This is a genomic window from Pseudomonas sp. BS3767, from assembly GCF_900099665.1.
GTDB lineage: Bacteria > Pseudomonadota > Gammaproteobacteria > Pseudomonadales > Pseudomonadaceae > Aquipseudomonas > Aquipseudomonas cerasi.
Genome location: NZ_FNCX01000001.1, coordinates 970,669 through 1,085,763, shown reverse-complemented (window position 1 = coordinate 1,085,763; position 115,095 = coordinate 970,669). Strand labels below are relative to the sequence as shown.

99 protein-coding genes, 2 tRNA genes, 4 pseudogenes and 1 riboswitch (2 of these 106 cut by a window edge) are annotated in these 115,095 nt (G+C 59.9%); of the genes and pseudogenes, 56 read left to right on the top strand and 49 right to left on the bottom strand.

Annotated features, from left to right (window positions below):
• Together serS and cysG are read left to right on the top strand one after the other, a co-directional pair.
• On the top strand, positions 1–654 hold the 3' portion of the coding sequence (serS, locus tag BLR16_RS04210) for a serine--tRNA ligase (RefSeq protein WP_003436002.1). The gene continues 627 nt to the left of window position 1, outside the view; the window shows 654 of its 1,281 coding nt (coding positions 628–1,281); its start codon lies off the left edge, out of view; it ends in the stop codon at positions 652–654.
• Positions 655–2,049: a siroheme synthase CysG gene (gene cysG / locus BLR16_RS04205; RefSeq protein ID WP_092194112.1), complete on the top strand. Its 1,395-nt coding sequence runs from the start codon at positions 655–657 to the stop codon at positions 2,047–2,049. It begins immediately after the preceding gene.
• Between the two features lie 48 nt (positions 2,050–2,097).
• Here cysG and BLR16_RS04200 read toward each other — a convergent pair whose 3' ends face one another.
• The 6 genes from BLR16_RS04200 to tusD all read right to left on the bottom strand — a co-directional run bounded on the left by BLR16_RS04200 (position 2,098) and on the right by tusD (position 5,578).
• On the bottom strand, positions 2,098–3,096 hold the full coding sequence (locus BLR16_RS04200; protein ID WP_074805970.1) for a glutathione S-transferase family protein: 999 nt from the start codon (positions 3,094–3,096) through the stop codon (positions 2,098–2,100).
• A gap of 96 nt (positions 3,097–3,192) precedes the next feature.
• Positions 3,193–4,194: a glycosyl transferase family protein gene (locus BLR16_RS04195; protein WP_074805973.1), complete on the bottom strand. Its 1,002-nt coding sequence runs from the start codon at positions 4,192–4,194 to the stop codon at positions 3,193–3,195.
• The gene (locus BLR16_RS04190; RefSeq protein ID WP_003317943.1) at positions 4,191–4,526 is read right to left on the bottom strand and encodes a TusE/DsrC/DsvC family sulfur relay protein; all 336 of its coding nucleotides are present in this window, start codon (positions 4,524–4,526) and stop codon (positions 4,191–4,193) included. Before BLR16_RS04190 ends, BLR16_RS04195 begins: the two co-directional genes overlap by 4 nt.
• The gene (gene tusB, locus BLR16_RS04185; RefSeq protein WP_074805977.1) at positions 4,523–4,822 is read right to left on the bottom strand and encodes a sulfurtransferase complex subunit TusB; all 300 of its coding nucleotides are present in this window, start codon (positions 4,820–4,822) and stop codon (positions 4,523–4,525) included. Before tusB ends, BLR16_RS04190 begins: the two co-directional genes overlap by 4 nt.
• Complete coding sequence (gene tusC, locus BLR16_RS04180; protein ID WP_058417283.1) at positions 4,822–5,184, bottom strand: sulfurtransferase complex subunit TusC; 363 nt, start codon at positions 5,182–5,184, stop codon at positions 4,822–4,824. Before tusC ends, tusB begins: the two co-directional genes overlap by 1 nt.
• A gap of 1 nt (position 5,185) precedes the next feature.
• Positions 5,186–5,578, bottom strand: coding sequence for a sulfurtransferase complex subunit TusD (tusD, locus tag BLR16_RS04175; RefSeq protein WP_003371788.1), 393 nt, complete (start codon positions 5,576–5,578; stop codon positions 5,186–5,188).
• Between the two features lie 234 nt (positions 5,579–5,812).
• Between tusD and BLR16_RS04170 the strand changes: the two genes are divergently transcribed.
• Both BLR16_RS04170 and BLR16_RS04165 read left to right on the top strand, forming a co-directional pair.
• Positions 5,813–7,114 carry an MFS transporter gene (locus BLR16_RS04170; protein ID WP_003371790.1) on the top strand — a complete coding sequence of 434 codons (1,302 nt, stop codon included), beginning with the start codon at positions 5,813–5,815 and terminating at the stop codon, positions 7,112–7,114.
• Between the two features lie 15 nt (positions 7,115–7,129).
• Complete coding sequence (locus BLR16_RS04165; protein ID WP_003371792.1) at positions 7,130–7,909, top strand: substrate-binding domain-containing protein; 780 nt, start codon at positions 7,130–7,132, stop codon at positions 7,907–7,909.
• Here the strand turns inward: BLR16_RS04165 and BLR16_RS04160 are convergent.
• Together BLR16_RS04160 and BLR16_RS04155 are read right to left on the bottom strand one after the other, a co-directional pair.
• A complete protein-coding gene (locus BLR16_RS04160; protein ID WP_044308814.1) occupies positions 7,895–8,803 on the bottom strand; it encodes a LysR family transcriptional regulator in 909 nt (302 codons plus the stop codon). The genes BLR16_RS04165 and BLR16_RS04160 overlap by 15 nt on opposite strands.
• Positions 8,804–8,946: 143 nt before the next feature.
• A tRNA-Ser gene (locus BLR16_RS04155) sits at positions 8,947–9,034 on the bottom strand.
• Between the two features lie 121 nt (positions 9,035–9,155).
• On the opposite strand from BLR16_RS04155, the gene BLR16_RS04150 reads away from it, so the two are divergent.
• The 6 genes from BLR16_RS04150 to BLR16_RS04125 all read left to right on the top strand — a co-directional run bounded on the left by BLR16_RS04150 (position 9,156) and on the right by BLR16_RS04125 (position 16,740).
• A complete protein-coding gene (locus BLR16_RS04150; RefSeq protein WP_003317937.1) occupies positions 9,156–9,827 on the top strand; it encodes a Bax inhibitor-1/YccA family protein in 672 nt (223 codons plus the stop codon).
• Between the two features lie 479 nt (positions 9,828–10,306).
• Entirely contained in the window at positions 10,307–11,737 is a 1,431-nt protein-coding gene (locus tag BLR16_RS04145; RefSeq protein WP_003435995.1) for a serralysin family metalloprotease, read from the top strand.
• Between the two features lie 56 nt (positions 11,738–11,793).
• Positions 11,794–12,177 (top strand): protease inhibitor Inh/omp19 family protein, encoded by a 384-nt coding sequence (locus BLR16_RS04140; RefSeq protein ID WP_003435993.1) that lies wholly within the window; start codon positions 11,794–11,796, stop codon positions 12,175–12,177.
• An 81-nt stretch (positions 12,178–12,258) separates the two neighbouring features.
• Complete coding sequence (locus BLR16_RS04135; protein WP_054081081.1) at positions 12,259–14,055, top strand: type I secretion system permease/ATPase; 1,797 nt, start codon at positions 12,259–12,261, stop codon at positions 14,053–14,055.
• Positions 14,052–15,389 (top strand): HlyD family type I secretion periplasmic adaptor subunit, encoded by a 1,338-nt coding sequence (locus BLR16_RS04130; protein ID WP_003435991.1) that lies wholly within the window; start codon positions 14,052–14,054, stop codon positions 15,387–15,389. The genes BLR16_RS04135 and BLR16_RS04130 overlap by 4 nt, the downstream gene beginning before the upstream one ends.
• A gap of 1 nt (position 15,390) precedes the next feature.
• Positions 15,391–16,740 (top strand): TolC family outer membrane protein, encoded by a 1,350-nt coding sequence (locus BLR16_RS04125; RefSeq protein WP_058396336.1) that lies wholly within the window; start codon positions 15,391–15,393, stop codon positions 16,738–16,740.
• Here BLR16_RS04125 and solA read toward each other — a convergent pair whose 3' ends face one another.
• From solA to BLR16_RS04110, 3 genes are all read right to left on the bottom strand, one after another.
• Complete coding sequence (solA, locus tag BLR16_RS04120; RefSeq protein WP_058396335.1) at positions 16,741–17,916, bottom strand: N-methyl-L-tryptophan oxidase; 1,176 nt, start codon at positions 17,914–17,916, stop codon at positions 16,741–16,743. It abuts the gene before it with no gap.
• Between the two features lie 428 nt (positions 17,917–18,344).
• A complete protein-coding gene (locus tag BLR16_RS04115) occupies positions 18,345–19,928 on the bottom strand; it encodes an aldehyde dehydrogenase (NADP(+)) (RefSeq protein WP_003371818.1) in 1,584 nt (527 codons plus the stop codon).
• A gap of 262 nt (positions 19,929–20,190) precedes the next feature.
• Positions 20,191–21,081: a LysR family transcriptional regulator gene (locus tag BLR16_RS04110; RefSeq protein WP_046719246.1), complete on the bottom strand. Its 891-nt coding sequence runs from the start codon at positions 21,079–21,081 to the stop codon at positions 20,191–20,193.
• A gap of 103 nt (positions 21,082–21,184) precedes the next feature.
• Here BLR16_RS04110 and BLR16_RS04105 point away from each other — a divergent pair, with 103 nt between their 5' ends.
• Together BLR16_RS04105 and BLR16_RS04100 are read left to right on the top strand one after the other, a co-directional pair.
• Positions 21,185–21,724: a GNAT family N-acetyltransferase gene (locus BLR16_RS04105; RefSeq protein ID WP_003371825.1), complete on the top strand. Its 540-nt coding sequence runs from the start codon at positions 21,185–21,187 to the stop codon at positions 21,722–21,724.
• A gap of 113 nt (positions 21,725–21,837) precedes the next feature.
• On the top strand, positions 21,838–22,482 hold the full coding sequence (locus BLR16_RS04100; protein WP_003371827.1) for a TetR/AcrR family transcriptional regulator: 645 nt from the start codon (positions 21,838–21,840) through the stop codon (positions 22,480–22,482).
• 38 nt (positions 22,483–22,520) lie between these two features.
• On the opposite strand, the gene BLR16_RS04095 is transcribed toward BLR16_RS04100, so the two are convergent.
• Positions 22,521–25,262 (bottom strand): beta-glucosidase, encoded by a 2,742-nt coding sequence (locus BLR16_RS04095; RefSeq protein ID WP_032609888.1) that lies wholly within the window; start codon positions 25,260–25,262, stop codon positions 22,521–22,523.
• A gap of 496 nt (positions 25,263–25,758) precedes the next feature.
• Here BLR16_RS04095 and BLR16_RS04090 point away from each other — a divergent pair, with 496 nt between their 5' ends.
• The 13 genes from BLR16_RS04090 (at position 25,759) to BLR16_RS04030 (ending at position 36,945) form a co-directional block, all read left to right on the top strand.
• The gene (locus tag BLR16_RS04090; RefSeq protein ID WP_003435985.1) at positions 25,759–25,986 is read left to right on the top strand and encodes a hypothetical protein; all 228 of its coding nucleotides are present in this window, start codon (positions 25,759–25,761) and stop codon (positions 25,984–25,986) included.
• 83 nt (positions 25,987–26,069) lie between these two features.
• The gene (gene gspE, locus BLR16_RS04085) at positions 26,070–27,794 is read left to right on the top strand and encodes a type II secretion system ATPase GspE (RefSeq protein WP_046719248.1); all 1,725 of its coding nucleotides are present in this window, start codon (positions 26,070–26,072) and stop codon (positions 27,792–27,794) included.
• Positions 27,791–28,993, top strand: a complete 1,203-nt coding sequence (gspF, locus tag BLR16_RS04080; protein ID WP_092194110.1) for a type II secretion system inner membrane protein GspF — start codon at positions 27,791–27,793, stop codon at positions 28,991–28,993. The genes gspE and gspF overlap by 4 nt, the downstream gene beginning before the upstream one ends.
• A gap of 25 nt (positions 28,994–29,018) precedes the next feature.
• On the top strand, positions 29,019–29,450 hold the full coding sequence (gene gspG, locus BLR16_RS04075) for a type II secretion system major pseudopilin GspG (protein WP_003317918.1): 432 nt from the start codon (positions 29,019–29,021) through the stop codon (positions 29,448–29,450).
• Positions 29,451–29,458: 8 nt separating this feature from the next.
• Positions 29,459–29,893 carry a prepilin-type N-terminal cleavage/methylation domain-containing protein gene (locus BLR16_RS04070; protein WP_072366198.1) on the top strand — a complete coding sequence of 145 codons (435 nt, stop codon included), beginning with the start codon at positions 29,459–29,461 and terminating at the stop codon, positions 29,891–29,893.
• Positions 29,893–30,264, top strand: a complete 372-nt coding sequence (locus BLR16_RS04065) for a type II secretion system protein (RefSeq protein ID WP_003343408.1) — start codon at positions 29,893–29,895, stop codon at positions 30,262–30,264. Before BLR16_RS04070 ends, BLR16_RS04065 begins: the two co-directional genes overlap by 1 nt.
• Positions 30,261–30,893, top strand: coding sequence for a prepilin-type N-terminal cleavage/methylation domain-containing protein (locus BLR16_RS04060; RefSeq protein ID WP_003371841.1), 633 nt, complete (start codon positions 30,261–30,263; stop codon positions 30,891–30,893). The genes BLR16_RS04065 and BLR16_RS04060 overlap by 4 nt, the downstream gene beginning before the upstream one ends.
• A complete protein-coding gene (locus BLR16_RS04055; RefSeq protein ID WP_003435982.1) occupies positions 30,890–31,624 on the top strand; it encodes a general secretion pathway protein GspK in 735 nt (244 codons plus the stop codon). The genes BLR16_RS04060 and BLR16_RS04055 overlap by 4 nt, the downstream gene beginning before the upstream one ends.
• The gene (locus BLR16_RS04050) at positions 31,621–32,715 is read left to right on the top strand and encodes a type II secretion system protein GspL (RefSeq protein ID WP_017278748.1); all 1,095 of its coding nucleotides are present in this window, start codon (positions 31,621–31,623) and stop codon (positions 32,713–32,715) included. The genes BLR16_RS04055 and BLR16_RS04050 overlap by 4 nt, the downstream gene beginning before the upstream one ends.
• Positions 32,690–33,298, top strand: coding sequence for a type II secretion system protein GspM (gene gspM / locus BLR16_RS04045; RefSeq protein WP_003371852.1), 609 nt, complete (start codon positions 32,690–32,692; stop codon positions 33,296–33,298). The genes BLR16_RS04050 and gspM overlap by 26 nt, the downstream gene beginning before the upstream one ends.
• Positions 33,295–33,825, top strand: coding sequence for a general secretion pathway protein GspN (locus tag BLR16_RS04040; RefSeq protein ID WP_003371856.1), 531 nt, complete (start codon positions 33,295–33,297; stop codon positions 33,823–33,825). The genes gspM and BLR16_RS04040 overlap by 4 nt, the downstream gene beginning before the upstream one ends.
• Entirely contained in the window at positions 33,825–36,152 is a 2,328-nt protein-coding gene (gene gspD, locus BLR16_RS04035; protein WP_060707947.1) for a type II secretion system secretin GspD, read from the top strand. The genes BLR16_RS04040 and gspD overlap by 1 nt, the downstream gene beginning before the upstream one ends.
• Positions 36,153–36,225: 73 nt before the next feature.
• Positions 36,226–36,945 (top strand): alpha/beta hydrolase, encoded by a 720-nt coding sequence (locus tag BLR16_RS04030; RefSeq protein WP_074806503.1) that lies wholly within the window; start codon positions 36,226–36,228, stop codon positions 36,943–36,945.
• A gap of 6 nt (positions 36,946–36,951) precedes the next feature.
• Here BLR16_RS04030 and BLR16_RS04025 read toward each other — a convergent pair whose 3' ends face one another.
• A complete protein-coding gene (locus tag BLR16_RS04025) occupies positions 36,952–38,151 on the bottom strand; it encodes an MFS transporter (RefSeq protein ID WP_074805983.1) in 1,200 nt (399 codons plus the stop codon).
• Between the two features lie 262 nt (positions 38,152–38,413).
• Here BLR16_RS04025 and BLR16_RS04020 point away from each other — a divergent pair, with 262 nt between their 5' ends.
• The 3 genes from BLR16_RS04020 to BLR16_RS04010 are packed head-to-tail and all read left to right on the top strand — an operon-like array spanning position 38,414 to position 41,382.
• The gene (locus tag BLR16_RS04020; RefSeq protein WP_003435951.1) at positions 38,414–39,145 is read left to right on the top strand and encodes a GntR family transcriptional regulator; all 732 of its coding nucleotides are present in this window, start codon (positions 38,414–38,416) and stop codon (positions 39,143–39,145) included.
• Positions 39,146–39,194: 49 nt separating this feature from the next.
• Positions 39,195–40,481 carry an MFS transporter gene (locus BLR16_RS04015; RefSeq protein WP_074805986.1) on the top strand — a complete coding sequence of 429 codons (1,287 nt, stop codon included), beginning with the start codon at positions 39,195–39,197 and terminating at the stop codon, positions 40,479–40,481.
• A 55-nt stretch (positions 40,482–40,536) separates the two neighbouring features.
• Positions 40,537–41,382, top strand: coding sequence for an amidohydrolase family protein (locus BLR16_RS04010; RefSeq protein WP_003371878.1), 846 nt, complete (start codon positions 40,537–40,539; stop codon positions 41,380–41,382).
• A 4-nt stretch (positions 41,383–41,386) separates the two neighbouring features.
• Here BLR16_RS04010 and BLR16_RS04005 read toward each other — a convergent pair whose 3' ends face one another.
• The 8 genes from BLR16_RS04005 to pncA all read right to left on the bottom strand — a co-directional run bounded on the left by BLR16_RS04005 (position 41,387) and on the right by pncA (position 52,027).
• Complete coding sequence (locus BLR16_RS04005) at positions 41,387–44,425, bottom strand: efflux RND transporter permease subunit (protein ID WP_074805989.1); 3,039 nt, start codon at positions 44,423–44,425, stop codon at positions 41,387–41,389.
• On the bottom strand, positions 44,422–45,513 hold the full coding sequence (locus BLR16_RS04000) for an efflux RND transporter periplasmic adaptor subunit (protein WP_003371884.1): 1,092 nt from the start codon (positions 45,511–45,513) through the stop codon (positions 44,422–44,424). Before BLR16_RS04000 ends, BLR16_RS04005 begins: the two co-directional genes overlap by 4 nt.
• Positions 45,510–46,733, bottom strand: a complete 1,224-nt coding sequence (locus tag BLR16_RS03995; protein ID WP_161437860.1) for an efflux RND transporter periplasmic adaptor subunit — start codon at positions 46,731–46,733, stop codon at positions 45,510–45,512. Before BLR16_RS03995 ends, BLR16_RS04000 begins: the two co-directional genes overlap by 4 nt.
• Before the next feature lie 65 nt (positions 46,734–46,798).
• Complete coding sequence (locus tag BLR16_RS03990) at positions 46,799–47,725, bottom strand: alpha/beta fold hydrolase (protein WP_161437855.1); 927 nt, start codon at positions 47,723–47,725, stop codon at positions 46,799–46,801.
• Between the two features lie 435 nt (positions 47,726–48,160).
• A complete protein-coding gene (locus BLR16_RS03985) occupies positions 48,161–49,558 on the bottom strand; it encodes a sensor histidine kinase (RefSeq protein ID WP_042931051.1) in 1,398 nt (465 codons plus the stop codon).
• Positions 49,536–50,219, bottom strand: coding sequence for a response regulator transcription factor (locus BLR16_RS03980; protein ID WP_003371891.1), 684 nt, complete (start codon positions 50,217–50,219; stop codon positions 49,536–49,538). Before BLR16_RS03980 ends, BLR16_RS03985 begins: the two co-directional genes overlap by 23 nt.
• A gap of 86 nt (positions 50,220–50,305) precedes the next feature.
• The gene (locus BLR16_RS03975) at positions 50,306–51,241 is read right to left on the bottom strand and encodes a formate/nitrite transporter family protein (RefSeq protein ID WP_092194106.1); all 936 of its coding nucleotides are present in this window, start codon (positions 51,239–51,241) and stop codon (positions 50,306–50,308) included.
• 141 nt (positions 51,242–51,382) lie between these two features.
• A complete protein-coding gene (gene pncA, locus BLR16_RS03970; protein ID WP_054081070.1) occupies positions 51,383–52,027 on the bottom strand; it encodes a bifunctional nicotinamidase/pyrazinamidase in 645 nt (214 codons plus the stop codon).
• Between the two features lie 191 nt (positions 52,028–52,218).
• Between pncA and BLR16_RS03965 the strand changes: the two genes are divergently transcribed.
• Positions 52,219–54,345, top strand: a complete 2,127-nt coding sequence (locus BLR16_RS03965; RefSeq protein ID WP_003435933.1) for a TonB-dependent siderophore receptor — start codon at positions 52,219–52,221, stop codon at positions 54,343–54,345.
• A gap of 110 nt (positions 54,346–54,455) precedes the next feature.
• On the opposite strand, the gene BLR16_RS03960 is transcribed toward BLR16_RS03965, so the two are convergent.
• From BLR16_RS03960 to BLR16_RS03940, 5 genes are all read right to left on the bottom strand, one after another.
• Positions 54,456–55,703 carry a cellulase family glycosylhydrolase gene (locus tag BLR16_RS03960; protein ID WP_032609867.1) on the bottom strand — a complete coding sequence of 416 codons (1,248 nt, stop codon included), beginning with the start codon at positions 55,701–55,703 and terminating at the stop codon, positions 54,456–54,458.
• Positions 55,704–56,121: 418 nt separating this feature from the next.
• Positions 56,122–57,078: a D-2-hydroxyacid dehydrogenase family protein gene (locus BLR16_RS03955; protein ID WP_003371904.1), complete on the bottom strand. Its 957-nt coding sequence runs from the start codon at positions 57,076–57,078 to the stop codon at positions 56,122–56,124.
• A gap of 42 nt (positions 57,079–57,120) precedes the next feature.
• On the bottom strand, positions 57,121–57,774 hold the full coding sequence (locus BLR16_RS03950; RefSeq protein ID WP_003396441.1) for a DUF1345 domain-containing protein: 654 nt from the start codon (positions 57,772–57,774) through the stop codon (positions 57,121–57,123).
• A gap of 151 nt (positions 57,775–57,925) precedes the next feature.
• Positions 57,926–59,278: a glucarate dehydratase gene (gene gudD / locus BLR16_RS03945; protein ID WP_074805991.1), complete on the bottom strand. Its 1,353-nt coding sequence runs from the start codon at positions 59,276–59,278 to the stop codon at positions 57,926–57,928.
• Positions 59,279–59,342: 64 nt separating this feature from the next.
• Entirely contained in the window at positions 59,343–60,668 is a 1,326-nt protein-coding gene (locus BLR16_RS03940) for an MFS transporter (protein WP_044308790.1), read from the bottom strand.
• Between the two features lie 461 nt (positions 60,669–61,129).
• On the opposite strand from BLR16_RS03940, the gene BLR16_RS03935 reads away from it, so the two are divergent.
• Positions 61,130–61,843, top strand: a complete 714-nt coding sequence (locus tag BLR16_RS03935) for a FadR/GntR family transcriptional regulator (protein WP_003350184.1) — start codon at positions 61,130–61,132, stop codon at positions 61,841–61,843.
• A gap of 210 nt (positions 61,844–62,053) precedes the next feature.
• On the opposite strand, the gene BLR16_RS03930 is transcribed toward BLR16_RS03935, so the two are convergent.
• Complete coding sequence (locus BLR16_RS03930; RefSeq protein ID WP_161437859.1) at positions 62,054–63,145, bottom strand: alpha/beta hydrolase; 1,092 nt, start codon at positions 63,143–63,145, stop codon at positions 62,054–62,056.
• A gap of 230 nt (positions 63,146–63,375) precedes the next feature.
• Here BLR16_RS03930 and BLR16_RS03925 point away from each other — a divergent pair, with 230 nt between their 5' ends.
• The 5 genes and pseudogenes from BLR16_RS03925 to BLR16_RS03910 all read left to right on the top strand — a co-directional run bounded on the left by BLR16_RS03925 (position 63,376) and on the right by BLR16_RS03910 (position 68,888).
• The gene (locus BLR16_RS03925) at positions 63,376–64,467 is read left to right on the top strand and encodes a sugar diacid recognition domain-containing protein (protein ID WP_074806001.1); all 1,092 of its coding nucleotides are present in this window, start codon (positions 63,376–63,378) and stop codon (positions 64,465–64,467) included.
• A 112-nt stretch (positions 64,468–64,579) separates the two neighbouring features.
• Entirely contained in the window at positions 64,580–65,719 is a 1,140-nt protein-coding gene (locus BLR16_RS03920) for a glycerate kinase (RefSeq protein ID WP_074806005.1), read from the top strand.
• A gap of 173 nt (positions 65,720–65,892) precedes the next feature.
• Positions 65,893–66,663: pseudogene (locus tag BLR16_RS29210) on the top strand (HAMP domain-containing protein); the annotation flags it as partial.
• On the top strand, positions 66,655–67,518 hold the full coding sequence (locus BLR16_RS29205; RefSeq protein WP_371123451.1) for a methyl-accepting chemotaxis protein: 864 nt from the start codon (positions 66,655–66,657) through the stop codon (positions 67,516–67,518). The pseudogene BLR16_RS29210 and the gene BLR16_RS29205, both read left to right, overlap by 9 nt.
• A gap of 125 nt (positions 67,519–67,643) precedes the next feature.
• A complete protein-coding gene (locus BLR16_RS03910) occupies positions 67,644–68,888 on the top strand; it encodes a D-mannose isomerase (protein WP_060707936.1) in 1,245 nt (414 codons plus the stop codon).
• Between the two features lie 33 nt (positions 68,889–68,921).
• Here BLR16_RS03910 and BLR16_RS03905 read toward each other — a convergent pair whose 3' ends face one another.
• Complete coding sequence (locus tag BLR16_RS03905; protein ID WP_074806011.1) at positions 68,922–70,010, bottom strand: AbrB family transcriptional regulator; 1,089 nt, start codon at positions 70,008–70,010, stop codon at positions 68,922–68,924.
• A gap of 106 nt (positions 70,011–70,116) precedes the next feature.
• Between BLR16_RS03905 and BLR16_RS03900 the strand changes: the two genes are divergently transcribed.
• Positions 70,117–71,019 (top strand): LysR family transcriptional regulator, encoded by a 903-nt coding sequence (locus BLR16_RS03900; protein WP_092194104.1) that lies wholly within the window; start codon positions 70,117–70,119, stop codon positions 71,017–71,019.
• A 9-nt stretch (positions 71,020–71,028) separates the two neighbouring features.
• On the opposite strand, the gene BLR16_RS03895 is transcribed toward BLR16_RS03900, so the two are convergent.
• Positions 71,029–71,547: a nucleoside 2-deoxyribosyltransferase gene (locus tag BLR16_RS03895; RefSeq protein WP_003371929.1), complete on the bottom strand. Its 519-nt coding sequence runs from the start codon at positions 71,545–71,547 to the stop codon at positions 71,029–71,031.
• Between the two features lie 168 nt (positions 71,548–71,715).
• On the opposite strand from BLR16_RS03895, the gene BLR16_RS03890 reads away from it, so the two are divergent.
• Positions 71,716–73,419, top strand: a complete 1,704-nt coding sequence (locus BLR16_RS03890) for a VRR-NUC domain-containing protein (RefSeq protein WP_074806015.1) — start codon at positions 71,716–71,718, stop codon at positions 73,417–73,419.
• On the opposite strand, the gene BLR16_RS03885 is transcribed toward BLR16_RS03890, so the two are convergent.
• Positions 73,395–73,697 (bottom strand): hypothetical protein, encoded by a 303-nt coding sequence (locus BLR16_RS03885; RefSeq protein ID WP_074806017.1) that lies wholly within the window; start codon positions 73,695–73,697, stop codon positions 73,395–73,397. The two genes, BLR16_RS03890 and BLR16_RS03885, sit on opposite strands and share 25 nt — an antisense overlap.
• 110 nt (positions 73,698–73,807) lie before the next feature.
• Positions 73,808–74,095 carry a hypothetical protein gene (locus BLR16_RS03880; protein WP_003371935.1) on the bottom strand — a complete coding sequence of 96 codons (288 nt, stop codon included), beginning with the start codon at positions 74,093–74,095 and terminating at the stop codon, positions 73,808–73,810.
• 519 nt (positions 74,096–74,614) lie between these two features.
• On the opposite strand from BLR16_RS03880, the gene pstS reads away from it, so the two are divergent.
• The 4 genes from pstS (at position 74,615) to pstB (ending at position 78,371) form a co-directional block, all read left to right on the top strand.
• On the top strand, positions 74,615–75,634 hold the full coding sequence (pstS, locus tag BLR16_RS03875) for a phosphate ABC transporter substrate-binding protein PstS (RefSeq protein WP_003371938.1): 1,020 nt from the start codon (positions 74,615–74,617) through the stop codon (positions 75,632–75,634).
• An 81-nt stretch (positions 75,635–75,715) separates the two neighbouring features.
• Complete coding sequence (gene pstC, locus BLR16_RS03870; RefSeq protein ID WP_003371940.1) at positions 75,716–76,711, top strand: phosphate ABC transporter permease subunit PstC; 996 nt, start codon at positions 75,716–75,718, stop codon at positions 76,709–76,711.
• Positions 76,708–77,592, top strand: a complete 885-nt coding sequence (pstA, locus tag BLR16_RS03865) for a phosphate ABC transporter permease PstA (RefSeq protein WP_003435912.1) — start codon at positions 76,708–76,710, stop codon at positions 77,590–77,592. Before pstC ends, pstA begins: the two co-directional genes overlap by 4 nt.
• Entirely contained in the window at positions 77,592–78,371 is a 780-nt protein-coding gene (pstB, locus tag BLR16_RS03860; protein WP_002553918.1) for a phosphate ABC transporter ATP-binding protein PstB, read from the top strand. Before pstA ends, pstB begins: the two co-directional genes overlap by 1 nt.
• On the opposite strand, the gene BLR16_RS03855 is transcribed toward pstB, so the two are convergent.
• Entirely contained in the window at positions 78,372–79,301 is a 930-nt protein-coding gene (locus BLR16_RS03855) for a LysR family transcriptional regulator (RefSeq protein WP_003371946.1), read from the bottom strand.
• A gap of 216 nt (positions 79,302–79,517) precedes the next feature.
• On the opposite strand from BLR16_RS03855, the gene BLR16_RS03850 reads away from it, so the two are divergent.
• The gene (locus tag BLR16_RS03850) at positions 79,518–80,516 is read left to right on the top strand and encodes an alpha/beta fold hydrolase (RefSeq protein ID WP_003371948.1); all 999 of its coding nucleotides are present in this window, start codon (positions 79,518–79,520) and stop codon (positions 80,514–80,516) included.
• 68 nt (positions 80,517–80,584) lie between these two features.
• Here the strand turns inward: BLR16_RS03850 and nirD are convergent, their stop codons facing one another.
• Positions 80,585–80,971 carry a nitrite reductase small subunit NirD gene (nirD, locus tag BLR16_RS03845; protein ID WP_003435908.1) on the bottom strand — a complete coding sequence of 129 codons (387 nt, stop codon included), beginning with the start codon at positions 80,969–80,971 and terminating at the stop codon, positions 80,585–80,587.
• Positions 80,971–83,532 carry a nitrite reductase large subunit NirB gene (nirB, locus tag BLR16_RS03840; RefSeq protein WP_074806021.1) on the bottom strand — a complete coding sequence of 854 codons (2,562 nt, stop codon included), beginning with the start codon at positions 83,530–83,532 and terminating at the stop codon, positions 80,971–80,973. The genes nirD and nirB overlap by 1 nt, the downstream gene beginning before the upstream one ends.
• A gap of 738 nt (positions 83,533–84,270) precedes the next feature.
• Here nirB and BLR16_RS03835 point away from each other — a divergent pair.
• A complete protein-coding gene (locus BLR16_RS03835; protein WP_074806027.1) occupies positions 84,271–84,750 on the top strand; it encodes a GNAT family N-acetyltransferase in 480 nt (159 codons plus the stop codon).
• Positions 84,751–84,806: 56 nt separating this feature from the next.
• Here BLR16_RS03835 and BLR16_RS03830 read toward each other — a convergent pair whose 3' ends face one another.
• From BLR16_RS03830 to BLR16_RS03815, 4 genes are all read right to left on the bottom strand, one after another.
• Positions 84,807–86,813, bottom strand: a complete 2,007-nt coding sequence (locus tag BLR16_RS03830; protein WP_074806030.1) for a peptidase U32 family protein — start codon at positions 86,811–86,813, stop codon at positions 84,807–84,809.
• Positions 86,814–86,919: 106 nt separating this feature from the next.
• The gene (locus BLR16_RS03825) at positions 86,920–87,711 is read right to left on the bottom strand and encodes an ABC transporter ATP-binding protein (protein ID WP_003435901.1); all 792 of its coding nucleotides are present in this window, start codon (positions 87,709–87,711) and stop codon (positions 86,920–86,922) included.
• Entirely contained in the window at positions 87,708–88,730 is a 1,023-nt protein-coding gene (locus BLR16_RS03820) for a FecCD family ABC transporter permease (protein ID WP_032609862.1), read from the bottom strand. The genes BLR16_RS03825 and BLR16_RS03820 overlap by 4 nt, the downstream gene beginning before the upstream one ends.
• Positions 88,727–89,740: an ABC transporter substrate-binding protein gene (locus tag BLR16_RS03815; RefSeq protein WP_003371964.1), complete on the bottom strand. Its 1,014-nt coding sequence runs from the start codon at positions 89,738–89,740 to the stop codon at positions 88,727–88,729. Before BLR16_RS03815 ends, BLR16_RS03820 begins: the two co-directional genes overlap by 4 nt.
• A 129-nt stretch (positions 89,741–89,869) precedes the next feature.
• Positions 89,870–90,069: riboswitch (cobalamin riboswitch) on the bottom strand.
• Between the two features lie 316 nt (positions 90,070–90,385).
• Here BLR16_RS03815 and BLR16_RS03810 point away from each other — a divergent pair.
• The 3 genes from BLR16_RS03810 to BLR16_RS03800 are packed head-to-tail and all read left to right on the top strand — an operon-like array spanning position 90,386 to position 92,645.
• Positions 90,386–91,081, top strand: a complete 696-nt coding sequence (locus BLR16_RS03810) for a lipopolysaccharide core heptose(II)-phosphate phosphatase PmrG (protein WP_003435897.1) — start codon at positions 90,386–90,388, stop codon at positions 91,079–91,081.
• Positions 91,048–91,950, top strand: coding sequence for a phosphatase PAP2 family protein (locus BLR16_RS03805; protein WP_044308774.1), 903 nt, complete (start codon positions 91,048–91,050; stop codon positions 91,948–91,950). Before BLR16_RS03810 ends, BLR16_RS03805 begins: the two co-directional genes overlap by 34 nt.
• Before the next feature lie 20 nt (positions 91,951–91,970).
• The gene (locus BLR16_RS03800; protein ID WP_003435895.1) at positions 91,971–92,645 is read left to right on the top strand and encodes a response regulator transcription factor; all 675 of its coding nucleotides are present in this window, start codon (positions 91,971–91,973) and stop codon (positions 92,643–92,645) included.
• 7 nt (positions 92,646–92,652) lie between these two features.
• Here the strand turns inward: BLR16_RS03800 and BLR16_RS03795 are convergent, their stop codons facing one another.
• The gene (locus BLR16_RS03795) at positions 92,653–93,690 is read right to left on the bottom strand and encodes an AraC family transcriptional regulator (RefSeq protein WP_003435894.1); all 1,038 of its coding nucleotides are present in this window, start codon (positions 93,688–93,690) and stop codon (positions 92,653–92,655) included.
• A 9-nt stretch (positions 93,691–93,699) separates the two neighbouring features.
• The gene (locus BLR16_RS03790; protein WP_003411459.1) at positions 93,700–94,614 is read right to left on the bottom strand and encodes a GGDEF domain-containing protein; all 915 of its coding nucleotides are present in this window, start codon (positions 94,612–94,614) and stop codon (positions 93,700–93,702) included.
• Between the two features lie 565 nt (positions 94,615–95,179).
• Between BLR16_RS03790 and BLR16_RS03785 the strand changes: the two genes are divergently transcribed.
• Genes BLR16_RS03785 through BLR16_RS03765 form a run of 5 tightly spaced genes read left to right on the top strand, consistent with a single transcriptional unit; the run spans position 95,180 to position 101,738 of the window.
• The gene (locus BLR16_RS03785) at positions 95,180–97,696 is read left to right on the top strand and encodes a TonB-dependent receptor (protein WP_003435893.1); all 2,517 of its coding nucleotides are present in this window, start codon (positions 95,180–95,182) and stop codon (positions 97,694–97,696) included.
• Positions 97,697–97,733: 37 nt separating this feature from the next.
• Complete coding sequence (locus tag BLR16_RS03780; protein WP_074806034.1) at positions 97,734–99,668, top strand: phytase; 1,935 nt, start codon at positions 97,734–97,736, stop codon at positions 99,666–99,668.
• Positions 99,669–99,723: 55 nt separating this feature from the next.
• Entirely contained in the window at positions 99,724–100,434 is a 711-nt protein-coding gene (gene tolQ, locus BLR16_RS03775) for a protein TolQ (RefSeq protein ID WP_092194102.1), read from the top strand.
• A gap of 9 nt (positions 100,435–100,443) precedes the next feature.
• A complete protein-coding gene (gene tolR, locus BLR16_RS03770; RefSeq protein WP_074806037.1) occupies positions 100,444–100,890 on the top strand; it encodes a protein TolR in 447 nt (148 codons plus the stop codon).
• Complete coding sequence (locus BLR16_RS03765; protein ID WP_003435888.1) at positions 100,887–101,738, top strand: energy transducer TonB; 852 nt, start codon at positions 100,887–100,889, stop codon at positions 101,736–101,738. The genes tolR and BLR16_RS03765 overlap by 4 nt, the downstream gene beginning before the upstream one ends.
• Positions 101,739–101,779: 41 nt before the next feature.
• On the opposite strand, the pseudogene BLR16_RS29200 reads toward BLR16_RS03765, so the two are convergent.
• A pseudogene (locus tag BLR16_RS29200) lies at positions 101,780–102,310 on the bottom strand (methyl-accepting chemotaxis protein); the annotation flags it as partial.
• A gap of 330 nt (positions 102,311–102,640) precedes the next feature.
• A pseudogene (locus tag BLR16_RS29195) lies at positions 102,641–103,510 on the bottom strand (cache and HAMP domain-containing protein); the annotation flags it as partial.
• A 512-nt stretch (positions 103,511–104,022) separates the two neighbouring features.
• Here BLR16_RS29195 and BLR16_RS03755 point away from each other — a divergent pair.
• A tRNA-Asn gene (locus BLR16_RS03755) sits at positions 104,023–104,098 on the top strand.
• 167 nt (positions 104,099–104,265) lie between these two features.
• Here BLR16_RS03755 and BLR16_RS03750 read toward each other — a convergent pair.
• A complete protein-coding gene (locus tag BLR16_RS03750) occupies positions 104,266–105,306 on the bottom strand; it encodes a GlxA family transcriptional regulator (protein WP_003435886.1) in 1,041 nt (346 codons plus the stop codon).
• A 122-nt stretch (positions 105,307–105,428) separates the two neighbouring features.
• Here BLR16_RS03750 and BLR16_RS03745 point away from each other — a divergent pair, with 122 nt between their 5' ends.
• From BLR16_RS03745 to BLR16_RS03735, 3 genes are read left to right on the top strand one after another with little or no spacing between them, the layout of a single operon-like run.
• Positions 105,429–106,256, top strand: a complete 828-nt coding sequence (locus BLR16_RS03745) for an alpha/beta hydrolase (RefSeq protein WP_003371992.1) — start codon at positions 105,429–105,431, stop codon at positions 106,254–106,256.
• A 55-nt stretch (positions 106,257–106,311) separates the two neighbouring features.
• A complete protein-coding gene (locus BLR16_RS03740; protein WP_003371994.1) occupies positions 106,312–106,944 on the top strand; it encodes an FMN-dependent NADH-azoreductase in 633 nt (210 codons plus the stop codon).
• A gap of 26 nt (positions 106,945–106,970) precedes the next feature.
• On the top strand, positions 106,971–107,288 hold the full coding sequence (locus tag BLR16_RS03735; RefSeq protein WP_003435885.1) for a YciI family protein: 318 nt from the start codon (positions 106,971–106,973) through the stop codon (positions 107,286–107,288).
• A gap of 137 nt (positions 107,289–107,425) precedes the next feature.
• Here the strand turns inward: BLR16_RS03735 and BLR16_RS03730 are convergent.
• The 5 genes and pseudogenes from BLR16_RS03730 to mapR form a co-directional block, all read right to left on the bottom strand.
• Positions 107,426–108,112: pseudogene (locus BLR16_RS03730) on the bottom strand (alpha/beta fold hydrolase); the annotation flags it as partial.
• Positions 108,113–108,114: 2 nt separating this feature from the next.
• Complete coding sequence (locus tag BLR16_RS03725; protein WP_003372000.1) at positions 108,115–108,777, bottom strand: carboxymuconolactone decarboxylase family protein; 663 nt, start codon at positions 108,775–108,777, stop codon at positions 108,115–108,117.
• 125 nt (positions 108,778–108,902) lie between these two features.
• Positions 108,903–109,382 carry a (R)-mandelonitrile lyase gene (locus BLR16_RS03720; RefSeq protein WP_080484279.1) on the bottom strand — a complete coding sequence of 160 codons (480 nt, stop codon included), beginning with the start codon at positions 109,380–109,382 and terminating at the stop codon, positions 108,903–108,905.
• A 65-nt stretch (positions 109,383–109,447) separates the two neighbouring features.
• Complete coding sequence (locus BLR16_RS03715; protein ID WP_003372005.1) at positions 109,448–110,443, bottom strand: aldo/keto reductase; 996 nt, start codon at positions 110,441–110,443, stop codon at positions 109,448–109,450.
• A 543-nt stretch (positions 110,444–110,986) separates the two neighbouring features.
• Entirely contained in the window at positions 110,987–112,396 is a 1,410-nt protein-coding gene (gene mapR / locus BLR16_RS03705) for a GntR family transcriptional regulator MpaR (protein ID WP_058417309.1), read from the bottom strand.
• Between the two features lie 428 nt (positions 112,397–112,824).
• On the opposite strand from mapR, the gene BLR16_RS03700 reads away from it, so the two are divergent.
• A complete protein-coding gene (locus tag BLR16_RS03700) occupies positions 112,825–114,312 on the top strand; it encodes a SulP family inorganic anion transporter (protein WP_003411446.1) in 1,488 nt (495 codons plus the stop codon).
• A gap of 23 nt (positions 114,313–114,335) precedes the next feature.
• Here the strand turns inward: BLR16_RS03700 and BLR16_RS03695 are convergent, their stop codons facing one another.
• Positions 114,336–115,095: the 3' portion of a sensor histidine kinase gene (locus tag BLR16_RS03695; protein WP_003435881.1), read on the bottom strand. Its footprint extends 416 nt past the window's final position; 760 of the gene's 1,176 nt are visible here — the last part of the coding sequence; its start codon lies off the right edge, out of view; the stop codon is at positions 114,336–114,338.

Genomic DNA, 115,095 nt, shown 5'->3' with positions numbered 1-115,095 from the left:
TTGCCCAAGTTCGAGGAAGACCTGTTCAAGATCTCCCGCGAAGGCGAAGCCGATCTGTACCTGATCCCGACTGCCGAAGTATCGCTGACCAATATCGTGTCGGGTGAAATTCTCGATGCCAAACAGCTGCCTCTCAAGTTTGTTGCCCACACCCCTTGCTTCCGTAGTGAAGCGGGCGCGTCCGGGCGTGATACCCGCGGCATGATTCGCCAGCACCAGTTCGACAAGGTCGAGATGGTCCAGATCGTTGCGCCTGACGACTCCATGGCCGCGCTCGAGTCGCTGACCGGCAACGCCGAACGCGTGCTGCAACTGCTTGAACTGCCTTATCGCACGCTGGCGCTGTGCACCGGCGATATGGGTTTCAGTGCGGTGAAGACCTACGATTTGGAAGTCTGGATTCCGAGCCAGGACAAATATCGCGAAATCTCTTCCTGCTCCAACTGCGGTGATTTCCAGGCGCGGCGCATGCAGGCTCGCTGGCGCAACCCGGAAACCGGCAAGCCGGAGCTGGTCCACACCCTCAACGGGTCGGGCCTGGCGGTAGGTCGCACACTGGTGGCAGTGCTGGAGAACTATCAGCAGGCGGACGGTTCGATTCGTGTGCCTGAGGTGCTCAAGCCGTACATGGGCGGCCTTGAGGTCATCGGTTAAATGGAATTTCTGCCGCTGTTCCATAACCTGCGTGGCAGCCGGGTGCTGGTGGTTGGCGGCGGTGAAATTGCCCTGCGCAAATCACGCCTGATTGCCGACGCCGGTGCAGTGCTGCGCGTGGTTGCGCCGGAAGTCGAGGCACAACTGAGCGAACTGGTTGTCCAGAGCGGCGGTGAGATGATCCTGCGCGGATACAGCGAATGCGACCTCGAAGGTTGCGTGCTGATCATTGCGGCGACGGACGATGAGCCGCTCAATGCTCAGGTGTCCCGCGATGCCCGCTTGCGTTGCGTTCCGGTCAACGTAGTCGACGCCCCGGCGTTGTGTACGGTGATCTTCCCGGCCATCGTCGACCGCTCGCCGCTGGTGATCGCCGTGTCCAGTGGCGGCGATGCGCCGGTGCTGGCCCGTTTGATTCGCGCCAAGCTGGAAACCTTGATTCCCTCCAGCTACGGGCAGCTCGCCGGACTGGCTGCGCGCTTTCGCAATCAGGTCAAAGGCCTGTTTCCGAATGTGCAGCAGCGCCGAGCGTTCTGGGAGGATGTTTTTCAGGGCGCCATTGCCGACCGCCAGCTGGCCGGGCAGGGTGCTGAAGCCGAACGTATGCTGATCGCCAAGATTGCCGGCGAGCCGCCTTCTGAGACCGGTGAGGTCTATCTGGTGGGTGCGGGTCCCGGTGATCCGGATTTGCTGACTTTTCGCGCCTTGCGCCTGATGCAGCAGGCGGATGTGGTGCTGTATGACCGCCTGGTCGCGCCAACGATTCTTGACCTGTGCCGTCGTGATGCCGAGCGTGTTTACGTTGGCAAACGCCGTGCGGAGCATGCCGTTCCGCAGGAGCAGATCAACCAGCAACTCGTGGCACTGGCAAAACAGGGCAAGCGAGTGGTGCGTCTGAAGGGCGGGGATCCGTTTATCTTCGGCCGTGGCGGCGAGGAAATCGAAGAGCTGGCGGCGCATGGCATTCCGTTTCAGGTGGTGCCTGGCATCACCGCTGCCAGCGGTTGCGCGGCGTATGCGGGTATACCGTTGACGCACCGTGATCATGCGCAATCGGTGCGCTTCATCACCGGGCACTTGAAAAACGGTACGACAGATCTGCCCTGGTCAGACCTGGTAGCGCCTGCGCAAACACTGGTGTTTTACATGGGGCTGATCGGTTTGCCGGTTATCTGTGAGCAATTGATCCGGCACGGTCGCTCTGCCGACACGCCTGCTGCGCTGGTTGAGCAGGGCACCACCGTCAATCAGCGTGTGTTCACGGGTACCTTGGCAAACTTGCCGCAACTGGTCGCCGAGCATGATGTTCATGCGCCGACGCTGGTGATCATTGGTGAGGTGGTCAAATTGCGTGAAAAGCTGGCGTGGTTCGAGGGCGCTCAGGCGACTCTCTGATGCCATTGGTGGGTAGCCCGTCCGGGCTATCCACCACTTCCGGCTACTTCAGTTGCTCCATACACCTTCACCGGAAAGTCGCTCACGATCGTGATCTGCCTGCAGATCGAGTGCTGGCCCCTTCGGTATGATGCCGGTCGGGTTGATGGTGCGATGGCTCCCGTAGTAATGCCCTTTGATGTGCTCGAAACTCACTGTTTCTGCGATTCCCGGCCACTGATACAGCTCGCGTAGCCAGTTGCTGAGATTGGGGTAGTCCGCGATGCGCCGCAGGTTGCATTTGAAGTGGCTGTAATACACCGAATCGAAGCGCACGATGGTGGTGAACAGGCGTATGTCGGCTTCAGTGAGGTGTTTGCCTGTCAGGTAGCGCTTTTCGCCGAGGAGGTTTTCCAGCACGTCCAGTTCAGCGAACACGTCGTCGAACGCCTCCTCATATGCTCCCTGCGAGGTGGCGAAACCAGCCCGGTACACGCCGTTGTTGACCTTCGGGTAGATCTGCTCGTTGAGTTCGTCAATGCTCGCGCGTAACGCTTGCGGGTAGAAATCCAGCGTATTGCCGGTCAGCTCGTCGAACGCGGAGTTGAGCATGCGGATGATTTCCGCAGATTCGTTGCTGACGATGCATTGCTGCTGCTTGTCCCACAGCACCGGAACGGTGACGCGGCCGGTGTATCGAGGGTCGTCGGCGGTGTAGCGCTGGTGAAGGAACCGCAGGTCATCCAGTGCATCGCCGCTGGAGCCTTTCTGCTGATCGAAGGTCCAGCCGTTTTCCAGCATCAGCCAACTGACCACCGAAACATCGATCAGGCTTTCCAGGCCCTTGAGCTTGCGCAAAATAAGCGTGCGGTGTGCCCACGGGCAAGCCAGAGACACGTACAGGTGATAGCGGCCCGCCTGCGCAGCAAACCCGCCTGCACCCGACGGTCCCGGCTGTCCATCGGGGGTGACCCAACTGCGTCGCTGAGCATTTTCGCGCTGAAATGCGCCATCTTTGCTGCTTTCGTACCACTGGTCTTGCCAGTGTCCTTCGACCAGAAGGCCCATGTCTGACTCCCATTTCCAGGTTATAGAGCTTGGAGGTCAGCGCAGGTGCATCGGTTCGACTGGATTATGGCCTTTCATTGTCGAAAGGCCGACGGGTCATAGATTCGTGTCGCGGCGATCCCAGAATACCTGCGCTTTGGCGAAGGCTTCGTCACGATCAGCGCCCAGGCCGCGCAAGGCGAGCGCCATGGTCGATATCAATGCCAATTGCGGGTAACTGTCTTCGATCTCTCCTCGCCACAAGGCCAGCAGTTGCTGCGGGTCGAGCGTCGCCGGTTTTACGTGGCGGCGCGGTGAGAGCGCTGGCCATTCTTCATCCCACGGCTGACCGCCGGTGGTGCCGTACAGGTGGCTGATGGTGTCAGGGTTGATCTCGATTTCGCCGCCATCACCTTTGACCACGATGGCGTTGTCACCGAGCAGGCTGCTGGCATCGCGATGCACGCTTTGATAGCCCGGGTGAAAAATGCTTTGCAGGCCGCAGCGCGCCTGCAGCGGATTAAGAATGCGTGCCAGCGAATGAATGGGCGAGCGTAGCCCCAGCGTGTTGCGCAGATCGATCATGCGTTGCAACTGCGGTGCCCAGTCGGCGAGCGGAATGAACGCCAGATGTTCTTGCTCAAGCGAGGTCTTGACCACTGACCAGTTGCGGCACAGCGGGATCTTCAGCTGGTCCAGCAACTGCTCGGTGTACAGACGCCCTGCGGTATGCGCGCCGCCGCCGTGCAGGAGAATCCTGACGCCGTTTTGCGCCAGGCATTTGGCTGCCAGCAGATACCAGGGCAGATGACGCTTTTTCCCGGCGTAGGTCGGCCAGTCGATGTCGACCTGCATGGCGGGAGCGTTGAGACGTTCACGCACCGCTTCGGTAAACCCCGCCAGCTCCTCGGGGCTTTCTTCCTTATGGCGCAGCAGCATCAGAAAAGCCCCGAGCTGGGTGTCCTCGACTTTTTCATCGAGCAGCATGCCCATGGCTTCCCGTGCTTCCTCGCGAGTCAGGTTGCGCGCGCCACGTTTGCCTTTGCCCAAAATGCGAACGAAGGTCGCAAAAGGATGTTCTTCAGGTGTTTCAGTGACAAGCGCAGCGTAATCATTCATATGCAATTGGTCGGTTTTGGCAGGCCCGCCAGCTTGGCGGCGAGTTTGGCGGGAGTGCCGTTGAACAGGCGGTTGAGGTGCATGCTGTTGCCTTTTTCCGCACCCAGCTTCAGCGCGGTGTATTTGATCAGCGGCCGCGTCGCGGGCGAAAGCTGGAACTCGGCGTAAAAGCCGCGCAGCAGTTCGAGGATTTCAAGGTGCTCTGCACTTAGCTCGATACCTTCCTCGGCGGACAGGGCGTGGGCGACGTCCAGCGACCAGTCGCTGAGGTCTTGCAGAAAACCATCCTTGTCCAGTTCGATGCTGCGCCCGTCAATGTTCAACTGTTTCATAACCAGGTATTGACCTTGTCGAAGCGCAACGACAGTTCCACGAACGCCGGGTAATCGATGCTGTTGACTCCGGCGGGGAGGGGTAGATTGCGTGCGCTAATGTCTTCGTCGAGGGCGAACAGTTGCGATGAGTCGACCAACGACTGAAGGGCTTTGAGCTGCGCACTGGATGGCATCAGCGCATAGGTGGCATCGCCACAGAGCAGTACGCCATCATCCTTGCCCAGCAAGCGCAGGCAACTGTCCAGCCGGGTGTCGGCAAACGGCGAGTGAGAGAGAACGTGCAAAGTAGCCATCAGATTGTGATCACCTCGTCGTACCGGTCAAAAAGCGCTGACAATTCCGCGCGCGTAGTCAATTGGCTCATCTCTTCGCTCAATACGCCAGGAGAGATGCCGCGCTCGGCCAGGCTCTGTCCGCAGACGTAAAGGTCTTCGACACCGAACATCGGCAGGGCTTTCAGGTTTGCGGTCAGGTCTTTCTGTTGCAGGGCGTCGGGCGACTGCTGTGGCGACAACTGAAAAACCCCGTCGTCCAGAAACAGCAGGCCTACCGACAGATCGAATGCCCCGCCCGCCAGTACGATATCCAGTGCTTCGCGGGCACCTGGACCGGACCACGGCGACTGACGGCTGACAACCAATAGTGATCTGGGCATCTCATGGCCCTCCGAAGCAGATCAGGCGATCAGCCGATTGCACGGCATCGTGCAACTGGCCCAGCCCGGACAATTCCCATGGCTCGCGCAGGTTTGCCGCCGGCCGCTGATAACGCTCGGCCTCTTGCGTGTCGAGCACACCGCGACGCAACGCGGCGGCAATGCACACCACGCCGTCCAGCTTGTGCTCGACGATGAAGTCACGCCACTGCAGTGCCATATCCTGCTCGTCCTGCGGCGTTACGACGTTGGCCGACGCGCTGTGTACGCCGTCTTGGTAAAAGAACAACCGGACAATTTCATGCCCGCCTGCCAGCACCGCCCTGGCGAACTGCAAGGCTCGCCGAGAGGAGGGCGCGTGGGCGGCGGAAAAAAGGGAGATGGCGAATTTCATGATCGGCTCTGCCAACAAAACATGCGCAATGATAAAGAATTCAAGGGCTGGCGTGTGAGTTTGGCGCGGGTTGACCTGCAAGTGCTAGGTCGGGGTACAACTGTTTGAGTTTCGATTGATGTTTGTCGGGCATCAATCGATGAAAACATAGCACTTATCGTTTCAAAGTGTGTCCGGCAGACTCCTTCCTCACAAGCGCTTACAACACTCTAATAAGATCGCTGGAGAACATTGATGCACGGCTCATCCTCATTACGAAAAGAATCCTCCCGGTCGAAGGCAGGCGCGGTATTTCGGGTTACCTCCGGTAATTTCCTCGAGCAATTCGACTTCTTCCTGTTCGGCTTCTACGCCACCCAGATCGCCTCCGCCTTTTTCCCGGCCAGCAGTGAGTTTGCTTCGCTGATGATGACCTTCGCGGTCTTTGGTGCGGGCTTCCTGATGCGTCCGTTGGGTGCCGTGATTCTGGGCGCTTACATCGATGACGTCGGCCGGCGCAAAGGCTTGATTGTGACGCTGTCGATCATGGCCAGCGGCACGCTGCTGATCGTTCTGGTGCCCGGTTACGCGAGCATCGGCCTGTGGGCGCCTGCCCTGGTATTGGTCGGCCGCTTGCTGCAGGGCTTCTCTGCCGGTGCCGAGTTGGGTGGCGTGTCAGTGTATCTGGCGGAGATGGCGACACCCGGCCGCAAGGGCTTCTATACCAGCTGGCAGTCAGGTAGCCAGCAGGTGGCAATCGTTGTTGCCGCTGCACTGGGTTACGGCTTGAACCAATGGATGGCACCTGCTGCTGTCGCTGACTGGGGCTGGAGAATTCCGTTCGCCATCGGCTGCCTGATCATCCCGTTCATTTTCCTGCTGCGCCGCAGCCTGCAGGAAACCGAAGAGTTCGCCACACGTGCTCACCGGCCGACCATGCGACAGGTGTTCGCGACGCTGCTGCAAAACTGGCGCGTGGTGATTGCCGGAATGCTGATGGTGGCGATGACCACTACCACGTTTTACCTGATCACCATCTATGCACCGACATTCGGCAAAACCGTACTCAATCTGAGTACCTCCGATGCGCTGCTGGTGACATTGCTGGTCGGTGTCTCCAATTTTATCTGGCTGCCGGTCGGCGGCATGTTGAGCGACCGTTTCGGGCGCAAGCCACTGTTGGTCGCGATGACGCTGCTGACCATCATCAGTGCCTACCCGGCGCTGTCTTTCCTGGCCCTGGCACCGAGCTTCGGTCATATGCTGGAAGTGCTGTTGTGGTTCTCGTTCCTCTACGGGTTGTATAACGGCGCGATGATTCCAGCGTTGACGGAAATCATGCCGGTAGAGGTGCGTGTTGCCGGTTTTTCTCTGGCCTACAGCCTGGCGACGGCGGTTTTCGGTGGTTTCACTCCGGCGATCTCGACCTGGTTGATCCACCTCACCGGCGACAAGGCTGCACCTGCTTACTGGATGACGTTCGCTGCAGCCTGTGCGCTGGGTGCCACACTGGTGCTCTACCGGCACATCTCGACCCGCCCGCAACTGGCTGTTTAATCAAGGAAAATCACTATGAAATCGTTATACAAAACTCAATTGGCCGCGCTGTTTCTCGGCTGTATCGCGGTCAGTGCGGCGGCGCAGGCTGAACAGCTCAAGGTTATGACCTCCGGGGGCTTTACGGCTGCTTACAAACTGTTGGGACCGCAATACGCGGCGTCTTCCGGGGACTCGCTGGACACCATTCTCGGCCCATCGATGGGCAAGGCGCCCGAGGCCATTCCGAATCGTCTGGCCCGTGGCGAACACGCCGATGTGGTGATCATGGTCGGCTATGCGCTGGATGATCTGATCAAGCAAGGCAAGGTAGACCCGGCATCGCGGGTCGAGCTGGCTGACTCGCGTATCGGAATGGTGGTGAAGGAGGGTGCGGCCAAGCCTGCGATTGGCACCGACAGTGAGCTCAAGGCGACCTTGCTCAAGGCCAAGTCGGTGGCTTACTCCGACAGCGCCAGTGGCGTATACATCGAAAAAGAGCTTTTCAAAAAGCTCGGTATCGAGAAGGAACTCGCGCCGAAGGGCAAGATGATCGAGCGCATCCCGGTTGCTTCGGTGGTTGCCAAGGGCGACTACGAAGTGGGCTTTCAACAGGTTGCCGAGCTGCTGCCGATTCCCGGCGTGACGTTCGTGGCGAAGATCCCGGAAGACGTTCAGTCGGTCACCCGTTATGCCGCGGGCATCCCGGTCAATGCCGAGCACCCGAAAGAGGCGAAGGCCTTGCTGGATTACCTGGCCTCCCCGAAAGTCCAGGCCACGGTGCAGTCTACCGGGCTGGATTCAGTTCCCCGCTGAGCGTGACGGCATTTTCCTGACCAGCTGTTCCAGCTCGAGGGCTGCCGGTGTCAAGGTCCTGCCACGACGCTTGAGCAGCCCCACATTGCGCATCACCTCGGGCGCAACCAATGGCACGCTCACCAGAAACGGGTGAGCGGTCATCGGCATGGCAATCGACGGCACCGCAGCCACGCCAAGCCCGGCCTCCACCAGGCCGATCATGGTCGTGACATGGCGGGTTTCGCAGATGCTTTCCTTATGCGGGCGCGACGGTGCCAGCGCCTGATCCAGCACCAGACGATTACCTGAAGTGATGTCCAGGGCGATGTAATCGTGGCGGTACATCTCCTCCCAACTGACGCTTTCGCACATTGCCAGCGGGTGATCCCGTCTGCAGGCCATCACGTAGCGTTCCTGCAGCAGCAGTTCGAAATCCACTTCCGGCGCCAGATTGCCGCTGAAACTCACCCCGAAATCGGCTTCGCCCAAGGCAACCGCACTGTTGACCTCATTGGCGCTGGCGTCCATGACCCGAATTCTGATTTTCGGAAACAGCTGGTGGAAGGCGCTGATCACCTGAGGCATGAAGTAATAGGCGGCTGAAGGCACGCAGGCAATCGTCACGCTGCCCATTCGCGTGGAGCCGACGCCGTCGATGGTCATCAATGCGCTGTCCAGATCGTCCAGAATGCGCTCGACCTGAGGCAGAAATGCGCGGCCAACCGTGGTCAGGCTGACCCTGCGGGTGGTCCGCTCGAACAGCTTCACATTCAGCGCAGATTCGAGCTTTTCTATCCGCCGACTGAGCGCAGGCTGGGTGATCTGTACGGTTTCAGCGGCCTTGCGGAAGCTGCCATTCTCGACCACGGCACGAAATGCCTGGAGGTCGTTGAGGTCGAAATTGATGGGCATTGCGTAACCAGGATGATTGATTCGGTCTGGACATCAATATATCAGGTTGCGCACGTCAGCTCGCAAGGCGGGGAGGCGGGAGGGTTTCGTTGGCACCAGAAACGACAAAGCCCTGAATAATCAGGGCTTTGCGCTGCCAAATATGGCGGAGGCATAGAGATTCGAACTCTAGGACCTGTTACAGTCGGCAGTTTTCAAGACTGCTGCCTTAAACCACTCGGCCATACCTCCACTTCGTTGCGGGCGCCATAATACCGGAATGAAACAAGCTGTCAAACTCTGTGACTAGCCAGTTGCAGCGCCTCTGTTATGATCTTTGCAACTCAACATTTCAACAGCAAGGAGTTTCGCCATGCGCGAACAGGATTACAGCCTTAAAACCGGCATGCAGGCCGACCAGCTCGAGGTTAGTCGTGTCCTGCGCAATACTTACGGTCTTCTCGCCCTGACACTGGCTTTCAGTGGTGTCATGGCATTCGTCGCTCAGCAGATGCGCGTCGGCTACCCGAACATTTTTGTGGTGCTGATCGGCTTCTACGGTCTGTTCTTCCTGACCAACAAGCTGCGTGATTCGGTCTGGGGCCTGGTGTCGACCTTCGCCCTGACAGGTTTCATGGGCTTCCTGCTGGGCCCGATCCTCAACCGTTACCTGGGCATGGCCGGTGGTGCTGAAGTGGTCAGCTCCGCCTTTGCGATGACGGCTCTGGTATTCGGCGGCCTGTCAGCCTACGTACTGATTACCCGCAAGGACATGAGTTTCCTGGGTGGTTTCATCACCGCAGGTTTCTTCGTTCTGCTGGGTGCGGTAGTGGCCGGCATGTTCTTCCAGATCAGCGGTCTGCAGCTGGCTATCAGCGCGGGCTTCGTACTGTTCTCGTCGGTGTGCATTCTGTTCCAGACCAGCGCGATCATTCAGGGTGGTGAGCGTAACTACATCATGGCGACGGTCAGCCTGTATGTATCGATCTACAACCTGTTCATCAGCCTGCTGCAGATCTTCGGCATCATGAGCCGCGACGACTGATCAACAAGGCCTGACTACTCAGGCCGCTCTGCTTGAAAAAAGCCCCGACTCGTCGGGTCTTTTTGCGTTTCTGAGGTACGCAAAAGTGTCAGCCTTGGCCAATGATAATGCTGGCGAAAGTGCCGTTCCCTGCAATTGGCTGGCGAGGGTAACGACCCCATGGCATTCGTGCTCCGTCAGCACCGTAAAATCCTGACCTATCAGTCATATTTATCAACCTTGTTACAGTCTACTCAGGCGTTTATCGGCTATCTCGTCATCACAAAAAATAATATCAGGCGATTCCCCAATGGCTGTAGGTGCTTGCCCATTTGGGGCCACTTGACATCATCGAACAGCGCTGGACACAAGATTTCAAGATGTGTCAGTTTTGTTACGCAACGCGATTTTACGCTTCGCAAAGCGAGTGACTGGACTCTCTCGCTACAGGGGAGAGTCCTGTCGTACCTAACCTGTCACACAGCAAACAAGGAAGTGTCATGACGAAAGTCAAAGAAAATGCTGCAATCCAACTTTCCGCTGCTACCAGCACCTCTTTCGACCAGATCAATGCGTTCGCGCACCAGTATGACCGTGGCGGCAACCTCACGATCAATGGCAAGCCCTCGTATTCGGTCGATCAGGCCGCTGATTATATTCTTCGCGACAACGCCGCCTGGACGGATCGCGATGGCAACGGCACCATCAACCTCACTTACACGTTCCTGACGGCCAAGCCTGCCGGGTTCGACAATTCGCTGGGGACTTTCAGTGCGTTCAACGCGCAGCAGAAAGCACAGGCGGTATTGTCGATGCAATCCTGGGCAGACGTCGCCAAGGTCAGCTTTACCCAGGCGGCTTCCGGCGGCGACGGGCATATGACCTTCGGTAACTACAGCAACGGCAGCGCGGGCGGGGCAGCCTTTGCCTACCTGCCCAGCGGCAACAGCCGCACTGACGGCCAGTCCTGGTACCTTGTCGATAACAGCTACAAGGTCAACACCACCCCGGACAATGGCAACTACGGCCGTCAGACCCTCACTCATGAAATCGGCCATACCCTGGGCCTTTCTCACCCGGGTGACTACAACGCGGGCGAGGGCAATCCGAGCTACAAGGACGCCACTTACGCAGAAGACACCCGTGGCTACAGCGTCATGAGTTACTGGAGTGAGTCCAACACTGACCAGAACTTCGTCAAGGGCGGCGCTCCGTCGTACTCTTCGGCACCGTTGCTGGATGACATCACTGCCGTTCAGCAGCTCTATGGCGCGAACATGAGCACCCGTGCCGGTGATACGGTCTATGGGTTCAACTCCACTGCCGGGCGCGATTTCTACAGCGCCACGTCCGCCTCTTCCAAGGTGGTGTTCTCGGTATGGGATGGCGGGGGCAAGGATACCCTCGACTTCTCCGGCTTCACCCAGAACCAGAAGATCAACCTCAATGCCGCGTCGTTCTCGGATGTCGGTGGCATGGTGGGCAACGTTTCGATCGCCAAGGGTGTGGTGGTTGAAAACGCGGTGGGCGGTTCGGGCAATGACCTGTTGATCGGCAATGCTGCCGCCAACGACCTCAAGGGTGGTGCCGGCAACGACATCATCTACGGTGGTGGCGGCGCCGACAGCCTGACCGGTGGTGCGGGTGCCGACATCTTCGTGTTTGGCGCCAGCTCCGACTCCAACCGTGCGGGCCAGGATACGATTCGTGATTTCGTCAGCGGTCAGGACAAGATCGACGTATCGGCCATCTCCACGCTGAGCGCGCTGCAGTTCGTCAACGCATTCAGCGGCCACGCTGGCGAGGCGATCCTCAACTATAACCAGAGCAGCAATCTGGGCAGTCTGGCGATCGACTTCACCGGACAGGGCTTGGGGGACTTCCTCGTGGGGACCGTTGGTCAAGCGTTGGCTACTGATATCGTGGTTTAATCTGTAACAATCATGGACGACCCTGCGGTCGTCCATGATCTGGAAAGTACCCCGTCATGAAGATCAAACACGTTTTTCGAATCGTGCCGGCCGCCTTTGCGTTGCTGGCGGGTATTTCTGGAGCAAGCATGGCCATGAGTTTGAAACTGCCCGATCCTGCTGAACTCAGCGGCAAATGGCGACTTTCTCTTCAGGGAAAGACGAACGAAGTCTGTGAATTGCACCTCAATATCGATGTACCAAAACTGACGGGCGATCTCGCCTGCGCAGTGAAGTGGTTGCACGAAGCACCCACTGGCTGGTTCCCGACTCCGGATGGCCTGGCGTTCACCGACAAGGAAGGCAATCGCCTGATTCACCTCAATAACATGGGGGAGCAGATCTATCAGGCGAGTCTGCCCGACGGTGAGGTGCTGGTCCTTGGACGGCTCGCCGATTAAGCGTTTCATGGATATGCGCGAGTTGTTTGTCAAAACCCAGGGATGTCACTCCGTCACAGGCAAGACCATCAAGGAACAACCATGAGTGCGTTGCCCCAAAGCGCCCGGCCGCCGCTTTATAAAGCGCTGGCTGACTACAAGAGCGCGTTGATTGGTGTCGGTTGCTTTACCGCCCTGATCAACGTGCTGATGCTCGCCCCATCGATTTACATGCTGCAAGTCTATGACCGCGTACTGACGTCGCAGAACCAGACCACCCTGGCCATGCTGACGCTGATGGTAGTCGGGTTCTTTGCGTTTATCGGCTTGCTGGAGATGATCCGCAGCTTTGTGGTGATCCGCATCGGCAGCGAGCTGGAAAAGCGTTTCAATCTGCGCGTCTATCAGGCCGCGTTCGAGAGCAATCTGCACGCCGGGCAGCGTCAGGCCGGACAGGCGCTGGGTGACCTGACCTTCATCCGCCAGTTTCTCACCGGGCCGGCGTTGTTCGCGTTTTTCGACGCCCCGTGGTTCCCCATCTACCTGGCGGTGATCTTCCTTTTCGACCCCTGGCTTGGCGTGCTCGCCAGCGTGGGCACGGTGTTGCTGGTCGGACTGGCCTGCCTCAACGAATGGCTGACCCGCAAACCGCTGGCCGAAGCCAGCGGTTACTCGCAGCAGTCCGCACAATTGGCGACCCGACACCTGCAACAGGCCGAGGCGATCCAGGCGATGGGCATGCTCGAAGTGTTACGGCGCCGTTGGTTCCATGTGCATGGGCGCTTTCTGGCCCTGCAAAACCGGGCCAGTGACACTGGCGCGGTGATCAGTTCGATTAGCAAGGCCCTGCGTCTGTGTCTGCAGTCGCTGGTGCTGGGCTTGGGCGCATTGCTGGTGATAAACGGAGACATGACCGCCGGCATGATGATCGCCGGTTCGATCCTCATGGGGCGGGTCCTCAGCCCCATCGATCAATTGATCGCCGTCTGGAAACAATGGAGTTCTGCACGCCTGGCTTACGGGCGCCTCGACCAGTTGCTCAAGACCTACGCCGAGCCCGCGCCGCGCATGCCACTGCCGGCACCGCGCGGTCAGATCAGCGCGGAACAGGTCAGTGCTGCGCCTCCCGGCAAAACGTCGCCGACCATTCAGCAAGTGAGCTTCCAGTTGCAGGCCGGTGAAGTGCTCGGCGTGCTGGGCGCATCCGGCTCCGGCAAATCGACCTTGGCACGCGTGTTGGTCGGTGTCTGGCCAGTGCTGGGCGGAACGGTACGTCTTGATGGTGCTGACATGCATCGCTGGGACCGAGAGGCGCTGGGCCCCTATATCGGTTATCTGCCGCAGGACATCGAGCTGTTCGGCGGCAGCGTGGCAGAAAACATCGCGCGTTTTCGCGAGGGTGATGCGAGCGCTGTGGTTGCTGCCGCGCAACTGGCGGGCGTACACGAATTGATTCTGCGCCTGCCGCAGGGCTATGACACGCGGCTGGGCGATGATGGCGCTGGCTTGTCCGGAGGTCAGAAACAGCGCGTCGCGCTGGCCCGTGCATTGTATGGCGATCCACGACTGGTGGTGCTCGATGAGCCCAATTCCAATCTGGATGCCGCGGGTGAAGCGGCGCTGACTCAGGCGATTGCTGAACTCAAGACCCGCGGCTGCACCGTTGTGCTCGTCACCCACCGCACACAGTCTCTGAACCAGACCGATCGTCTGCTGGTGCTGAGCGAAGGTCGCATGCAGGCATTCGGCGCCACGGCTCAGGTGTTGCAGGCCTTGTCCGGGCAGACCTCACCCGCGCAAGCACCGCAAGCACACCCCCAATCGCAATCTCGCCCGGCACCTGCCGGGCTTTCCATGAGCCGTCAGTACGGCACGCAGAACAGGCAGTCCGACGTATGAACAGCCCTATCGACAGTCATTACGCCGTGCCGGGCAAGGAGCGCGGCGTGCAGTTCTTCGTTCGCGCGGGCTGGATTCTCATGCTGGCAGGGGCGGGCAGCTTCTTTTTGTGGGCCAGTCTCGCTCCTCTGGATCAGGGTATTGCCGTGCAGGGGACGGTAGTTGTTTCTGGCAAGCGCAAGGCCGTGCAGTCGCTGGATGGCGGTGTGGTCAGCAAAATTCTGGTCAGTGAAGGCCAATTGGTGAAAGAGGGCGAGCCGCTGTTTCGCCTCGATCAGACTCAGGTCGAAGCCGACGTGCAATCGCTGCGAGCCCAGTATCGAATGGCCTGGGCCAGCCTGGCGCGCTGGCAAAGCGAGCGCGACAACCTTGACGAGGTGCGCTTTCCTGCAGAACTGATTGCCGCCGGGCAGGGGCAAGATCCCGACCCACGGCTGGCGCTGGTGCTTGAAGGGCAGCGGCAGTTGTTCAGCAGCCGACGCCAGGCCCTGGCGCGCGAGCAATCCGGCTTGCAGGCGAGTATCGAGGGTGCCGGACTGCAGCTCGCCGGCATGCGCCGTGCCCGCTCGGACTTGCTGGCTCAGGCTGATTCGCTACGCAAGCAACTGAGTAACCTGGAGCCGCTGGCGCAGAACGGGTTCATTCCCGGCAATCGCTTGCTGGAGTTCCAGCGTCAGCTTTCTCAGGTGCAACAGAGCCTGGCGCAAAACGCAGGCGAAACCGGACGTATAGAGCAAGGTATCGTCGAGTCGCGCCTGCGCCTTCAGCAGCAGCGCGAGGAGTACCAGAAAGAGGTGCGCAGCCAATGGGCCGATGCCCAGGTCAAGGCGCTTACCCTTGAGCAGCAACTGGCCTCGGCCGGTTTCAGTCTGCAACACAGCGCAATCCTTGCGCCGGCTGATGGCATCGCCGTCAATCTGGGCGTGCACACCGAAGGTGCTGTGGTGCGTGCCGGTGAAACCCTGCTGGAAATCGTCCCGCAGGGTACACGTCTGGAAGTCGAAGGGCGGCTGCCGGTGCAACTGATCGACAAGGTCGCCAGCCATCTGCCGGTCGACATCCTCTTTACTGCATTCAATCAAAGCCGCACTCCACGGGTTTCCGGCGAAGTGAGCCTGATTTCCGCCGACCAGATGCAGGATGAAAAAACCGGCCAGCCGTATTACGTGCTGCGCACCTCGGTGGGCGACGCGGCGCTGGAAAAACTCAACGGGCTGGTGATCAAACCCGGTATGCCCGCTGAAATGTTCGTGCGCACGGGTGAACGCTCTCTGCTCAATTATCTGTTCAAACCTTTGCTGGACCGTGCCGGCTCCGCGTTGACGGAGGAATAGGATGTCTCGTCATCCCCTGAAAGCCGCTTTGCTGACGGCCATCCTGCTGGGCACTGCTTCATTGAGTCATGCGATGGGCCCGTTTCAGGTCTATGAGCTGGCGCTTCGCAACGACCCGACTTATCTGGGCGCACTCAAGGAGCGCGACGCAGGCCTGGAAAACCGGGTGATCGGTCGTGCCGGCTTGTTGCCTCGCGTGTCATACAGCTACAACAAGGGGCGCAACGATTCCAAGGCGAACCTCAAAGGCAGCGCTCAAGACACCACTGACCATCGCCACTACAACAGTTTTGGTTCGAGCCTGACGGTTCAGCAGCCATTGATCGATTACGAGGCGTACGCCAATTACCGCAAGGGGCTGGCCCAGGCGCTGTTTGCCGACGAGACCTTTCGCAGCAAGAGCCAGGAATTACTGGTGCGGGTGTTGACCCTCTACACCCAGGCACTCTTCGCCCAGGACCAGATCAATATCGCGCGTGCCAAGCAGCAGGCGTTCGAACGCCAGTTCGCGCAGAACCGACAGATGTTCGAGCAGGGAGAGGGCACGCGCACCGATATTCTCGAAGCCGAATCGCGCAACGAACTGGCGATTGCCGAGCAGATCGAAGCCAGCGATGAGCAGGACGCGGCCTTGCGCGAGCTTGCCGCGTTGCTGGGCGAGCCGAGTATCGATGTTACGCAACTGGACCCGTTGAGGGACAGCTTTCAGGCGTTGGTCCTGGCGCCGTCCAGCTTTACCGAGTGGCATGCGCTGGCGATGGCCAACAGCCCGATTCTGGCTTCGCAGCGTCAGTCCCTGGAAGTGGCGCGATACGAGGTGGAGCGCAATCGCGCGGGGCATCTGCCGACGGTGAATGCTTACGCAAGTATCCGTCAGAATGAATCGGACAGCGGCAACACCTACAATCAGCGTTACGACACCAACACGATAGGCATCGAGCTCAGTCTTCCGCTGTACGCCGGAGGTGGCACCAGTGCCTCGGTGCGCCAGGCCAACAGCAAGCGCGAGCAGGCTGAATACGAGCTGGAGGGCAAGACCCGCGAAACCCTGATCGAGCTGCGTCGCCAGTTCAACGCCTGTGCGTCAGGTGTGGGCAAGTTGCGCGCCTACCAGAAGGCGCTGATCTCGGCGCAGGCACTGGTCGAGTCGACCCGCCAGAGCATTCTGGGTGGCGAGCGCATCAGCCTGGATGCCCTCAACGCCGAGCAGCAGCTCTACAGTACCCGTCGCGATCTGGCAAAAGCCCGTTACGACTATTTGATGGCTTGGATCAAACTGCATTACTACGCGGGCACCTTGCGCGACACCGATCTGGCGCGCATCGACGAGGCGTTCGTGGTGGCGCGCTGATCAAGCCTGCCTGGCGAAGCGTTGTAATGAAAAGGCCGAGAGATCCATATCGCTCTCGCCATCAATACAGCGCTGCGCCAGCGCCAGTCCGAGCCCGGCCGAATGCTTGAAGCCGTGGCCGGAACAGGCCGAGACCACCGTCACATTTTTCAGGTGCGGATGTTCATCGATGATGAAGTGGCAGTCCGGCGTGACCGTGTAAGCGCACACCGAAGACTTGACCACCTTTGGCGTCAGTCCCGCTATCCTGCCCTGCACCTGGGTGCGGAACATTTCCTGTTCTTCCCGCGCGGAAATGGTGCGGTCGAGCTGGTCCGCCGCTGACGTCTCGCTGTATTGCTCGGTGGCGACCTTCATGCTGTTTTCACCGGGCAGCGGCGGGAAGCCGTAATTGACATCGGCGTCGCCCGGCCCGTGACTCAGGATGAAGCTTGGCGACCGCGCAGCAAAGGCAGCCTCGTGCTGCAACTCGAACCAGAACAGCTTTTGCCGGCACACCCGCAGCAGGTCGCTGAACGGTGCGCCGAGCAGCCCGGATGACCACATGCCCGCGCTGACCACGACCTTGTCGGCGATGATCGAGCCCTTGTCGGTGGTGATTCGTACCTGATCGCCATGCGCCTGTAAGTGCGTGACCGTTTCATGGGTCAGCAAACGCGCGCCATGTTGCCTTGCCAGCTTGAGCTGTACGGCGATGCAGCGCTCGGGCCGAACGAATCCGCCTTCGGGTTCGAAATAGCCGATAGCGCTGTCCAGTACAGGAGCGAACTGAGGGAAGCGCTCGCGAATCGCTGCGGCCGCCAGTATCTCGTGCTTCACCCCATAAGTACGGGCCAGCGCGATGGTCTGATGGGTGAAGTCGTTGACGTCCTCGGGATCGTAGGCCGGGCTTGAGGTCATCACCAGCACACCGCATTGCTCGAACAGCGATTCGCCGCTCAATGCTTCAAGTTCGCGCCAGATGCGCTGCGAGCTGCGTACCAAGGGCAGGTATTGCGGACCTTCACCGGCCGACAGCCGCGTGATGCGTGTATCGCCGTGACTGGAGCCTTGTGTGTGCGGAGGGTCGTAGCGGTCGATGCCAATCACATCGACTCCGGCCTTTGCCAGCTGATAGGCAGTGGCTGCACCCATGGCACCCAGGCCGAGTACGGCCACTTTACAACGCTGTTGCATAGGGGAGCCTCGATAAATGGTCTATCTCACTATGGACAGCCTGTCGAATCAACCGCCAAACGTGCATAAGGTTATGTCAGGCGACCTCGTGGGCCATTACAGATGCCATCACACCGGGATTGCAGGCACCCGTCAAAAATTTACGCTTGCACTGCTCAGGGTTTTTAAGGTCCGAAATCGATGAAAAGTTGTCCACGGAAATCGTGGGTATGTCTGTGGGTAACTTTTTGAAACCCTTGTTACACGTGGCTTACAGCTGTGTGGTTATTTTATGAACAGCCCATGTTTTGCACTTCTATGGTGCTGTCGTCCGGGTACAAAACCGGTCCGCTGTAAGCGAATTCGGGCACAAAAAAGAAATATTTTCCAAAAAAAAGCGCGACCCTGATCAGGTCGCGCTGCTTTGCTGCGGGTTCAACCGACGGCTATCAAGCGACAGGCTGATCGCTCCATTCGCCATTGACCAGACGACGCAGGCCCAGCGGGTTGGCGTTCTGCAACGCGGGTGGCAACTGGCTGTCCGCCAGGTTCTGATAGCAGACCGGGCGCAGGAAACGGTCGATGGCGAGGGTGCCCACCGAAGTACCGCGCGCGTCCGAAGTTGCCGGATACGGACCGCCGTGAACCATGGCTTCACAGACCTCGACACCGGTCGGGTAGCCGTTGAACAGAATGCGCCCGACTTTCTCTTCGAGAATCGGTTGCAGCCAGCTGTACTGGCTCAAGTCCGCAGGCTCGCCGATCACCGTCGCAGTCAGCTGACCACGCAAGGCTTGCAGCGCGTCCTTCAACTGCGCATCGTCAGCGACTTCGATCAGCAGCGTGGTCGGGCCGAAGACTTCCTCTTGCAATAACTGATCGCCGTCCAGCAGCAGGCTGACGTCAGCCTTGAACAACTGCGCCTGAGCCTGCTTGCCTTCCTGAGGCTTGCCGGCCAGATGTGTCACGCCAGGATGCGCCAGAAGATGTTCCACACCCTTGCTATAGCTGCGCAGGCCACCCGCGTTGAGCATGGTCTGCGGAGCCTGACTGCCCATCTGTTCGGTCAGTTGCTCGATGAATGTCGAGAACGCCGGAGAACGCAAGCCGATGACCACGCCGGGATTGGTGCAGAACTGGCCGGCACCCATGACCACCGAGCCGGCAAGCTCCTTGGCCACGGTTTCACCACGTGCCTGCAAGGCGCCTGGCAGCAGCACGACCGGGTTGATACTGGACATTTCGGCAAACACCGGAATGGGTTGTGGACGCTCGGCGGCCATTTTGCACAGGGCGTTACCGCCGTTCAGCGAGCCGGTGAAACCGACCGCCTGGATGGCCGGGTGCTTGACCAGACCTTCGCCGACGCCGTTGCCGAAGATCATGTTGAACACGCCTTTCGGCATCTGCGTACGCTCGGCAGCGCGAATGATGGCGCTGGCCACCAGATCGGCAGTCGCCATGTGACCGCTGTGCGCCTTGAACACCACCGGGCAACCGGCGGCCAGTGCCGCTGCGGTATCACCGCCCGCAGTGGAAAACGCCAGCGGGAAGTTGCTCGCCCCGAACACGGCAACCGGGCCCACGCCGATGCGGTACTGGCGCAGGTCGACGCGTGGCAGCGGCTTGCGATCCGGCAGCGCCAGGTCGATACGGGCACCGACGAAATCACCGCGACGCAGAACCTTGGAAAACAGACGCATCTGGCCACTGGTGCGACCGCGCTCACCCTGAATGCGCGCCTGGGGCAGGGCGGTTTCCTGGCAGACGATGGCGACGAAGTCATCGCCCAGGCCGTCAAGCTCATCAGCAATGGCGTCGAGGAAGTCGGCGCGACGGGCCGGGCTCAGTTGACGATATTCCGGGAATGCAGCCTTGGCAGCCAGTGCCGCGGCGTCGATTTCGCCGTCGGTGGCCTGATGAAAGCTGTAAGGCAGCTCTTCACCGGTGGTGGCATCCAGGCTTTTTTGCAGGCTCTGGCCCAAAGCGCTGCGGCCGCCAGCGATGAAGTTCTGGCCGAGAATGTTAGGCATCGGTATCTCCTGTTGTTTTGAGGTTGGAGGTCGGCAGGGAAGGTATCCGGACCGGCGCTCCTTATGGGTTGCCGAGTTGCTTTACAGATTGTCAGTGATGGGGCGTCTAAAAGCAGGCCAGCCATCATTTTTTCAGTTATCAGTGGGCAGTCATCGTACAACCTGATTCGCTGCCTGTGCAACTGTCGACCTTATTTGCCAGGCCGAGTGCCTTTACCTTTTACAGTGCATGAGCGCAGTCAGGTCCTATCGTGGCGCGCGTTCATGACCTTTTAAGGTCTTGCAATGCATCCAGCACCTGACGCAGGGCCTTGCTGACCGGTTTGTCCTGGCGCAAGGCAATTCCCAATGTGCGACTCAGCGCTGTGGCCAGGGGCAGCATTTGCAAGCCGCGGCGATGGTGCAGCGCAGCAACGGCCATCCGCGGCACGATGCTGTAGCCCAGGCCTGCAGCGACCATTTCCTTGATCGCTTCGATGCTGCCCAGTTCCATGACCGGTTTTACCCGAATCCCTGCGTGCAGGAACCATTCATCGATCAGCAGGCGCGTGCTGCTGCCTGCTTCGAATACGACCAGTGGCTGTGCGCTGAGGCGCTCCGGGGTCATGTGTGCCGGCATCGGTCGCTGGCTGCTGGCGAAAATCGCCACGAACTCATCTTCGAGCAGCGGTGTGATGTGCAGGCTGCGGCCGGAGGCGGGCAGGGTGACCAGTGCCAGGTCCAGAAGGTTTTCTTCGACCGCCTTGAGGATGCCGTCGGTGTTGCCGGTGCTGACGCGCACATCCAGTTCGGGGAAGCGCCGACGCAGCGCCTGCAACATGGGCGGCAGCAGATGGATGCAGGCTGTTGCGCCGGTGCCGATGGCGACTTTCCCGGCAATGCCGCTGGCATGGCTGGACAGCGCCTGCAGGGCGTCTTCGACCACGGCATCGATGCGCGCGATATGCTCCAGCAGTACATTGCCTGCGGAGGTGGGTTTGAGGCGTTTGCCAACCCTTTCTATCAGTTGCAGCTTCAGTTGATCTTCCAGTTGTCGCACGTGCAGGCTGACCGCTGGCTGGGTCAGGTGCAAACGCTCTGCCGCCGCGGAAAAACTGCCATGGGCGATGACCAGCGAAAATGTGTGCAGGTGATTGAGGTTCAGCCGACGCATGACAAAGTATTTCTTATACTGTGGATGACAAATCATAGCTTTTTTAATGCTGTGACGGGCTGCATCATTACGGCCTTCACACACATTCGTACAGAGCCTGGACATGACTTCAACCCTTGACCTGCGTGACGCCCGCGACGATGACATGCCCGCCGTGCAGGCGATTTACGCTGACCATGTGCTGCACGGGATTTCCAGCTTCGAGCTGGAGCCGCCCGATCTGGCCGAATTGCTGCAGCGTCGTCGCATGGTCCTCGCCAAAGGCTTGCCGTATCTGGTCGCCGAGCGCGCCGGAGAAATTGTCGGCTATGGCTATGTCACGCCGTATCGACCTCGCCCAGGCTACCGCTTTACCGTGGAGGATTCGGTGTACGTGCGCGACGGACTCGGCGGTCAGGGGATCGGCCAGGCGCTGTTGAGCGCCCTGGTGCAGCACTGTGAAGCGGGCGGCTGGCGGCAGATGATTGCGGTTATCGGCAATAGCCAGAATATCGCTTCGTTGCGCCTGCATGAGCGTCTTGGCTTTCGCCGGGTCGGCGTGTTCGAATCGGTCGGTTTCAAGCATGGCCGCTGGGTAGACACGGTACTGATGCAGCGCATGCTGGGCGAGGGCTGGGCCAGTGTTCCAGTGGAGCGCACCTGACCCTGCCATGGCTCTGCTGTACAAAATTAAATTGTCGAACAATCTGGCTCAATAGCGTTGCCAGCGCTTGCCTGAATCGTTAGGGTACGCGGCTGTTCAAGAAGGAGCCTGATATGACTCGGCATGACCCCACGGAAAAGGGCACGGCAGTCACTCGACAGCGACGCGCGCCAAAGGGCGAGAAGCGCCGGGAAGAACTGCTCGATGCGGCCCTGCAAGTGTTTTCCCTTGAAGGCTACACCGGCGCTTCAGTGGCCAAGGTGGCAGCCATCGTCGGTATTTCCGTCGCCGGACTGCTGCACCATTTTCCGAGCAAGATCTCGCTGCTGATGGGCGTGCTGGAGCGACGCGATGAGGTCAACGGCCGAATTGCTGCTGAAGTCCGCACCGATAACACCCTGACCGGTCTGCTCGGCGGCTTGCGCGCGATCAACCGCTCCAACGCTACGGCGCCCGGCGTGGTACGTGCGTTTTCGATCCTCAATGCGGAAAGTCTGCTGGAAAACCAGCCTGCCTTTGAATGGTTCCAGACGCGCTACGAGCGCATTCACGCGCACTTGCTGGGACAGTTTTCGGCCTTGGTGGAACGCGGGGAGGTACGTGCGGATGTGGATCTGGACAAGATCATCCGGCAGATTCTGGCGATGATGGATGGTTTGCAGATTCAGTGGTTACGCTTTCCCGATCAGGTGGACCTGGTCGAGTGTTTCGATACCTACATTGCGCAGGTCGATGCAGCGGTAAGGGCTCGTCCCTGAGCCTTTATTTGTCCGTTTACCCTTCAGTCAGCTAATGCTTACTCGACGGTCTGCTTGAATACACCGCCGGTCTTGACCGGTGGTTTCTCGACCAGAACCGAGTTCAGAGCGGAGCGTGGCAGCGGGTTGCTGGTGGTGGTCGACAGTTCCTGACGGAACGAGTTGACCAGCTTGGCGTTCAGGCGGATGTCCTGCGACGACGAACCGAGCGAGATGTTGAAGGTGTCGGCATCGACCACCCACTGCTTGCTCTTCTCGTCAAAGTAGGCCAGCGAGCGGTCATTCAACTCGATGGTCACACGCTTGCTTTCACCCGGCTTGAGGAACACCTTCTTGTAGCCTTTGAGTTCCTTGATAGGACGCTCGACTTTCGGGTTCTGCTGGCCAACGTACAGCTGAGCGACTTCCGAACCACCGACCTTGCCAGTGTTGCTCAGGTCGAAGGACACCTTGATCGGCGTATTGCCGACCGCGACACCTGGCGTGACCTTGATGTTGCTGTAGCCGAACGTGGTGTACGACAGACCGTAGCCGAACGGGTAGAGCGGCTTGATGCCTTTCTTCTCGTATCCGCGATAACCCAGCAGCAGGTCATCCTTGTAATCCATTTCGGTCAGAGTGTTCTGATTGTCGAATTTCGGGAAGGAAGCGTAAGCCGGGTTGTCTTCGATGTTGCGTTCGATACTGATCGGCAACTTGCCCGACGGGTTGACCTTGCCGAACAGGATCTCGGCCAGGGCCTGACCACCGTTCTGACCTGGGTAGAAAGCGTGCAGCGCTGCTGGAACCTGTTCGATCCAGTCGCTCATCTTCAGACCCGTACCGCCATACATGGTCACCACGGTATTGGGGTTGACCTTGGCGATGTTCTGGATCAGCTCGTTCTGGAACTCAGGCAGATCGAAGCTGTGGTCGAAACCTTCACCTTCGTATTCGTTGCTGTTACCCACGGCAACCACGACGGCGTCATAACCGGACAGGTCCTGAGGAGCGTTCAGCGAAGCGGAGCTCAACTGCACACCTACCAGGCCGCCCATGGTCGACAGGTAGCCGGCACGACGCGAGTACTCGAGCTTCACGTCGTAAGACTGGCCTGCTTCCAGATTGATCTTGGCGAACTCTGGAATGGTTGGCGGAATGCTGTTGCCCGGAAGCGGCTTGCCGTCACCGTTGTCGATGATTTTCTTGCCGTTGACCCACAGACGCACGGCGCCGTCGGCACGCACCTTGAACACCTGCTCGCCGCTCTGGGTTGGGGTGACCTTGCCGGTGTAGCGAATCGACGTCGACGATGTATCGCCGTTCAGTTCGCCAGCGGTCGAACCTTTGCTGGTGTACGGATCGGACGTCGACGTGTTGCTTTCGAACGGCAGGTTCTTGTCGTTGGCCCAGTCCAGGTCAACATGCTTCTCGGTGCGGGTGACCGCTGCATCACCAGACCAGTTGGTGTTGCTGAAGTACTCGACCTTCATGCCCTGAACTTCATTGCCCGTTGCGTCGGTAGTGGTCCAGGCACTGGTGCTTGGGTCCAGCGACAGGCCTTCGATGAAGTCGACCTTGGCGTTAGGCGCGATTTGTTGCAGGCCGCTCAATTCGCTGACGTAATGGCTGGCCATAACGTTGGCGCTGCCGAAACCGGTCGGTGGCGAGTACTTGGCCAGGGTGCCGACTACGGCGATTTTCTTGACTTTCTGCTTGTCCAGCGGCAGCAGATTGTCCTGGTTTTTCAGCAGGACGATACCTTCACGCGCAGCGTTCAGAGCAACCTTGTTGCTGGTCGAGCTGTTCATGTTGTGCGTGGTCAGCGGCGTCTTGCTGTCGAACTTGTACAGGTAGATCTGCTTGAGGATGCGGCGGACCTTGTCGTCGATGGTCGCAGCGCTCAGGTCGCCGGCGTCCAGATGTGGCTTCAGCACGGAGCTGTTCATCTGGTAGCCCATCATGTCCAGATCGGTACCGGCGCGGGCAGCGTTGAAACCGTGAACGACAGCGTTGTAGTCGCTCTGTACGAAGCCTTTGAAGCCCCATTCCTTCTTCAGGATCTGGGCGATCAGGTGGTCGCTTTCGCAGGCGAAATCACCGTTCACCTTCTGGAAGGCACACATCATCATCGCCACATTGCCGTTTTTCGACGACGATTCGAACGCAGGCAGCGACATTTCGCGCAGAACGCGCTCTGGCATTGTCTGGTTCAGATTGAAGCGGTTGCTTTCCTGATCGTTGGCCGCGTAGTGCTTGGCGTTGGCCCATACACCACGAGACTGGATACCGTTGATGACGCCTGGTGCCAGGCTGGCGCCGAGGAACGGGTCTTCACCGGAGAGGTATTCGAACGCACGGCCGCCGTACGGCATGCGATACAAATTGACGCCGGGACCAGTGATGAACTGGTAGCCGCCGACGGCAGTGTCATAACCCAGCGCGCGGCCGAGGTCGATGGCACGACGTGGGTTGAAGGTGGCGGCCAGGTTAGGACCGGACGGGTAAACAACACCCTGATCGTTGCCTTCGCTGGTGTAGCGCACGCCGACACCGCCGTCAGCGCCGTGGATCTGCGGAATGCCGTAGTTGGTCAGCGGCTTGACGTCCCAGCCGCCGGTGCCGCCGATGTAGGCCAGCTTTTCTTCCATGGTCATTTTGGCCAGGGTTTTCTGTGCGGCTTTTTCGGCGCGATCTTCACGCCCTTGTTGCACGGTAGGGTCAGCGGCGTGCACCTGGGATACTGCCAATGCCAGCAAGGCCAGCGCCGAGTGCGCGCCTATCATCTTTCGCTTGTTCATATTGCTCTCCAACTGCGTTTCAAATAACTGTCTGCCTGCGCACGTGCGCAGGATCATTGCGTTCTTATTTACCGCTTTCCGCCAACTTTTTCTTTCGGCAACAGTTTCCCGCCGTCGCGTTTATTCCCTGTTGTCAGGGCGCGAGTTAGGACTCCTTAGTTGCCGTATTAGTTTTGTTTGGCGTTTCTTTTTTTACTTGTGGTGCGCCACTAAAGTGACATCACGTAGTGGCGTTTTGAATCTACAAAACGGTACAATTAAGTCTAAAACAAGGCATAAATGTCAAATAAAAGCGTATTTTTCTTCGATTTCGTATTTTTTCTTTACAAATGAGGAACTCTTGTTAAACCTACTGGTCGATGGGTTTAAGATTTTTCAGGACGAAGAAAGACAGCTCGCAAGTTGCGACGTTTGCTGTGCGCTAGTTCTTGCCCGGTTTCTACAACTGCCCCGCTTTTTTTGCGGGGCTCTTTTTGTTTTTCGAGGAGTTAATACGATGAAGTTTTCCATGATGAGTGCCGGTGTGGTGTTGGGTCTTGCCCTGAGTGGTGCGGTCTTTGCTGACGACGCGACAGACGCAGACGCGACTTCCGGTGCCAGCGACGAGACCGTGATGACCCAGACCCAGGACGCCAAGGCAGCGCAGAAGGCGCAAAACCAGAAGACCGAAACGACAAAAGGTGGTCGCCCGCAGAACGCAACCACTCAAAAGCAGTCAAACTGATCGTTTGAAGCCTTTGAGCGCAGCACTCTCCAGTCGGAGAGTGCTGTAATATGTCCCTCCGAAGTAGCAAAATGCCCTCATTCATGCCGTCAGCTCCCGTCGATGTTTCCAGTCTGCTCATTCCGGATGCCCAGCAGGTTTGTGCCTGGCTGATAGAAAATGCTGGTCTGAAAACGGCCGATCTGGAGCGCGCGCAACGTTTGCAGCAGGAGTCGGAAGGCACTGAGTTGCTCGGGCTGCTGACGCGTCTGGGCCTGGTTTCCGAATTCGAACTGGCCCGCGCATGGGCGGCATTGCTGCAGGCGCCGTTGTTGCTCGCCGATGCCGTGCCGCCACTGTTGGATCCTCTGCCGCCGCTGACCGAACGCTTCATGCGCCACTATCAAGTCGTGCCAGTCGGCTGGAGCGATCAAGGCCTGCAAGTGCTCAGTGCCAACCCCGGCACGCTGTACCCGTTTCAGGCCATCGCCTATGCCTGCGAGGTGCCCGTGCGACTTTCCATCGGCCCGCGCAACGAAGTCGAGACCCTCATCGAACGCTACTACGGTCAGGGCCGCTCGGCGATGGGCACCTTGATCGAAAACCTGGATGAAGAGGGCGGCTCGCTGGAAGACATTGAGCACCTCAAGGACCTGGCTTCCGAAGCGCCGGTCATTCGTCTGGTCAATCTGATCCTGCAACGCGCGGTCGAACAACGTGCGTCCGACATCCATATCGAGCCCTTCGAGAGCCAGTTGAAGGTGCGCTATCGCATCGACGGTGTCTTGCACGAAGCCGAAGCACCGCCGTCCAGTTCTTCGGCCGCGGTGATTTCCCGAGTGAAGATCATGGCGCGGCTGGACATCGCCGAGCGTCGTCTGCCGCAGGATGGCCGGATCATGCTGCGCATCCAGGGCAAGGAGCTGGACCTGCGGGTATCGACAGTGCCCACCAGCTTTGGCGAATCGGTGGTCATGCGTCTGCTGGACCGGCAGACCATCAACTTCGATTTCCCGAGCCTGGGTTTCGATGGCGAACGGCTGGACGAATTTCTCGACGTGCTGGAGCGTCCGCACGGCATTCTGCTGGTCACCGGGCCGACCGGTTCTGGCAAGACCACCACGCTGTACACCGCGCTGTCACGGCTCAATACGGCCGAGCGCAAGATCATCACCGTTGAGGATCCGGTCGAGTATCAGCTCGAAGGTATCAACCAGATTCAGGTCAAGCCATCCATCGGGCTGGATTTCGCCGGAGCGCTGCGCTCTATCGTGCGTCAGGACCCGGATGTCATCATGATCGGTGAGATGCGCGACCTGGAAACCTGCCGTATTGCCATCCAGTCCTCATTGACCGGTCACCTGGTGCTCTCGACCCTGCACACCAACAGCGCGGCGGCGAGTATTACCCGCTTGCTGGACATGGGCGTTGAAAGCTACCTGATCGCGTCCACGGTCAACGGGATTCTGGCTCAGCGCCTGGTCCGTCGCCTCGATCCTGCAACCCGGGAAGCCTTTGATGCGCCACCGGAGTTGATCGCCGAACACGGGCTGGAGCGCTTCACTGACGAGCGCCCCATCCGTCTGTATCGCCCGCGTGCCGATGCGCCCGGCGGTGGCTATCGCGGGCGCAGTGCAATCACTGAACTGCTGGTGATGAACGAAGAACTGCGCAGTCTTTTGATGCGTCATGCCGACGCTTCGACGCTGGAAGAGGCTGCCCGACGTGGCGGCTTGCGCACATTGCATGAAGAAGGTCTGCGTCAGGCCGTGGCCGGGGTGACTTCGCTGGAAGAAGTGCTGCGCGTCACCCGCGGTGAAGGCACATGAGTCTGTTCAAGTACCGAGCGCTGGATGCTCAGGGCGCGCCGCAGAATGGCACTCTGGAAGCCCGCGATCAGGATGCCGCCATTGCCGCGTTGCAGAAGCGTGGCCTGATGGTCTTGCAGGTCGATGCCGCCGGTATGGGCGGTTTGCGCCGTGCGCTGGGCAGCGGCTTGCTCAATGGCGCGGCGCTGGTCAGCTTCACCCAGCAGCTCGCAACGCTGCTCGGCGCGGGGCAGCCGTTGGAACGATCGCTTGGAATTCTGCTCAAACAGCCTGGACAACCGCAGACCAAGGCGTTGATCGAGCGCATTCGCGAACAGGTCAAGGCTGGCAAGCCGCTGTCCGTGGCGCTCGAGGAAGAGGGTAGCCAGTTTTCGCCCCTCTATATAAGCATGGTTCGCGCCGGTGAAGCCGGTGGCGCACTGGAAAGCACGCTGCGCCAGTTGAGCGATTACCTGGAGCGTAGCCAGTTGCTGCGTGGCGAAGTGATCAACGCGCTGATCTATCCGGCCTTTCTGGTGGTAAGCGTATTGGGTTCTCTGGCCCTGTTGCTGGCCTATGTCGTGCCGCAATTCGTACCGATCTTCAAGGATCTGGGCGTGCCGATTCCATTGATCACCGAGGTCATTCTCAACCTCGGACAGTTTTTGAGCGACTACGGGCTGGCTGTGCTGGCGGGCCTGATCGCATTGATCTGGGGCATGGCCATTCGCATGCGCGACCCGCAGCGTCGCGAGCGCCGTGACCGCCGATTGCTGGGCATTCGGGTGATCGGTCCTTTGTTGCAACGCATCGAGGCAGCACGCCTGACTCGAACCCTCGGTACGCTTTTGACCAATGGCGTGGCGTTGTTGCAGGCGCTGGTGATCGCTCGCCAGGTCTGCACCAATCGTGCCCTGCAAGCGCAGGTCGAGCAGGCGGCCGAATCGGTCAAGGGTGGCGGCACGCTGGCCAGCGCGTTTGGCGCGCAGCCGTTGTTGCCGGATCTGGCGCTGCAAATGATCGAGGTCGGCGAACAGGCAGGCGAACTGGACACCATGCTGATGAAGGTCGCCGATGTGTTCGACGTCGAGGCCAAGCGCGGTATCGACCGCATGCTGGCCGCGCTCGTACCGGCGCTGACGGTGGTGATGGCGGGCATGGTCGCGGTGATCATGCTGGCCATCATGCTGCCGCTGATGAGTCTGACCAGCAATATCTGAATTCATGAAAGAGGAAACCATTCCGATGACTTTTAGCCGTACACGTTTCAAACCCGCACGTCGACAGGGCGGTTTCACGTTGCTGGAAATGCTCGCCGTTATCGTATTGCTGGGCATCGTTGCGACCATCGTCGTACGTCAGGTGGGCGGCAACGTCGACAAGGGCAAATACGGCGCAGGCAAGGCTCAGTTGGCCAGCCTGGGCATGAAGATCGAAAGCTACGCGCTGGACGTTGGTTCGCCGCCCAAAACCTTGCAGCAATTGACTGAGAAACCGGGCAATGCGTCGAACTGGAACGGCCCTTATGCCAAGCCTTCGGACCTCAAGGACCCGTTCGGTCATGCATTCGGCTACCGCTTCCCGGGCCAGCACGGCAGCTTCGACCTGATCTTCTACGGCCAGGACGGTCAGCCGGGCGGCGAAGGCTACAGCGCCGACCTGGGCAACTGGGAGTAAAGCTCGGCATGAGAACGCCTGTCGCAAGCCGGGGTTTTACCCTCATGGAAATGCTGGTGGTGCTGGTGTTGATGAGCATCGCTGTCGGTCTGGTGGGTTTCGGTCTGCAACAGGGTTTGAGTACCGCCAGTGAACGGCGCGCGGTCGGTGACATGGTCGAAGCGCTGCGGGCAACCAGAGTGCGTGCAATTGTGACCGGTCAGCCGGCGCGCACCGAGTTCAACCTGCGCAAGGCGACCTTCAAGGCGCCGGGCAAGCGCGAGATGCACTGGCCGGAAAACCTGCGCGTGACCATGCAGACTGCGTCCGATCTTGGCTCCGCTGTGGAGTTCTATCCGGACGGCGGCTCCAGCGGTGGCAACGTGGTGGTCGCTGACGGCGACCGGCGCTGGCGTATTGATATTGGCTGGCTGACCGGCAGCGTCCAGGTCCGGACGCTTTAATGAAAACATCGCAGTCGGGGTTCACCCTGCTGGAAATGCTTGCTGCACTGACCGTCATGGCGGTGTGCAGCGGTGTTCTGCTGGTGGCGTTCGGGCAAAGCGCGCGCTCCTTGCAGCAGGTGTCGCGCAGTGATCGGCTGAGCCATGCGGCACGCACGATAATGGATCAGGAAAGCGCCGGTCCGCTGGAAAACGGTACGCGAAAGGGCGAACTCGCAGGCATCGACTGGACACTGGATATCCGTCAGTTGCCGGGTGCCAATGGTCAGGCGAGGATGTTTCGCCTCGACCTGATGCTCAGTGAACATCAGCGCAAGGCGCAGTTCAGCACGTTTAAATTACGCGGCGCTGTCAGCGGTGCGGGGTCATGATGCGTACCCAGCGTGGCTTCACGCTGCTGGAAGTGCTGCTGGTGATAAGCCTGCTCGGCGTGTTGCTGGTACTGGTTGCCGGGGCGTTGCTGGGCGCCAATCGTGCCGTGCTCAAGGCTGAGCGCTACACCGTTAACCTGGACGAGATCCGCGCCGCGCAAGCGTTTCTGCGTAGCTCGATCGCTCAGGCGCTGCCGTTGGACACGTCTGGTGAAGATGACGTCAACAGCGGTTTTTTTGAAGGCTCGGCGCAGCAGTTGCGGTTTGTCGCAACGCTGCCGGGCGAGCTAGGCGGCGGTATCCAGGTTCACAGTCTGGAGCTCAAGGGGCCGCAAGACCATCGGTCTTTGCAAGTGTCGTTCGCTCAGGTTCTGTCCAGTGCGAATGGCATTGCCCTCAAACCCTGGGGTGAGCCTCAGGTATTGCTGCAAAACGTCGAGTCGTTGACGTTCAGTTATCGCGGGCTGACGCCCAAGGGCAAGCCGACCGGCTGGATGGCCGAATGGCCCTGGCCGAATCGCTTGCCGGGCGCGGTGCGCATCGATATGCAGACCCATGGCGCGGTGAAATGGGTCTCTGAAGTGGTGGCCTTGCGTCTGGACCTGTCCGGCGGGGCGGGCGGCGAATGAATGTGACCGGCCAATCGCAGCGCGGTGTTGCGCTGCTGGTGGTGCTCTGGGTGCTGGCACTGCTGAGCCTGTTGCTCGGCGGGCTGGCCGGGTGGGTGCAATTGGAGAGCCGGCAGTCGCTCTGGTTACGGCAAAATACCCAAGCGCTGATGGCTGCCGAAGCTGGCATGAATATGGCTGTACAGGGCTTGCTCGATCCTGAACAGCGCAAACGCTGGATTGCCGACGGGCGTGTGGTCTCGTTACGGATGGATGACACGCAACTGTTGGTGAGCATCAGAAGCGAGCGCGGCAAGCTGGACCTCAACAGCGCACCGGTTGCTGATATATCGCGTCTGCTGCAGGCCTGTGGCGCGGCTAAGAATCAGGCCAGCGGTATCGCCCAGGTGCTGGAGTCGCAGCGCAATGGCGGTCAGTCACCGTTGCGGGTGGTAGAGGAAGTTCGCCAACTGCCGGGCATGAGCCAGGCGCTGTATGCCCGGTTGTTGCCGGAAATAACATTATGGAGCGGTCTGGATCGGCCCGACCCGGCATTCGCTTCGGCGTTGCTGCGCCGGGCCTTGAACCTGCCGAACCAGAGCGCGGTCGGGGCCGATCCCGGTGAGGTACTGGCCATCGACACGCGCGCAGAACGACCGGGCGGTGTGACCGCCCTGTTACAGACCACTGTTTTATTGAGCCCATCGGAGGGAGGCGCACAGCCCTACAGGGTGTTGCGTTGGCAAGAATGAATTCATCAGTTTCTGCACGTCTGGCGCCTGTTTATGCGTTACGCGAACAGGTCGCCCGGCAGTGGCGTGGCAGTCCGGCGCAACACGCCTGGCAGTGGTGGGTGACGGAGCTTCGCGCCTGCCTGCCGCCGCGTGTGCGTCGATGGCTGGGCCGCGAGACCGTGGAGCAGACGCTTGTCTGGCCGTTGGTCGAGCCGCTGCCCGATGCATCGCCTCAGGTGCGGCGGGTGTTGCTGCTGCCGCCGTCGGCTGTGCTGTTGCAGACCTTGCAGCTTCCTGCGGCTGCGGCACGCAATCTGTCGACTGTGGTCGGCTACGAGCTTGACCGTTTCACGCCATTTGACGCTGGGCAGTTGTACTTCGTGGCCCGTCAGGACAGTCGCAGCGCCAGCTTTGTGCAGGTCACGCTGGTGGCAATACTGCGCGAGCGGCTGGACGCGATACTCCGTGAGTGCGCCGAGCGTGGGTTGCGTCCCGATGCTGTCGATGTGGGCACTGATGTGGGCGCTGACAACCTGACTACAGGGCAGCGCATGGGTGTCGATCTGCTGCCGATGCCGTTGCGCCCGCAACAGTCGCGCTCCGGCCATCGCTTGCAGCGCGGGCTGATCTGGCTATGTGCCGGCCTGCTGCTGAGCGCCATGTTACTGTGGCTGAACGACCGCCAGAGCCTGCTCGATGACATGCAGGCCAGCGTCAAGGCGCAGAAGGCTCAGGTTGGCGAGGTACAACAACTGCGCCAGCAATTGACCAACACTCTGGGCGCTGCCAACTACCTGTTGCGCCGCAAGGCTGCTCAACCGCCGCTTTCGGCGCTGCTCAGCGAGCTGACCGCCTGCTTGCCTTCGGACACCTGGATCGAGCACCTGGAAATCAGCGACAGTGCCGAGGTGGCCTTTTCAGGGCAGAGCGCCAAGGCCAGTGCGCTGATCGGCCGCGTCAAGGACTGCCGAAGTCTGGATAATGCGCAGTTTCAGGGGGTGATCCAGCCCGACACCAAAACCGGCAAGGATCAGTATTCCCTGCGCGCGCATTTGCACCAGAACCAGCAGCAGGAGAACGCCGATGCGCCGTCCACTGACAAGCCGTGAGCGGCGGGGCGCTGCCCTGATGATTCTGGCTCTGGTGTTGTGCCTGGCTTACTGGTTGCTGATAGACAGCTGGTTCGCCGGTCCACTGCGTGACATCAACGAACAGACCGACCAGCTGCGCGAACAGCAGCAGCGCTACGCTGGCCTTCTGCAGCAGGGCGGCTCGTTGCGCGAGCAACTGGAGCAGGCGCGTCGTGATCCGGCCAGCAGCACCAGCCTCCTGCCGGGCGAAGATCCCAGTGCCGTGGCCGCTGATCTGATGCAACGCATTGCCGACCTGATCAGCAGCCAGGCCAGCACCGGCGGTGGCTGCGAGTTGACCCAGCGCATGCCGATCACCCCGGAGCAGGACAGCGCCGAGCCGTATCGGCAGGTCAAGGTCAGCCTGACCCTGAACTGCGCCATCGAACCATTGACTGCGATCCTGCATGCGCTGGAGTATCAGCGCCCGTTTTTGTTTATTGATGAGATGAGTATGCGTCGCGACGCCAACGCTCCGGCCAGCGGTGCTGCCGGCAAACTGGTGGTGCACCTGCTGGTGCGTGGCTACCTGCAACCGGCCAGTGCCGAGGGCGAGCAATGATCGGTTCACTGCGTCCGCTGGAGTGGGCACTGCTGGCTTTCGCCGCAGTCCTGGCAGCCTTGATCGCATTGGTTGTCAGCGGCGCCGCGCACTCACCGGACTGGCTGCCCGAGCAGGCACCGCGCGACCCGGTCGATCAGAGGGCGCAGGTCCACAGCGCGCCTTCGGCGACACTCGACAGCCTCGCCAATACCTGGAAAACCCCGCTGTTCAGTCCTGATCGCAGCCCTGACGTGGCCGTTCGCAAAGCCGATGCGCAGGCCACCAATCTGGCTGGCCTGACCCTGACCGGGGTAATCATGGACGGCTCGTTGCGCGTGGCATTGCTCAAGCAGGCCAGCGGTCCGGCATTGAAAGTCCGTCAGGGCGATCGCTTGCCCAACGGCTGGACGCTGGACCGTCTGGAGCCCACCCAGGCCACGTTCAAACTTGATGACCGCTCGCAAGTCCTGCGCCTGCCCGCGCTGCGTCTGCCGCCGCCGTCGAATACACCGCCGATTACCTTAACCAACGATTCCACCCTGTGATGGGTACCTTTTCTGGAGTTCCTGCCATCGCTACCTTGCGCACACCCTTGCTTTGCCTGGCCACCGCCGTCGCCCTTGGCGGCTGCGCGTCACAGTCAGACACACTCGATCCCGACAATGGCATGCTGCAGGAAGCGCTCCAGGGAACCGGTTCACAACGCCCGCCGGTAGACCCGCGCAGCGAAAGACCGCCCGTCGAGCCACCTTCCCAGCAGGCGACCAGCTCGCCGCAGCGGCAGATCATCAAAGGCAACCAGCGTTTCATCCGGCAGCCCGCCGCAGCTCCGGCAGCGCGTCAGGCCGAGACCGGTGACATCGTCTTCAACTTCACCAACCAGCCGATTCAGGCGGTGATCAACAGCATCATGGGCGATCTGCTGCACGAGAACTACAGCATTGCCCAAGGTGTTAAAGGCGATGTGAGCTTCTCGACGTCCAAGCCGGTCAACAAACAGCAGGCGCTGTCGATTCTCGAGACACTGCTGTCCTGGACCGACAACGCGATGATCAAGCAGGGCAACCGCTATGTGATTCTGCCGTCCAATCAGGCGGTGGCGGGCAAGCTGGTCCCGGAAATGCGCGTCGCGCAACCTTCGGCAGGCATGTCGGCGCGGCTGTTTCCGCTGCGCTACATCTCGGCGACGGAAATGCAGAAGCTGCTCAAGCCGTTCGCCCGGGAAAACGCCTTCCTGCTGGTCGATCCGGCGCGCAACGTACTCAGCCTGGCGGGTACGCCGGAAGAGCTGGCCAACTATCAGGACACCATCGACACCTTCGATGTGGACTGGCTCAAAGGCATGTCGGTCGGTGTTTTCGGCCTGCAACGCGCCTCGGTCGGCGAGCTGATGCCCGAGCTGCAGAAAATGTTCGGCCCGGAAAGCGGCATGCCGCTGGCGGGCATGGTGCGTTTCCTGCCGATCGAGCGGACCAACTCGGTGGTGGCGATTTCCTCGCAGCCTGAATACCTGCACGAGGTCGGCGAGTGGATTCACACCATCGATGAAGGTGGTGGCAACGAGCCGCAGATGTACGTGTATGACGTGCGCAACATGAAGGCCACTGATCTGGCCAGATACCTGCGGCAGATCTACGGTACGGGTGCCATCAAGGAAGACGCTGCGGCCAAGGTTGCACCGGGCCTGCGCACCACCACCTTGTCATCGCTCAACTCCAGTGGCGGCAGCGGTGTCGGCGGCATGAGCAGCTCCAACGGCCTGGGCAGCACTGGCAGCGGCCTGAGCAATGGCGGAGGTTTTGGCAACAGTCAGGGCATGAACAACAGCCAGACCAATAGCGACAGCGAATCGGAAGGCGACGATCAGAGCGGCGGCGATTCGGATTCGGCCAGTCAGGACGGCAGCGGGTCTGGCGGCAACAACAAGTCTCTGGACGCCAGCACGCGCATCACTGCGCAGAAGAGCAGCAACCAGTTGCTGGTGCGCACCCGTCCGGCGCAGTGGAAGGAGATCGAGTCGGCCATCAAACGCCTCGATAATCCGCCGCTGCAAGTGCAGATCGAAACGCGCATTCTGGAAGTTCAGCTCACGGGCGAGCTGGACATGGGTGTGCAGTGGTACCTGGGGCGTCTGGCGGGCAACTCGGGTACGACCGGCAACGTGACCAACACTTCAGGCAGTCAGGGGGCGATTGGTACTGGCGGGGCTGCGCTGGCCTCCACTGACGCGTTCTTCTATTCCTTCGTCAGCAACAACCTGCAAGTCGCCTTGCGGGCGCTGGAAACCAATGGCCGCACCCAGGTTCTGTCGGCACCTTCGCTGGTGGTGATGAACAACCAGCAGGCGCAGATTCAGGTCGGCGACAACATCCCGATCAGCCAGACCTCGATCAACACCAACACCTCCACCGACACCACATTGAGCAGCGTCGAATATGTGCAGACCGGTGTGATTCTCGATGTCGTGCCACGTATCAATCCGGGCGGCCTGGTGTACATGGACATTCAGCAGCAGGTCAGCAGTGCCGACACCAATGCCAACAACAACGATGCCAACGGCAATCCGCGTATTTCCACCCGTTCGGTGGCCACGCAAGTGGCCGCGCAGAGTGGTCAGACCGTGCTGCTGGGCGGTTTGATCAAGCAGGATAACGCCGAGTCGGTCAGCGCCGTACCTTATCTGGGACGCATCCCGGGTTTGAGATGGCTGTTCGGCAACACCAGCAAGTCCAAGGACCGTACCGAACTGATCGTGCTGATCACGCCGCGAGTCATCACCAGCAGCAGCCAGGCACGTCAGGTGACGGATGATTACCGTCAGCAGATGCAGTTGATCAAGCCGGAAGTTTCGCGGACCAGCATGCAGAACTGACGCTGTGCTGGCTTCCGCCACCACGCCCACTCACGACGCTGCCCGTTGGCAGCGTCAAACAGAGGTCATGAACATGCTGAAATTCTTCGCTGCCTTGCTGTTCGCCTTTACCGCAATGGCACAGGCGCAGGACACCTTGCACACCGATCTGCCACTGGATTACCTGGCGCAGACCAATGTCGACAAGCCCGACCAGCCGCTGGTGATTTTCATCCACGGTTACGGCAGCAATGCGGCCGACCTGTTCGGGCTCAAGGAAGAGCTTCCGGCCGACTACAACTACGTGTCGGTACAGGCGCCGATGGAGTTGCGCGCTGACAGCTACAAATGGTTCACCCAGAAGCCCGGCGTCGCGGATTACGACGGTGTGACTGAAGACTTGAAAAGCAGCGGTACCCGGTTGGCTGCGTTCATCGGCAAAGCCACTGAGAAGTTTCATACCCAGCCAGGCAAGGTCTTCCTGATCGGTTTCAGCCAGGGCGCCATGATGAGTTACGAAGTCGCGCTGCGACAGCCAAAACTGGTCGGCGGTTTTGCAGCATTGAGCGGGCGGCTGCTGCCGGTCGTGAAGTCCGAGGTCAAAGCCTCCGACGACCTCAAGGCTCTGAGCGTATTCATCGGCCACGGCACGCAGGATCGCCAGGTGGCCTATGCCAGCGCACCGCAAGCCGAAGCGACGTTGAAATCGCTCGGCCTGACGCCGCAGTTGCATGCCTATGACGGCATGGGGCACAGCATCAACGAGGCTGAAGTGATGGATCTGGCGGCTTGGTTGAAACAGTCAAACCGTTAAGGATCATTAGCCGTTAGCTTGCTTCGAGCGGTCCCTTAGAAACGCCAGCAGCGCAATCAGCGGCAGCGCCGTGCCTGCGATCAGCACCCAGCTCCAGCCGCCATGATCAAACAACGGACTGGCCACCGCTGAGCCAATCGCGCCGCCGATGAAAATGCTGGTCATGTACAGCGCGTTAAGCCGGCTGCGGCTGGCGGCATCCAGCGCGTAGACCGTGCGCTGACCCAGGACCATGCTGGTCTGTACGCAGAAATCCAGCACTACGCCCGTTATGGCCAGGCCAATCACGCTGTAGGCAGGGTGGACCAGGCCTGGAAGAAAGCTGAGTGCGCCGAACAGCAGTGCGCCCAGTGAGGCGATGCGGGTGTAGCCGGCGTCTGCCAGACGGCCGCTGATGGGCGCCGCAATGGCACCGATCGCGCCGATCAGGGCAAAGATCGCGATCTGGGTTTGCGACAGCCCGTGATTGCGCGACAACTCCAGCGGGACGGCGGTCCAGAACAGGCTGAAGGTCGCGAACATGCACGCTTGATAAAAGGCACGCTGGCGCAGCACCGGCTGGGTACGAAGAAGAGTCCATAGCGAGAACAGCAATTGTCCGTAGGTCGCACGATGATCCGGAAGGCGTTTTGGCATGGTGGTCGCCAGTACCACGCTGATGCCGATCATCACCACGGCCGCCGAGCCGAACACCGCCCGCCAGCCGAAATGGTCAGCCACCAAACTGGCAATCGGCCGCGCCAACAGAATCCCCAACAGCAGTCCGCCCATGATCCCGCCAACGACCCGCCCACGCGACTCCTCCGGAGCCAGATGCGCCGCCAGCGGAATGAGCATCTGCACCGACACCGAACTGAAGCCCACCAGCAGCGAAACCAGCAAAAACACATTCGGCTGCTCGGCGAAAGCGGCACCCAGCAGGCTGAGAATCGCGACGACAGTCGTTACCAGCATCAGCCTGCGGTTCTCCAGCAAATCACCCAGCGGCACCAGAAAAAACAGCCCCAGTGCGTAACCGATCTGCGTCAACGAAACGATCAGACTGGCCGCCGTGCTCGACAGCCCGATGTCCGGGGCAATCAGCTCGATGATCGGCTGGGCGTAGTAGATGTTGGCGACAATTGCGCCGCAGCAGAAGGCAAACAGCATGACCATGGCCGGTGTCATGGTCACAGCGTTATGCGCGGATTGGGACGAGTGGGGCATGAAAATCTCGCTTGAGCAGGGACTGTCAAACACTGGAAACGTGTCTGTCAGACGGTTTTTGATCGATGCAGCGCAGGCTAACGGTTTTGTCGGCGATTAAGTAGGTGCGGCGAGTTGATACAGGATATTTCCGGGAATGATGATCGGCGAAGCACTGCGATGTGTCGGTATAGTCACGCACGCTCGCGGACTATTGACCTTCGCTTGCCACGGATGAATACTCTTTTCAAAAATTCATATAGATGACTGGATGAATAAAATAATGAACAAGCTTTCCAGCGACGAACGTCTACCACTTTACCAACGCCTGCGCGACAGCCTGGCGGAGCAGATTGCCAATAATCGCTGGCGTCCGGGTGAGGCGATTCCTACCGAAGCGGCGTTGTCTGCAGAGTATGGCCTGTCCACCGGTACGGTACGCAAGGCCATTGATCTGCTGGTCAGCGACAACATTCTGGAGCGCCAGCAGGGGCGTGGCACGTTCATTCGTCGTGCGCAGTTTCAGTCTTCGCTGTTTCGTTTTTTCCGTTTTCAAACCGAAGCGGGTGAACGCCGGGTGCCGGAAAGCCGGATTTTGTCCGTCGAGCCTGTGGACGCGCCTTCGTCGGTCGCTCAGGCGCTGGGGATGGGCGCAGGTGCGCCGGTGATTCGTATGGTCCGCTTGCGGTTGCTGGATGGCCAGCCGGTGCTGGCCGAGGAGATCTGGCTGCCACGTGCGCGGTTTCAGGCATTGCTGGAGCTTGACCTCGATACGCAGGGGCCATTGCTTTATCCGATCTACGAAGACGTCTGCGGTCAGGTGGTCGCCTGTGCGCAAGAAAGCCTGACGGCCGAGACGGTCAACGACGTATACGGCCGGTTGCTGCAGATTCCGGTCGGCAGTGCGGTGGTGGTCATCGAACGCCTGGCGCGCAACTACGCCGGTGAGCCTCTGGAATGGCGCCGCTCGCGAGGGCACGCCAGTCATTTCCGCTACAGCGTGGAAATTCGCTGACAGCGCTGCAGTCTGCCCGAGCCGTTCAACGTCTTTAAGGATAAAAGCCATGTTCAACTGGTATCGCGACGTCACCCCCAAAGAACGCAAGACTTTCTGGGCCTGTTTTGGCGGCTGGTCGCTGGACGCGCTGGAAGTGCAGATGTTCGGTCTGGCCATTCCGGCCCTGATTGCTGCGTTTGCCCTGACCAAGGGCGATGCAGGGCTGATCAGCGCGGTAACACTGGTGACGTCAGCGTTGGGAGGTTGGGTGGGCGGGACGCTGTCCGACCGCTATGGCCGGGTGCGCACGCTGCAGTGGATGATCCTGTGGTTTTCGTTCTTTACCTTTTTGTCTGCGTTCGTGACCGGTTTCAACCAGTTGCTGATCGTCAAGGCACTGCAGGGCTTTGGCATCGGTGGTGAGTGGGCGGCAGGCGCGGTGCTGATGGCCGAGACCATCCAGTCCCGCTACCGCGGCAAGGTCATGGCCACCGTGCAAAGTGCGTGGGCCGTAGGCTGGGGCCTGGCGGTGGTGCTGTTCACCCTGATTTATTCGTTTGTACCGGACGATATTGCCTGGCGGGTGATGTTCTTTGTCGGCCTGCTGCCGGCCCTGATGATCATCTGGGTGCGGCGCAACGTCGAAGAACCGGACAGCTTTCAGCGCATGCAGAAAAGCGCAGCGCCGAAGGGCAATTTCTTCAAGTCGATGTCCGGGATTTTTCGCCCCGAGCTGCTGCGCGTTACCTTGCTCGGCGGTTTGTTGGGGCTTGGTGCGCATGGCGGTTATCACGCGGTCATGACCTGGTTGCCGACCTTTCTCAAAACCGAGCGCAACCTCTCTGTGCTCAGTTCCGGCGGCTATCTGGCGGTCATTATCGTTGCGTTCTGGTGCGGTTGCGTGTGCAGCGGTCTGTTGATCGACCGGATTGGTCGACGCAAGAACATCATACTGTTCGCCTTGTGCTGCGTAGTCACCGTGCAGTGCTACCTGATGCTGCTGTTGAGCAACACGCAGATGCTGTTTCTCGGCTTTCCGCTGGGTTTCTTCGCCGCAGGCATTCCGGCCAGCCTCGGTTCGTTTTTCAACGAGCTGTACCCGGCAGAGGTGCGGGGTGCCGGGGTGGGCTTCTGCTACAACTTCGGGCGCGTGCTGTCGGCGGTGTTTCCGTTTCTGGTGGGGCATATGAGCCAGTCAATGTCGCTCGGCAGCGCCATCGGAATCGACGCTGGCATTGCTTACGGCGTGGCAATGATCGCCGCTTTCTGTCTGCCGGAAACCCGTGGGCGCAACCTTGAGGCCATGCCGCCGATTGCCGAGCCACTGGACAAGGACGCAGCGCAGCAGGCTTGAAAATCCTTTCATTCGCGGTGTTGCGGCGCCGCATTGACTTTTTGTAGACGATCCCATGACTGATTCCTGTACCACGCCCATACTGGGCATCGATGCCCACGCGCATGTCTTCAGCAAGGATTTGAGCCTGGCGTCAGGACGACGTTACAGCCCGGACTATGACGCAACGGTGCACGCCTATCTGGCCAACCTGAGCGAACACGGCCTGAGCCACGGCGTATTGGTCCAGCCCAGTTTTCTGGGCACTGACAACCGGTTTCTGCTCGACGCCCTGGCGCAGGCTCCTGACCGGTTGCGCGGCGTGGCGGTGGTCGACACGGACATCAGTCGCGGTGCGTTACAGCGTATGGCCGGGCTGGGCATTGTCGGCATTCGCCTGAACCTGATCGGCAAGCCGCTGCCAGACTTCGCCGCGCCGGAATGGAAGACGCTGTTCAAGCACATCTGGACGCTCGGCTGGCATGTCGAACTGCACCGCGAGGTCGCTGACCTGCCGGCGCTGATCCGGCAGTTGCTGCCGTTTGGCTGCAAGCTGGTGATTGATCATTTCGGGCGGCCCGATGCGCGTCTTGGCGTTGACGATCCGGCGTTCCAGGCCTTGCTGGAATTGGGCCTGAGCGGGCAGCTGTGGATGAAGATTTCGGCAATCTATCGTTTGGGCGGCAGTGTCGAGCAGAACGCGACGTTTGCTCGCGCTGCATGGCCTTTGCTGCTGCAAAGCTTTGGGCCGCGCCGACTGGTATGGGGCAGCGACTGGCCGCACACCCAGCATGAGCACGCGGTCAGCTACACCGGTGTGGTCGAGCAGTTCCGCGCGCTCGAATGCCCTGACCCGCTCAAGCGCATTATGTTGGTCGAGGCCCCGCAGGCACTGTTCGATTTCCTGCCGGTGGAAATCTGACCTGCTAAACGACAGGTGGCCTGATCCGATAGCTGACCATATACAGCGCCGGGAGGAAAAACAGGGTCAGCAGGGTGGCGATGGCGATGCCGCCGATCATGGCGATGGCCATCGGCCCCCAGAACACTTCTCGGGCAATCGGGATCATGCCCAGGCTCGCGGCCGCTGCGGTCAGCATAATCGGTCGGCAGCGATGTTCGGTGGCCTTGACCACCGATGTCCAGGCGCTTTCCCCTGCGGCGATGAATTCATCGATCTGCGTGACCAGAATCACCGAGTTGCGGATGATGATGCCGATCAGCGCCAGCACGCCCAGAATTGCCACGAACCCCAGCGGATAGCCGGAAATCAACAAGGCTGCGACCACGCCGATCAGGCCCAGCGGCACCACGCTGACCACCAGCAGCAGTTTTTTCACGCTGTGCAACTGGATCATCAAAAAGCTGACCACCAACAGCAGCATCAACGGTACGACCTTCAGGATCGGACCCTGTGAGCGCGCGCTGGCCTCGACTGCGCCGCCGGTGGCGACCGAGTAACGCAACGGCAGGCCGGCGCTGAAGGCATCGACGTCGGGCTTCAATTGCCTGACCAGCGCTGCCGGCTGCAGCTTGCCGAGCACGTTGGCCTTCAGGGTGATGGTCGGCAGCCTGTCACGGCGCCAGACCAGCGGCTGTTCCTGCTCGTAACTGAGCGTGGCGAACGCCAGCAGCGGCACGCTCGCACCGCCAGGTATCGGGATCTGCAGGTTGGCGAGGGTCTGCACCGAGCTGCGTTCGTCGCTGTCTGCACGTCCGACCAGGTCGATCAGATAGGTGCTGTCACGCACCTGAGTGATGGTGGTGCCACTGACCAGACTGTTGAGGATTTGCGCCACGTCTTCAGAAGACAGGCCGAACTGGCGTACCTTGTCCTGCGCGATGTCGATCTTCAGCACCTTGCCCGGCTCGTTCCAGTCATAGATGACCTGACCGATATGCGGGTTGGCATCGAGAATCGCCGCCAGCGCCATGGCCTGGCTGCGAACCTGTTCGATGTCCGGTCCGCTGACCCGGTATTGCACCGGCCAGCCCACCGGCGGCCCCATGTTCAGTGGCTGAACGTAGCCACCCACGCCGACGTAATCGTCACGAAAGCGCTGACGCAAGCGTTCGATCAGCCGGTCACGCGCTTCGCCACCCTGGCTGACGATCACCAGCTGCCCGTAGAACGGATTGCTCAATTGTTGATCCAGTGGCAGGTAAAAACGCACCGCGCCCTTGCCCACGTAAGAGCTCCAGCGCAGCACATCGGCATCCCCTTTGAGCGCTGCTTCAAAGCGGTCCATGGTCTGGCGGGTACCTTCGATGGAGCCGTTTTGCGGCATGTAGATATCCACGAGGATTTCCGGTCGGTCGGAGTCCGGGAAGAACTGGTTCTGCAGCAACCTGCCTGCAAACAGCGACCCGATGAACATCAGCAACGTGATGCCGATCACCCACCCGCGGTGCTCGAGTGCCTTGACCAGCAGGCGGCTGAAACCACGCATCCAGCGTCCCGGCGCGGCATGTTGCGCCGAGGCTTTGAGGATGTGCACGCCAATCAGGGGCGCGAACAGTACCGCCACCAGCCAGGACAGCAGCAACGCCACGGCAATGACGGCAAACATGGTGAACACGTATTCGCCTGCCGAGCTGGAGTTAAGGCCGATGGGCACGAAACCGGCGACCGTGACCAATGTGCCGGTCAGCATCGGGAACGCGGTCGAGGTGTAAGCGAAGGTAGCGGCCTGCGGTAATGAATCGCCGCTTTCAAGGCGGGTGACCATCATCTCGACGGTGATCATCGCGTCATCCACCAACAGCCCCAGAGCGATGATCAATGCGCCCAGCGAGATACGTTGCATGGTGATGCCGCTGTACTCCATGAACACGAAGACCAGCGCCAGCACCAGCGGGATCGAACAGGCCACTACCAGACCGGCACGAATGCCGAGGCTGATGAAGCTGACGACCAGCACAATCAGGATCGCTTCAAAGAGTGCATGGGTGAAGCCGCCGATGGCTTTTTCGACCACATCGGCCTGGCTGGAGACCAGGTGTACGTCGATGCCCAGCGGCAATTCAGTGGTCAGATCGTCGATGCGCTGCTGCAACTGGGTGCCGAATGCCTGGATGTTGCCACCTTGCTTCATGGCCACCGCAAGGCCAATGGCTGGCTGGCCATTGAAGCGGAACAGTGAGGAGGGCGGATCGGCATAACGGCGCTCGATAGTCGCCAGATCGCTGAGGCGAAAGAACCGGTCGCCGAAGCGCAGATTGACGGCCTCGAGGTCCTGTTCATTGCTGAACTGCCCGCTGGCCCGCACGGCAATGCGTTCAGGACCGGCCTCCATCACGCCAGCAGGCGTAACCGAGTTTTGCGCTTGCAGGCTTTGCAGCACCTGGCGTTGATCGATGCCCAGCGCCGCGAGCTTGCGGATCGAAAAATTCAGATAAATGACTTCGCGCTGGGCGCCGAGCAACTCGATCTTGCCCAGGTTGGGTACGCTGCGGATGTCGGCGCGCACTTGCTCGACGTAATCACGCAGTTGGCGGAAAGACAGGCCATCGGCGGTGAACGCGTAGATGCTGCCGAACACGTCGCCAAATTCGTCGTTGAACGCAGGGCCCTGAATGCCGCTGGGCAGCTCACTGCGCACATCGCTGATTTTCTTGCGCACCTGATACCACGCCGCAGGGATGTCGGCGCTTCGGGTTTCACTCTTGAGGAAGACGAAAAGCGTCGATTCGCCAGCCAGCGTGTAGCTTTTCACGTAATCCAGCGCGTCGATTTCTTCGAGCTTCTTTTCCAGCCGATCAGTCACCTGCTGCAGGGTATCGGGCAGCGTCGCGCCCGGCCAGCGCGCCTGTATGACCATAGTCTTGATGGCGAATGAAGGGTCTTCCTCGCGCCCCAGATTCAGGAATGACCAGCTGCCCATCAGCAATGAAACGAACATCATGTACCAGACCAGCGTGCGATGCCTGAGCCCCCAGGCCGACAGATTGAAGCGCTCCTTCACAAACTGACCTCTCGCTGCAGGCGGATCTTTTGTCCGGACTGCATGCCGTTGACGCCGGCAGTCACTACCTTTTCGCCCTCGTGCAGCTCGCCGCTGACCCTTACCGTCGAGCCCGATCTCGCCAATACCTGCACCGCTCGCGGGATCAGTGTCGATGTCGTTGGGTCGATCACCCACACCTGAGAGGAGCCGTTACGCTGCAGCACTGCGCTGCCGGGCAGCTCATGAAACGCCGGCGCGTCGCCACTGATCTCTATCGTGACGGTCGAGCCCAGGCGAAAGCTGTCCGGAGGGTTCTGCAAGGCCAGGCGGACGCGCTGAGTGCGGGTCTCGGCATTGATTTGCGGTGCAAGCTGGCGGACGTTCGCGGCCACTGAAAGCTGATCGTTCAGTTGCGAAACCACTCTGATGCGGTGGCGTTCATCCAGCGAACCGAGTGGCAAGTCGACGACCGCTTCACGGCTGTCGGGGCGCGCAAGGCTGACGACTGCCTGACCGGTCGCCATGACCTGGCCGACCTCCGCTTGCCATCCAGTAATCAGGCCATCGAACTCGGCTGACAAGCGGGTGTAGGACACATCATCACGGGCTTGCTGCACCGCCACGCGGGCCTGATTGCACAACGCTTCCTGAGTGCTCAGGTCGTTGTCCAACTGATCCATTCGCGCCCGCGAGCCGATACCGCGCTCATAGAGCTGCTGGTAGCGCGTCAACTCGTCGCGCGCCTGTTGCCAGGCGGACTGGGCCTTGCCGAGTTCCGCCTGGCGGGCGTGTAAACGGTGTTGCTGGTCCCCGGGTTCCAGTGTGGCGAGCAGATCGCCCTTGCGCACTTGATCGCCGATCTCCGCGTGCCGGGTTGCCAGTCGGCCAGCGACGCGAAACCCCAACGCCACTTCATACTGCGGCTGGATGACGCCAGCAAAGCGGCCATAAGAGGCGCTGCGCTGGTCGACTATTTCGGTGAACAGTACCGGGCGTTCGACAACCTCGCGAAGCGGTTTTTCGCGGCAGCCCGGCAGTGCCACAATCAGAATGCAGATCAGCCAGCAGCGGGATCTCGTTCGTGGTTCTGCGCACGAGGTGCTCATTGCGCAGCTCCCGACGAGGCCAACGAGACGAGGTTTTCGACCGGTGCTCGCTCTGCGACCTCGACCCGTTGCCCCGGGTAGAGAAACTGCAGCCCTCGGGAAACTATTCGATCACCTTCGGACAACCCCTCTGAAACGATGACCTGACCCTGCTCGTAACGCAGCACTTTCACAGGCGTCAGCCTGACCCTGGCCTCAGCGTCCACCCGCCAGACTGCCGGTTGTCCTTGTGTGCGGCTCAAGACGGACCAAGGCAGGGCGAACACTATTTGCGACTGCGTCTGCAAGCGAGCGCTGACCACGGAGCCCAGCGCAAGCGGTGCAGCAGCTCCCTGCAGTGCAACGCGCACCCGCAACGTGCCGTTCGCGGCGGAGACGATGGGGGTGATTTCCCTGATGATGCCGGTCAGCTGAATCTCTGGCTGGCCGAGGGGGCTGACAATCACTGCAGCACCGGTCTGATCGGCGCGCAGCAGGGACTCGTACGCGGAAAATACCGCTTCGCGCTCGCCATCGTGAGCGACGCTGAAAATCGTAGTGGCGGCCTGAACCACCTGACCTTCTTCGGCATAGCGCGCCGTCACGACGCCATCGGCTGCGGCGAACAGCTCGGTGTACCCGACCTGTTCACGCGCGTTCGCCTGCTGCGCCTGCAGTGCGACGAGATCCGCCCGCGCACTGTCGAGGCCAGAGCGGGCCTTCTGGTATTCACTGAGGTTGGTATAGCCCTTGGGCAGCAGCACTTGTTGACGCTGGTAGTTTTGTTCGGCGAGGTACAGTCGCGACTGTCGCACGGCCACTTCGGCACTGGCTGACGCCAGCTCGGTCTTTTGCTCGCGCGCGTCGAGCCTGGCAAGAACCTGTCCGACCCGCACTCGATCCCCGACATCCGCATATCGCTTGATCAGCTTGCCGGAGACGCGAAACGATTGCTCAGTCACCTTGCGGGCCTGGATATCGCCCGTCAGCGTCACACTGCTGGCGACGTTCAGTAGGGCAACCGGTTGCGCGACGACTCGCACCAGCGCCTTTTCTGCGGGTTTTCCTGCAGAGCAAGCGCTGAGCGAGAGTAGCGAGATGAACCCCAGCACCACGCCGGGCTGAGTGTACAGAGAGTGCAACGGCCGGATATTTCCGGAAACACGGCAGCACGAACGCAGGAGCGTTGCAAAGGGAAAAGTCATCAACGAATAGCACTGCCCGATCAAAGAAGCCAACATCATCCATGAGTCACAGCGTCAGGCCGGAAAAGCGCAAGGGCTTCCCGGGCTCAGGCGAGCGAGCTTCAGGCCATCGCGGTGACGCTGGGCCAAACCTTCTGGGTAGCTTCAGTGCCCAGAAATGTCAGTGCGGTTCTTTGCGAGTGGTGCCACGCCGCCTTGCTTTCCAGGTCCAGAAAGTGCCCGGTGTCCGGAACGACATTGAAACTGCTTTTGGCGATGTAGTTGGAAAACATCCGCGCATCGTCAACGGTGGTGTATTCATCTTTTTCACCGTTGATGAACAGCACCGGAATGTTGATCGAGGAAAAACGCTCGACGTAGTTACTGGCGCTTAGTTGGCGAATCTGGCTGATGTGAAAGTCGATCTGGCGATATTCGTGCTCGGCAAGGCTGATCAGGTGCTTGTAGTTATAAAGTTTGAACAGGCGCGGCAGGTACTTGCCCACGGTGTCGTTGAGCAGTGAGCCGATCTTGCGCTTTTCGCGTGCGGCGAGGTAGATCTGGGCGTTGTCGATATAGTCGAGCATGGCCTCGTTGAGCACCGGCGAAAACGAACTGATGATGGCCTTTTCCACGGAAGGAGGGCATTCGGAGAGGGCCAGCAGGGCCGATACACCGCCCCAGGAGACTGACAGCAGGTGGTTTACCTGATAGAGATCAATCAGTTGCAGGAGAATGTTTACTTCATCTTCCTTGCTGACAATCATGTCGTCCGGGTTGTGCGCTCGGGATTGCCCCGAAAATGGCAGGTCGAACAGCACCAGATTGTAGTGCGGTTGCAAGTATTTGACCGTCTGCCCGAAAGAGCCAGTAGTCGACAGTGCGCCGTTGACCAGCAGAATGGTCTTGGCGTCGCTGCCTTTCCAGTAAGTCTCGGCGTACACCTTGTACTTACCGATGGTTAGAATCTTCGATTGTGCGCCCATAACAGCCTCCCAGCTAAAATTTGATCCAGCAATTAGTACAGTGTTCTCTGCTTCGGCAGCCATGCCAAAGCCTCGCCTGGTAAGTGGCGAAATCCGGTGAGTTATTATTAGGGGTGCAGCGAAAACGTTACCGCAGGAACTGTGCTTGCCCTGACATAGATAACGCAGTGCCAGCATTGCGACAAGTCACTGACGTCATAAAAATGTCTAGCTGTTCACATTGCACCTTGGCGTTTGGCCATCATCTTTTGACCAATAGACGGATTTAATCGGGGAAAAACGCCATATCGAACCTGAAAAGCGTATTTATTGGGGTGAACTTGCTGGTGCTGAAACGGTCAAGCTGGATACGGATTTGTAACATTCAGTTACATTTTTGCGCTTGGCATAACGCGCCAGATTAATATCGAAATCGCTGAAACCCTCGAGCCAGACGCTTTAATCTCGTCAAAAAGCAGGCACGATCGTGCAATCAAGGGTTTGGGAAGTGCGTGAATCTCAGGCCAGCGTATTCACTGTGCGGCATTCCAGCAGCAAGCTTGCGCCGCCATATTCGCTGGTGCCTATTTGCAGGGTAAAACCATGCAGATTGACGATGGCGGCCACTACCGAGAGACCAAGGCCAAAACCGCTTTGCTCGGTGCCGGCTTCGCTGCGATAGAAGCGCTGGAAGACAGCGGCGCGCTCGGCGACAGGGATGCCAGGCCCGGAATCCTGTACTTCGATGCACGGCGTGGTGCCGCCTGGGGCAGGGTAGGCGCTGACTTTGACGATTCCGCCGCCAGGGGTGAACTTGATTGCGTTGCCCAGCAGGTTGGTCAGTGCTTCGAACAGCAGGGCGCGGTCGCCTACCAGCGTGGGTAACGTTTCATGCAGGTCGAGTATCAGGGTGATCTGGTCTTCCTCAGCCAGCGGCAGGTAGAAATCATGCAGCTCCTGCAGCAGCGGGCGCAGTTCCAGTTCAACGAATGCCGAGCGCCGCTGGCGGTCTTCCAGCTCGGAAATGCGCAGCAGCCCGCGGAAACGTGCCATCAGTGTGTCAGCTTCGCTGATGACCTGGGCAATCTGCGTGGCGTGGGTCGAATCGTGGGCTGACTGCTGTTGAATACGGTAAAGCTGCGCACGCAAGCGGGTCAGCGGTGTGCGCAGGTCATGGGCGATGTTGTCGCAGACGCCCTTGACCTCGTTCATGAGCTTTTCGATCCGGTCGAGCATGGCGTTGACGATTACCGCCAGCATGTCCAGTTCATCGCGCCTGTTGGAGACCGGCAGACGGCCGGCCATGTCGCCGGCGATGATCGATTCGGCGCTGGCCTGGATCGCACGGATGCGTCGCAACGGTCGACGGCGCAGCAGATGCCAGCCGGCAACACCGGGAATGATGGTCAGCGAGATGCCCCACAGCAACGCATGCAGGATCAGCGTGCTCACCGCAAACAGCGAACCGTTCTCGCGAACCAGCACCAGCCAGCGGCCGTCCGACGTGCGATTGACGATCGCATCGCAACTGCCTTGCGGCATGCCTGGATCATCCGATTCGATGCAATCGTTCAGTACATGAATCTGGCCGTCGATAGGCAGGTTTTTCGGGACGCTGGTGATAGGCCCGGCAACCGGGCGGAAGTTTTCGTCGAATAGACCGTAGGCATCCACCGAGCGGGTATCGAAGGTCATGCTGGTGGCCAGAGCGTCCACCAGGCCCTGGCCTTCGAAGCGTGAAAACAGTTGCTGGCGATGGGTAAGCGACTGGCGGGCGAGGGTGTCCAGATAGGACGTCACCTCCCAATACAGGACGCCAAGCAGAATCACACTCCAGGCTACGAACAGCGAGCTGTACAGCGCCAGTAATCGACTTGTGGATGATCGCCAGCCGTCAGACGGGTTCGGCAATGACATAGCCGGATCCTCGCACGGTCTGAATGAGCTGTGCGGTACCGGGTTGGTCGATCTTCTTGCGCAGACGGCCGATGTGTACGTCGATCAGGTTGGTGCCCGGATCGAAGTGGTAGCCCCAGACTTCCTGAAAAATCATCATTCGCGTGATGATCTGTCCGCTGTTGCGCATCAGGAACTCAAGTAGCTTGAATTCGGTGGGCAGCAGCGTCAGCGGTTCGCCGCCGCGACATGCTTCCCGGGTGATCAGGTTCAGTTCCAGGTCGGCAACCTGCAAGACCGTCTTGGCGGCACTGACCGGGTTGCTGCGTCGCAACAACACCTCGACGCGTGCGGCCATCTCATCCGACGCAAAGGGTTTTGGCAGATAGTCGTCCCCTCCGGCACGTAGGCCGCGGACGCGCTCGTCAACGTCAGAGAGTGCGCTGATCATCAGGATCGGCGTGGAAATGCCCTGGGCACGCAAGTGGGTGACGATGGTCAGACCATCCATCTCCGGCAACATGCGGTCCAGGGTAATAAGGTCATAATCGCCACTCACTGCACGCGCCAGACCATCACGGCCATTGTCGACCCAGTCCACTTCCAGCCCGTGGCTGCTGAGTTCGGTCACGATTTCCTTTGCAGTGATGGCATCGTCTTCGATTGCCAGAATTCGGGTCATGGTCCCTGCCTGAATAGGTGCGTTCAAAGAGTCATTCTGCCTTTAAAATCCGCCGCGTTTCCTGAAAGAAAGTTTAATGATAGGGATCATATTTCTCGCTTTGCCGTGGAATCCTCTTCCTTGAGCTTCTGCGCTTTCTCCAGGCGACGTTTTTCTTCCTTGTTTTTGCGATCGCGCTCCATTTTCTCGGTGGTGTCTTTTTCACTGCGGATCTGCGCATGGCTGATCAACGCGAAAATAAAACTGCCACCGATAATGTTGCCCGCCAGCGTGGGGCCTGCGAACGCAAACCAGAAATCCTTCCAGCCCAGCTCACCCGCGAATACAAGATAGGATACTTCAGCCGAACCCACCACGATGTGCGTAAAGTCGCCGAGCGCCATCAGGTAAGTGATAAGCACGATGATCGCTATCTTGGCGTTTTCCATCGACGCGATCATCCAGACCATGGTCGCAATCATCCAGCCCGACACAATGCCCTTGGAAAACATCTGGCCCAGGTCGTTTTCCATGACCTTGTGGCCAATTTCCAGAAACGCCTTGTCGGTGCTGGTATCGAAAATCGGCAGGTTGAGCATGACGTAGGCCACCGTCAGCGTGCCGACCAGATTGCCGGCCAGAACCACACCCCACAGGCGCAGCAGCCGCCAGATGTTGGCCAGGTTCAGCTTGCTCATGACCGGCAGTACAGCCGTGATGGTGTTTTCCGTGAACAGTTGCTGGCGCGCCAGGATTACCGCCAGAAACCCTGCCGAATAGCCGAGGCTGCTGATCACATGACTACCGGGGAGGCCTTCGAGGCGCGAGTTCAACAAACCCATCGCCATCAGCGACAGGCCCATGGTCAGCCCCGCAGCCAGTGCCGACCACCACAGCGCGGCTACGCTGCGCTCCAGTTCGTGGTCGCCCTGCATGCGAATGGTTTCGTGCAACACTGCCGCGCGGGGCGGCTGATTCTCATCGATCTCGCGCTCTTCCTCGGCGGAAAGGCCGGGGGTCTTGCCATCTACTTCGTGATCCATACAACGTCCTCAGCGCCAGTGATGAAATGGCCCGACCGGGGCAATGTCGGGCCGATGGTTCAGACAGGCGCCGCGCGCTGTCGTTCGCCAGCGGCGGGGCGTATCGAGAAATGTTTGAGCCAGTCGGCAGAATGTGTCGGTCTAGCCCAGCAGATCGGCGCTCTGCACGCGTTCTATACCCATGCCGAGCATGGTCTTCCAGGCCTGCTCCAGCGAGCCGTTCATGTCGATGGCGCGACAGGCATCTTCGACCACAAAAGTATTGAAACCGGCACTCCGTGCGTCCTGCGCCGACCAGGCGACACAGAAGTCCAGCGCCAGACCGACCACGAACAGCGTATCGATACCGCGCTCTGTCAGGTACCCGGCCAGCCCTGTACGGGTCGTGCGGTCTGCCTCCAGAAATGCCGAGTAACTGTCGATGTGCTCATTGCAGCCCTTACGCAGGACCAGTTGCGCGTGAGGCAGATCGAGGTCGGCATGCAACTGAGCACCGTGGCTGCCTTGTACGCAATGATCCGGCCACAGCGTCTGAGGACCGTAGGGCAGGGTAATGCTCTCGAACGGCAGGCGCTGCGCATGGCTGGAAGCAAAGGAAATGTGCCCGGCAGGGTGCCAGTCCTGCGTGATGACCACTTGGGAAAAGCGCGCACCCAGGCGATTGATCAGCGGCAGCAGCGCATCGCCGTCAGCCACAGCCAGTTGCCCGCCGGGCATGAAGTCGTATTGCATGTCGATCACCAGCAAGGCGCAACGAGGATCGGCAGGCTTGTGGGAAAGGGGCATCGTGGGTTCTCTGGTAAGGAGCAATGAGCGCAGTTTGCCTGTTTATCGCCACATTGGCTAAGCGTCATGTCTGGCCTGTGCAAGAGTATTTTTTGGGAATTTGTATCAGGCGTTAATACGAATCTGTACTATTCGCAAAAAATCCTGCCGGGTCCCAAGAGGCCTGGTTTCTTGCCAAGGGCTGCACGTCGATGCGTCGTACTCTCGTTTCACTTTGCGTTATCCAGGCGATCTCTCAAGCGGCCTGGGCCGATCAGGTGGCTGGCGTCCAGCCTGCCATGGAGTTGCAGAACATCGATATCCAGGGCGCCGCCAATGCCGAAACGGCACAAGGACCGGTCGATGGTTATCGGGCCACACGGTCTGCCAGTGCAACGCGTACCGATACCTCGCTGCACGAAACCCCGCAATCGGTCAGCGTCGTGACCCGTGAAGCCGTCGAGGACATCGGTTCCACACGTTTGCAGGATGCTCTCGACTACGCGGGTGGCGTCGGGCGAGCCAACAACTTCGGCGGCCAGGGGCTGACCACCTTTACGGTGCGCGGCTTCACCACCGGCGAGTTCTATCGCAACGGCTTCCCGATCAATCGTGGTTATCCGAACATGCCGGACGCCAACACCATCGAGCGCCTTGAGGTGCTGCGCGGTCCGGCCACCACGCTCTATGGCCGTGGCGATCCGGGCGGCACCTTCAATGTGGTTTCCAAGCAGCCGTTGGCCGAGCCCTCCGTCACGCTGGGCGGTCAGCTCAATGATCAGGGCATGAAGCGCGGAACGCTGGATGCCTCGGGACCCGTGGATGACGAAGGGCGTTTTGCCTACCGCCTGAATGTCGTGGGCGAGGGCGGCGATACGTTCCGTGACCACGTCGAGACCGAGCGCTATGGCGTGGCGCCGGTATTGAGCTGGCAGGTCAACGACGTTACGCGGATCACCTTCGAAGGCGACTTCATGCGCAATAACGCGCCACTGGATCGTGGTCTGACTCGCTATGCCAACCAGACGGGCACGGCTTCTCGCGACACGTTCTTCGGCGAGAAGAGTGTGGGCAAGCTGCATAACGACAACAACATGGCACAACTGCGCTTCGAGCATGACCTCAACCCGGACTGGACGCTGGGCGGCGGTGTGCAGATCCTTGACGGCTCCCTGCAAGGCGATGCCATCGAGGCCAACGGGCTGGCGGCGGACGGCCGCACCCTGGGGCGCAACTTCAACTATCGCAAGCTGGAATGGACCGATCGCGATGTGCAACTGAACCTGACCGGGCATTTTTCTGCGGGCGGTTTCGAGCACACGCTGCTGACCGGTGTCGAGTACGAAGATTATGACTACAAGTCGATCATTCAACGCTCCAGCGGTGCAGTCAGTGCCTACCCGATCGACATCTTCAATCCGGTCTACGGCCAGGCTCGTCCGGCACTGACCCGAACGACAACCCACGACAAGGAAAACCTCAAGACCTGGGCTGCCTTCGTGCAGGACCAGGTGGCCCTGACCGAGCGCCTGAAGCTGCTGGGCGGTGTGCGTCTGGAGCGTTTCGAACATGATTATGATTCTTTTCTGCCCGGCACCAGCAGTTGGACTGCCAGCGATAACGCGGTCACACCGCGCCTCGGCCTGAGCTACGACCTGACCGACGACCTTGCCGTCTACGCCACGACTGCTCGCTCGTTCAAGCCCAACAGCGGTGCCAGCCGACTGGGTGGGGGGTTCAAGCCGGAGGAGGGCAAATCCTATGAGATCGGAACCAAGTGGGAGGGGCTGGACGGGCAGTTGAGTGTCGACACGGCCGTCTACCAGATCGAAAAGCGTAACGTGCTGACCACCGACCCGGTCGATTCAACGTTCAGTGTGGCGGCGGGCGAGGTGCGCAGTCGCGGCCTGGACCTTAACGTGGTCGGCAACCTGACGCCGGAGTGGCGGGTAATGGGCAGTTACGCCTACGTGGACGCCGAAGTCACCAAGGACAACACGCTACGGTCCGGTACACGGCTGATGAACATTCCCGAGCAAACCTTCAGCCTGCTCAACGTCTACGAGTTTCAGGAAGGCGCCCTGCGTGGCCTGGGCCTGGGCGGCGGCGGTCGCTATGTCGACCAGCGCGCCGGACGTACAGCCAACACTTCTTTCTCGATGGACAGCTATACGGTGTTTGACCTGCTGGCCTATTACAAGGTCAACCCGCACGTGAAACTCAATCTGGACCTGAAGAATCTGTTTAACACCGACTATGAGGAAGGCTCGTTCGGCAACGTCTATGCCTATCCGGGGGCACCACGGACGGTGCAGGTGGGGATTGCCTATACGTTGTGATGCCATGTGCCGATATCGGGTTCTGATAGCGCAAGCCTGATCCTTTCAGGGGCAGGTTCAGCAGCGTGTGTCATGGGCACTGGCCCTTGTGCACACGCAGCCGTGCATCATCAGTACTGATCAGCCGTTGAAAAGCCGGCACGGTGGCGAAGTTTGCCCCCCTGGAACTGTTCCTTGCCGGGTAAAATGTCCGCTCCGGCTGCTTTGAGAGCGCTCATATTATCCCGCAGGGCATTAGTGGCGGCGTCCTTTTGCTGGAAGGTATTGGCTGCTGTCAGGTTGGCATTACCCACTTCGCCAATCTGGAATTTGTAGCCAGCCTCTTTCATTGCCTTGATCTGGTTGGCGAGTCGCGAAGAGGCTTCGCTTTCCCTGGCATACACATGAAAACTGCCAATCAGTGCAGGGTTGTCGTCGCCATTGGCAGCCTTTAATTGAACCGCAAACTTGACCAGGCCGCTTTGCGGACCTGCGGTCAGGCCACCCCCCCAATTGCTGTCCTCGACAACAATACTTCCTTTATAACCGGCATCGCGCGCCGATTTAATTAACGTGGTCTGCATGTCAGCCCATTCCTGACTTGCGCTTTTACCGCCCTGATGGAAGGTATCCAGCACAAAGCCTGTGCGACTGCCAAACCTTTTGACAATGGTACTGATGTCGGCCGAGGCCTGCTTCAATTTGTCTCCCGTCAGCACGTTTCCGCTACCCTGGTTTGCATTGTCGCGGAACGTGAACTGAACCTTTACACCCTGTTTGCCCCCTTCATTGAGCAACGCCCTGAGCTTGTCCAACTGCCTGCTATCCTGAATCTGGTCGTGCGTCATCTGAAAGCGCAAGGTTCCGCCTCCAATCGCTTTCAGGTCCTGAATCATCTTCGTGGCTGCGGCAGGTGTGGCGATATCATCAGGATTGACGTTGGCTCCCCCGCGCAAGACGGGCTCGGCAGTTTTGACCGGCTCTGAAGCGGAAATCTTGTCTTTGTCTTTGACTTTGTTATCTGGCTCGGCAGGGGCCGTATTGTCTTTGACAGTGGCGACGTCATTGAGCACGGCCTTGGTATCATCCTGACTGACACGCGTTTTTTGACTAGTAAGTAACGCCGTATCCGACGGGGATGCTTCGCTCGCCAGTGCTTGAGCATTTCGCTTGAACAGTGCTCTGGTATAGACCGGAGAGGTTTCCGCTGCTTCAGCGGAGTGCCTGTCGGAGGGCGTGTAAGTATCGAGTTTCGCCTGCGCATCCGAAGTTGTGTCAGTCGCGCCAGCGCTCGCCGGCTGTACGGTCCTGTCGGCCATGACAGGTTTCTCGTTAGCGGCCATGAGACTGTCATATAGCCTGGCTGAGCGGATATTCATCGGGTGTCTCAGTGATCGGTGCGAAAAGTGATTGCGCCTGGTGAAACAGGAGAATAAATCTCAAGGCAAGCGATAACGGATGGAATGACAGTATTCATATAAATACGTCGGAAACTTGATGGAGCGATTGAGCGACTGTTTCTATTTTTCTGTTGTTTATTGATACTCGGGCTCAGGGTGCAATTATATTCCGGGCATTGTCCATCGGAAGAGCAGGTTCGCCTAGATATAATTTTCAATGTTGGCAAAAACCGGAGGATTAATCCTGTGCTGACCTTTTTTGTCCGAAGCGCTAATCGTTACTGATATGCAAGCGGGGGCCTGCGGCGGGCCCCGTGACCACTCTTTACAGAGGCTGAAATCCGACGCCAGACGCAGCCTGGCATCCATAGGTTACAGCCTGATGTTGCAGGACTCGTCAGCCAAACACCCGAATCGGCGATCCCGCATGCCACGCCTGAATGTCTTCGATCATCTGCCCGTAGAAGGTCCGGTAGTTATTTTCGGTGACATAACCGATGTGCGGAGTTGCCAGCACGTTGTCCAGCGTGCGGAACGGGTGGTCGGCCGGCAGTGGTTCGATGTCGAAGACGTCCAGCGCTGCACCGGCGATTCTGCGCTGTTGCAGTGTGTCGATCAGCGCGGCCTGATCGATGATCGGGCCGCGTGACGAGTTGATCAGATAAGCCTCGGGCTTCATCCAGCTCAGCGCCTCTGCGTCGACCAGACCGCGGCTGCGATCGCTGAGCACCAGGTGCACCGACAGCACATCGGCCTGCTCGAACAGTTGCTGTTTGCTGACATGGGTGACGCCTGACTCGGCAGCCGCCTCTGGCGTCAGGTTCTGGCTCCAGGCAATGACCTTCATGCCGAATGCCTGTCCGTAGCGGGCGATCCACTTACCGATACTGCCCAGGCCGAGAATGCCCAGGGTTTTGCCATGCAGGTCGCTGCCCAGTCCGACCTGCCAATTGCCGGCACGCAACGAGTTGGCCTCGGCTACCAGGTTGCGGGTGATGCCCATGATCAGCGCCCAGGTCAGCTCCGGTGCCGCATGCTTATAGCTTTCGGTTCCGCACACGACAATGCCCTGACGCTTCGCCGCGGCGGTATCGATCGCCGCATTGCGCATTCCGCCGGTGACCAGCAGTTTCAGCGTCGGCAGTTGGCTGAGCAACGTCGCATCGAACAGGGTTCGCTCGCGCATCACGCAAATGATGTCGAAGCCTTGCAGGCGCTGCGCCATGGTCGATGTATCGGCAGGGTAGTCATGCAGAAAGCTGACCGTGCCCACTGAGTCGAGTACGGACCAGTCCACGACATCGCTGGCGACGTTTTGCCAGTCATCGAGTACCGCTATTTTCAATAGGGTCATTGTCTGAAGGCCTCTTGATGGGATTGTTTTTCAAGGCAAACGCTAGTTGAACAGGCTGGCGGCGATGTTGATCGAAAAACCCAGAATCGCGGTGTTGAACACAAAACAGATCAACGACTGGCCGAGCACGACCTTGCGCATTTCGCGCGTCGCTACGCCAACGTCGGAGGTTTGCACCGCGACGCTGAGGGTGAACGAGAAGTACAGGAAGTCCCAGTAATCGGGGTTCTTTTCACCGCCCACAAATGCCAGTGCGGGTTCTTTGCCTTTCCAGGTGTAGAACATGCGTGCGTAATGCAGGCTGAAGATCACGCCGATCATCAGCCAGGAGCCGATGACCGTCAGGCCGGTGAAGGCGTGGTGAAGCATCTTGGCGTCGTTGGAAAGGCCTTTGCTGTTGGCGATTTCAAAAATGATTGCGGCCAGGCTGGCCAGCGCCGCGACGCAGACTGTAACCAGAATGACGCCCGCGTTTTCGTCTTCCCTCATCGCAACTCGCCGAACATCGTCAGCGTCGCTGCGCAGCGTGCGGATGAAAATCATGATCAGATAAAGCCATACCCCCGTGTCCCAGCCAGTCAGCAGGCTCTGGGTCAGTGTCGAGTGAGGTATGAGCCAGGACCAGGCGATGCCTGCGGTCAGGCCGACCAGAGCGGCAAGGGTGAGGCGAGGGCGAGTGCGGGCGAGATGGCGCATGCGGTCTAATCGTTACTGGACATTACCAGACAGTAGCATGCCGCTTCGGCAAGCCAAATTCGATTAAAAAAACGGCGCGCAAGGGGATTGCGCGCCGTGTGCCAGCCAGAGAGTGAACAGGCGGCGAGTCAACTGCGAGTGTCAGACCGATTCAACGCACCAGGCAAGGCTGCTTGTTATTGAATTTCCAGTCCGGGATCAGAAACTGCATGGCCACGGCGTCGTTACGCGCGCCCAGGCCCATGCCTTTATAGAGTTCGTGAGCCTTGGCCAACTGGTCCATGTCCAGCTCGACACCGAGCCCCGGTTTCTTCGGGACCTCGACCTTGCCACCGACGATTTGCAGTGGCGCCTTGGTCAGACGCTGGCCGTCCTGCCAGATCCAGTGCGTATCGATTGCGGTGATAGTGCCCGGTGCTGCAGCGGCGACGTGGGTGAACATCGCCAGGGAAATATCGAAATGGTTGTTGGAGTGCGAGCCCCAGGTCAGGCCCCACTCGTTGCACATCTGCGCCACGCGTACCGAGCCCTGCATGGTCCAGAAGTGCGGGTCGGCCAGTGGGATATCCACTGACTGCAACTGAATGGCGTGGCCCATTTCCCGCCAGTCGGTAGCGATCATGTTGGTAGCTGTCTTGAGGCCGGTAGCACGGCGGAACTCGGCCATCACTTCACGCCCGGAATAACCGTTTTCCGCGCCACACGGGTCTTCGGCGTAGGCCAGCACATGATGCTGATCGCGGCACAGGCGGATCGCTTCCTTGAGCGACCAGGCACCGTTCGGGTCCAGCGTAATGCGCGCCTCGGGGAAGCGTTCGGCGAGTGCGGTCACCGCTTCGATTTCCTGGTCGCCGCTCAGCACGCCGCCCTTGAGCTTGAAGTCCTGAAAGCCGTAACGCTGATGCGCGGCCTCGGCCAGGCGTACTACGGCCTCCGGTGTCAGTGCTTCTTCATGGCGGATGCGGAACCAGTCATTATCGGCCTCGGGTTCGCTGCGGTAGGCCAGATCGGTTTTGCGCTGGTCGCCGACATAAAACAGGTAACCAAGCATTTCGACCTGATCGCGTTGCTGACCTTCGCCCAGCAATGCGGCAACCGGTACTTCCAGATGCTGGCCGAGCAGGTCGAGGAGCGCCGCTTCCAGTGCGGTGACCGCATGAATGGCAATGCGCAGGTCGAATGTCTGCAAGCCGCGGCCACCGGCGTCCCGATCGGCAAACGCCTTGCGTGCCTTGTTGAGGATCTTCTGGTAGGTGCCGATGCTGCTGCCGACGACCAGCGATCGCGCGTCTTCCAGCGTCTGGCGAATCAGCTCGCCGCCAGGTACTTCGCCCACGCCGACATGCCCGGCATTGTCCTTGAGAATGACCACGTTGCGAGTGAAGTAGGGGCCATGTGCGCCACTCAGATTGAGCAGCATGTCGTCATGGCCCGCCACGGGCACGACCTGCATCTCGGTAATGACGGGGGTCTTGCTGGTGATATTGGATTGCTGAATATTCATGACGGGTCCTTTAAACGTAAGGCCTTGAAAATATGACCGATGAAAAAGTGGCTGCGCATGTGTGTCAGTGGGTCGCCGGCGTCTGAATGGCGGCGACCGGTGTCGCGCCAGGCTTGGGGGTGTTGCGCGCGGCGAAAACAATGATCGCGGCGATGATCGACGTGGCTGTCAGGCCATACAGCCCGCCCTGGATCGAGCCGGTGTGTTCTTCCAGCAGGCCGAAGGTGGTCGGTGCTACGAAGCCGCCGAGGTTGCCTACCGAATTGATCAGCGCGATGACCGCTGCGGCGATCCGTGCGTCCAGATAGGCCTGTGGGATCGGCCAGAACAGCGAAGAAGCCGACTTGAAACCCAGCGCTGCAAAGCAGATGGCAACGAAAGCGAAGATCGGGCTGCCGGTGGTCGACATGAACATCCCGGCAGCGGCAATCAGCAGGGCAATGGCTACCCAGGCCTGCTGGCGTTTCCATTTGGCGGACAGCGTGGCGAACACGTACATGCCGATGATCGACAGCAGCCACGGAATGGAGTTGAACATGCCGACTTCGAAGTCAGTCAGGCTGCCCATTTTGCGGATGATGCTCGGCAGCCAGAACGTCGCTGCGTAAATCGTCAGCTGGATGAAGAAGTAGATCAGGCAGAACAGAATGATCTGACCGTCCTTGAGCAGCTTGCCGATGGAGGCCTTGACCGGCGTCGCGGCTTCGCGGGCAGCTTGTTCGGCATCGATGGCGTTGACCAGCGCATCCTGTTCTTCGCGGGTCAGCCACTTGGCATCGTGCGGTTTGGAGTCCAGCCAGAACCAGACGAAGAAGCACAGACCGACCGAGAACATGCCTTCGATGAAATACATCCACTGCCAGCCTTTAAGGCCGAAACCGGTGATTTGCAGCAGCAGGCCGGACAACGGGCCCGAGATCAGCGAGGCAATGGCCGAGCCGCTGAGGAAGATGGCAATCGCCTTGCCACGCTCGACGCCAGGCAGCCAGCGGGTGAAGTAGTAGATCACGCCTGGAAAGAAGCCGGCCTCGGCCACACCGAGCAGAAAGCGCAGGATGTAGAAGTGGGTTTCGTTCTGGATGAAGGCCATGCAGGCGGCGACGATGCCCCAGGTGAGCATGATTCGCGTCAGCCAGATACGCGCCCCGACTTTCTGCAGCAGGATGTTGGAAGGGACTTCGAAGAGGGCGTAGCCGATGAAGAACAGTCCGGCACCCAGGCCGTAGGCTGCTGCGCCGATGCCCAGGTCATGCTCCATGTGCGAACGCACGAAGCCGATGTTGACCCGGTCGATGTAGTTGACGATGAACATGATGACGAAAAGCGGCAGGACGTGACGTTTGACCTTCGATACGGCTGAATTAAGAGCCGAACCTGTGCCGTCGGCCATCCTGGAATTGGATGTGCTCACAGTTGAATCTCCCACTCGTTGTTTTTATGCGGGTATGTGCGAAGTGTGTCCTTCGCATTGTCGGTCATCATACAAGTAAATGGTGGTTGTGCAATCCCCTTGCGGTGACGATCTGCAAGATTATTAAACTCTGATCGGCTGCCGATGTGCAGGTGTGCGGGGGCTGTATGATGGTGTTAATTTAAAGTTTATGACCAGTAAATACTGGGGTTTTAGATCGTGCGTATCCGTTGATGCCTGTTCGGGACCTTGAACTTAGTGGCTGATGGTAGGCGGTTTGGATGGACACAGGAACTTTGACAGTCGGGAATGACTTGTAATACAAGTAAGACAACTGTGCAGGGCGATTAAATCCGGCTTTCAAACGCCCTCAGCCCGGCATTTGCGCTGCCACGGCCGTGATACGGCAGCTTAACCAGACAAGTCAGGATTCACTCACCATGCAAGAGCCCGCCGGTACTGCGCCCAAACGCCGTCAGCACAGCCTGGCCACTGATCTGGTCACCGAACTGAGCCAGCGCATCCTGCTCGGCAAGATCGCACCGGGTCAGAAGCTGCCGTCCGAGAACCAGATCGTCCGTGAGCACGGCGTCAGCCGCACGGTGGTGCGTGAAGCGATTTCCAAATTGCAGGCGTCCGGGTTGGTGGTGACCCATCACGGCATCGGCACGTTCGTGCTCGAGCGCAGTGACCAGACGGGACTGCGCCTCAAAGTCGAAACGGTATCCAGAGTGCGCGATATCATCGAACTGCGTATCGGCCTGGAAACCCAGGCCGTGGCGCTGGCGGCTGTACGCCGCACCGATGAGCAACTGGCGGCCATGCGTCAGGCGCTGGACGACTATCAGGACCTGCTGGCCAACGACGACAGCTGCGTCGAGGCTGACAAACGCTTTCACATGCTGATCGCCGAAGCCACTGGCAATCCGTATTTTCTGGAGATCATGCAACACCTGGGCAGCGCGATCATTCCGCGCAGCCGCATCGCATCGAGCGAGCGCGCAGGCAACAACCTCGCGCATCAGGGCTATCTGGCCAACCTCGAACACGAAGCACTGCTCAGCGCCATTCGCCGCAAGGACCCGGATGCAGCACGTGCGGCGATGTGGACACACCTGAGCAACAGCCGTGAGCGGCTGGTCCCGCTGGAGTAGGCGCGAACGTGTTTGCTCCCACAAGAGCTCTCCATGCTCGAGCGTACGGCAAAAATGCAGGAGCGAACGTGTTCGCTAAAGGGCCCGTACAGTCGCAGAAGATTCGGCGTTCAAAACACCGCCTTCGCGAACAAGCGAAGCGTCGCCCGGTTCGCTCCTATACAAGCCTGGCGCCCCCGGTATCGACGATACAAGGGAGGCAGTTGCGTACTACGGTGTTGCGTTCAGCACGCCGAGCATCACTTGGGTCTGCCACTCGAAATACGGGTTGAACGTCAGGCGCGCATGGATCTTGCCCGATTCGGTGTAACCCCAGTCCGAATACCATACCGGCTCGCCTGCCATGCACTTGGCGGTGTCCGGCGTGCTCTGGCCGTTCCAGCAGATACGCTGGCTGCCGGATACGCCGTAAAGCGGATTATCCGCTGAAAAAAGCAGGCCCATGTGTGAAAAGCGGCTGATGCGGTATTCCGGCAGGTAGTCCTTGCGCACCTCGACGCGCGGCGTATTGGCCGCGCGGGCGGGCAGGTCGCCGTACCAGATCAGGCGACTGGCGGGATTGCTGAAGCGCTGGCTGAAATTATCCAGCACGTAATCAGTGTCGAGTACTGAGTCGTGCTCGGCGATGGCGATGAATACCGGCTTGTCATAGCGACGCTGATGCAGGCGGTCCTGGGCCAGCGCGCTGCTGCGATAGAACTGGGCAAAACCATTGGTGGGCATGTTCATGTAGCGAACCGGCGTCTGCATTGGGCGCAGGCCTTGGTTCGGCGCGGCGAGCCAGGGGCGTGCCCAGCCGATCCACGGGGTCAGCCAGGCATAGCCGCTGTTGGAGCGAAATGCCGGCGAGAACAAGAGCAGCCCGGCGATTTCGTCATGCCCATAGGCGTAATCAAGAACCAGATTGGCACCGGTCGAAAAGCCTCCCAGATAGACCTTCGGCACTTCACAAGCGAGCAGTTGCGCCTGTTCGCGCACCACGCGCTGCCACTGTTCGAGGCGCACGTCGAGCATGTCTTCGGGCTTGGTGCCGTGCCCCGGCAATAAAACGGTTCGGACCATATAACCCTGAGCGGCAAGCATCTGTGCAACGTCATGAAACGACCACGCCGAATCCCCCAGGCCATGCACCAGCAGCACGCCGCCCTTGGGTGTCCCGCTCGGGGTCCACTGGCGTGGCGCGTTCCAGTCCAGCTCGGCCTGGTGGTCGGCGGTCTGAAAGTTGCGCTGGTTGCGAATCAGCTCGAGGGTCTGCTGACGGTAGTCTTCAAAGCGTTGTTTCGGCTCATCGCTTTCCGCCATTGACGTGCAGGCTTGCAGGGTCAAGAGCGACAGCAGGCTGGCGAGTCGGAATTTGATCAAAAGGGGGCCTGTGCGCACATATATGAGGGTTCAAAAGGTCGACGCAGGCACTCTGCCATGTACGTCGCGCCCGTGACTACTTTCAGGCACACTCGGGCGTTCTATAACTTCAACAAAATGTATCCATATGCCCAAGCATTGCAAGCCTCGCCACGCGTCCGGAGTTGTTCATGTTCGCCCTTGATCGAGCGCTGGCCCAGGACATCGTCGACCGGGCCATGGCCATCCTGCCGTACAACGTCAATGTCATGGATTACCTGGGCATCATCATCGGCAGCGGTGATGCCGAGCGATTGTGTACCCGTCATGAAGGCGCGCAGCGAGTGCTGGCCAACCGGCAGGTGGTGGAAATCGATTCTCTGGCAGCGTCACAGCTCGGGGGTGTCAAGCCGGGTGTCAACCTGCCGCTGATGCTCGATCATCAACTGGTAGGCGTGCTCGGCATCACCGGCGAGCCGGACGAAGTGCGGGTGTATGGCGAACTGGTCAAGATGACTGCCGAGATGCTCATGGAACAGCGCCGCCAGCAGGCTGACCTTCAATGGCGGGCGCAGCGCAGCGAAGACCTGCTGGCTCGCCTGCTGTTGCCGGATTGTCCCGACAGCCTGGTGGATGAAGCGCGACAGCTGGGTTTGCAGCCGCACATGGCGCGTCAGGTGGTACTGCTCCAGTTTGCCGAGCAGGGGCTGGCTGCCAGCCAGGTTGCCAAATGGATCGGCACGCGCTACGCCGACAGCTGGTGCGTGCTGCGTGAGCCCACCTTGCTGTACTGGTGCCGCGCCACGGGCAAGGAGCGTGACGATGCGCTGCTGCTCAAGCAGTTCGATGAACACCACTGGCCAGTGCTGCGTATGGCCACTGTGGCGCAATCGGCGGATCTGCCCACCCTGCGCCAGGCCTGCGCGGCAGCGCGGGATCTGCTCGACTACGCCAGCCAGGCAAGGCCGGCACAACGCCTGCTGCGTCTTGAAGCCTATCGGCTGCCGGTGCTGTTCTGGCGTTATCGTCATGACTGGCTGGCCGAGAACGTCGCCGAGCCGATGGAGCGTCTGCACACGCATGCACAACTGCTCGACACCTTATGCAAATGGTTCGAGTACAGCGGCGAAAGCCAGGCGTGCGCTGAAGCGCTGGGTATCCATCGCAACAGCCTGCGCTACCGGCTGGAGAAGATTGGCGAGCTGACGGGTTGCGATCCTTACAAAACCGATGACCTGCTGCGCCTGTACCTGGGGGCGCAGATGATCACCCGTCACACCTGAAGCCGGGTTTTGTTCAAACGCCCGATGACGACCGCAGATCATTGTGCGAACGGCAGGCGGAGAACACGGTTTTGAGTGAGAGCATGCGAGATACCGGATCTGGAGAACAACAATGAAAATCGTCATCGCCCCCGACTCGTTCAAGGACAGCCTCAGCGCCCAGGCAGTTGCCGACGCGATCGCCAGTGGTCTGGCCGAGGTCTGGCCGCACGCCGAACTGATCAAATGCCCGATGGCAGATGGCGGGGAGGGCACCATCGAGGCGCTGCTGGCTGCCTGCAATGGTGAACTGATGAGTGCCAGCGTCAGCGGTCCGCTTGGCGCCCTGGTCAATGCTCAGTGGGGCTGGCTGGCGGAGAGCAGGACCGCAATCATCGAAATGGCCATGGCCAGTGGCTTGCAACTGCTGACACTGGCACAACGCGACGCCTGTGTGACCAGCACGGAAGGCACCGGTCAGCTGATCTCGGCGGCGCTGGATGCAGGAGCCCGTCGGGTGATCCTGGCCATCGGCGGCAGCGCAACCAATGACGGCGGCAGTGGCATGCTTTCAGCCTTGGGCGCGCGCTTTCTGGATGCCGACGACCAGACTCTGGCGCCGGGTGGGCTTGCGCTTGCCGATTTGGCACGTATCGATCTGAGCGGCTTCGATCCACGCTTGTCTGACGTGTGCGTCGAGATCGCCGCCGACGTCGATAATCCACTCTGCGGGCCGAATGGCGCCTCTTCTATCTTCGGCCCGCAAAAAGGCGCATCGCCTGAGCAGGTCATGGCGCTGGACGCTGCGCTCGGCTGTTTTGCCGACCATACGGCTCAGGTCCTCGGCCAGGACTTGCGCGACAGTCCTGGCAGCGGTGCGGCCGGAGGCATGGGCTTTGCCGCCAAGGCCTACCTGAAGGCCTCGTTTCGTGCCGGCGTGGAAGTGGTGGCCGACCTGACCGGGCTGGAACACGCGTTGATCGGTGCCGATCTGGTCATCACCGGCGAAGGCCGTTTCGACGCGCAAACCCTGCGCGGCAAGACGCCGCTTGGCGTTGCGCGAGTCGCCCGGCGTCGGCAAGTGCCGGTGATTGTGCTGGCGGGAACCCTGGGCGAAGGCTACGAGCAGCTGTATGCGCAAGGCATCGGCGCCGCCTTTGCTCTGGTCAGCGGACCGATGAGCCTTGAGCAGGCCTGCCGCGATACCCGCCGCCTGTTGCACGAGCGTGCGCGTGACGTGGCGCGTCTCTGGCAGATGGCTTCGGGCAGTTGATGATCGCGCTGTGATCAACGGCAGCAGCCTGGCAATCGGCTGTTATTTTGACTAAGCCTGCGAATGTTCACTGGACGTGCTAAAGAATTGCCTGATCAGGGCGATATGCTATCGGTTGTCTGACAACTTCGAGTCGGACACCGTCCTCCAAAAAAATATAAAGAGCTCTGGTCATGAATCTACGCAAACTCACTATCGCTCGTCGTGCCGGTCTGGGTTTTACTCTCATTTCCCTGTTGGTGGCATTGCTGGGGTGGTTTGCGCTGGCACAGATGTCGACCATTCGCCAGAGTGAGGTGGCGGTGGAGACCAACTGGCTGCCCAGCATGCGAGTGGTCAACGATATCCGCGAGATCATGCTGCGCATTCGGACCATTTCCCTGCGCATGGCGCTGGACACCGATCCTGCGAGCATTCCGACCTACCGTGGTCAGCTGGACGTACGTCTGGGCGATCTGGACAAGAAGCTGGCCATTCTCAAGACCTTTGTCGACACCCCGGAAGAGAAGTCGCTGACCGACCAGTTCATGGTGACCATGGGCCAATACCGCAGTGCGCTGGACCGCTCATTTGTACTGGCTGGCCAGGGCGATAGCGTCGGACTGAACAAGCTGCTGCTGGTCGACATGAAGCAGATCGTCGACGGTTCCGGCAAGCAACTCGGTGATCTGGCCGACTTTTATGTCACCAGGGTCGATGCGGAAGGCAAGTCCGCCGAAGCCCAGTACGGTAAGTCGCGCGACATCGTCATTATCTTCGTGGTGATTGCCGCGCTGTGCACCATCGGCCTGGCACTCTGGCTGACCCGCAGCATCGTCGGTCCTCTGCAGCGCGCGGTCACCGCCGCCGAGCAGGTTGCCAACGGCGACCTGACCCATACCATCGAGGTCGATGGCGAAGACGAAGTCACCCGGCTGTTGCGTGCCCTGGCGACGATGCAGATCAATCTGCGTGAAGCGATGCGCCACATCGGCAGTTCGGCCACGCAACTGGCATCGGCCGCCACCGAGCTCAACTCGGTCACCGAAGACAGCTACCGCGGGCTGAACCAACAGAATGCGGAGATCGATCAGGCCGCCACGGCGATCAACGAAATGACCTCGGCAGTAGAAGAAGTTGCGCGTAATGCCGTGTCCACATCGGACGCCTCAAGCCAGTCCAGCACCTCGGCGCTGGCGGGCCAGACGCGGGTGATCGAGACGGTGCAGTCGATCCAGACGCTGACCGACAACGTGCAGGCCACCTCGACGCTGGTGCAAAACCTTGCCAATCAGTCGCAGGACATTGGCAAAGTGCTGGACGTGATCCGCTCGATTGCCGAGCAGACCAACCTGTTGGCACTCAACGCCGCCATCGAGGCGGCACGGGCAGGCGAGTCGGGCCGCGGTTTCGCGGTGGTGGCGGACGAAGTCCGGGCATTGGCGCATCGCACCCAGCAGTCGACCCTGGAAATCGATTCGATGGTCAGCGCCATGCGCAGCGGTTCGGCGCAGGCACTCGACTCGATGAACACCAGCCGTGACCGGGCCGACTCGACGTTGGCACTGGCCAAGGGCGCGGGTGAGTCCTTGAGCGAAATCACCTCGTCGATCAACCAGATCTCCGAGCGCAATCTGGTGATTGCCAGCGCGGCTGAAGAGCAGGCGCAAGTGTCGCGTGAAGTTGATCGAAACATCGTCAACATTCGCGATCTGTCCATGCAGTCGACTCAGGGCGCCAACCAGATCAGTGCGTCGAGCCATGAATTGTCGCGTCTGGCCGCTGACCTGAATCAGGTGGTCTCACGCTTCAAGGTGTAAAACCCTACATTGATACAGGTTGTGTCCGCTTGCCGACGATCGACCGGACGCGCATTATGCCCTCGGTCGAAATGACCTCCGGTACAGTCTGGGCACAACCTTATCGAAGGGGGCGGCATCGCTTCATGAATAACAATAATCAAACCTTCAGCAGTTGGCTGCGCTCGCCAGCCCATCACCAGTGGCTGGCCCTGGAAGGCAATCGTCTGTTGACCTTCGCCAAGGCCTCCAGACTGGACAACGGCTTTGGCAGTCTTGATGACTACGGTCGGCTGATGGTCGGTGCCACCGCAGGAACCATGAACACTGCGCGCATGACCCACTGTTTTGCCATGGCCCATGCGCAGGGCATTCCCGGTTGTGCTGCGCTGGTCGATCACGGTATCGCCGCGTTGCAAGGCCCGTTGCACGATGCCGAACATGGCGGCTGGTTCAGCGCCGCGCTCGAAGACGGCGGCAAGACCGACAAACAGGCTTATCTGCATGCGTTCGTTGCCCTGGCGGCCAGTTCCGCCGTGGTGGCGGGGCGGCCTGGGGCGCAGGCATTGCTGTCCGACGTCATCCAGATCATCCAGACGCATTTCTGGAGCGAGCAGGAAGGGGCCATGCGTGAGTCGTTCGCGCGGGACTGGAGCAATGAAGAGACCTACCGCGGTGCCAACAGCAACATGCACAGCACCGAAGCTTTCCTCGCGCTCGCTGATGTGACCGGCGACGCGCAGTGGCTCGACCGGGCGCTGAGCATCGTCGAGCGGGTTATCCACGAGCATGCCGGTGGCAACAATTTTCAGGTCGTCGAGCATTTCACCCAGGACTGGCAGCCGCTGGCCGATTACAACCGGGAAAATCCGGCGGACGGTTTCCGGCCCTTCGGCACCACGCCGGGGCATGCTTTCGAGTGGGCTCGGCTGGTGTTGCATCTGGAGGCTGCACGCCGTCAGGCCGGACGCGCCAACCCTGAATGGTTGCTGGACGACGCCCGCCAACTGTTTGCCAATGCCTGCCGGTACGGTTGGGATGTCGACGGTGCCCCGGGCATCGTTTACACCCTCGACTGGCAGAACCAGCCGGTAGTCCGTCATCGTCTGCACTGGACTCACTGCGAAGCGGCCGCTGCTGCTGCGGCATTGCTGCAACGTACCGGCGAGCAGCAGTATGAAGACTGGTATCGCTGTTTCTGGGAGTTCAACGAGACACTGTTCATCGATCACGAACATGGCAGTTGGCGCCATGAGCTGAACGAGCGCAACGAGCCCAGCGCAGACATATGGCCCGGCAAGCCGGACCTTTATCACGCCTATCAGGCCACGTTATTGCCGGTGTTGCCGCTGGCACCTAGCCTGGCCAGCGCCCTGGCGGGGCTGGAATGAACGGCTAGCGTCTGTTGAGCTTGAGATCGGAAGTCAAAGCGCAGGGATGCGTTTGTCGGTCAGGCGGATGATCTGCCTGGCCAGGAAGCTTCCGGTCAGGATCACGCCGAACAGGCGCAAGGTCTGCATCGCCAGCACGAAGCCGACGTCGGCATGCGTATCGATGGCAATAATGGCCATGGTGTCCAGGCCGCCCGGGCTGGTCGCCAGGTATACCGAGAGATAATCCTTGCCCATCATCACCGCAATCAGCCAGGCCGACACAGCACAGAGCACGATCAACAGCAGTGAGGCCAGAATCATCATCGGCAGTCGTCTCCAGACGTATTGCACCGTTGGCCGGTCGAAACGCAGGCCGACGTAGCAGCCGATGGCACCGTAAGCGATGGGCAGCAACCAGGCTGGAACGCTGATCTGCATCACGCCACTCAGTTGCAGCGCGCCGCCGAGCATCAGCGGCACCAGCAGGGCACCTGCCGGGAGACGCGAGCCGAGTGCCACGCCTGCGGCAATCACTGCAAGGCTCAGCGCCAGATCGACAAGGTCAAGGCTGGGCAAGACAGCCGCACCGCTGTGCAGGGGCGCAGCGGAATCCGGGGTGCCGATGAAATGGCTGACCAGCGCGCCGATGGTGACCACGCAGACCACGCGCACATATTGCATGGTGGCGACAATGCGTGAGTCGGCACCGTAATCTTCGGACATCGCGACCATCGCCGAGGCCGCGCCCGGTGACGTGCCCCAGGCTGCCGTGTTGCTCGGAATGCCGGCAAAGCGCACCAGCACCAGTCCAACTGCCGCGCTCAGCACCACCGTGAGGATGGTCGCCAGGAGCATGACATGCCATGAATGAAGGGCGGTGAGCAGCACACTGACCGACATGGCATGCGCGATCAGCACGCCGACCGTGCCCTGACCGAGTTGAAAGGCCCGCTTGGGCATGCGGATGCTGGCACCTGATACGCCAAAGCCTATGGCGACCAGCATCGGCCCGAGGAACATCGCAGCAGGCATATCGAACAGTTTGAGCAGTTGCCCGGCAATGCCGGCCATCAGGATCAGACCCGCCCATTGAGTCAGCGGGGAAAGGGAGGAAAGCGAAAAGCGTGAAGCGTTTGACAAGGACGTTCTCCTTGATTGGGGTGAATCACATGCACACAGTATCGACTTCCCAACCCATCAAGTCTATTTTCTAATAATCATGAATTGATAACTTTGGTTGATAGATATGGACCTGCGCGATCTCACCTATTTCGAAACCATTGCCGAGCTGGGGCATCTCGGACGTGCTGCGGAGAAGCTAAATCGCAGCCAGCCAGCGCTGACCAAGAGCATTCAGCGCCTCGAGGAGTCATTCGGAACGCGACTGTTTCAACGTGACGGCCGAAGGATCAAGCTGACGCCCGTGGGCGAGTTGCTGCAGGCGCGCGGCAAGGAGTTGCAGCAAAGCATTGCCCAGACCCAGCGCGAGGTGCGGGATTTCGCCAGTGGCATGGTGGGCAACATTCGGGTCGGCTGCGCCGCGACGATGGCGGAATATTTGATGCCGAAACTGACGTCCGCCTTGTTGGAGCGCACCCCGGACGTCACCTTGAAACTGGTGATAGGTCAGGATGACCTGCTGCGCGAATCATTGCGCTCCGGTCAACTGGACATGATCATTTGCGCGCTGGCGCCCGACAGTGAAGACGTCACCAGCTTTGCCATACTCAGGGACGAAGCCGTGGTGGTCGCCAGCAAAAATCATCCGATCTTCAAGCCGTCGTTGAAAATGAGTGACCTGTGCGCGTATCGCTGGGTACTGCCGCCTGTGAGTGTTTCATCGCGCAAATGGCTGGACGCAACCTTCGCTGCTCATGGCCTGCCGCTGCCGACGGTGCAGATCGAAGCGAACTCGATCTCGCTGTTGCCGGGGCTGATTGCCCGCAGCAACCTGTTGAGCTTCATTGCCCGCGAGTCGCTGGAGTTCGGCAAGACCATGCAGCACCTGCGTGAAGTGCCGCTGGAGCAAACCACCCTCAAACGCACCATTGGTGTGACGTTGCGCAAGGGCGGTTACCTGTCACCCGCAGCAGAAGGCATGTTGCAGATGCTGCGCGATAACGGCGGGGACTTTCTGGGGTGGAGCTGACCGCCCCGGTCAGCCGCTTGTGGGCAGGGCCTGAAAGCCACTCAGGTACTTTGCCAGCGCCTCTGCACCCAGCTCCACGGTTGAGCTGGTGCCCGCCCAGCTGCAGGCGAGCATCAGGTTGCGCGGCAGGTCGAAGTCTTCAACCGTAAACCCATTGGCGTCGAGACCGTTTTCATCGTGGGGAACCAGTTCGCGCAGCGACGCCACCGGTTCAAAGTACGCCCACACTGGCTTGTTCAGTGCGACCGCCATACCGACTTCGAAGGCCGTGCCCGAATCCGGCTCCAGGCCACGGAACACGTTGAGGTTGACCAGCATCGCTGAGCAGCGGTGGATCATCGCGACATTCATCGAGTAAATCTGCTGTGCGGTTTCATGCGCTGTTCGTCCGTGCGTGACCTCATTGTCAAACGGGTACAGACCCTCAAGTCCGTGTGCGGCGCACAGAGCCTTCAGATAGCGTCCATGTTCCACGGCATCGGTCCTGAACACGTCGAAGCCTGCGAGATAAACCAGTGGCGCGTGCATATTCGTCTCTCGGCTGCAGATGTTGTCGCGCCGATTCTAAGGCCGACCGTCTGCCCGCGATACATGCCATTGATCGGTCGAACACGATCAGCAGGCGTTTGCACTGGAATCTGTACGGATAACCAGTATCCTTGTTCAGTCTGCTCATTTGTCATGTGAACGCTGGCCTTGAATACTTCGCCCCTCGACAATCCGTTTTACTACCTGGAAAACTTCCGTCAGGTCCTTGACTGGATTGCCCGGCGCTACGATGACCTGCTCGACGCAACCGAGCGCCGCTTCATCAGCGAGTTTGCCGAGCTGCCGGTCCCCGCCCAGGGGTTGCTGGTGCGCATGGTGATGCGCAAGGGTGTGTTGTTTCGGGCCAGCAAACTCGGTTATGTCGAGATTGGCGACCCTCACGACGCCGTATTGCCGCTGCTGGCGCGGGAGTGGGTCGACACCGCTCCGCCACTGGGCCTGAGCGAGTTGTTCCAGCTGCTGCGTCGGGATGAGTTGAGCCACTGCTTCAAGGATCACGCGGTCAAGGGCCCAGAGCGCAAGCAGGATTGGTTCGAGCGCCTGCAGCCCATGTACCCGTCGCCGCAGTCCCTCGAACAATGGCATCCGACGTTGCCCGACGCCGTGTTCGGCCTGAAGATCATGCCGCTGTGTGATCGCCTGCGCTTGCTGTACTTCGGCAATCTGTACCAGGAATGGTCTGAATTCGTGCTGGCTGACCTGGGTATCTACCGCTACGAAAAAGTCGAGTTTTCGCTGGAGTCGCGCGGCATCAACGAGCGTGCGGATATCGATGTGTGCCTGCAATTGCATGCCTGTCGTGAAGCGCTGGAAACCTGCCTGGAACTGCATGCGCTGGCCGAGCGGGTCATTGCCATCGAATGCGGCAACCCGTGGTTGCTCATGCGTCGTGGCAAACTGCTGTTTCGTATCGGGCAACAGGCCGAGCGCATGCAGGACTGGCCTCTGGCGATGGCGGTGTATCGTCAGTCGAGTTACCCCGGCGCGCGTTCAAGGCAGATCCGCGTGCTGGAGCGCAACGCCGAGTACGCAGCGGCGCTGGCGCTGGCGGAGCAGGCCCGTCTCGCTCCGGAAAGTGATGCCGAGGTCCAGCACCTGTCACGCGTGTTGCCACGCCTGCAACGCAAGCTCGGCCTGACTGCCGCGCGCAAGCGCACGGTGCGGGCCATTGCGCGGCTGGACGTGCAGGTCACGCCAGTGTCGGGCATGAGTGTCGAGCGTTTGATACGCCTGCACCTCGAAGAAGAGCAGGGCGGGGAGGTGCATTACGTCGAGAATGCGCTGATCAATTCACTGTTCGGGCTGCTGTGCTGGCGAGCCATTTTCGCCCCGTTGCCGGGTGCATTCTTTCATCCGTTTCACAGTGCGCCGAGTGACCTGTACAGCCCTGACTTTTATCAGCGCAGAGCATCGTTGTTCGATACCTGTCTGATGCAACTGGAGTCTGATGAATACCTGACGACCATTCGTGAGCATTTTGAGAGCAAATACGGTCTGCAATCACCCTTTGTATTCTGGGGAGCACTGACGCCGGAGCTTCTGGAACAGGCGCTTCATTGCCTGCCGGCAGAGCACTTGCTTCGCTGGTTTCGTCGTCTGTTGCAGGACATAAAAGCCAACCGGACCGGGATGCCCGACCTGATCCAGTTTTTTCCGGAGCAGCGTCGTTATCGAATGATCGAGGTCAAGGGGCCGGGTGACCGCCTCCAGGACAACCAGCTGCGCTGGCTGGACTTCTGTGCCGAGCATGGCATGCCGGTGGAGGTGTGTTACGTGCAATGGGCGACTGACGACAGTGCCTGCGTCAGTAGCGACCTGTCAGGTCATCAAGGGGCCTTGTGCCCGTCCTGAGTGTCCTGATGATCCGCATCATGGGGCTGTTTCGAATCATGAGGCTTGTCGTCCACGCTGCCGTTCTTTCCCGGTAAGGGGTCCATGCCTTTGGTGCCGGGGCTTGTGCCTGGCGCGCCGGGGCTGGTGCCGTCGACGTTCTTTTCCATTCCGGTGCCCGGGACTTTCGGACCGTCGCTGACCGGGTTGGTCGGTCCGGTCGAACCTGCAAGCGCACTGGTCGCCGACAGGGCCAAAAATGTCGCCAGGCTTATCGCCCCCAATCTATTCCTGATCATGGTGCAAACTCCGTGAGTACTTTGATCGAAACAGTACGTTGACTGAAACTGTACCGCGAGAAGGGTAGACCCGCGGGCAGGGCATGGTCCTACCCGCGTAAGACGCCTGATTACTGAGTCTTGGTCTTTTCAGTGGTGGTGCTCTTGTCGTGCGTACCGTGTGTCGTCTTGTTGTCATGCTTCATCGAACGCTCGGCTGCCGCCTCCTTGCTTTCAGCTTGCGCGCCTGGAGTCTCGGACGAGGTGCGGTCCATTGGCTGGGTATTGGTGCCCGGCAGTTTGGTCGCATTCTTGTTGATCGGGGTTTCAGGGGTGGTGGTCGACTCGGCAAAGGCGGCACCCGAAGCTACAGCCATCAGGCCAGCAAGAGTCAGGGCAGTCAGTTTGGTCTTGATCATGATGATTACTCCGTTGTTTTAAAGTACTCACGTTGGTCATTGGCCAGTGGCCATAGGTGCCGTCGAACCCGACGAACGGTAGATATGTTCGATGCATCAATGCTTACGCCGTTGCTATCCGCCGTGAGAGTCATCACGCGCTCTTTTCGGTCATTCACGCCCCCCCTTAACGCCGTCGACAGCGAAGTTTTAAGTTGATTTAGCTATAACGTGACCGCTCGGTCATTTACAAAGATTCTTAAAATCACACTTTCTTACATTTTTATAACGAAGCGGGCATTCCGCTACCTGATGAGTGGTGGCAGAAGGCTATTTGGGTTTGCGCGTCGAAAATGTCCCGTAAACATTGGGTTTGGAAGGGATTTTCGTAGCTGGCGACGTAGGAAATTACTTACAAAAAAGTTCCCCTAACGACACGATTCGTTGGATTGTCATTAAACAGCAACATTTGAGGTTTTAAATCCGCCTCGGGCCTTCTTAAGTGGACCACCACACAATCTCCTGGACTGAGGTATTACCGTGATTCTGCTGACTAAAAAACGCTTGTCGCTTCTGATCGCATCGCTGTGCCTTAGCGGTGTGGCTCACGCGACTGATGTAACAGGCGCTGGTTCGAGTTTCGTCTACCCGGTTATTTCGGCGTGGTCCCAGGACTACAGCAAGAGCAAGGATAACCGTATCAACTATCAGTCCATCGGTTCGGGTGGTGGTATCGCCCAGATCAAGGCTGCGACCGTTGACTTCGGTGCATCCGACGCCCCGATGTCTGCAGAAGATCTGCAGGCCGGCGGCCTGGGTCAGTTCCCAAGCGTGATCGGCGGTATCGTGCCGATCGTCAACGTCGAAGGCGTCGAAAGCGGCGAGCTGAAGCTGGACGGTCCAACCATCGCCAAGATCTTCATGGGCGACATCAAGAAGTGGAACGACCCGGCAATCACGGCGCTGAACTCGGGCGTCAAACTGCCTGATACCGCAATCACCGTCGTTCACCGTTCGGACGGTTCGGGCACCACGTACAACTTCACCAACTATCTGAGCAAAGTCAGCCCGGAGTGGAACGAGAAGCTGAAGTTCGGTTCGACCGTGCAATGGCCAGCAGGCGTGGGCGGCAAGGGTAACGAAGGTGTTTCGGCCTACGTGAAGCAGATCAAGGGTTCGATCGGCTACGTCGAGTACTCCTACGCAACCACCAACAAGCTGTCCTACACCCAGTTGAAAAACGCTGCCGGCAAATTCATCAAGCCTGACGCCAAGGCATTTGCTGCCGCCGCCGACACTGCCGACTGGGCAAGCGCCAAAGACTTCAACCTGATCATGACCAACGCGCCGGGTGAGGCTGCATGGCCGATCACCGCGACCACCTGGATCATCATGTACAAGAAAGCCAAGAACGAAGAGAAAAGCACGGCTGCTTTCGACTTCTTCAAGTGGTCCCTGGAAAACGGCCAGAAGCAGGCCGAGAAACTGGAATATGTAGCGTTGCCGAAATCGCTGGTTGATCGCGTGGAAAGCTACTGGAAAACGGAATTCACCAAGTAAGTGATTCAACCCGTACCACCCCTGTCATCAGCCGCGATATCGGCTCGGTGACAGGGGCTTTTCCTTGCGAGTGGCCTCAACATGACTGAAAACACCCAATACCTGTCCGCTAACGTCTCCGCTGGTGAGTCCGAGGGCGAGAAGCGCGCCAAACGGGATCATCGTCATGACCTGTGGTTCAAGCGTTCATTGCAGGCTGCAGCGATGCTGGTGCTTGCTTTGCTGGGTTGTATTGCCTTGTCGACCCTGTGGGGCGGCAGTCTGGCATTCCAGACTTTCGGGTTTGGCTTTCTGACCAGTACCGAGTGGGACGTGAACGCCGGCAAGTTTGGCGCTCTGGTTCCGATCTACGGCACCCTGGTGACCTCTTTTCTGGCTTTGCTGATCGCCGTACCGGTGAGTTTCGGCATTGCAATCTTTCTTACCGAAGTGGCGCCGCCCTGGTTGCGCATGCCGATCGCCTCGGCCATCGAGCTGCTGGCCGGTATCCCTTCGATCATCTACGGCATGTGGGGGCTGTTCGTCTTCGGCCCGTTCATGGCTGAACACCTGTCGCCGTGGATCACCGAAAACCTTGGCGCACTGCCGCTGATCGGTCCGATGTTCCAAGGGCCGCCGTTGGGTATCGGCATGCTGACCGCCGGTATCGTACTGGCGATCATGATCACGCCGTTCATTACCTCGGTGATGCAGGAAGTCTTCCGCACCGTGCCCGTGGCCCTCAAAGAGTCGGCCTATGCACTGGGCGGTACAACCTGGGAAGTGGTCTGGGATATCGTGCTGCCGTACACCCGTTCGGCCGTGGTCGGCGGTGTGTTTCTGGGGCTGGGGCGCGCGCTCGGCGAAACCATGGCGGTAACCTTCGTACTGGGCAACGCGCATCAGTTCTCGGCTTCGCTGATGATGCCGAGCAGTTCGATCGCTTCGGTGATCGCCAACGAGTTCAACGAGGCTTACACCGACTTGCACCGTTCGGCACTGATCGCCCTTGGCTTCCTGTTGTTCGTCGTCACCTTCATCGTGCTGGCCCTTGCACGCCTGATGCTGTCGCGCCTTTCGCGTAAGGAGGGGTTATGAGTAAGGATGTGACCGGCAGCGAGCACCTGTATCGGGTTCGCAGCATCAAGAACAAGATTGCGATGGTGCTCAGCTGTGGTGCCACTGCCTTCGGCCTGCTGTGGCTGGTGTGGATTCTGCTGACCACTATCATCAAGGGCATCGACGCGCTCAACCTGCAACTGTTCACCGGCATGACTCCGCCGCCTGGTACCGAAGGTGGACTGGCCAACGCGTTCTACGGCAGTGTGCTGATGTCCGGCATCGGCCTGCTGATCGGTACGCCGATCGGCCTGATGGCCGGCATCTGGCTGGCCGAGTTTGCCCGCTACACCAAACTGGGCAACGCCGTGCGCTTCATCAACGACATCCTGCTGTCGGCACCTTCGATTGTGCTCGGTCTGTTCGTCTACACCGTCGTGGTACTGCCACTCAACGCGGTGACAGGCCATCAGGTGGGCTTTTCAGCGATTGCCGGTGCGCTGGCGCTGGCATTGCTGGTGATCCCTGTGGTGGTGCGTACCACTGACGAGATGATGCAACTGCAACCCTCGACCATGCGTGAAGCTGCGCTGGCGCTGGGTGTGCCGCAATGGAAGCTGACCCTGCAAATCGTCCTTCGCGCGGCCAAGGCTGGTGTGGTAACCGGCGTATTGCTCGCATTGGCACGCATCACCGGCGAAACCGCGCCGCTGCTGTTCACCGCTTTCGGCAACCAGTTCTGGAGCAGCGATCTGCTCAAACCAATCGCCAGTGTTCCGGTGGTGGTTTTCCAGTACGCCATGAGCCCGTTCGATGACTGGCACTCCCTGGCATGGGCCGGTGCGCTGGTCATGACGTTGTTCGTACTGATACTGAGTCTGCTGTCTCGCTTAATTCTTCTGCGCAATAGGGCGTCCTGATGAACAACCTTTCCCTGGCCAACGAAAAAACCAAGATCCAAGTGCGCGGTCTGGAGTTTTTCTACAACAACCAGAAGTCGTTGAAGTCCATCGACATGACCATCCCCGAGAAGCGCATCACGGCGATCATCGGCCCGTCGGGTTGCGGTAAATCGACCCTGCTGCGCGTCTTCAACCGCATCTACGCGATGTACCCGAAGCAGGAGGCGCGTGGTGAAGTGCTGCTCAATGGCGAAAACATCCTGGCCCCAGGTTATTCGATGAACCGCCTGCGCAGTCATGTGGGCATGGTGTTCCAGAAGCCGGTGCCGTTCCCGATGTCGATCTACGACAACATTTCCTACGCCATCAAACACCACGAAAAACTGTCGCGTCGGGAAATGGAAGATCGCGTCGAGCAGGCCCTGCGTGGCGCGGCCTTGTGGGACGAGGTCAAGGACAAGCTCAAGCAGAGCGCGACCGGTCTGTCCGGTGGTCAGCAGCAGCGTCTGTGCATCGCCCGCACCATCGCGCTGCGTCCTCAGGTATTGCTGCTTGACGAGCCGACCTCCGCGCTCGATCCGATCTCGACTGGTCGTATCGAACAGCTGATCACCGAGCTTAAAGAGCAGTTCACCGTGATCATCGTGACTCACAACATGCAGCAGGCGGCGCGTTGCTCCGACTACACCGCCTTCATGTTCATGGGTGAACTGATCGAGCACGGCGACACCGATACCATCTTCACCAAGCCCTCCAAGACCCAGACCGAAGATTACATCACTGGTCGTTTCGGCTGATCATCCGGCCAGGGCGGGCGCTTCCTGGCGCTCGCCCATGAACTCCTCGATCCTGCTGCGTAGCCAACGCTCGGCAGGGTCGCTGTCCATCACACTCAGCCACGTCATCGACAGGTCCAGCCCCGGTGTGGGGAAGGGCAGTGGCTCGTCATACAGCAAGCCCAATGCGCTCATGGCCTTTGCCGCATAGTCGGACAGCCCCGAAATCATGTCGGTGCCGGCCATCAATGCGGGCAGGGTGGCGAACTGCGGCACCGACAACACCACCTGACGCTTGCGCCCCAGCGCGGTCAGCCACTCATCGGCGAAACTGCTGACACTCGCGACGTGCGACACCACAACATGTGGGCGCGAGCAGTATTCGTCCAGGCTCATGGGGCTGGCAGGCTTGTCGGCGCGCACCAGCCTCGGCTGCACGTTACGCAGCGTCTTGCGCTTGGCATTGGCGGGCAGTTCACGGGTCAGGCAGACGCCAACGGTGATATCGCCGGACATCAGCACCTCGGAAATATTCAGGTAGTCGACGTGCTTGACCACGATCACCACGCCGGGCGCTTCCTGGCGGATGGCCTTGAGCATCGCCGGCAGCAGGCCGAATTCGACGTCATCGGTCAGGCCGATGCGAAAGGTCATCTTGCTGACCGACGGGTCGAAGTCGGTGGTCAGGCTGAGCGCTGTGGACATGGCGTCCAGCGCAGGCGTCAGGTGCTTGAGAATCTCGTGAGCGCGCGCGGTGGGTTCCATGCGATGGCCGACGCGGATGAACAGTGGATCATTGAGCAGACTGCGCAGGCGATTCAAGGCAGCGCTTATCGTAGGTTGGCCGAGAAACAGTTTTTCGGCTGCGCGGGTGACGTTACGCTCCTGCATCAATGTTTCGAATACCACCATCAGGTTGATGTCGGCCTTGCGCAGTTCATTTCGATTCATTGCTGTTCCTTGGCATCAGACCTGGACGGCCAAGTCTAGGCAGTCCACGCAGAAGGCGTCCAGCATTTTGCCTCTGCATGATGAAACGTCTGCTTACGGTTCTTCGGGCAGGAAAAGGGCGAATCTGTAAGGGGAAACAGGGTCTACTGGCAGGCATGCGGTTTAACGTAAAAACCGCCTTGGATTCCCGATCCCTAGCTACAGGAGGTGCCCCTTATGCGGGCTGCAAAGATTGCCGGTATGTTGATGTCGCTGACGCTGTCAGGCGCAGCACTGGCTGAAACGCCCGGTTATGGCCAGCAACTGGAAGGTTTTACTTACCCTCACGCGCTGCATAAATTCAGTTTCCAGTCCCAGGGCCAGACGCTGGAAATGGGTTACATGGACGTCGCGCCGAGCGGCAAGGCCAATGGCCGCACAGCGGTGCTGCTGCATGGCAAGAATTTTTGCGCTGCGACCTGGGAAGACACCATCAAGGGGCTGAGCGCTGCGGGCTATCGCGTTGTCGCACCGGATCAGATCGGTTTCTGCACCTCGACCAAGCCGGAGCACTACCAGTACAGCTTCCAGCAGTTGTCGATGAATACCCATGCGCTGCTGGAAAAACTGGGTATCGACAAGGTGTCGGTAGTCGGTCACTCCACGGGCGGCATGCTGGCCACGCGTTATGCGTTGATGTACCCGAAGCAGACCGAGAAGCTGGTGATGGTCAACCCTATCGGTCTGGAAGACTGGAAAGCACTCGGCGTGCCGTACCGCAGCGTCGATCAATGGTATGAACGAGAGCTGAAGACCACCGCCGAAGGTATTCGCGCTTACGAGCAGAAGACCTACTACGATGGCCGCTGGAAGCCGGAATATGACAAGTGGGTTGACATGCTGGCCGGTCTGAACAAAGGGCCGGGGCACAAGATCGTGGCCTGGAACTCGGCGTTGATCTACGACATGATTTTCACCCAGCCGGTGTTCTACGAGTTTCCCAGGTTGCAGGTGCCGACGGTGCTGATGATTGGCGATGCCGATACCACTGCCATCGGCAGCGACATCGCGCCGCCTGAGGTCAAGGCAAAGATCGGCAATTACAAGGTACTGGGCAAGCAGGTGACGCAGATGATTCCAGGCGCCAGGCTGGTGGAGTTCAAGGGCAAGGGCCATGCCCCGCAGATGGAGGATCCGCAGGGTTTCAACAAGGCACTGGTCTCCGAGCTTCAATAAGCTGCACGTCATGCCATGCAGCAACCTGGTCCGACAGCCACCAGGTTGCCTGCGACCGGCACTGCCGATTAAACGGCAATTTCTACCAGATCACCCTTGAGCCTCACCGGCCAGACGTCCAGCCGCTGTTCCGGGTATTCGATGCAACTGCCGTCGTGCAGGCGAAAGTGCTGCTTGTACAGCGGCGAGGCGATGACCAGCTCGCCCGCGATCTGCCCGATCAGACCACGCCCGATCACGTTGGCCCCGGATTTGGGATCGCGGTTGTCGATGGCAAAGAGCTGCTCGCCCTGTGCGGTTTCGGGCAGGTAGAACAGCGCGACCTGCGCGCCGTCCAGCCACGCCACGACGCCTGAATTGGCAACCAGGTCCGCGCGTCCGCACAGGGGCTGCCAGTGTAACTGCGCTGCCGCGGGCGCATTGTTGCCGGCGATTATTGTCTGAGACGCGTTCATCACACCACCTCCTTGAACAACGGGATAAGGGCCAGCTCTTCGGGTTTTGCCGGCCGGCGCTGGGCGCGTTCCTTGACGAACTGCACGTCGGGGTCAGCACGCCCGTCGTTGACGAAGGTGCGGAAGCGCTTGAGCTTTTCCGGGTCCTTGAGGGCGTTGGCCCATTCGCATTCGTAGCGGTCGACCACCAGTTGCATCTGCGACTCCAGCTCTGTGGCCAGGCCCAGGCTGTCGTCGATGATGACCGCCTTGAGATAGTCGAGTCCGCCTTCCAGCGATTCACGCCAGACCGAGGTACGCTGCAGCTTGTCGGCAGTGCGGATGTAGAGCATCAGGAAACGGTCGATGTAACGAATCAGGGTTTCATCATCCAGATCGGTGGCGAACAGCTCGGCGTGACGCGGACGCATGCCGCCGTTGCCGCACAGGTAAAGGTTCCAGCCGTTTTCGGTGGCAATCACGCCGACGTCCTTGCTCTGCGCTTCGGCGCATTCGCGGGTGCAGCCGGATACCGCAAACTTGAGTTTGTGCGGCGAGCGCAGGCCCTTGTAACGGTCCTCGATGCGCAGCGCCATGGCGACACTGTCCTGCACGCCGTAGCGGCACCAGGTGCTGCCGACGCAGGATTTAACCGTACGGGTCGACTTGCCGTAGGCATGGCCGGTCTCGAAGCCTGCCTCGATCAGCTCGCTCCAGATATCCGGCAACTCGTGCAGTTGCGCGCCGAACAGGTCGATGCGCTGGCCGCCGGTGATCTTGGTGTACAAGTCGTATTTTTTCGCCACCGCGCCAATCGCTATCAGGCCGTCAGGGGTAATCTCGCCACCCGGAATACGTGGCACCACCGAGTAGGTGCCGTTTTTCTGCATGTTGGCCATGAACGTATCGTTGGTGTCCTGCAGAGGCACCAGCGAAGGCTCGGTGATGGGGCGGTTCCAGCACGACGCCAGGATCGAACCGACTGCGGGCTTGCAGATGTCGCAGCCATGCGCGCCTTTGCCATGGCGAGTCAGCAGCTCGTCAAAGGTTTCGATGCCTTCGACGCGGACCATCGAGTACAACTCCTGGCGGGTATGAGCGAAGTGTTCACACAGGCTTTTATCGACCGCCACGCCGCGGGCCACCAGTTCATGCTCGAAAACCTGTTTGAGCAGTGCGGTGCAACCGCCGCAGCCGGTGGCGGCCTTGGTGCAGGACTTGATTGCGGCCAGATCGGTGCACCCATTGTCGATGGCCGAGCACACGGCGCCTTTGCTGACGTTATGGCAGGAGCAGATGGTCGCTGTGGCGGGCAGGGCATCGGCGCCCAGCGTCGGCGCGCCTTCACCACGCGGCAGAATCAGGCTCGATGGATCGGCGGGCAGCGGGATGCCGTTCTGCGCATACTGCAGCAGCGTGTCGTAATAGCTGTTATCGCCGACCAGCACAGCGCCGAGTACCTGCTTGCCATCGGCCGACACCACCAGGCGACGGTAGCTGGCGGTGGCTTCATCAATGAAGCGATAACTGACGGCCCCGGCCAGCGCACCATGCGCATCACCGATGGAGCCGACATCCACACCCAGCAACTTGAGCTTGGTGGACATGTCGGCGCCGAAGAACGCGTCGGTATCCTGTTCGCACAACTGTGCTGCCACACCGCGGGCCATTTGATAGCCGGGCGCGACCAGGCCGAACACGCTGCCGTTCCAGGCTGCGCATTCGCCGATGGCATAGATATCAGCGTCGCTGGTGCGGCAGTGCTCGTCGATTGCGATGCCACCGCGTGGGCCGAGCGCCAGCTCACACTGACGGGCCAGGGCGTCTTGCGGACGAATACCTGCGGAGAACACGATCAGGTCGGTCTCGAGAAACTCGTCGTTGGCGAAGTTCATCCGATAGCGATACTGCTTGCCGTCGCTGATCGACTGCGTGGCGCGGGACAAATGCACGCCGACGCCCAGCGCTTCGATACGCGCCTTCAATGCAGCGCCACCGAGGTCGTCCAGTTGCACCGGCATGAGACGCGGCGCGAACTCGACGACATGGGCTTCCAGCCCCAGGGATTTAAGCGCATTGGCCGCTTCGAGTCCGAGCAGACCGCCGCCGACCACTACGCCTCGGCGGGCCTTCGACGCGGCATAGCGAATGCTGTCCAGATCCTCGAGTGTGCGATAGACCAGCCGGGAATTGCCCCGCGCGCCTTCGATAGGCGGTACGAACGGGTAGGAGCCCGTGGCCAGGATCAGTTTGTCGTAACCGAAGCAGCCTTCGGCGGTGATGATTTCGTGACGATCACGATCGATTTCCAGCACCGGTACGCCGAGGTGCAACGTCAGGCCGGGTTGTTCGTAGACAGACATCTCGCTCATGGCCAGCGATTCGGCGTCGCGGCCTGTGAAGTATTCGGACAGGTGCACGCGGTCATAGGCGCGCTGTGTTTCCTCGCCAAAGACGTGGATGCGATAGCGTTCGAGTGCGCCGCCTGCGATCAACTGCTCGACGCAATGATGCCCGACCATGCCATTACCGACGACGATCAGGGTTTTTACATCGTTGAGGGGGAAGACTGTGGTGTTCATAGCGAGTCCCGGCCGAGGCCAATCAGGTTTTTCAAAGCAAAAAAAAAGCGCCCGGAACCGTTCGGTTCCAGGCGCCTTTGCCTGTTGTCTTATTGGGTATTCGGGGGTGCCATCGAGCCACGTTGCCGGAAGCACCCGAGTAGCCCTCTGGTCTCTGCGAGACTGGCGATCCACGTCGATCAACCGGGGCGGCCCGACCACATTCATGGTGGGGTTGTTGAGGATTATGCAGAGGTTGTGCCAGCTTGCGTCGGCAGCGCTCCAAGCCCGAACTGGCAATGCACGCAAGGCTGCGCAGTGTTTACGACGGCGTCCGGCGCATGATTTTTCCTGCATTGCATTGGTGCGCATCGAAGGGTTTGCGCTGTAAAGCTGTGCGCCGTACGCGGAGCGTGGTTACGATAACGGCGTGCCTGCGGTCTGTCATTGATTCTGCCCGCAGGGCGCAGGAGCGACCGCGGCGATCCTCATTGTTCGCGAAGACGGTGGGTAAGACGACGCATTTCCTCAGACTGTACCGGCCCTTTCGCGAACAAGTTCGCTCCCACGGCCTTCGGCCAGAATCAAAAGCGGACTTGCGTACAACGCGGAGCGCTCCGCGTGGGAATGCCTGTCGTGACGCTCTGCGTCACAATTCTGCGCCGCACCGCTTGTTCTATAGTTAAGCAGTGCGTTCAAAAGCCCAAGTCTGGCGTAACATTTGTATCTCCCTGCAATTCCCCCAATAAGTCCGTGCTCATGAACATCACTATTACTGAGGTACACCCCTCCGAGATCCCGCACACCGTCGATTTCGTCATGCGTGCGCGTGCCGGAATCTTTCCCTTGCTCGACACTGTCACCGTTCCGCCCGATCTGGCCGGTTTCGAGCAGGTGTATCTGGCCGGGGAGGACGGCAAGTTTCTGATCGCCCGCAGTGAAGGGCAGATCATCGCGGCTGTGGGCTACCTGCCGTTTGATCATCGTTTCCCGCAGCTCGATTATCGCGGGCGCAGAACCGTTGAGATCGTGCGCCTGTTCGTCAGCGACGGGCTGGCCAGCCGTTTATGTCAGGCGCTCTGGGCGCATGCCGAGGCAGGTGGCATAGAGGTTTTGTACCTGCATACCCATCCGTTTCTGCCCGGCGCGATCCGTTTCTGGGAGAAACAAGGCTTTGCCGTGACCGATGTGGAGAGCGATCCGGTGTGGAACACGACCCATATGGAGCGCGTTCTTTAAGAGGGCTTTGTCAGAAGACGGGAGGGGGCTGGCAGGGCGCCAACCCCTTGCATCGATCAGTGCGGAGAACGCTGACGCGCAGTCTTGAGCAGGTCTTCCGGTGTGATATGGCCGACCACCGATTTGGCCGCCGCGCTGCCGGGGAGCGGCAAGTCGAGAATGTGACCTTTCATCTTGCCGATCACGTGCATTTCGCAAGGCTTGCAATCGAACTTGAGGGTCAACACTTCATCACCGTGCACCAGTTGCATCGGCGCGACCTTGGTGCGCACGCCCGTCACACCTTTGGCCTGTTTCGGGCACAGGTTGAACGAGAAGCGCAGGCAATGCTTGGTGATCATCACGGGCACTTCGCCGGTCTCTTCGTGGGCCTCGTAGGCCGCGTCGATCAGCTGTACGCCATGGCGATGATAGAAGTCGCGAGCCTTCTGGTTGTAGACGTTGGCCAGAAAAGACAGGTGCGACTCCGGGTACACCGGTGGCGGGGTCGTCTCCGCCTTGCGGCCACCGCGCGGATGAGCCTTGATTCGCGCTTCGGTCAGTGCCTCGATGGCGTCGCGGCGCAGGGTCTTGAGCTGCGAGTTGGGTACGAAGAACGCCTGTGGCGCGTCAAGGCTGACGTCCTGGGCATGATAGATCGTAGTGCCCAGTTGAGTGAGCAGGTCACGCAACTGATCCAGCGCCTGTTCGGGCTTGTTGGCCGCGCCAAACGGTCCATCGAGACCGACCGTGACGCTCACGCCTTCTTCGCTGGTGGCTTCCAGACTCAAGTGATCTTCGCGCAGCGTAACCTGCCACTGAACGCCGATACGACGTTCGGCCGAGGTCTTGAGCAGCGCCTGTTGCCAGTTGTGGTCCAGGTTGCGGTTCAGCGGATGATTGGGGCGTACGCGCGACAGCGCTGCGGGCATCTCGTTGGGCTCTACGCGATAGCGCCAGCGCTTCTGGCCGTCCTCTTCGAACTCGCCCTTGAGCTCGGCGATGTTGGCACGGAAGCCCACCACTTCACGCTTGATCTGCACATTGAGGCCGTCGCCGTTGGACAGCTGCTCGTGGGTCACGGCGATCAGGTCGCGCTTGCCGAGCTTTTCAACGGTGCCCACCGCCAGACCGGTGAAGGTCGGCGTGTCGAACGCGCCGATGTCGATCTTGCGGTCGCTGACGAAATAATCGGTGCTGCCGCGATGAAAGGTCTTTTCCGGGTCCGGCACGAAAAAGTGCGCGGTACGGCCGCTGGAAGCGGGTGCGAGGTCCGTGCGGTCTTCGAGAATCTCGTCCAGACGCTGGCGATAATAGGCCGTGATGTTTTTCACGTAGCCCGCATCCTTGTAGCGCCCTTCGATCTTGAACGAGCGCACGCCGGCGTCCACCAAAGCACGCAGGTTGGCGCTCTGATTGTTGTCTTTCATCGACAACAGATGCTTTTCGAAGGCCACAACGCGACCCTGATCATCCTTGAGGGTGTACGGCAGGCGGCAGGCCTGCGAGCAGTCGCCACGGTTGGCGCTGCGGCCGTTTTGCGCGTGGGAAATATTGCACTGCCCGGAGAACGCCACGCACAGGGCGCCGTGGATGAAGAATTCGATGGCCGCATCGGTTTCATCGGCGATTGCGCGGATTTCCTGCAGATTCAGTTCCCGGGCCAGCACCAGCTGCGAGAAACCGGCCTGATCGAGAAACTTCGCCCGGCTCAGGGTGCGAATATCGGTTTGCGTGCTGGCGTGCAGTTCGATGGGCGGAATGTCCATCTCCATCACCCCGAGGTCCTGCACGATCAACGCGTCCACGCCGGCGTCGTAGAGCTGGTGAATCAGCTTGCGCGCGGGCTCCAGCTCGTCGTCATGGAGGATGGTGTTGATGGTGGTAAAGATCCGCGCGTGGTAGCGGTGCGCGAATTTGACCAGCTCGGCAATGTCGCTTACCTCGTTGCAGGCGTTGTGCCGCGCACCAAAGCTCGGCCCGCCGATATACACCGCATCGGCACCATGCAGGATGGCTTCACGGGCGATGGTCACATCCCGTGCAGGGCTGAGCAATTCCAGGTGGTGCTTGGGTAACGACATGGCAACGGGATCCGGCTGCGGGCAAAGCGCGCATTGTAGTGCCACAGACCGCGCGGTGCACCTGTTGCAGATGGCAGCAGGTGCCGGACTGACCATCGGCGTGGTTTCAGCGCGAGCGCAGGCGCAGAATCTTCGCCCCGTCACTGGGGTCGGTCAGCCAGTGCGCCACCACGCCGAAGGTGCTCAGCAAGCGTTCCGGAGTCAGTACCTCAAGCGGCGCACCCAGCGCGACCAGCCGACCCTTTTCCATGACCGCCACACGGTCGCAGTCCAGCGCCTGATTCAGATCGTGCAGGGCAATCACGGTGGTCACCGGCAAGGCCCTGACCAGGCCGAGGATGGTCAGTTGATGCTGGATGTCCAGATGATTGGTCGGTTCGTCCAGCAGAAGGATCTGCGGCCGTTGCGCCAGCGCCCTGGCGATGTGAACACGTTGCCGCTCGCCACCGGACAAGGTGTGCCAGGCGCGTTTTTTCAGGTGCAGCATGTCCACATCCTGCAGCGCCTGGCGAACGATTGCATCGTCCTCGGCGCTCCACGGCTCGAGTGCCGACAGCCAGGGCGTGCGGCCCAGTTCGACGGCATCCAGCACGGTCACGGCGTCGCTGGTTTCAGCCTGCTGCTCGACCACCGCCAGCAGGCGCGCCACGTCCCTGCGGCTCAATGACTCAAGTGCTCGCCCGCCCAGGCTGACCGAGCCGCTGACCGGCTTCTGAATACCGGCCAGTAGCTTGAGCAGGGTGGATTTGCCCGAGCCGTTGGGACCGACCACGGCCAGGGTTTCACCTGCGGCAATGCTCAGGTCGACATCGCGCAGCAGCGCTGCGCCACGTACCGAATAACCCAGACCGGAACAACCGAGCACCGGTGCACTGAGCGGATGAGGTAAGGCGTTCATCGCGTGCTGTTGCCCCGGATAAGAATCAAAGCGAAGACCGGTGCGCCGATCAGTGCGGTAATCACCCCGATCGGCAGCGCCTGCCCCTTGATCAGGGTGCGCGAAAGGATATCGGCAGCGATCAGAAACAGTGCGCCGCTCAAGGCGCTCAACGGCACCAGCCGGGCGTGCCGGACACCGACCAGCATCCGCACCGCGTGCGGGATCACCAGCCCGACGAAGCCGATGGAGCCGACAATCGAGACCATCACCGCGGTGACCAGCGCAGCGCTGGCGATCAGGATGATCTGCACGCGCCGTACCGCGATCCCCAGCGATGCCGCCGAGTCGCTGCCGAAGGTGAACGCGTCCAGCGCTCGCCGGTGCCAGAGGCACACCAGCAGGCCTGCCAGCACCGTCGGCACAGCCAGCCAGACCGAGTGCCAGCGCACGCCGCTGAGGTTACCCAGCAGCCAGAACATGATGCCGCGTGCCTGCTCGGAGCTTGCCGATTTGGTGATCAGAAACGAGGTCAGGGCATTGAACAGTTGCGAACCGGCGATCCCGGCCAGAATGATCTGCCCGGCTGCCGTCGTGCCGCGTGAGGAATGCGCCAGCAGGGCGACCAGCGAAAACGCCGCCACGGCCCCGACAAAGGCGCCTGCCGACATCGAGATCGCACCTGCACCAAAGCCCAGAATGGCGACCAGTACCGCGCCGGTCGAAGCCCCTGCGGAAATCCCCAGCAGATACGGGTCTGCCAGCGGGTTGCGCAATAACGATTGCAACACCACACCACAGATCGCCAGCCCGGCCCCGCAGGCCGCCGCGACAATAGCGCGGGTCAGCCGGTAGTTCCAGACGATGCCTTCGTCTATAGGGTCGAGTACATAGCCAGCGCCCCAGAGTTTGTTGGCCAGCACCTGGAAAACCACGTTCAGGCTGATCGAGGTTTCGCCGATCGCGGCCCCGATCATGATCGCCAGCACCAGCACTGCCGAGACCCAGAGCACATGAACCAACGCTATCGGCAATCTCATTTGGCAGCGTTGAAACGGTTGGCGGCATCAGCCAGTTCCTCGAAACCGGTAAACAGACGCAGGCCCGCCTGCATGCCCTCGGCGTCGATGATCACGATCCGGTCATGCTTGACCGCGTCCATGTTGCGGGTCACCGGGTCGGTCTTGAGGAATTCGATTTTTTTCAGGTAATCGTCGGCCGGGAAGCGGCGGCGATCCATGCGTGCGATGACCAGAATGCTCGGGTTGGCCTTGGCGATGGTTTCCCAGCCCACAGTCGGCCATTCCTCGTCGGACTGAACGATATTGCGCATGCCCAGGCTGTTGAGCATGAAGTCCGGAATGCCTTTGCGGCCGGCCACGAAAGGGTCGCTGGCAAGGTCGGAGCTGGAGAACCAGAACAGCGCCGAGACGTCATTGGCCTTGTTCTGCCGGACGTTGGCGATCGCTGCGCTCAGGCGGGCCTTGAGGTCGGCAACCAGCGCGTCGCCGCGATCCCGTACATCGAAAATCTGCGCCAGTTGCTCGATGCTCTTGTAGATGGTGTCGATGCGGAACGGCTCCAGGCGTGTGCCATCGGCACCGACCAGATTGTCCTTGCCTTCGCAGTCGGACGGCAGGATGTAAGTGGGTATCTTCAGGTCATGGAACTGCTCGCGGGTGCCGACCACGCCCTGTTTGCCGACCATCCACTCCAGTTGCACGGCCACCAGTTCCGGTCGCTTGCCAATCACTGCCTCGAAACTGGGCTCGTTGTCGGCCAGGCGCTCGACCTTGTCGTTCTGCGCCTTGAAGCGTGGCAATACATTGTTGAACCACAGGGAAGTGCCGACCAGTCTGTCGCCCAGGCCCAGTTCGTAAAGCATTTCGGTGCCGGCCTGGCCAATGGTGACGGCCTTGGTCGGCGCATGCTGGAAGGTCAGGGTCGCGCCACAGTTTTCAAGGGTCAGCGGGTACTGAGTGGGGGCGGCGAGGGCCAGGGTGGACAGCGTCAGGCTGGCAGCGAGTGCGGCGAGGCGGGGCAGCGACATGAAATGCGGTCTCCGTTGGAGCAGGTGCCAGGGCGCAATGCACATCAGGAAACACATCCCCGGATGATCACCGGGCACGACAGGAAATGCCGACGCGTGCGGATGTCCTTCCCGGACACCCCGCCGGTTAGTGGATTGAAGCGGGTCGGCAGGTCTCCTGACTGACACGTCAGCGCCAGGCTCCGGCCTTCCCGGATCACGATCCAGTGGCAGTCATGGAGCAGGCTCGGTGCCTACAGTTGCGGGGGCAGTTTCGTTTTTCGCCTGGTGAGAAAGGCGTGCGAATTCCCTGTTAGTTCCTCTCGGAAACCGACGCGCGGCATGGTAAACGATAAGCGTTTTAGTGGCTAATCCTTTGCGCACAGCTGCTGCAGCACACGGTCTGTGAGTCCAAAACCGTCCCGATGGGCACGGAACTTTCGGGAAAAACGCTTAAATTATCTTCATGTTCACGTCCGTAAAACCGCAAAGGCCCATTCCAGAGCGTTCGCGTGAAAAACATGGCGCTGGGCCACAACACGTTTTTCACATCTTCTTCACCGCATCGGGACGATGCTGAACCTATCTTGCCTGCATGGGAGCGGCACAGACCTCGGGCACTCCCTGGGTCAACGCCACACATAGGTTCATGGCAGGAGTGGTCCCTTGACCGACACGATAATCAACAAGAATGTACTTCCCCGTTCGGGCATCAGTCAGCGCTACAAATTGCATCGGCACATCGTATCGATGTCCGTTGCCGTCGTGCTGACGGCTATCTGTGCATGGTTCTACTCGGCGTTCTCAGGCGTGCATGTGGTGGACCTGGGGGTCGGCAGCAACCTGAGCGTTTCCGGCCTTCGCGAGCACTGGCGGCAAGGCAATGTGGTGGTGATGATTCGCCACGCCGAACGCTGTGACCGCTCGAGCAACCCGTGCATGAGCGACGCCGACGGCATTACCTCCAACGGCCGCGACGCCGCTCTGGCGGTGGGCGCCGGGTTGCAGAAAATGGGCATGGACCACGCGCGCATGATCGCCAGCCCCAAGACCCGCACGCAACAGACTGCGCAACTGTTGGCCGGGCACGCGGTGGCTGGCCAGGACTGGATCAACGACTGTGACAGCGGCTTCATGAAAGCGGTGCAGGCCCACAAGGTCAGCGGCGAGAACATGGTGCTGGTGACCCACAGTGGCTGCATCGATCAGTTCGAGCGCAAGGTCGGCGTACCTGGCGGCGAGCGCTCCAGTGAGTACGCCCAGGCGTTTTTCGTACAAATAGACGGCAGCCATCCGCCGAAAATCCTCGGCTCCCTGAATGCCGGGCAATGGGCAAACCTCAACAGCGAGCAATTCAATTGACGACATCTTCCAGCGCCAGGCTGCGGTTCTACGGCATCAACCTGGGTGTACCGGTGTTTTTCGCGTTACTGGTCTTCGTCACCTTCGACCTGACCACGATCGACCGGCAACTGAGTGACCTGTTTTTCGATTCGACGGCCGGGGTGTTTCCCATCGGCCAGAGCCATCTGTTCGAGAACATCACACACAGATGGGCGCGGATCCTTCCGAACTGGACCGGAGAGCTGGCGATCATTGGTGCGATGCTGTCCTTTGTCTGGCCGTTGCTGGAAAAATATGATGATTCGCGCCTCGCGAGGCGGCTGACGGGCTCTCGGTTGGGCACCTTCCTGCGCTTTGCACGCAGGCACCGGCTGGACTTCTTTTTCGTCATCGTTGCCTTTGCGCTGAGCACCGCCATGATCCATTACCTGAAAAGCCATACCAGCGTTTACTGTCCTGTCGAGACTACCTTGTACGGTGGCAGTCAGGCGCACATCGAGTGGTTCAGGAACTTCAACCTGCTGCACGAGGCCGGCGCCGGGCGATGCTGGCCGGGCGGTCACGCGTCAAGCGCGTTCAGTCTGCTGGCCCTATACTTCGTGGCTCGTCGCTATTGCTGGCGGCATTCGAATACTCTGCTGGCGACCATTCTGCTGCTCGGGATGATTTACGGCACCACGCGGGTGCTGCAAGGCTGGCACTTCATGTCGCACACCTTCTGGGCAGGTATTGTGGTGTGGCTGAGCACGTTGCTGGTTGCCTTGTGCTTCTATGGCCGATCGAGGTTGCAACAGCCGATTCGCCAGGCGTTGGCCGTCAACAAACCTGATGCATTCGTCACTCGACCTGCAGACGCACTGGCAACAGGTTCCCGGTCGGCCGGGTAGAACAACAACAAGGCGCGGCAATGAACATTCTGGTTATTGAAGACCATCGTGATATCCACGATAACCTGCTGGAATTCTTCGAGCTCAGGGGGCATGCGGTAGAAGGGGCGCTGGACGGCCTGAGCGGGCTGCATCTGGCCGCGTCGAAACGCTTCGATGCGATCATTCTCGACATCATGCTGCCCGGCATCGACGGCAACCAGATCTGCCACAGCCTGCGCCAGTATTCGAAGTCGGAAGTCGCGATTGTGATGCTCAGCGCGCGCGATGAACTGGATGATCGGCTCACCGGTTTCAAGGTGGGGGCCGACGACTACATCACCAAGCCGTTTGCAATGTCCGAAGTGCTCGCCAGGGTAGAAGCGATCGTCAGCCGACGGCAGCGCCAGGACAACCGGATGATGGTGGTTGCCGACCTGCAGTTCGATCTCGACACCCTGGAGGTCACCCGCAAAGGCGTGCCTTTGAAGCTCAACCCGACCAACATGAAGCTATTGGAACTGCTGATGCGCAAAAGCCCGCATATCGTCAAGCGGGCCGAGCTGGAAGAGGCGCTTTGGGGCCGTGATGCCCCGAACAGCAGCAGTTTGCGCAGCAACATCCATGTGCTCAGGCGGGTACTGGATGGCGGGCACGACACGCCGTTGCTGCACACGGCCCATGGCCTGGGTTACAAGCTGTGCGCGCAGCGCTGAGGCGGACTCATTCGAAGTTGAACAGGCGCTGGATCAGGGTCGGTGTGCTGCCGGTCCAGCGTTTGAATGAACGGCGGAAATTGGCCGGGTCGTTGAAGTTCAGGTAGTCCGCCACAGCTTCGTTGCTCATCCCCTTGATCTGATACAGGTACAACGCGACGTGCTTGCGCGCCAGGTCGTGCTGCGCCTGAAAGTGCGTGCCGTGCTTGTGCAACTTGCGCTTCAGCGTGGCCGGGCTCATGGCGAAAGCGTGAGCGACCTGTTCCAGGCTGGTGGCCTGTCGCACATGTTCACGCAGGTGCTGGTGCAAGCGGTCCAGCAGGCTGAACGACATGCCCAGCGCGGCGAGTTGCCCGTCGGCTTCCTGCTGCGCGACCTGCACGGCAATGGGCGATGCGCCAGGCCAGGCATGGGTAAGGTAATACCTGGGCAGGCGCATCATGTTCAGCGGGCGGCCAAATGCCGTGTTTTCGCCCAGATGAACCCAGTACTGCTCGATGTAGCGTGGCTCTTCGTGACAGAAACTGCATTCCCACGGCAAACGCTCGCCGCTCAGCGACTGACTCATCGCCACCAGTGCGGTCATGCCGGCTTCGAGCAGGAAGCGTTGCTGTTCACCTGCACCACAACTGTCCAGCCAGTAGAGATAGGCGAACTGTTCGTCCAGCTCCAGACGCGGTATCAGCAGCGGGCTGAGCAGCGCCTGTTGGCGGATCAGTATCTCCAGCGCCTGATGCAGGTTTTGCGCATGACGCAGCGCGTGACTGGCCGCGCCGTAGTGGCCGGGAAACAGCCGCTGGCCGAACAGGAAGCTGGTGTCGTCGGCTTCCATCTGACGTTGCGCGTTACCGATCAGGACGAAAAACTGTTGCGGGCTCAGGCGCGTCTTGCCCGCAACGATGTCCTCGTAAAACAGCCCGGTGCCTTTGAGCAGGCGATGGCTGTCAATGCCGCGCGACAAGGCCAGATCAATCAGCGTTGCCGGCTGGTAGTGGCCGGGGATGAAGCGGCTGTCGATTTCATACCAGTCACTTTTAAGCGTCATGGCAGGCGCTCAGGCAGTGCAGGTCAGAGGGCGTCGGGCGCGAGCCAGCGACAGATTGAGGCGACGCAGCAGGTTGTCCGGCGTTTCATTGAGTGCCATGACGACCGCCACGCTGGCCGACAGGTGAATGCGTTCGCCCTGTTGGCGGGTCTTGTGCGCCAGACTGGCGACCGCCTGCTGCAACTCCAGCGCCAGCAGCTTTGCCTGGCTTTCTCCGGTGTTGGGCAACAACACCACGAAACGGTCGCCAGCCAGACGGCAGAGCAGGTCCTGACGGCGCAGATTGAGCACCAGCAAGTGGCTGAGCGCCGACAGCACCTCATCGCCTTCGGCATGCCCGAAGGCATTGTTGATCGCGCTAAAACCATCCACGTCCAGCGCCAGCAGCGACAGCGGCTGCTGTTGGCAGACACTCTGTTCCAGGCTGACCACCAGTTGGCGCTTCAGGTAGTCGGCGCTGCCCAGCGGGGTGAGTTTGTCGTACAACCGGTGCTCCCGGAAGCCGCGCTCGCGTTTTTCCATTTGTGCGCTGATTGCCAGTTGTTCGCGATGCCAGTGGTAGATGCCCAGGGTCAACAGAATCAGGCCGACCGGCATCGGGCCGGATTCCAGCCAGTGATCCCATTCGATCGCGGCGGGCAGGCGGATGAATTCGTCGAGCGCGTCGATCCACCACGAGAAGAACACGCAACTCAGGCCGATCGACAGGTAATTGGTCACCCGGCCGGCCGGTCTGCTCTTGAACACCAGAAACAGCCAGACCAGCGACAGCAGGGCTGAGCCACCTTCACCGACGATGTCCAGCCACTGCCATTCGCTGACATGTTTGAGCGTGCCGAATGCCAGAAACGCCAGCAGGCCGAGATTGGAGGCGACCATCAGCACGGCGAGTTTCCAGCGATGAGGTTGGATGATCCTGAACATGAACAGACGGCTCCCGAAGTGCTGATTATCGGCCAGCAGAACAGATGCACATGACACTTCGGTGACGGGTAACGCGGACCGCGAAAGGTCGAATCAGCTCACGTGTGTTGTAGGTTTTTGCTTCGCATCTGACGTGTAAGCCACCTCTGATCAGCGCCAGGACTCAGCCGTCACTTACGTCGCACTCTGCGTCGTCAGTGTCATTGCTGCGTTGGCAGCGGTTGCGGGTAACGCATGAGGTTGTGTCGTATCAGAGTTGCCTGCCTGTCGGCGTTTGATTCTGGCCAGCGGCCGTGGGAGCGAGCTTGCTCGCGATCTGTCGGGAACCGACAGTAGAGTCGGTACATACAATGCGCCAGACACACCGAGCATCAGTACGGCCTACAGCTTCAGCCCCGCCTGAAAGTCAAATCAGCTCATTTACCTGCCCGATTCCCCTCAAACCCGCTGTTTTCAGCCCCTGGGCCCGTTACCTGTCACAGAACCGTCACTGCACGGCTCTAGCTTGCGCCTCCAGTTGCCGGGCCATTTGCCTGGTCTGTCGGGTTTATGGGGGAGGACTTACATGCACAGGCGTCGCAGCAGGGCCCAACTGGTCGGTTTCACACTCAGCGCGCTGGCGTTTGCCATCGGCAGCGAACGTTTGCAGGCCGCCGAAGCCGATACCACCGAGCACGTGCAAGTGGTCGGCCAGGCCGCGAGCATCGACAACGCGCTCAAGGAGCAACGCAGCTCCGACAGCATCAAGAGCGTGGTGCATGCCGACGGTGTTGCGCAGTTACCGGACCAGAACGTCGCCGAAGCGGTGCAGCGCCTGCCGGGCGTCAGCGTCGAGCGCGATCAGGGCGAGGGGCGCTTTGTCACCGTTCGTGGCCTGGCCCCCGACCTGAACAGCGTGACCATCAACGGCACCATGGTGCCTGCCCCGGAAAGTGATCGACGCGCCGTGGCGCTGGATGTCCTGCCCGCCGAACTGGTGCAGTCCCTGTCAGTGATCAAGACCCTGACCCCGGACATGGACGCCAATTCGCTGGGTGGCACCATCGATGTCGAGAGCCTCTCGGCCTTCGACCACAAGGGCCTGTTCTACACCGGCAGCAGCGAGGCCAGCTACGACAAGAACACGCGTCAGACCAGTCCCAAGTTTTCCGGCGCGGCGAGCAATCGTTTCAGCCTCGGCGACGGCATCGACAACTTCGGCGTGGCAGCAGCGCTGAGCTGGCAGAAGCGTGACTTCGGCTCCGACAACGTCGAAACCGGCGGTGACTGGGATGGCGCGCGGCTGCAATCATTCGAACAGCGCGACTACGACATCAGTCGCGAGCGCGCCGGTGGCGGCCTGAACTTCGATTACCGGCCCGATGACGTCAGCAAGTATTACCTGCGCACCCTGTACAGCCGCTTCAAGGACGACGAAGTCCGCACCACCAACGGTTTCGAGTTTGCCGATGCGCAAAGCGCAGGGCAGACGGGCGATGCCGAAGGCACGCGCAAGCTCAAGGCGCGTACTGAAACCCAGGAAATCCAGTCCTACGTGTTCGGTGGCGAGCGCATGGTCGGCCTGTGGACCCTCAGCGGCCAGGCCGGTTACAGCGAATCCAGCGAGGACAGCCCTGGCCATATCGCAGGCGCCACGTTCGTCGGCAACGATGACTTTGCCGACACCGGTTTCTACGACCGCGACAAGCCGCGGCCGATTGTCGGCTCCTCGTTCTACGACAACTCGAACTTCACCCTGGACAAGGTCGACTGGGAAAAGCAGTACACCAAGGACACCGAGAAAAACCTGCGTCTTGACCTGGCCCGTGATTACGATTTCAAGGGCTATGCCTCGCAGTTCAAGTTTGGTGGCAAGGTCAGCCGTCGCGACAAGAGCAATGACCTGGAAGTCTGGAAATACGAGGATTTCGATGACCTGGGCTTCAGCGACCAGCAACTCAACCTGACGCAGTTCCAGAAAGGCAACATCGACTACCGGCTGGGCAACTTCGGCAGCGGCATCAGCCCCGGTGCGATCAAGGGGCTGATCGGTGGCCTCAACGCTGCTGACGCCTACGACGAGGCCGAAAGCCGCGCCAATGACTTCAAGATCAACGAAGACATCAACGCCGGTTACTTCATGAATACCCTGGATGTCGACAAGTGGCGCTTCATCGCCGGCCTGCGCTACGAAGGCACGGAAATGGACGCCAAGGGCACTGGTGTGCGTGATGGCGCGTTCGAGTCCAGTACCACCAGCCGTCGCTATCATCACTGGCTGCCGGGCCTGCATGCCCGTTATCAGATCGACAAGAGTACCCAACTGCGTGCTGCATGGACCAAAACCGTGGTACGTCCCACGTTCGGACAACTGGCACCGGGTTTTGTGATCGATGATGACGAAGCGTCTTTCGGTAACCCGAATCTCAAGCCGCTGGAGTCAAGCAACCTGGACCTGGGCATCGAACACTTCATGGGCCGCGCAGGCACGGTGTCGGCGTTCGTGTTCTACAAGGACATCCAGAATTTCGTCTACAACACCGACCTGGCCGGCACCGGGCAGTGGGCGAACTTCTCCGAGGCCAACACCTTTGCCAATGGCGACAAGGCCAAGCTGTATGGCCTGGAGCTGGCCTACTCGCAGAAGCTCGACTGGCTGCCTGCGCCATGGAACGGTCTGCTGCTGGGCGCCAATGCCACGTTGAGCCGCTCGGATGCCAGCATCAACGGTTTCGACCAGAGCACCGGCAGCAATCGCAAACGCGATATCGACCTGCCCAGCCAGTCGAAAACCGTCGGTAACGTCATGCTCGGCTGGGAGAACGACAAGCTCAGTCTGCGTCTGTCCGCCAACTACAAGTCGGCCTACCTCTACGAGCTGGCGGCGATCGGCGACAAGGACCATGACCAGTATGTGGACGCGCAGACCTTCGTTGATTTCAGCGCGCGCTATTCACTGACGAAGAACCTCAAGGTCAGCTTCGAGGCGCAGAACCTTACCGATCAGCCGTACTTCGTCTACAGCGGCCATCGTGCCTACAACGGCCAGTACGAAGAGTACGGCCCGACTTACAAGGTCGGCCTGACCTTCACCCATTTCTGATCGATCTGAAGCGCTCATTCAAAGGATTCAACCGTTCATGATGATTTCGCTATTACCCAAGCCAGTGTGCCTGGCGCTCTTGCTTTGCCTGACGGCCGGGGCTGCGCAGGCCTCGTCGCCGATGGATCTGAACCTGACGCGCTGGGCTGAAAACGCCTCGTTCAAGGCTCAGTCTGTCGCCTTCTTGCCGGACAGTGACGGCAGTCGGCGTCTGGCCACGAGCATCAAGGCCGGCCTGTTGCTGCTGGATGAGCAGGGCCGCGAACTGGCAAGCATGCCCGGTTCATTTCAAGGGCTCGACAGCCGCTCAACGGGCGAGAGCGTCTTGCTCGCGACGCTGGACAACGCACGTCAACAGGCACTGCTGACCCAGCTGGACCCGGCGAAGATGCACTGGTCGAAGCCGGTCTACCTACCGGCACGCGACTATTCAGTGGCCGGCCTGTGTCTGTATCGCGATGACGCCAGCAACCTGTTTGTATTTTTGGTGGGCGAAGAGGGCAAGGGCGAGCAATGGCTGATTGGTGCGAACAACCGGCTCAATGGCGAGCCGCGCCTGGTGCGCAATCTGCCGCTGCCTCCCAACGCCGAGTTTTGTCAGGTCGACGATGCCGCGCACAGGTTGTTCGTCAATGAAGCGAACATCGGCTGGTGGGCTTACCCGGCGCATCCCGAGGCCGATGTCGCCCGGCAGCCGGTGGCGCTGCGCGAGCCGTTTGGCGAGCTGAAACAGGCCGCTGGGGCAATGGCTGTTGTGCCTGGCGGTCTGCTGGCGCTGGACCCGAAGGGCAAGTCGTTGCATCTCTATCAGCAGCAGGATGATCAACAGCAGGCAGCCTGGGTGCCGGTGGCCGATCTGTCATTGATGAACCTGAAGAAGCCCGAAGGTCTCTCGGTGCATGAGAACAAGGGTGGTTTGCAGGTGCTGGTCAACGACAAGGACGGTGAGCGTCTGTATCAGGGGGCGCTGAACTGGACGCCCAAACCGGTCGCGGTTGCTGCGCCGCTGCCGAGTGTCATGCCGGCCATCCAGAGCCAGTCGGTCGGGCGTCAGGGTGACGCCGCCGACGACCCGGCGATCTGGGTCAACTCGAAAAATCCGGCACTCAGCCGGGTGCTGGGTACCAACAAGAAGCAGGGTCTGCTGGCTTACGACCTGAGCGGCAAGCAGTTACAGGAGCTGCCGGTCGGGCGTTTGAACAATGTCGATGTGCGCCCCGGTTTCATGCTGGGCAACAAGAACGTCGACCTGGCCGTGGCGAGTAATCGCGATCGCAACAGCCTGAGCCTGTTCAGCATCGACCGCGCCAGCGGCACGCTTCACGAGGCGGGGGAAATCGCCACGCCATTGGCGGAAATCTACGGCGTCTGCCTGTTCAAGCCTGCCAGTGGCGAGCTGTATGCCTTCGCCAACGGCAAGGACGGCAGCTTTCTCCAATACCGGCTCAGCGCCCCGGACGGCAAGGCCAAAGGCGAGCTGGTACGCCGCTTCAAGGTCGACACCCAACCGGAAGGCTGCGTGGCCGATGACCAGCGTCAGCGCCTGTTTCTCGGTGAAGAAGACGTAGGTGTCTGGGAAGTCGATGCGCGGGCGGATCAGCCTGCAACGCTGTCCAGCGTGATCAAGGTGGGTGAAGTGGTGCACGCCGATGTCGAGGGGCTGGCGCTGTACCAGAGCGATGGCCATGACTATCTGCTGATTTCCAGTCAGGGCAACGACAGCTATGTGGTGGTGGATGCCGAGCCGCCTTATGCACTGCGCGGCGCCTTTCGGGTCGGCCTGAACGCGAAGGCGGGGATTGACGGCACCTCGGAAACCGACGGCATCGAAGTGACCGCCATGAACCTCGGCGGCCCCTGGAGCAAAGGCATGCTGGTGGTTCAGGACGGGCGCAAGCGCATGCCCGAGCAGGCGCAGAACTTCAAGTTCATGCCGTGGGCGGAGGTCATGAAGACCTTGAAGCTGCCGTAAGTCGTTTGTCATCAAGCGGTGCTAATCATTCGTTCCATTACAGAGGACTACCCCGATGCACGCCACTCTCGAACACATGACCATCTGGGGCCTGATCAGCGATGCCAGCCTGCTGGTCAAGGCCGTGATGCTGATTTTGCTGCTCGCCTCGCTGGTCAGCTGGTACCTGATCATTCAGCGCAGTCTTGTCCTGCGTCATTACGAGCGCTCACTGGATGCCTTCCAGCAACGCTTTCGCAGTGCCGCCGACGTGGCACCGCTGCAGGCGCAGGCATCCTCTGCGCAGCGTGATGCGACTGGGATCGAGGACGTATTTCAGGCGGGTTACGCCGAATACATGCAGCTCAAGCAGCGGCCGGGTATCGAGCCTGATGTGGTGCTCTCCGGCGTCGAGCGCTCGCTGCAGGTCGCCATCAGCGAGCAAGAGCTGCAATTGGAAAAAGGCCTGCAGTTTCTCGCCACGGTAGGCTCGGTCAGCCCGTATATCGGCCTGTTTGGCACGGTGTGGGGGATCATGAATTCCTTCATCGGCCTGTCGCAGGTGCAGCAGGCCACACTATCGACGGTCGCGCCGGGTATTGCCGAAGCGCTGATCGCCACCGCCATCGGGCTGTTCGCGGCCATTCCGGCGGTGATCGCCTACAACCGCTTTGCCGCCCGTGGCCAGACCCTCACGGCACGCTACTACAGCTTCGGCAACGAACTGCAGGTGCGCCTGAATCGCACTCTGCAAGGCCTGACACGCAACATGGCCGCTGCTGCCTGAGGACTTGTCATGCTGGTCAAACCGCAACGCAAACATGGCCCGAAGGCCGAAATGAATGTCGTGCCTTACATCGACGTAATGCTGGTGCTGCTGGTGATTTTCATGGTGACGGCGCCGATGCTCACCCAGGGCGTGAAAATCGAGTTACCCAAAGTGGCCAGCGAAGCGCTCGTCACCGACACCCGGCAGCGCATCGTGACGTTGTCCGTCAAGGCGCAGGGCGGCTACTACTGGAACCTGGGCGATACCGTCGACACTCAGGCGCAGACCGATCAGGCCGCGAGCCTGGAAGACATGCAGGCGCGCATTGCCCAACTGGTGGCCGAGCGCAACGACATGCAAGTGTTCATCCGTGCGGATGACAAAGCCGATTACGGTCGTGTGGTTGCTGCCATGGCGGCCCTGCAACGCAGTGGCGTGACGCAACTGGGGCTGGTGACCGAGGCGCCGCAATGAACACCCTGACCCTCGACTATCAGCCGCCGCGCCGCGAATGGGGGAACCGGCCCTGGCTGCGCCGCAATGGCCTCGCGGCGGCGGTCGCGCTGGCGTTGCATGGCGCTTTGCTGAGCGGTCTGATGCTCGGCTGGAACGCCTGGGAAAAACCGCCCGAACCGGTCAGAACCCTGACCACCCAATTACTGATTCTGCCGCCAACGCCCGCGCCTGAGCCGGTTCCAGTGGCAGCGGCACCGGTAAGCGAACCCGTGCAGATGCCGCCACCCCCTGCACCGGCATCGTTGCCGGTCAGCAAACCGCTCGAAGCTGCGAAACCGCAGACAGAGCCGCAACGTCAACCCGACCAGGCTGCAGTGGCCCGCAAGCGCGTCGAAGAGCAAAAGCGCGAGCGCGAGCAACTGCAGAATGCCCAACGCCTGCGCGAGGCCGAGCAGCGCAGGCAGCAGGAACAGCAATTGGCCGAACAGCAACGTCAGCAAATCGAGCAGCAGCGTCAGGCTGAGCAGGCACGCCAGTCCGCCGAGCGTGCCCGCCAGGCGCAGCACTCATCACAGCAGCAGACTGCCGCTGCCGACAGCAGCCAGTACCAGCCGCTGAGCAAGGAGGCCCCGGACTATCCCGAACGGGCGCTGGACAAAGGCATCGAGGGTGATTGCACGGTGGTCTACGACGTGTCACCGCAAGGCACAGTGGTCAACCCGCAAGTGCAGGGTGCCTGCCATCCATTGTTCATCCGTCCGTCACTGGCCGCAGCGCAAACCTTTCGTTATCAGCCACGGGTTGTCGAGGGCAGGGCGGTGACCGTGCCCGGGGTGAAGAATACCTTCCACTACCGGATCAAATAGACAGCGGGCCTGACGCAAGCTGCGGCAGGCCCGCAGAGGTTTTAACTGACCTTGAAGCGCCGTACCAGCGCAATCAGGCGAGTGTTGGACTCGGAAAGGGCAGCGGTGCTGCGTTCGTTGCTGGAGCCGCCTTCGACCAGCTCTTCGACGATGTGGCGAACGGCAATGATGTTACGGCTGATTTCCTCGGACACCGCGCTTTGCTCCTCGGCCGCTGTGGCGATTTGCGTGCTCAGGTCGTTGATCTGCAGAACCGAGCGAGTCATGTCGTCCAGGCCGCTTGTTACGGCAGTGGTTTTGCCCGCCGTGGTCTGGCAGCTCTGACGGGTTTTTTCCATCGCGGCTACTGCGGCGCTGACGCCTTGTTGCAGGCTGCCGAGCATTTCGTTGATCTCCGACGTGCTGGCCTGGGTACGAGCGGCGAGGGCGCGCACCTCGTCGGCCACGACCGCGAAGCCACGACCCTGTTCGCCGGCGCGCGCTGCTTCAATGGCGGCGTTAAGCGCGAGCAGGTTGGTCTGCCCTGCGATTTCGCCAATCACCGCCAGCACCGCGTTGATGCGCTTGGCGTCCTGCTCCATCGACTGCACTTTGCTGGTGGCCGAATCGACCTCGCTGATCAGTGCATTTACGCTGTCAGAAGAGTCTGCAACGACGGTTTTCGATACCTGCGCGTTCTCGTTGGCCGACTGCGTGAAGCTTGCGGTCTGCGCCGCGCTGCGGGCCACTTCGTCCGCGGTGGAGGACATCTCGGTGATCGCAGTAACGGCCTGATCGGTTTCGTTGGCGTGACGGATCAGAATGGCATTGGTAACGCCCGCCTGACTGCGAAGTTGTTCGATACCGCTGGCAATCTCGCTGGTGGAACTGCTGACGTCGAGCATCATGCGTTGCAGGTAGGCAATGAAGTTGTTGACCGACTCACCCACCTGATCTACTTCATCGTGCCCTTTGACAGCAATGCGCCGGGTGAGATCGGCATCACCGGCCGACAGCGTGTCGATGTTGGTTTTGAGCACGCCCAGACGGTTCATCAGCGTGCGCAACGCAACGATCATCAGCACCAGCAGCACCAGAACCATCGGGATCTGCAGCCAGGCCAAGGTCTTGAGGACGGTTTCGCTCTGGCTTTTCAGCAGGTCGGTGTTTTGCGAAACGGCCAGCAACCAGGGCGTTCCAGCAACCGGCATCAGAAACAGCGTTGATTCTTCGCCATCGCTGTTCTGGTAGGTCAGACGCGAGGTGCCAGAACCTTTGACGGCGAGTGCCGACTTGATTCCATTAATGAACGGCGATTGCGCCGCCAGTTCGGAGACATTGCGCAGCACGATCTTGTCGCTGCTGCCCGGCACGTTGGACAGAATCTTGCCATCGGCCTCGATGATCATGATCCGGCCATGGACTTCCTGCTCTTTGGCTTCAACCAGCTTGTTGAAGAAGCCCAGCGTCACGTCGATGGTCGACACGCCCCACGGCTGGCCGTCCTTGGTGATGGCCATGGCGCAGTTGGTGCGCGGTTCCGGGCTGGCGGCATCCTGATAGGCGGGCGCCCAGGCGCATTGGCCAGCAGGGGAGTTCAAGCCGCCTTTGTGCCAGCCCTGTTCGAAATAGTTGAGCGACTCAGGCGAGTTCCAATGGGTGTTGACGATCAACTTGCCCGACGCATCGCGATGGTAAAAGGTGCTGTGCTTGGCACGACCGGGCGTGCGCACGTTCGGCAAAGGCCAGATCCCGCCGCCGAATACCTTGGCTTCGCCGTACTGGTTGACCATGAACGGCAGCAGGCGGTCGATATCGTCACTGGACAGCTGCGGCACCAGCTCGGTGATCACCCGCGCCTGCGCCTGTACGCGGGCCAACTCGGTCTTGATCTCATTGCTGATGTCTGCCGCCTTTGCGGTCAGCATGTTTTCATCGTTGGCGGTAAGCCTGGGGGACACGAACTGACCGATGCCATAAACCGTCAGAACAATGACCAGCGCCATGAATCCTACGAAGGTTGCGGTGTAGCGAGCTTGTACTGTCTTGAGCGAGGCCATTTTTTTGTTATACCTGATCCGTAGGAAAGGAATTACCTGACTCAGATGTCGACCGGGATAGATGTTTCTTGATGTGACAGAAGTGCCAACTTCAGTACGATCAGCTGCGTCCCGTGTCGCGTAAGGCGCTAGAGGTACTCTCCCGTGGGTGCATCAGGAACAACCGATATCGCGTAAGCCGCACGCAGAAAATTTTTCAGCCCCTCGCTTGACTTCCTTTTCCTAATCAGTAACATAGCGCTCATTCCGCGATAGCTCAGTTGGTAGAGCAAGTGACTGTTAATCACTGGGTCCCTGGTTCGAGTCCAGGTCGTGGAGCCAGACAAGGTTTCAGAGAAGACTTTAAAAATCTTTGAAACACCGAAAACCCGCCTTCTGGCGGGTTTTTTCGTTTTGGCGCCGAGCGCTGGCAACGCGACAATTCATGGACTTGGCTGAGAAAACACCTTGAGTAGTTTTTAAATCGCCTCCAGTACCAGAAATGAATCTTACGTCTGCACCGAACGCGTCGTTGATCCGCTCGCATCGGAGGACTGCGCTTTAGACCTGCGCTTGTAATCCGCAGGCGTCATCCCGGTAAGTTGAATGAAAGCCCGTCGGAACGAGGTATCCTCGTTGTAGCCGCACTTGAGTGCCACTTGTTTAATGCTGGCTCCCGGTGTCTGGAGGAGGACGCAAGCCGTTTCTATCCTCACTCGGGTAATGAGCTCTTTAGGCGACTCATTGGTTAATTTCTTGAATCGTCGATGCATTGTCCGCTCGCTCAGATTCAACATTTTGGCGAGCTCTTCAGCCGTCAGCCCGGGTCTGGCATGGCGAATGATTTGCTCGGTTTCCAGAAGCAGCGGATCAGCACTATTTATAAAACCGCGGGGTGCATAAACCAGTTGAGGCAGTGGCAAGCTGTCGGTCACAGAAATATCTGCGGTCAACCTGGCGACATCGGCACCGGCCAGGCACCTGATCACGTAGAGGGCTAGATCAATCCAGGACAACGGCCCTCCAGTGGTAATGATGCCGTCTTGCTGCTCCACCGCAGCGCCCCACACGGGCTGAGCCTTTGGAAATCGTTTTTTGAAAGCGTGATGCAGCCACCAGGTAGTGGTGCAACGTCTGTTGTCGAGCAGCCCAGCCTCTCCCAGAACAAACGTACCCGCGCACGCCCCACAGACCAGTACGCCTTGTTGGTGGTTCACTTTGAGCCAATCCGCCGCGCGTTTGAGGGAGTCGGACGTGGGCGGCAATTTATCCGGGCCCAAGGCCATGCCGGTAACGAGGACTGCATCAAAAGACCCCGCGGTGTAAAAGTCTGCATCAACGGGAATCAGTCTGCCCTGAGGATCGCGCAGCGCCTTGCCATCCGAACTGACGATGATCGTCTCAAATTCAACATCGATCTTGGCCCTCATTTCCGAAGCCAACCCGGGCGGTGGTGATTTCAGCGCCTGATTGGTCATCCAGAACAAATCAGCCAGCCCAGTGATGGCGGACATCAAGCTACCTTCCACAGCAACAATCGCAATGCGCATGGCAAATCCTGCTTTGGCAATCAAGTTGGCGAGTTTTGCATGAAGTGTGGCCTATTTGTTATCTAACAGTTCCAGTTGGGCCTGCTTAAGCTGTGCACAGTCATTTGCAACGGCGCTCCGACATGAAACTGCCGCTCCACACGAACTCCATGCGTCAAGAAGAGAAACGTCCCAGTCAACTGAGCTGGCTGAGCCGGCTTGGCCTGGCCTTGGGTTTATCGCTGTTGTTCTCCAGTGGCCCGGCCATGGCTGCGTTGCCTAACGGCACTGTGCGCAACATCGTGCTGGTACATGGCGCATTTGCCGATGGCTCGAACTGGTCGTCGGTGATTAAGCAACTGACCGCCATGGGCTATTACGTCACCGCAGTGCAGAACCCGATGACCTCATTGCAAGATGACGTTTTGGCAACGCAGCGCGTGCTTCGCCGACAAAAAGGCGACGTGCTCCTGGTAGGGCACTCATGGGCTGGCACCGTGATAACACAGGCCGGTAACGCCTCCAATGTGAAGGGCCTGGTCTATCTCTCCGCTCTGGTGCCCGACAGCGGTGAATCAGCAGCGGGCCTCCTGCAGCGACTGAATGCACCTATGACTGGCCTGACACCCGATGAGGAGGGTTGGCTTTGGCTGGACGATCCCGCGCAGTTTCATCTCGTCATGGCGGCGGACTTGCCGATGAAAAAAGCGCAGTTGCTTGCATCAGTCCAACAGCCTATCGCAGCAGCCTGTTTCGCGGAGAAGATCCAGCACGCGGCGTGGCACGACAAGCCAAGCTGGTACTTGCAAACAACGGATGACAAGGCGCTTTTACCGTCGGTACAGCGGGCTATCGCGAAACAGATTGGAGCGCAGACCTTATCAATTCGATCCAGCCATCTGTCACTAGTTTCTCATCCCGATACGGTAGCCAAGTTCATTGATCACGCCGCCAGAGAAGCCGGACGATGAAAAGTGTTCACGGCTTTTTTGACAACAACCATTACTTATCTCAAGGGCCTCAAGCATGAAAATACTGCATATTGACTCAAGCATAATGGGCAGCAACTCCATAACCCGTGCACTTTCCTCGACCCTTGTTGCACACATTCAAGGCAGCCACCGCGAGGCTCATGTGAAGTACCGAGACCTGGTCGATGATGAGTTGAAGCATCTCACGGGTCCTATTGCAGCAGGGTTCCGGCAAACCGGGATCAATGATTTTCCGGAGGCCATTCTGCAGGAGCATCAACTGTCAGAAATCCTGGTTATGGAGTTCCTGGCGAGCGATGTGCTGGTTATCGGTGCTCCTATGTACAATTTCAGCGTATCGAGCCAGCTAAAGGCCTGGCTGGACAGGATCGCTCAGGTCGGACGAACTTTTAAATACACAGAACATGGCCCTGTAGGTTTGTCCGGCGGCAAACGCGTCATCGTGGTCTCGGCTCGTGGGGGATTCTACGCGGACGGACCACTGCAAAAAATGGACTTCCAGGAAAGCTATCTCAGGGCATTTTTTGGTTTTCTGGGAATTAGCGATGTCCACTTCATCCGCGCTGAGGGCGTTTCCAGAGGCCAACCAGTACGAGATCAGGGCGTTGAAAAAGCAACCGCTGCAATGTCCGCTGTCATTGCAGGGTTGTCAGTCCCTGCTCAATAACTCACCCAGTCTGGAGGCTTGATTTTATGCTATTTGCTATCAAACTTACTTACCTTCGTCCTGCTGAGGAAGTCAACGCTCATCTGGACGCCCACAAAGCGTGGCTGGTCAACTATATACAGTCCGGAACTGTACTGTTTGCCGGCCCTCTCGCCGATGGGAACGGGGGCTTCATCCTTGCGCACGGTGAACACATCGCGGACATTCAACGAATGGTCGCCGAAGATCCGTTCGATGTTCACCGGTTGGCGACTTTCGATATCCTGAGTTGTAATCCTGCAGTGCGCTCTGCCGATTTCGCAGCCCATTGGGCCAGCGGAGCCAAGTACATAGACCGTGTTTAGCGCGTTGTTTTTCGCATAAGCGTTTGTGATTTTTGGGTGCCTATACTTCTATTCAAGTCCAGCTCGTGGAGCCAGACAGTATTTCAACGCTGCCGGGCAATGCCATTGAACAAGAAAAAACCCGCCTTTATGGCGGGTTTTTCGTTCTTGATGACCGTCAGCCAGCCCGGGCCGCCCGCCTGGGAGTGAGTGAACAGAATGCCGGGGCCGATCTTGTCGAATATTGCCGATACCCCGTCAGAGATGACGTTCATATCGAATGGCCCGGTGTTTGGCGTCATGGCCCTGAAAAACTGCTCGCGTGTGCCGGGATCACGAGCAACCTGCACGCCATTGAAGTACTCGGGCCACAGGCCGATGCGAAACTGGTTGAACCAGAGTTGCTCGTCCGGTGTGGGTTTGAGTGTTGCCTCGACCATGCTGCGACCGGCGTCGCCGCGGCGCGGCTGATCGATCAGGTAGACGCCGAACCGGCGCCGCAGAAATATATTCTGAAAACCCTCACGGCCATCAGCGGTAGTTTCCCAGGTCCTGGAGAACTGACCTGCGCCGTGCCACATGACGATTGGCAGTTTTCGTGCGTTGACCGGCACTTGATAAAACACATAGGCATGGTCCCCGTGGTAAGTCTGGCCATCGGGCTGCATGGGTTTGCGCGGGTTGAACGTGCCCGGTGCAGTGATCATCTCGCCACCGGCGGTAAAGCTGCCTTGTTTCTGGATCGTCAGCGGCGCGCTGTTATTGCCCGGTTCGCTGGAACTCACCGCACAGGCTGCCAGCATGCCCGCCATAGCAAGCGCCAGAAGGTTTCTTGCCATGTTCATGATCAGTCCTTTGACGTTTCGAGTGCTTGTGTCAGCGCCTCGCGTGCGCGTCTGGCGATGGTTCCATCTGCCTGTTCGGCAAGTATGTTGGTCACTTCGCGCAACTGTGCAGCGCTTAAACCCACCCTCATGCTTGCCAGCATATGGGAACGCAACTGCGGCTCGGCACCCGGCGTTGCTGCCAGGGCGCCGACGGTGGCCAGCTCGCGGCTTTGCCAGTCGAGGTTGTCGCGCTCGAAGATGTCGCCGAACAGATGGGTTTGCAGGAACTGATTGATGACAGGGGCGAAGTCGAATAAAGGCCCTTTGACGGCGCCACCGGAAATGCGTGTCTGATTGGCTACTCCTGCCTCACGCAACGCCTCGCCTGTGGGGATCGCCCGGCCGGGTTCGTTTCCGGTTGCGTCCTGAATACCGCGCTGTTTGCGTGCCTCAACCGTTTTCATCAGTTCGCCCAACGCATTGAGGCTGCGTGGAAACCCGGCATAGGCGTAGAGCTGAACCAGAATCTCCTTGGCCTCACTGATGGTTAGGCCCGCGTCGAGCCCCTGATTCAGCGCCGAGTCAAGCTTTGGCATATCGCTGGTCGCCATGAACGCGGCGATCAATGGAATGGCTTGCTGCTTGCCAGACAGCGTGCCAGCCGGTGGCGTCGTTTTTGTCATGGCGGGCGCTGTCGCACGCTCCTGAGCGACAGCGGCCGTTACATTTCCCAACCCGAGGCACGCTGCCAGTAAAGCAGCCAGTGGGCGGGCTCTGCGATGAAGTACTGAGCCGAAAAGCGACGGTGTCATTGGCGCATGCCCTCGTATTCTGCGTCGGAGACCTTTTCGGCCCATGTAACAGCTTTACCTTCCAAAGCTTCTGCCAGCGCGATATGCGTGATGCCGTTGGTGGCCGTCGCTCCGTGCCAGTGGCGTACCGACGGTGGGATCCAGACGACGTCCCCGGGACGTATTTCCTGACGATGCCCACTTTCTTTTTGCACATAGCCGACACCGGCAACCACGATGAGCGTTTGCCCGAGCGGATGGGTGTGCCAGGCGGTGCGTGCGCCAGGTTCGAAGGTCACGGTGCCACCGCCAATGCGGGCTGGACTGTCTGCCTTGAAAAGGCTGTCAACACGCACTGCGCCGGTAAAGTTTTCGGCGCTGCCTTGAATGGAAGGCTGCGTGCCTCCACGGGTAATGCGGATGTCCGCGGACTGCTCGGCATGCGCCACTCCGGTGACCAACGAGAAGACAACAGGCAGGGCAATCAGGGTTTTCATCGGAATAGTTCCTGACAGGGAAGGGACGCTGCTGCGCATTGGCAGCAGCCTTGATCAATGTGCGGTCACAGACCGGTCATCTTCAGCGCCGCTTCGGGCAGGCGATCACCGAGCAGAGCGATGCGGTCTGTCTGCTCGTGAATCATGTGCAGGTCCTCCGCAGTCAGTTCCAGTTCGACGGCCCCGAGGTTTTCATCAAGACGGTGTTGTTTCGTAGTGCCGGGTATCGGGACGATCCAGGGCTTTTGGGCCAACAGCCAGGCCAGCGCCACTTGCGCAGGCGTAGCGTTCTTGCGCTGGGCAACCGCCTTGACGACGTCGACCAGCGCCATGTTGGCCTTGCGTGCGTCCTGGGAAAAGCGCGGTACGACGCTGCGAAAGTCCGAGGCATCGAACTGCGTGTGCTCGTCGATCTTTCCGGTCAGGAACCCCGCACCCAGTGGGCTGAATGGCACGAAACCGATCCCTAGTGCTTCAAGCCCAGGCAGAAGGTCCTGCTCGGGACCACGCCAGAACAGCGAGTATTCGCTCTGCACAGCTGTCACCGGCTGCACCGCATGGGCGCGGCGAACGGTATCGATACTCGCCTCGGACAGGCCAAAATGCTTGACCTTGCCCTCGGCAATCAGGTCTTTGACGGTGCCTGCGACATCTTCGATGGGGACGGCGGGGTCGACGCGGTGCTGGTAGAAAAGATCAATGCGGTCAGTGCGCAGACGCTTCAACGCCGCTTCGGCGACGGCGCGAATATGCTCAGGGCGACTGTTCGTGCCCGCGCCTCTGGCACCGCTGATCAGGTCGATATCGAAGCCGAATTTGGTGGCGACGACCACGTGATCACGAATCGGCTGCAAGGCTTCGCCCAGTAGCTCTTCGTTGCTGAACGGGCCGTAGGCTTCCGCGGTATCAAAGAAGTTGACCCCACGCTCGTGCGCGCTGCGGATCAGGCTGATCATGGCCTGCCGGTCGGCGGCCGGGCCATAGGCCGAGGTCATGCTCATACAGCCAAGCCCCAGCGCCGATACCTGAAGAGAACTGTTGCCTAAATTACGTTTTTGCATTGTGTGCCTCCCGTGGAACGAACCAGCAAAGCTCGCGGGCGAAAAAACATGGATGGGCTGTTCTCATTGACGATTTCACTGCAGCAACATCGGTCGAGAGGAAGTTATGCGAGGGAAGGCTGAGGTACTAGACGGGTAAATCGGCAAGGGTATATGAGGAAGACTAATTAATCGGCTGCTGAACGAGTTTCGAGCAGATTTCCGCGCCCATGCGCAGCATGGGCGCGATAGTCATCAGGACGTGTGTGTACAAACGTGAGCGATGAGCACGACGGCGGTAATCAATGCTCAATACGGCGAAATAGTCCCCAGCAAACCCACCGCAATCGCCAATAACAAAAAACCTATCAATGAAAGTCCGAGCTTGCCCATGAGCGTCTCCTGCTGATCGATCTGTCTGTAACGAGTCGCAGGCGCCACTCTTGGCGGTTGGCCTGCGCGTTTCAATGCGCTGCCATTATCGTGCTCGGACAGATTCTGGTACAGATTCAGAAACAGCTTAAAAATACGGATCAGTTGTCTTTGTGCAAGGCATGAAAACGCTCAGAACGACGCGATGATACGGCCCAGCATTGCCATGGCCTGCTCGCTGCGTTCGTCCCAGGGAGTGCCGTAGTTCAGGCGCGCGCAATTCTTGAAGCGCCGTGACGCGGAAAAGATCGGGCCGGGTGCCAGGCTGATGCCCTGCGCGAGTGCGAGTTGAAAGAGCTGCAGCGAATCAACCTGCTCGGGGAATTCGAACCACAGAAAGTAGCCGCCGACGGGGCGGGTGACGCGTGTCGCCGCCGGGAAATAGCGGGCGGCTGCAGCGAGCATCGCGCCTTGTTGCAGTTCGAGGGTGTCGCGCAGCTTACGCAGATGGCGGTCATAGCCGCCGTGCTTGAGGTAGTCGGCGAGCGCGGCCTGAGCGGGGACCGAAGGGGAGAGGGTGGTCATGAGCTTGAGGCGGTCAATCTGCTCGGTGTAACGCCCGCCTGCCACCCAGCCGACCCGATAGCCGGGCGCGAGGGTCTTGGAAAACGAGCTGCAGTGCATCACCAGTCCGCTGCGATCCAGGCTTTTGACCGGGTGAGGCGCCTTGGCGCCGTAATACAGTTCGGCGTACACATCGTCCTCGATCAACGGGATTTGATGCTGTTCCAGCAGGTCGTAGAGCCTGATCCTGTTTTCCTGAGTCATGCTCGCGCCCAATGGGTTCTGAAAGCTGCTCATGAACCAGCAAGCCTTGATCGGCAGGCGTGTCAGGCTGTCCTGTAGCGAATCGAGGTCCACCCCGTCACGCGGATGCACGGGGATTTCGACGGCTTTCAGCTTCAGACGCTCCAGCACTTGAAGGCAGGCATAGAACGCCGGAGCTTCGATGGCGACCAGGTCGCCGGGCTCGGTGACGCACTGCAGGCACAGGTTCAGGGCTTCCATGGCGCCATTGGTGATGACCAGTTCGTCAGCGGGCAAGCGCACGCCACTGATCATGTAGCGCAGGGCGATCTGTCGGCGCAGCTCGGGGTTTCCGGTGGTCATGTCGCTGACGATGCCCGCAGGCGTCAGCGCACGCACAGCTGAAGCCATCGACTTTGCCAGGCTCGCCAACGGATACAGGTGCGGGCTGGGAAACGCCGAGCCAAATGGCACGGTGTCCGGGTCCTTGAGCGAGCCGAGCACTGAAAAGATCAGGTCGCTGACACCCAGTTCGGTGCCTTCGCTGGCGTGTCTGATCAGTTCAGGTTCGGTCAGTGCATTGGCGGCATGCTCGCGTACGTAATACCCGGAGCGTGCGCGGGCCTGAATCAGTCCCTTGTCTTCCAGCAGGTAATAGGCCTTGAAGACCGTCGCCGGGCTGACGGACCAGGTGCGACTCGCGACGCGTACGGACGGGACTTTTTCCCCGGCGGGCAGGACGCCGCTGCGAATCATTTCCGAGATGTCGGCGGCGAATTTTTCGTAACGTTTCATAAGCGGCATCGAATGAACAAGGCTGCATCATGAGCGAAACCGGCCATAACGAACAGAGACACAACAACTGTAAAAAACAGAATCAGATGGCTTGTTCACGTGTTTCAGGGTGTTGCGTCATCCGTCACTCAGGTCGTTCGGGGAGATGACTTGCGCTTGAATCACTCAAACGGATAGGTCTATGATGCCAGCGCCTTACGACCCATCGAAGGAAATAGACGTGTCCCGTTCCAACTGGCTGCCTACGCCGCCTTAGCGCTACGCCCCCCCTCGCAACACTTGACTGCCTTCTTGCTGCAGTCGCCCGTTGCTGCGCCCGTTTTTTGGTCGCCGCCACTCCCACTCTGACTACTTAATCGAAAACCGATGCTCCTGCTCGTCCGGCAATCGCTGCCGTGCGTCTTGCTGCGTCTGTCACAGGTATTTCCATGCTCGAAAAAATCAAAGCTACGTGGTTTTCCAACGTTCGTGCCGATGTATTGGCCGGGCTTGTCGTTGCATTGGCCCTGATTCCAGAGGCCATCGCGTTCTCCATCATCACCGGGGTAGACCCGAAAGTCGGGCTTTACGCGTCGTTCTGTATCTGCGTGGTCATCGCGTTTGTGGGCGGGCGCCCGGCGATGATTTCTGCGGCTACAGGTGCGATGGCCTTGCTGATGGTGAATCTGGTCAAAGAGCACGGGCTTCAGTATTTGCTGGCCGCCACCTTGCTCTGCGGCGTATTGCAGATCATCGCCGGCTATCTGCGCCTGGGTGAGTTGATGCGCTTCGTTTCACGCTCGGTGGTTACCGGGTTCGTGAATGCACTGGCGATTCTGATTTTCATGGCCCAGTTGCCGGAATTGACCCATGTGACCTGGCCGGTTTACGCCATGACCGCAGCGGGCCTGGCAATCATCTACCTGTTCCCGCGCGTGCCGGTGCTGGGCAAGTTGCTGCCTTCGCCGCTGGTGTGCATTCTGGTGCTCACCGCAATTTCTATTTACATGGGGCTTGATGTACGAACCGTGGGTGACATGGGCGCAATGCCCGACAGTCTGCCGACCTTCATGTGGCCGGACGTCGCGCTCAATCTCGACACACTGCTGATCATTCTGCCGTATTCCGCCGCGCTGGCCGTGGTGGGCCTGCTGGAGTCGATGATGACCGCGACCATCGTCGATGACCTGACTGATACCACCAGTGACCGAAACCGTGAGTGCAAGGGGCAGGGCATTGCCAATATCGCCACGGGTCTGATCGGCGGCATGGCTGGCTGCGCCATGATCGGCCAGTCGATGATCAACGTGAAGTCTGGCGGCAGAACACGTCTTTCAACCCTCAGCGCAGGTTTACTGCTGTTGATCATGATGCTGTTTCTGGGCGAATGGCTGGCGCGTATTCCGATGGCGGCGCTGGTGGCGGTGATGATCATGGTATCGATCAGTACCTTCAGTTGGGGATCGATCCGCAACCTCAAGGAATACCCGCTCTCGACCAACATCGTGATGGTGGTCACCGTGGTGGTGGTCGTGGCGACCCATAACCTTGCCTATGGTGTGCTGGTCGGTTCTCTGCTTGCCTCGATGTTCTTTGCCAGCAAGATCGCTCACTTCCTCGATGTCACGTCGCATCGTGATCCCTTCCACAGCCATCGCACCTACTACGTGACCGGCCAGGTATTCTTCGCCTCCGCTGACCGTTTCATGGCTTCATTCGACTTGCGTGAAAGCCTCGAGACACTGGTCATCGATCTGCGCGAGGCGCATTTCTGGGACATCACCGCTGTGGCCGCATTGGACAAGGTGGTTTTGAAACTGAGAAAGGCGGGCATCAGCGTCGACGTTATCGGTATGAACCGGGCCACCGCTACGCTGGTGGACCGCTTTGGTGTGCATGACAAGCCGGACGGCATCGATTCGTTGATGGGGCACTGATCTGCGGGGCCGGGCAGGCAGGCTCAGCCCGGAATCTCCAGGCGGATGACGGATCCTCCGCCTGGCCTGTTGCGGACCTCGATAGTGCCGTCGTGCTCGAGACAAATCGCTCTGGCGATGGACAGGCCAAGGCCGCTGCCTCCCGAATAGCGCGCCCGCGAACGTTCGGCACGCCAGAAGCGGTCGAACACCTGTTCGAGGTTCTCCGAGTCAAAGCCGGGGCCGCGGTCCGAGACGGTCAGTTCCATGCGCCCTGCGCTGGCTTTGCCGACAATCAGCAGCTCACCACCCATCGCCGAATAGCGCAGCGCGTTATCGACGAGAATATTCACGACCTGGCCGATCCGGTCACGGTCGGCGTTGACGGTCAATTTCCGCGGGATGTCGATCGTCACGGCGACACCTGCCTCATCGAGCGGCGTGGCAAACCAGCCCAGACGTTCGACCACCAGTTTCTCAAGGGAAAACTCCGTCTTGTCCAGGGTCAACTGACCCGCGCTGGCGAGCGAGAGCAGGTGCAGATCGCTCACCAGTTTGTTCAACTGGCCGAGCTGGCGGTGGACCATTTCCAGTTGTGCCAGGTCACGCGGGAACACTTCGTCGATCATGCCTTGTATGCGTCCCATGGCGGCATTCAGTGGCGTGCGCAGCTCATGGGCAATCATGGCACTGGACTCGCTGACTTCCAGTTCGTAACGGCCGAGCTGAGTGGTCATGGTATTGAAGTCGCTGACCAGCGCCTGCAATTCGTCCGGGTCGTTGGCGCTCATCGGCAGGCGCGTC

Coding starts and splice junctions, on each gene's coding strand:
- BLR16_RS03715 (WP_003372005.1), bottom strand. CDS start 110,443: ATGCAAAAACGTAATTTAGGCAACAGTTCTCTTCAGGTATCGGCGCTG.
- BLR16_RS03920 (WP_074806005.1), top strand. CDS start 64,580: ATGAAAATCGTCATCGCCCCCGACTCGTTCAAGGACAGCCTCAGCGCC.
- BLR16_RS04010 (WP_003371878.1), top strand. CDS start 40,537: ATGACTGATTCCTGTACCACGCCCATACTGGGCATCGATGCCCACGCG.
- BLR16_RS03930 (WP_161437859.1), bottom strand. CDS start 63,145: ATGGCGGAAAGCGATGAGCCGAAACAACGCTTTGAAGACTACCGTCAG.
- BLR16_RS03925 (WP_074806001.1), top strand. CDS start 63,376: ATGTTCGCCCTTGATCGAGCGCTGGCCCAGGACATCGTCGACCGGGCC.
- BLR16_RS03880 (WP_003371935.1), bottom strand. CDS start 74,095: ATGATCAAGACCAAACTGACTGCCCTGACTCTTGCTGGCCTGATGGCT.
- BLR16_RS03700 (WP_003411446.1), top strand. CDS start 112,825: ATGCTCGAAAAAATCAAAGCTACGTGGTTTTCCAACGTTCGTGCCGAT.
- gspF (WP_092194110.1), top strand. CDS start 27,791: ATGAGTCTGTTCAAGTACCGAGCGCTGGATGCTCAGGGCGCGCCGCAG.
- BLR16_RS04000 (WP_003371884.1), bottom strand. CDS start 45,513: ATGAGCACCTCGTGCGCAGAACCACGAACGAGATCCCGCTGCTGGCTG.
- BLR16_RS03995 (WP_161437860.1), bottom strand. CDS start 46,733: ATGTTGGCTTCTTTGATCGGGCAGTGCTATTCGTTGATGACTTTTCCC.
- BLR16_RS03940 (WP_044308790.1), bottom strand. CDS start 60,668: ATGGCCGACGGCACAGGTTCGGCTCTTAATTCAGCCGTATCGAAGGTC.
- BLR16_RS03960 (WP_032609867.1), bottom strand. CDS start 55,703: ATGAATATCCGCTCAGCCAGGCTATATGACAGTCTCATGGCCGCTAAC.
- mapR (WP_058417309.1), bottom strand. CDS start 112,396: ATGAAACGTTACGAAAAATTCGCCGCCGACATCTCGGAAATGATTCGC.
- BLR16_RS04020 (WP_003435951.1), top strand. CDS start 38,414: ATGAACAAGCTTTCCAGCGACGAACGTCTACCACTTTACCAACGCCTG.
- BLR16_RS03990 (WP_161437855.1), bottom strand. CDS start 47,725: ATGGCTGCCGAAGCAGAGAACACTGTACTAATTGCTGGATCAAATTTT.
- BLR16_RS03805 (WP_044308774.1), top strand. CDS start 91,048: ATGGGCAAACCTCAACAGCGAGCAATTCAATTGACGACATCTTCCAGC.
- gspE (WP_046719248.1), top strand. CDS start 26,070: ATGCCGTCAGCTCCCGTCGATGTTTCCAGTCTGCTCATTCCGGATGCC.
- tolQ (WP_092194102.1), top strand. CDS start 99,724: ATGCACGCCACTCTCGAACACATGACCATCTGGGGCCTGATCAGCGAT.
- tusD (WP_003371788.1), bottom strand. CDS start 5,578: ATGAAATTCGCCATCTCCCTTTTTTCCGCCGCCCACGCGCCCTCCTCT.
- cysG (WP_092194112.1), top strand. CDS start 655: ATGGAATTTCTGCCGCTGTTCCATAACCTGCGTGGCAGCCGGGTGCTG.
- BLR16_RS04140 (WP_003435993.1), top strand. CDS start 11,794: ATGAAGATCAAACACGTTTTTCGAATCGTGCCGGCCGCCTTTGCGTTG.
- BLR16_RS03980 (WP_003371891.1), bottom strand. CDS start 50,219: ATGACCCGAATTCTGGCAATCGAAGACGATGCCATCACTGCAAAGGAA.
- BLR16_RS04165 (WP_003371792.1), top strand. CDS start 7,130: ATGAAATCGTTATACAAAACTCAATTGGCCGCGCTGTTTCTCGGCTGT.
- pncA (WP_054081070.1), bottom strand. CDS start 52,027: ATGCCCCTTTCCCACAAGCCTGCCGATCCTCGTTGCGCCTTGCTGGTG.
- tolR (WP_074806037.1), top strand. CDS start 100,444: ATGCTGGTCAAACCGCAACGCAAACATGGCCCGAAGGCCGAAATGAAT.
- BLR16_RS03955 (WP_003371904.1), bottom strand. CDS start 57,078: ATGACCCTATTGAAAATAGCGGTACTCGATGACTGGCAAAACGTCGCC.
- pstC (WP_003371940.1), top strand. CDS start 75,716: ATGACTGAAAACACCCAATACCTGTCCGCTAACGTCTCCGCTGGTGAG.
- BLR16_RS04100 (WP_003371827.1), top strand. CDS start 21,838: ATGACTCGGCATGACCCCACGGAAAAGGGCACGGCAGTCACTCGACAG.
- gspD (WP_060707947.1), top strand. CDS start 33,825: ATGGGTACCTTTTCTGGAGTTCCTGCCATCGCTACCTTGCGCACACCC.
- BLR16_RS04060 (WP_003371841.1), top strand. CDS start 30,261: ATGATGCGTACCCAGCGTGGCTTCACGCTGCTGGAAGTGCTGCTGGTG.
- BLR16_RS04125 (WP_058396336.1), top strand. CDS start 15,391: ATGTCTCGTCATCCCCTGAAAGCCGCTTTGCTGACGGCCATCCTGCTG.
- BLR16_RS04110 (WP_046719246.1), bottom strand. CDS start 21,081: ATGCGTCGGCTGAACCTCAATCACCTGCACACATTTTCGCTGGTCATC.
- BLR16_RS03725 (WP_003372000.1), bottom strand. CDS start 108,777: ATGACAAAAACGACGCCACCGGCTGGCACGCTGTCTGGCAAGCAGCAA.
- BLR16_RS03795 (WP_003435894.1), bottom strand. CDS start 93,690: ATGACGCTTAAAAGTGACTGGTATGAAATCGACAGCCGCTTCATCCCC.
- BLR16_RS03745 (WP_003371992.1), top strand. CDS start 105,429: ATGAAACTGCCGCTCCACACGAACTCCATGCGTCAAGAAGAGAAACGT.
- BLR16_RS03815 (WP_003371964.1), bottom strand. CDS start 89,740: ATGTCGCTGCCCCGCCTCGCCGCACTCGCTGCCAGCCTGACGCTGTCC.
- BLR16_RS03720 (WP_080484279.1), bottom strand. CDS start 109,382: ATGAAAACCCTGATTGCCCTGCCTGTTGTCTTCTCGTTGGTCACCGGA.
- BLR16_RS04115 (WP_003371818.1), bottom strand. CDS start 19,928: ATGCCTAACATTCTCGGCCAGAACTTCATCGCTGGCGGCCGCAGCGCT.
- BLR16_RS04070 (WP_072366198.1), top strand. CDS start 29,459: ATGAGAACGCCTGTCGCAAGCCGGGGTTTTACCCTCATGGAAATGCTG.
- nirB (WP_074806021.1), bottom strand. CDS start 83,532: ATGAACACCACAGTCTTCCCCCTCAACGATGTAAAAACCCTGATCGTC.
- BLR16_RS04040 (WP_003371856.1), top strand. CDS start 33,295: ATGATCGGTTCACTGCGTCCGCTGGAGTGGGCACTGCTGGCTTTCGCC.
- BLR16_RS03835 (WP_074806027.1), top strand. CDS start 84,271: ATGAACATCACTATTACTGAGGTACACCCCTCCGAGATCCCGCACACC.
- BLR16_RS03785 (WP_003435893.1), top strand. CDS start 95,180: ATGCACAGGCGTCGCAGCAGGGCCCAACTGGTCGGTTTCACACTCAGC.
- BLR16_RS03900 (WP_092194104.1), top strand. CDS start 70,117: ATGGACCTGCGCGATCTCACCTATTTCGAAACCATTGCCGAGCTGGGG.
- BLR16_RS04150 (WP_003317937.1), top strand. CDS start 9,156: ATGCGCGAACAGGATTACAGCCTTAAAACCGGCATGCAGGCCGACCAG.
- BLR16_RS03910 (WP_060707936.1), top strand. CDS start 67,644: ATGAATAACAATAATCAAACCTTCAGCAGTTGGCTGCGCTCGCCAGCC.
- gudD (WP_074805991.1), bottom strand. CDS start 59,278: ATGAATATTCAGCAATCCAATATCACCAGCAAGACCCCCGTCATTACC.
- BLR16_RS04030 (WP_074806503.1), top strand. CDS start 36,226: ATGCTGAAATTCTTCGCTGCCTTGCTGTTCGCCTTTACCGCAATGGCA.
- BLR16_RS03750 (WP_003435886.1), bottom strand. CDS start 105,306: ATGCGCATTGCGATTGTTGCTGTGGAAGGTAGCTTGATGTCCGCCATC.
- BLR16_RS03975 (WP_092194106.1), bottom strand. CDS start 51,241: ATGGATCACGAAGTAGATGGCAAGACCCCCGGCCTTTCCGCCGAGGAA.
- BLR16_RS04055 (WP_003435982.1), top strand. CDS start 30,890: ATGAATGTGACCGGCCAATCGCAGCGCGGTGTTGCGCTGCTGGTGGTG.
- BLR16_RS04015 (WP_074805986.1), top strand. CDS start 39,195: ATGTTCAACTGGTATCGCGACGTCACCCCCAAAGAACGCAAGACTTTC.
- BLR16_RS04090 (WP_003435985.1), top strand. CDS start 25,759: ATGAAGTTTTCCATGATGAGTGCCGGTGTGGTGTTGGGTCTTGCCCTG.
- BLR16_RS03935 (WP_003350184.1), top strand. CDS start 61,130: ATGCAAGAGCCCGCCGGTACTGCGCCCAAACGCCGTCAGCACAGCCTG.
- gspG (WP_003317918.1), top strand. CDS start 29,019: ATGACTTTTAGCCGTACACGTTTCAAACCCGCACGTCGACAGGGCGGT.
- tusC (WP_058417283.1), bottom strand. CDS start 5,184: ATGCCCAGATCACTATTGGTTGTCAGCCGTCAGTCGCCGTGGTCCGGT.
- BLR16_RS03950 (WP_003396441.1), bottom strand. CDS start 57,774: ATGCGCCATCTCGCCCGCACTCGCCCTCGCCTCACCCTTGCCGCTCTG.
- BLR16_RS04130 (WP_003435991.1), top strand. CDS start 14,052: ATGAACAGCCCTATCGACAGTCATTACGCCGTGCCGGGCAAGGAGCGC.
- BLR16_RS03820 (WP_032609862.1), bottom strand. CDS start 88,730: ATGAGATTGCCGATAGCGTTGGTTCATGTGCTCTGGGTCTCGGCAGTG.
- BLR16_RS04145 (WP_003435995.1), top strand. CDS start 10,307: ATGACGAAAGTCAAAGAAAATGCTGCAATCCAACTTTCCGCTGCTACC.
- BLR16_RS03790 (WP_003411459.1), bottom strand. CDS start 94,614: ATGTTCAGGATCATCCAACCTCATCGCTGGAAACTCGCCGTGCTGATG.
- BLR16_RS03825 (WP_003435901.1), bottom strand. CDS start 87,711: ATGAACGCCTTACCTCATCCGCTCAGTGCACCGGTGCTCGGTTGTTCC.
- BLR16_RS04200 (WP_074805970.1), bottom strand. CDS start 3,096: ATGGGCCTTCTGGTCGAAGGACACTGGCAAGACCAGTGGTACGAAAGC.
- BLR16_RS04050 (WP_017278748.1), top strand. CDS start 31,621: ATGAATTCATCAGTTTCTGCACGTCTGGCGCCTGTTTATGCGTTACGC.
- BLR16_RS03895 (WP_003371929.1), bottom strand. CDS start 71,547: ATGCACGCGCCACTGGTTTATCTCGCAGGCTTCGACGTGTTCAGGACC.
- BLR16_RS03965 (WP_003435933.1), top strand. CDS start 52,219: ATGCGTCGTACTCTCGTTTCACTTTGCGTTATCCAGGCGATCTCTCAA.
- BLR16_RS04160 (WP_044308814.1), bottom strand. CDS start 8,803: ATGCCCATCAATTTCGACCTCAACGACCTCCAGGCATTTCGTGCCGTG.
- BLR16_RS04025 (WP_074805983.1), bottom strand. CDS start 38,151: ATGCCCCACTCGTCCCAATCCGCGCATAACGCTGTGACCATGACACCG.
- BLR16_RS04135 (WP_054081081.1), top strand. CDS start 12,259: ATGAGTGCGTTGCCCCAAAGCGCCCGGCCGCCGCTTTATAAAGCGCTG.
- BLR16_RS03765 (WP_003435888.1), top strand. CDS start 100,887: ATGAACACCCTGACCCTCGACTATCAGCCGCCGCGCCGCGAATGGGGG.
- pstA (WP_003435912.1), top strand. CDS start 76,708: ATGAGTAAGGATGTGACCGGCAGCGAGCACCTGTATCGGGTTCGCAGC.
- BLR16_RS04105 (WP_003371825.1), top strand. CDS start 21,185: ATGACTTCAACCCTTGACCTGCGTGACGCCCGCGACGATGACATGCCC.
- nirD (WP_003435908.1), bottom strand. CDS start 80,971: ATGAACGCGTCTCAGACAATAATCGCCGGCAACAATGCGCCCGCGGCA.
- BLR16_RS03850 (WP_003371948.1), top strand. CDS start 79,518: ATGCGGGCTGCAAAGATTGCCGGTATGTTGATGTCGCTGACGCTGTCA.
- BLR16_RS04095 (WP_032609888.1), bottom strand. CDS start 25,262: ATGAACAAGCGAAAGATGATAGGCGCGCACTCGGCGCTGGCCTTGCTG.
- BLR16_RS03740 (WP_003371994.1), top strand. CDS start 106,312: ATGAAAATACTGCATATTGACTCAAGCATAATGGGCAGCAACTCCATA.
- BLR16_RS03885 (WP_074806017.1), bottom strand. CDS start 73,697: ATGATCAGGAATAGATTGGGGGCGATAAGCCTGGCGACATTTTTGGCC.
- BLR16_RS29205 (WP_371123451.1), top strand. CDS start 66,655: ATGCAGATCAATCTGCGTGAAGCGATGCGCCACATCGGCAGTTCGGCC.
- BLR16_RS03830 (WP_074806030.1), bottom strand. CDS start 86,813: ATGTCGTTACCCAAGCACCACCTGGAATTGCTCAGCCCTGCACGGGAT.
- BLR16_RS03735 (WP_003435885.1), top strand. CDS start 106,971: ATGCTATTTGCTATCAAACTTACTTACCTTCGTCCTGCTGAGGAAGTC.
- tusB (WP_074805977.1), bottom strand. CDS start 4,822: ATGGCTACTTTGCACGTTCTCTCTCACTCGCCGTTTGCCGACACCCGG.
- solA (WP_058396335.1), bottom strand. CDS start 17,916: ATGCAACAGCGTTGTAAAGTGGCCGTACTCGGCCTGGGTGCCATGGGT.
- BLR16_RS03800 (WP_003435895.1), top strand. CDS start 91,971: ATGAACATTCTGGTTATTGAAGACCATCGTGATATCCACGATAACCTG.
- BLR16_RS04170 (WP_003371790.1), top strand. CDS start 5,813: ATGCACGGCTCATCCTCATTACGAAAAGAATCCTCCCGGTCGAAGGCA.
- BLR16_RS04190 (WP_003317943.1), bottom strand. CDS start 4,526: ATGAAACAGTTGAACATTGACGGGCGCAGCATCGAACTGGACAAGGAT.
- BLR16_RS03780 (WP_074806034.1), top strand. CDS start 97,734: ATGATGATTTCGCTATTACCCAAGCCAGTGTGCCTGGCGCTCTTGCTT.
- BLR16_RS03985 (WP_042931051.1), bottom strand. CDS start 49,558: ATGTCATTGCCGAACCCGTCTGACGGCTGGCGATCATCCACAAGTCGA.
- BLR16_RS04195 (WP_074805973.1), bottom strand. CDS start 4,194: ATGAATGATTACGCTGCGCTTGTCACTGAAACACCTGAAGAACATCCT.
- pstB (WP_002553918.1), top strand. CDS start 77,592: ATGAACAACCTTTCCCTGGCCAACGAAAAAACCAAGATCCAAGTGCGC.
- gspM (WP_003371852.1), top strand. CDS start 32,690: ATGCGCCGTCCACTGACAAGCCGTGAGCGGCGGGGCGCTGCCCTGATG.
- BLR16_RS03855 (WP_003371946.1), bottom strand. CDS start 79,301: ATGAATCGAAATGAACTGCGCAAGGCCGACATCAACCTGATGGTGGTA.
- BLR16_RS04065 (WP_003343408.1), top strand. CDS start 29,893: ATGAAAACATCGCAGTCGGGGTTCACCCTGCTGGAAATGCTTGCTGCA.